Consider the following 115343-nt stretch of genomic DNA (forward strand, 5'->3'; position numbering starts at 1 on the left):
CGGGTGACGGCCGAGGCTGCTCCCTCGACTTCGGCGACGACGCCCTCCGGAGTGTTGGTCACATGCCCGGACAGGTCGAGCGCGGTGGCGAGGGTGTAGAGGTAGGGCCGGAAGCCGACTCCCTGGACCACGCCGCGGACGGTGACCCGACGGCGCAGCGGTGGGTCACCGGCGACCGCGGTCGCGGACGGTGCAGCGCTCACGGGTGTGTGTGGGTCATGGTGCCGGCGTGGGTGTGGTGGGGCGCGTCCGCCCTGCGGGCCATGACGGGTTCGTGCGGGGGCGCGCCGTCCGCTGCCGCCAGCGCCCTGTCGAGCAGCGCGCCGACCCCTTGGCCCCGCCGAGCGGAGGTCAGCACCACCTCAACTCCGGGATTGACCTGATCGACGTGGGCTCGGAAGGCCGCCTCGTCGAATTCGACGGCCGCGGCGATGTCGGTCTTCGTGACCACCACCAGGTGCGCGAGACCGAAGGCGGTGGGGTACTTCAGCGGCTTGTCCTCGCCTTCGGTCACGGAGGCCAGGACAACGCGCAGTGTTTCTCCGAGGTCGTAGGAGGCCGGGCAGACGAGGTTACCGACGTTCTCCACGAACAGCAGCCGGGTGTCGCCGGGCAGCCATCCGTCGAGGTGCCCGCCGAGCATCGCGGCCTCCAGGTGACACAGCCCGTCGGTGAGCACCTGTTTGACCGGGACGCCCGAACGCGCCAGCCGCGCCGCGTCGTTCTCGGTGGCGAGGTCGGCGGTCAGCGCCGCGACGGGCACCGACCGCTCCCGCGCCAGCAGCAGTTCGCGTTCCAGCAGCGCGGTCTTGCCGCTGCCGGGGCTGGAGAGGATGTTGACGACCGCTGTCCCGCGTGCCGTCATCTCGGCGCGCAGGGTGTGTGCGCTCGCGTCGTTCTTGGCGAGTACGGCCTGCTGCAGGTCGACCACACGGCACATGGTTCAGCGCTCCTCGGGGATCGGTTCGCGGGCTGGTGCGTGCGTCCGGCCGTCGTCCCAGTGCACGCTGACAATCTGCAGTTCACGGCCCGCCAGCAGCTCGGTGCTCGTCCCGCCGCACGCCGGGCAGCTCAGCCGGGGTGGCATGCCGACGGCCCATTCGTGCGCGCACGGCGCGCAGCGGGCGCGCCCCGGTACCGCGTCCGTGGCCAGTTCGGCCCCTTCCAGGAGGGTTCCGGCGCAGGCCAGTTCGAAGCAGAAGGAGAGGGAGTCGGGGACGACACCGGCCAGTTCGCCCACCTGGAGTCGTACCGATCGCACCGCCGTGACGTCGCCGGCCTGCTGCGCGGCCCGCTCGACCTGGTCGATCACCGCCAGCGCGATGGACATCTCGTGCATCGGTCTCCGTCCTGGCAAGGGCCGGTCGCCGCCGACCGCCGGCGAGCCGATCGGCCCGCCGGGCAGGTCGTCCACCGCCTCCATTACAGAGGAGGCGTCCAGGGGTGGCGGACCGGCACGCCGTCGTCGGCCGGCCCGGTACACCGTTCGCCGCAACGACTCGGCACGGCGTTCGCCGTAATGGCTCGCCACGGCGTTCGCCGCGACGGCTCGACACGGCGCGCCCTCCCGGCCGTCCGGCCGGGAGGGCGTCGGCTCACATGCTGCGCATGCGCAGGTAGCGCCTGATGTCGGGCAGGGACTGCACGAGAACGGCGGCGACAACGGCGGCGACCGCGCCGCCGACGAGGGTCTTGATCATTGCTCTCTCCTCACTTCGCGGCTTCGCCGACCGTGGCCCGCGGCGCGGACTCTCCCGGCTCGTCGGCCCGCAGCAACTCTTCGATCAGCCGGACGGCCTCCGGTACGGCGGCCGAGACCGGCGGGCTGAGACCGATGCCCTCTTCCACCGAGGCCGGTTCGCAGCCGAGCACCAGCGTGCGCCGGGGCGGCTGTCCGCCGGTTCCGGCGCACAGGGTCCCCAGCAGCGCGAGCACGGTGTCGGGGGTCATGCGGTGTCCGTCGAGCGCCGCGCCGGGCGGCTCGTTCCCGCCGACGCCGTCGTGCTCGATCACGTACAGGGTTCCGGGTGCCTCGCCCCGCGCGGTGGCGTCCACCAGGATCAGGGTGTCGTAGCCGTCGAGGACCTGGTACGCGAGATGCACTCCCCGTACGCCGATGTCCACGACCTCGACGTGTTCGGGCAGTTGTCTCCCCGCGAGTGCGCGCACGGTCTCGACGCCGAAGCCGTCGTCCCCGAGGAAGATGTTGCCGATGCCGGCGACGAGGATCCGTGCGGGCGCCTCCGTCGGCACGCTCATGCCTCGTCCTCCAGCGGTGCGACCTCGTCGGGCTGGAAGTACAGGAACCGGCCCTGCTCACGACGGATGTCGGCGCCCGGATCCCCCTCGACCGTCACGGCCAGGTGCACCCCGCCGTCGACGTCGTGCAGCACCGCCTCGACCTTGGCGCTGCGGCCCTGGAGGAAGAGGTCCTGTGCGTCGGTGCGCCGCAGGCCCGGGCGCAGCAGCACGCGGCTTCCCGCGCCCAGCGACCGGCCGTCCACGACGACGCGGTCCTGTGCCGGATCGAAGCCGGCGTCGCTCCCCGGATCCCACCACGGGGTGTCCTGGCGCTGCACGCCGTACTCGTCGGGGAATCCCGGGCCCGCGGTGCCGACCGGGTTCACCGGGCCGGGGCCGGTCACGTCGCGCAGGCTCCGTACCGCCCCGTGCAGACGCTCCAGGACCTCGGGGGGCATCGAGTCCGCCAGGTCGATCACCGCGGCGGCCCGCGCGTCCGTCCCTCGGGCCTCGCGCTTCTCCTCGTCGGTGAGGGCCGCGGTCCGCAGCGCGAGGATCTCGTCGATCTCGGTGGCGTCGTAGAGCGCTCCCGGGCTTTCCGGGGCGATCGCGGGGTGGTCGTCCAGGATGATCGGCGAGGACAGCACCAGGTCCGCGCGGCCGGGTTCGCCGGCGAGTACGGGCCAGGTGTGCAGGTTGCGGCAGGACGCGATCGCGCCCTTCGCCCACTCGGGGGGATCCGTCATGGACAGGAACGACCCGGCGCTGAGGCCCATGAGGAGGTGTGCGGCGACCAGGCAGTACGGCAGCGCCGCGTCCCGGTCGGCGGTCCGGCCCTCCGGGGGCATCCAGGTGCTGGTGTTCTCGACGACGGCGGTCAGCCGCATGGCCCGGTAGGGCCCGTCGAGTTCGCGGGCCGAGAGCCGGACGGCACCGCTGAGCTCCTGGCGACGGCGGACCAGTCGGCCCACTGTCCGGCCCGCCCCGTCGAGAACCGGCTCGGTCTCCTCCCGGGCGGGGCGGGTGAAGGGAACCGTGACGCCGTCCCCCAGGAGCTCGTCCACCGACGCGACCACCTCGACATGGTCCTCCGCTCCTTCGTCCCAGGGCACCAGGACCCGGTCGTCCAGCCGCAGTTCGGGAACTGTGTCGAAGCCGCCGTCCGGGCGGGCCCGCTGCACGATCCGTCGCCGGGCGTGCAGAAAGCGCAGCTCGACCGACAGGGTCGCGCCCGCCTTCGGTTCCATCAGGCATTCCGTGTGCTGGAAGTCGTGCTCTTCGCACTCGGCGCCCCAGGCGGGCGGTACGAGCACCCCGAACTGCCAGCGCAGCCGGTTCTTGGCCGCCGAGGCCCGGTACGGGTAGAGGACGTAGCCCTCGAAGAGAACGGCATCGGCGACCTGTCGGGCGAGGGCGAACCGTTCCTCGGTGGCCGGGGTGAACGCGGTCACGGTCACGGGGCCGTCCTTCCGGTGCTTCGCGTCAGCGCAGCGAACGGGTCCGTACGAAGCGCATCCCTGCTGGGCGGGTCCGTACTGGGCGGGTCCGTCCTCGGCGGGTCCGTGGTGCCGCGTTCGTCGAGGAGAGCCCGCAGGGTCGCTTCCCAGGAGGGCAGTGCCCGCCGCGAGCGGTAGGCGAGGAGGGCGTCCATGGTGTCGCGGGGCAGCCGGATCCAGCCGCACCCGGGGAAGTGCTGTTCGAGCGTCTCCCGCCATGCCGTGACCGGCATCCGGAAGGACGTCTCCCGGTCCCAGGGAATCGGCTCGACGCGGAATCCGCCGGTCCCGGTGAACGCCGTACCGGAGAAGAGCATCAGCAGCGGCACCTCGCCGCCGTCGAGCGCGTCCAGGTAGCGGGTCGCGGCGACGTCCATGTCGTACGTGCAGGGCACGACAAGGTCCGTCTCGGTCTCTCCGGTGAAGCTGGGGACCATCACCGAGACCTGCGCGAGCTGCACCGGCTGGAGGGTGCTGCCCCATCGTGAGCGCTCGCCGAAGAGGTCCTTCAACCCGTCGGCCTCGGCGGGCGCGTAGCCGCGCCGGGCGGGCTCGATGCGGATCTGGCAGCGCAGCGCGAGGGCGTGCACGCGGGCGTTGCCGGCCGCGGTGACGCGCAGCCGGAAGACAAGGGTGGGTCCGGCGGCGTACCGGTCGGCGCGCACTCCGGTGCACGCGAAGGCGAACTCCGTCACGACCGGACCGCCCCGCCGGCCGTCTCACTCGCCGTCTCCCGCACCGCTTCGGCGCGTCGCGCGACGTGCGCGAAGAACGCGTCGAGGGCGGCCCGCGCCTCGGCCCCGCCGTCGAAGCCCTGCCACAACAGCCGCATACGGCCTACCAGTTCGTAACAGATGTCGATCGGTACGAGGTAGCACTCGCAGCGGCCCTCGGTGCGTCGCAGCAGCAGTGCCTCCACGTCGGGTTCGAGCAGCTCGGTGAGGCGGCTGTCGCCGAGGACCGCCGTCCAGGACGCGGGTTCGAGTTCGCTCTCGGTGGCTCCGGCCGGGCTCGGGTAGAGGGCGATCAGCCGGTCGAGCGCCGCGTTGCGGAAGAAGAAGGCGACGCCGACCGGGATCTGGAGCGCCTCCCACGCGGTCTCGTCGAGGCGGTGGTCCGGGTCGGTGAGGTAGCGGTCCGGGACCGCGCGGAAGCGTCCCGCGGCGGCGCCCGGCTGTTCCATCAGCAGGGCGCAGGCCGTGCAGGCGCAGACGAGGGCTCGCTTCTCGGTGTCGACCAGGTGGCGGTGGTCCTCCTCGGGCACCGCCACCGCACACAGCTCGCACCGCTCCGGCCGGGGCGGACGCTCGGTCAGGAACCTGCGCAGGCCGCCCGTGCCGCTCGGCGCCGGTCCAGGAGTCCGGAGGGGGGTCCGGGGTGCGCTCATGGTGTCTTCGCCGCCGTCGAAGCGGTCTTCGGGCCGTTTCCGATCTGGAGCAGGGCCGGCCCGGCGGGTGCGGCGGTCTGGACGTCGACCGCCTTCACCTCCGGTGCGAAGCAGGCGAGCGCGTCCTCCACCGCCTGCCGGGCGGACGCGGCGGTGGCGGCGCAGCCGCATCCCCCACCCGCCGGGGCCCGCAGCCGCAGGGTCCCGCTCGACTCGTCGAAGTCCACCGCTTCCAGGCCGTGGTCCCGGACGCTGCCCAGTGCCCGGGCGATACGGGCGTCCCGGTCCTCGGGATGGAGATCGTGCAGGACGAGCAGGCTCGCCACCAGTTCGTCACCGAGCAGTGCCGTCAGGGGGTCGCTCGCAGGACGCAGGTCTCGGGGCGCGGACAGCAGGTGGACGATGCGGGACAAGCCGGCGCCGTAGAAGTCCATGAGTGACCGCACCAGTTCCTCCGCCGCCGCGGCGGCGGCCCCGTCGCCCGTGGCCGCCAGCCGGTCCAGTACCTCCTCTACACGGCGTCCCGTCTGCTCGGCGTTCACCGCGCTTCTCGTCTCCACCGCGCTCAACCGCCCAGTCCGCTCAGCCCGGTGGGCACGTGCATCTTCTGCACGGTCTTGCCGCCGCCCACGTACATGTGGACGCCGCAGGGCAGGCAGGGGTCGAAGCTGCGGACGGTGCGCATGATGTCGATGCCCTTGAAGTTCTCCGGGGTGTTCTCCTCGAAGATCGGCGTGTTCTGCACAGCGTCCTCGTACGGGCCCGGAGTGCCGAAGGAGTCCCTGGTGCTGGCGTTCCAAGGGGTGGGCGGATACGGGTGATAGTTGGCGATCTTGCCGTCGCGGATCACCATGTGGTGGGAGAGGACACCGCGTACCGCCTCGGTGAATCCGACGCCGATGCTCTCGTCCGGCACCTCGAACTTCTCCCACGTCTGGGTGCGCCCGGCCCGCACCTCCTCCAGTCCCTTCTCCGCGAAGTGCAGGGCGACGGCGGCGGTGTAGGCCTGGAAGTAGGTCCGCGCGCGGTTGCGTTCCAGCGCGTTGCTCCAGCGTGGGATCTTCCACTCGAAGGTGGTCTCGGGCTTGGTCATCGTGCGCGGCAGATTGATGACCACGCTCTGGCCGGTGGCCTTCACATAGCCGATGTCGACGAGCCCGGACAGGGCCGTGGACCACAGCCGCGCGATGGGGCCACCGCCGGTGTCCAGGGCGAGGTGGTCCTTGCCGTCGAACCAGCGTGGGGACATCACCCAGCTGTACTTGTCGTCGAAGTTCCGCTTCTGCGGAGCGGGGATGGTGTGCTGGTTCCAGGGGTGGCGCGGATCCACCGGGTTGCCGAGCGGGTCGTGGGTGACGAACTGCTCCTGGCCCTGCCAGTCCTCGTAGTAGGAGCTGCCCAGCAGGATGCGGATGCCGAGGTTGATCTCGGTGAGGTCGTTGGTGATGAGTTTGCCGTCGACGATGATGCCGGGCGTGACGAACATGCGCCGGCCCCAGTTCGTCATGTTGGCGTACGTGAAGTCGCAGTACTCGGGGTCGTTGAGTGCTCCCCAGCAGCCGAGCAGGACGCGCCGCCGCCCCACCTCTTCGTAGCCGGGCAGGGCTTCGTAGAAGAAGTCGAACAGGTCGTCGTGCAGGGGCACCACGCGCTTCATGAACTCCACGTACCGCATGAGGCGGCTGAGGTAGTCCGTGAAGAGCTGCACCGAGGCGATCGTGCCGACACCGCCCGGGTAGAGGGTGGAGGGGTGCACGTGGCGACCCTCCATCAGGCAGAACATCTCCCGGGTGTAGCGGCTGACCTGGAGGGCCTCGCGGTAGAACTCGCCCTCGAGCGGGTTGAGCGCGCGCATGATGTCGGCGATCGTGCGGTAGCCGTGGTCCCCGGCGTGGGGTGCTTCGGTGCGCTCGGCCAGTTCGAGGACACCGGGGTTGGTCTCCTTGACCATCTTCTCGCAGTAGTCGACCCCGACCAGGTTCTCCTGGAAGATGTTGTGGTCGAACATGTACTCCGCGGACTCGCCGAGGTTGATGATCCATTCACCGAGGTGCGGGGGCTTCACGCCGTACGCCATGTTCTGGGTGTAGACCGAACAGGTGGCGTGGTTGTCGCCGCAGATGCCGCAGATACGGCTGGTGATGAAGTGCGCGTCGCGGGGATCCTTGCCGCGCATGAACACGCTGTAGCCGCGGAAGACCGACGAGGTGCTGTAGCACTCCGCGACCCGCCTCTGCTTGAAGTCGATCTTGGTGTGGATGCCCAGGCTGCCCACGATCCGGGTGATCGGGTCCCAGGCCATCTCGACCAGGCCACTGCCGTCGCCGGCCGCCTTTGTCTTCGGTGCCATCTCTGTGTGCCGTGCCCTTCGTTGCGCGCGGGTGTGGGAGGTGAGGCGGGTCGGGGGCTCACGTACGGCGAGGGCTCACCACGGTGGCCGGTACCCGGTGGTGATGCGTTCCCCGGTGTGGCGCCACTTCGGCTCCTTGTCCACGGTCCGGCTCGTCACGGACCGCAGTTTGCGGATCACCGCGCCGTAGGCGCCGCTCGCGGTGCTGGACACCCTGGCGCCGGGGGGCTCGTCCATGAAGGGCATGAACTTGTCGGGGAACCCCGGCATGGTGCAGGCGATGCAGATGCCTCCGACGTTCGGGCAGCCGCCGATACCGCTCATCCAGCCGCGCTTGGGCACGTTGCACTTGACGACCGGACCCCAGCAGCCGATCTTGACCAGGCACTTCGGCGAGTCGTACGTCTCGGCGAACTGGCCCTGTTCGTAGTAGCCGGCGCGGTCGCAGCCCTCGTGCACGGTGGCGCCGAACAGCCAGGTCGGACGCAGTTTGTCGTCCAGGGGGATCATCGGGGCGGCACCGGCCGCCTGGTAGAGCAGGTACGTGAGCGTCTCGGCGAAGTTGTCGGGCTGGATCGGACAGCCGGGGACACACACGATGGGGATGCCGGCGTGCGACTTCCAGTCCCAGCCGAGGTAGTCGGGCACGCCCATGGCGCCGGTCGGGTTGCCGGCCATGGCATGGATGCCGCCGTAGGTGGCGCAGGTGCCGATGGCGACGACCGCGAGCGCCTTCGGGGCGAGCCGGTCGATCCACTCGCTGGTGGTGATCGGCTGCCCGGTCTCCGGGTTGTCCCCGAAGCCGCACCAGTAGCCCTCGGGTTTGATCGCCTCATTGGGGACGGATCCCTCGACGACCAGGACGAACGGGTCGATCTCGCCCCGTTCTCCCTTGAAGAACCACTCGATGAACGTGTCCGCGCCGCCGACCGGGCCGCACTCGAAGTCGATCAGCGGCCAGTGCACGGCGATCTTCGGCAGGCCGGGCAGCACGCCGAGCGCGATCTCCTCGATGCTCGGCTGCATCGCCGCGGTCAGCGCGACCGAGTCGCCGTCGCAGCTCAGCCCTGCGTTGATCCAGAGAATGTGGATCGTGGGTGCCTCGTCGGCGGCCGTACTTCCGCCGCCCGCAGCGTCGACCGAATCCGGCGTTGCTGCAGTCATGGGACCGCCTCCTCGCGGCATAAGGGACAAAAACCTGCAAATCAACCCTCAGTGTTCTTGCTACCAGCGATCCGTCCCTGGTGAGACGCCATCGTGGGCCGTTCCGGTGAGATGACGGTCGGAGTGGCCGGCCCCAGGACCCTGGGAGTGGCCGGCCCCCGGACCCGTCCTGGCGACCGCCGCGAGATGGGCCGGAGTGCCGGACGGAGTCTCCTTGCGGACGAACGCGCGACGCAGTGCGTGATAGGGGGCGTCGGGATCGTGGAACGTCCGGCGCATCCGGGCCAGCTCCCGCTCCCGGAAGCCGGCCGGCGGCGCCACGCTCTGCCGCCGGTCCGCCTCCGCCTTCTTCGCCGCGATCCGCGCCCCGGTCCCCGGCAACGACGCCAGCCGCGCCGCCAGTCGGCCGGCCTCCGCGGCGAACTCCTGCGGCCCGCACTCGATCACGTGGTCGACGAGCCCCAGGCGGCAGGCGCTCACGGCGCTCATCGGCAGGGCCTCACGCATGAGCCGCTCGGCCGCGGCGGCACCCACCCGGCACGGCAGGGTGTACGTCCAGTACTCCGAGCCGTACAAACCCATCAGACGGTAGTGCGGGTTCAGGACGGCGCCCGAGCGGCACCACACCTCGTCGGCGGCCAGGGCCAGCATCACGCCTCCGGCTGCCGCGTTGCCCGCGACGGCGGAGACCACCAGCCGGTCCGTCGTCGTCAGGACCGCCTCCACCAGGTCGTCGATGGCGTTGATGTTCGCCCAGGACTCGGCGCCGGGATCGTCCGCGGCCTCGATGACGTTGAGGTGAATGCCGTTGGAGAAGAAGTCACGTCGACCGCCCAGCACGAGCACGGAGGTGGGCCGTGCGCAGGCCTCCCGGTAGGCGTCCAGCAGGCGACGGCACTGGGTGGTGCTCATCGCGCCGCCGGGGAAGGAGAAGGAGAGGAAACCGGTGTTGCCGTCCTCCCGATAACGGATGTCCGTCCAGGTCGTGTTCGGCGTCTCGGGGGACGCCAACGGCGCGGGCTGCTCCGGCAGGCGCGGAAGCCGGTCGCCGAGGGCCCGCACGGCGGGCAGTTTGAACGTGGGCGGCTGACCCGGCCGACGCCGGGGCCTCAGCTCGGGGATCCACACGGCGCCGTCCTTCGTCGCCCGGCAGATCGCCCCGGCCCTGGTGGCCAGCAGTTCGCCCGGGCGTCCACCCAACACCTCCTCGGGATGGCCGCCGTGGAGATACCACTCCTCGCCCAGCAGCACGTCCAGCACACCGGGCTGCGAGTCCGCGGCCCGCAGCTTACGGACGACGGTCTGCGTGCAGTCCTCGTCCCAGTCGATCCGCCGGACGCTCTGGTCCAGGTAGGGACGGGCACGCGGCGGGGCCGCCGTCGCGCCTGGCGCGTCCTGTCGGCGCGGAACGTAGGTGCCGGTGGCAAAGCGCTCCACGGCGAGCAGAATGGCCGAGAGGGCGGCGTCAGCGATCTCGTTGCGGTACAGGTCGCTCTTGGCCACCGACGGCAGCCGACACGGGATGGACGCCCACACATCACCGGCGTCCATCTCCTCGTCGGCCTGCAGGACGGTCACGCCCCACTGGTCGGCGCCCTCGTGAATCGCCCAGTCGAGAGAGGAGGGGCCTCGATCGCCGACGGGACCCGGATGGACGATGAGGCAGGTGTACGCCGACCACACCTCCCGGGGGATCGCCGTCTTGAGCATCGGCGCCAGGACGAGCTGCGGCGCGTGCTCTCGCACGGCTTCCGGCAGGGCCCGGCCCCGCACGGCCAGTTCCACCGCCACGGTGTGGCCGCGATCCCGCAGTTCGGCATGGACGCGCTGAGTGAGGCTGTTGAACGCGCTGGCCACGAGCAGGATGTGCACGGCTGCCTCCCGGCGGACGAGGATGCGGGCGCGGACGCCCCGGCCGACTGCGATCGTCAGGTATGCCGAACCGATAAGCGGCGGAGACAGGCTGTGGGGTCACCTGAAAGCACGCGCCGAGCCGCCGCCCCGCTCTGCCGAGGGGTGCGGGTGGCAGGGGCGTCCGTCCACGTCGACCCGGTCGGTCACCTCCACGACGGCTTCCGGCCGCGTTCGCGGATGGCGCGCCGCATGAGGCTCGGCCTGCCGCGCACCCTGGTCACCAACAGCCTGGGAAGGCCTGCGGTTCATCCAGGCGACGGGCGTCGGCCGCACTCCCCGCCCGGTCACCGTCGTACGACCTCGTGTGACCTGTGGCCGTCGAGGACCCGCCACCCCGGTCAGCTGCCGGGGGCCGGAAAAACAGCGCCACGGTGATGCGGCCGACGGGTACCTCGTTCCAAGTGGCGGTCAGGTGCGGTCTCGCACAGACTTGGTTGTGCGGGCGGCATCGGCTGTTTCTGGCATCAGCCGGTGGGGGCCTTCCTCAGGGGTACTTCCGGATGGCGCCGCCGCCGAAGTCGCCCCCTCGGACGCGCCCGCACACCGACAAGCAGCCGATCTTCACGATCAAGGTCAGCTGATTCCGGACGCCCGCTCAGGCGACCGCCCCGGCCGGTCAGCTCCCGGCCGATGGACGGGACGAGTGGCCCGGGGCCCGACCCGGCGGCGACGTCCGCCGTTCGGCCCGACCCGTTCGTGGCCCGCCCGGTGCACCGGCGAACCGGACCTCGCCGAGCCCCAGCCCGGAAACGGAACGGCACGCCCTGCGCACGCTGCTGAAGCGGGGCGAAGGACGGAACGTGCGGCGAGGAGATGAGCCATGACCAGCACGGCATATCGACCTCAGACGGACTATCTGCGGCAGATGGAGCGGGCCGCGGCCCGGTACGACGAACGGGCCGAGGCACGGGAGCAGATCCGGCGAGTGATCGATGAACAGGGCGTGCTGCACGCGGACGCGCCCGACCGGGTCACCAAACGGCTGGCGCGCCTGGGAGCGGACTGGTCACTGGCCACCGCTCTGGAGGGCACCCCCCGCCGGGCCACCACCGGGCGCAGTCTCCCCGGGCTGCCACCGGACAGCTTCGGTGCCGACGTGCTGGGCCTGGAACGGCTGATGGGACGCAACGACCTGATCGACGTCAGGTTCCTCGAGACCGGCCATCTGGCCGCGCGCTCCGTGGGGCGGGTCTTCGTCCGTGCTCCCGAGGCGCACTACGGAACCGGTTTCCTGATATCCCCGTCCCTGATGCTGACCAACAACCATGTGCTGGCCGGCGTCCAGGAGGCCGAGCGTGGGGTCATCGAGTTCAACTACCAGGCCGGCATCGAGGGTCAGACGATGCTGCCCATCGTCTTCGACCTGGAACCCGGCCGGTTCTTCGTCACCGACCGCGACCTGGACTTCACCCTGGTCGCGGTAGCCGACCGAAGCCGGAGCGGCGAGGAGCTGGGCGACTTTGCCTGGCTGCGTCCGAGCGAGGCCCAGGGCAAAGTGATCCTGGGCGAGATGGTCAACATCATCCAGCACCCCAACGGTGAACCCAAGCAACTGGCGTTGCGCGAGAACCAGGTGGTGGACCTGCTCGACCACTTCATTCACTACGCCACCGACACCGCACCGGGCTCCTCCGGCTCGCCTGTCTTCAATGACCAGTGGGAAGTGGTCGCCCTGCACCATGCCGGCGTCCCGCTCAAGGACAGCGACGGCCACTACCTCTCCGTGGACGGCAGCCCGTGGAGGCCCGAGATGGGTGAGGACCGGCTGGCATGGAAGGCGAACGAGGGTGTACGGATCAGCCAGGTGCTGCAGGCCGTGCGCCGAGCCCCGGTGTCCGGCCCCGCGACCGACCTGCGGGCGCGCCTCTTCGAAGCCACCGCGCCGCCCCTCGCATCGCCCGACGTGCCTCAGTCCCTCCCCGACGGGAAGCCTGCACCGGCGGCGACCGCCGGAACCGACGGGGCCTTGCACCTGACAGTGCCGCTGCACATCACCGTCGGCATCACCGCCCCGACGGTCTCTTCCACCGCCCCGCCCGCTGCCACCACGGGCGTCGGCGGCGCCCCCAGCGCTGCGCCGGCGGCCGTTGCCCCGGTGAACGGGCACATCTCGCCCGCGGAGACGGACCTGAGGGCCGCGCTGGCCGGTCTGGACGCCGGCCGGGACCGCCCGTACTTCGACGCCGAAGCCGACCAGGCCGCACAGCAGGCCTACTACGCGGGACTCGACGGCACCGGGCTGGGCCGCGCGCTGACCGATCTGCTGGAACACACCCACGAACGTCGGCCCGCCTACAAGCCGATTCGCATGCTGTACCCGTGGGTGGACCTGCATCCCGACAAACAGCTGCGCAGCATATATTCCGGCCAGGTCTTCGCCCCCGAGGACTTCATACGCGCCGACGCCGCCGTGGAAGCCGCCCGCATCCAGCGCTGGCAGGAACTGCTCCTTCGCGAGACCGCCCTCGGCCCTGAAGCACTCGCCGCGGAAATGGACGCGCTGGAAGCCGCCCTGGCCTACAACTGCGAGCACGTGGTGCCGCAGTCCTGGTTCGGCAAACACGAACCCATGCGCGGCGACCTGCATCATCTCTTCGCCTGCGAGACCACCTGCAACAGCTTCCGCGGCAACATCCCGTACTTCGACTTCACCGACGTCCAAGAGGTCGTACGGACCTCCTGCGGACGTCGGGAGACCCAGGGCTTCGAGCCGTCGGCAGGCAAAGGGCCCGTCGCCCGGGCCACCCTGTACTTCGTCCTGCGCTACCCCGGACTGGTGGGGGACGCCGCCGACGAACTGCAGCCGGACCAACTCGGCACGCTGCTGTCCTGGCACGAGGCGGACCCCGTCACCCTGTACGAACAACACCGCAACTTCGCCATCGCGGAGATCCAGGGCAACCGCAACCCGCTCGTCGACCACCCCGAATGGGCCCGCGACATCGACTTCACCCACGCCTGGTCATGAAAACTCGCCACTGATCCGGCCGGTCGGCGTGACTCCGCCACGGTCGCGTCACCGTTCGTCGACACCGCCCAGGTCGCTCTCCGAGCCCCGCGCCCAGGGGGCGGCCCGAGCATTGTCGCTCTCCCCTGTCAGCGTCCCGTCGGCCCGCTGCTCGCCGGTGTCCCACTCGACCATGCCGCCCGGCATACGGTATTCGTGTCCCGCACCGTTCTCCACGCTGCCGCCGCAGCCGGTCCCTCGATGCGACAAAGGAGTCCGCACATGGGCACGTACGAGGATGTCTTCCGCGCCAGCACCGAAGACCCGGAGAGCTTCTGGCTGACGGCGGCCGAGGGCATCGACTGGGATGTCGCCCCGCAGCGCGCCCTGGACTCCTCGGGCGCACCCTTCTACCGCTGGTTCCCCGACGGGCGGCTCAACGTCTGCTTCAACGCGGTCGACCGACACGTCGAGGCCGGCCGCGGCGAACAGCCCGCGCTCATCTACGACTCCCCCGTGACCGGCACCCGGCGCACCTACACCTATGCGCGGCTGAGGGACGAGGTGGCGGCCTTCGCCGGAGTGCTCGCTCGGCTCGGTGTCGGGCGCGGCGACCGGGTGGTCATCTACATGCCGATGGTTCCCGAGGCCGCTGTCGCGATGCTGGCCTGCGCGCGGATCGGCGCGGTCCATTCGGTCGTCTTCGGCGGGTTCGCCCCGCACGAACTCGCCGTCCGCATCGACGACGCCGCCCCGAAGGTCATCGTCTCCGCCTCCTGCGGCATCGAGGGCAAGCGTGTCATCGCGTACAAGCCGCTGCTGGACCGGGCGATCGAACTCGCCGCCCACAAGCCGGAAAAGAACGTGATCCTGCAACGGCCACAGGCACGGGCCGAGTTGGGGTCCGACGATCTCGACTGGGCCGACCTGGTCGCCACCGCGTCACCGGCCGACTGTGTTCCCGTCCCCTCCACCGACCCTCTCTACATCCTCTACACGTCCGGAACCACCGGAAAACCCAAGGGAGTCGTGCGTGACTGCGGCGGCCATGCCGTGGCCCTGCACTGGTCGATGGGCGCCGTCTACGACGTCGGGCCGGGCGAGACGATGTTCACCGGCTCCGACGTCGGCTGGGTCGTCGGACACTCGTACATCGTCTACGCGCCCCTGTTGGTCGGCGCCACGACGATCCTGTACGAAGGCAAGCCGGTCGGCACCCCGGACGCGGGCCAGTTCTGGCGCGTCGCCGCCGAGTACCGCGTCAAGACCATGTTCACGGCACCCACCGCCTTCCGGGCCATCCGCAAGGAGGACCCGAAGGGAACGCTCACCGCGGAGCACGACCTCTCCCCCCTGCGCTACCTCTTCCTCGCCGGCGAACGCCTCGACCCCGAGACCTATCACTGGGCAAGCGCTCTTCTGGGCGTCCCGGTGATCGACCACTGGTGGCAGACCGAGACCGGCTGGCCCATCGTCGCCAACCCGGTCGGCATCGAAGCCGCCCCGGTCAAGCCCGGCTCCCCCACCCGCCCGCTGCCGGGCTGGGACGTCCGCGTCCTCGACCCTTCCGGTGAGCCGGTGCCCGCGGGCGTCGACGGTGCGATCGTCGTGAAGCTCCCCCTGCCACCCGGCGCGCTCCCCACCCTCTGGAACGACGACGACCGCTACATCGCCTCCTACCTCTCCGCCTACGACGGCTACTACCTCACCGGCGACAGCGGCCACATCGACGACGACGGCTACGTCTTCGTCATGGGCCGCACCGACGACGTCATCAACGTCGCCGGACACCGACTGTCCACCGGCAGCATGGAAGAGACCCTGGCCGCCCATCCCGACGTCGCCGAATGCGCCGTCATCGGCGTCGCCGACGCCCTCAAGGGCCAGGTACCCCGCGGCTTCGTCGTCCTGAAAGCCGGAACCGACCGTGAGCCGGGCGAGGTCGAGGCCGAACTCGTCCAGCTCGTACGCGACCGCATCGGCGCCATCGCCTCCCTCAAGGAGGTCACGGTCGTAGCGGCCCTGCCCAAGACCCGCTCGGGAAAGATCCTGCGCAAGACGATGCGCGGCATCGCCGACGGCCACGACGAACCCATCCCCTCCACGGTGGACGACCCCGGCGTCATCGAGACCCTGCGCCCGATTCTCCGCCGCGCCGGTCACACCCCGTAGTCCGGCAGCGCGGCCGGCCGTCGGCGGCGGCGAAGCTGCGCGTCCAACCACGCCGAGTCACGAGGTCTCCGACGCCGGCAACACCGCCCGGCGCCTGCGCCGTGCCCGGGGCGCCGAACCGATGTCACAGCCCTCGTCCACACCTCTGCCCCGCCACGGCCCGGCGGGCGCTACCCGAAGGCCGACCAGGACCGGAAGCTCCGGTTCCGTGACATCCGCCACATCGGCTGCGGGCACTAAGCGTGCCGGGTAGTAGATGCCGCTCTGACGACATATGGGATTTGTCCGGCTTGGTGGCAACGCATTTCGCGCCGGGCTCTGCGGCAATCGGCACGCTCGGTGTTTTCACCCACTCTTGGGCTCATAAGGGTTTCTGACGAGGCAACAGCGCCTCCCCGAAGGTCACGGAAACCGGACCAGCACGCCCCCACCCCCATGACAAGGGTCGCCCGAGCCTACGAAGCGAGGTAGTACGAAGGCCCTTTGCTCTCTATGTGAAGGCTTCCTAAGAATGACGACCGCAGGACGTCTCCGCAGTTCAGGAGCGGAGTCTGCGCAGAGCCAGTCACACAAGGGGCGCTCCGCGACTACCGAGTGAGGTCAAGCATGGGGAAGCACCGCAAGAACAGCCATATCCGGCGAATAGCCATCGCCGCCGTCGCCGTGGGCGCCGTGGGCGTGCCGTCCGTCGCCATGGCCTGTTCCCAATGGCCGGACGGTGGAGGAAATCAGTACTCCAGCGCCGGGATGACGACGGCCGCGGACTGGCGGAGCGAAGCCGCCTGGGACCACGACTGGAAGGGCATCGCGGGGAGCGAGCTCCCTTCGGCGGCGTCGCAGACACCGACCGCCTCTGCGAGCGCTGCGCAGACCACCGCGCCGAAGCCCGCGACCACCGCGCCTTCGCACACGGCGAAGACCAAGGCCCCCAAGCCCAGGGTCACCGCGTATCACCGCCCCCCGAAGGCCACCGCCTCCGCGACCCCCACGTCCGCGAACACCCCCAAGGCCTCCGCCTCAACCCCCACCTCCGCGACTCCCCCGTCCGCGAACACCCCCAAGGCCACCGCCTCCACCCCCACCTCCGCGACTCCCCCGTCCGCGAGCACCCCGTCCGCGAGCACCCCGACGGCCACCGCCACGGCGTCCGGGGCCGCCGCTCGCATCGTGGAACTCGTCAACGCCGAGCGCAGCAAGGTCGGTTGCTCGGCCGTGACCCTGAACGCGACCCTGACCAAGGCCGCGCAGGCGCACAGCGCGGACATGGCGGCCCACCAGAACATGTCGCACACCGGATCCGACGGGTCCGCCCCGGGCGACCGGATCACGAGCGCCGGCTACAACTGGAGCACCTACGGCGAGAACATCGCCTACGGTTACGCCACTCCCGAGCAGGTCATGGCGGGCTGGATGGCCAGTCCCGGCCACAAGGCCAACATCCTCAACTGTGCCTTCAAGGAGATCGGCGTCGGCCTCGCACAGCCCAACGACTACTGGACCCAGGACTTCGGAACTGCCCGATGAGCGACAGCGGAGACAGCAGGACAATCGGCCGAGACGACCTGGGAGCCTCGTCGCAGTAGCGTCGACGAGTCCGCTTCGGCGGTCCACGCCCTGGGCCCCGCCGCGATCGGGGTCCCGCTGCCGGACATCCTCGACCGGAAGCCCTCACGGCCGCGCCTGCCGAAGCGGGTCGGTGCGAGTTCCTGCTGGTCGTGATGGCGCGAGCGTGCCGGGGCGCACGGGAATCGCCCCGGCACGCTCGCGATGTCGCGACGACCGGACCGTGCGGTCATCGCCCCCGAGGGACCGTACGAGCCGTGACTCACGTCCCCAATGACCGTATCCTCGTGAATGCCAGAATTTTTACAGAAACGGGCATTATCGCGGACGCGAGTGAGGCGAAGCGTGGTCCGGTCCGGCGGCGAAGCCATACCGACGGGGCGTGCGACAGGCGGCACGGGGCCCGCGCGCTTCCGTGAGCGGTTTCTGCAGGGTGAGCCGGTCGAGGCGGGCGTGCGAACGTCCATCCTGAACTCGTGGCAGCGCTGCCGCTCCCTGGGACTCTCGCCGGACCAGTCCGACCTTCCCTTCGAGGAGGACTTCGATTCGGGCGGCCGTATCGTGCGCGCGGCCGTGCCCGTGCTCGACCGACTGCAGGCCAGGTTCTCCGGCAGCACGATGAACATCTCCCTCGCCGATGCGAGCGGGACGGTCCTTCTGCGCCGTTTCGGAGAAGCGTCCCTGGCCAGAAGCCTCCCGGCGATCCAGAGGTACCCGGGCTTCGTGTTCGCCGAACAGGTCGCCGGTACCAACGGCATCGGTCTCGCCCTGGCGGAGCGGCAACTCATCCGGGTCTACGGCGCCGAGCACTTCGCCGAGCGCTCCCAGCAAAGCGCCTGCCTCGCGCTTCCCGTCCGCGACCCGCTCAACGGGGGCATCGAGGGCATCCTGTGCTTCGGATATCCGCGCGGCGCCGAGGCCAAGGCGCTGGGCGCCGTCATACGCAGAGCGGCCCAGGCCGTGGAGCGGCGGCTGCTGGAACAGAGTTCCGGGCGTGAGCGCGCGCTGCTTCGGGCGTACCTGGTCACCGGAGCCGAAGCCGCCGTCCGCCCTCACCACAGTGTTGCGGTGGACGAACTGGCCCTCGAGCTGCGTCCCCATGACCGGGCGATCCTCATGGAGAAGGCCGCCGAGCTGATCTCCCGCGCACAGCGGGCCGCCGTCGACGTGTCCCTGCCCGACGGCCGGCGGGTCACGCTCGTGAGCCGCCCGATGACGATTGCCTCCGGGGTGCAAGGCTTCGTCGTCGAGGCCGTCCTCCCCGGCCCCTCACCTGGAGAACCGCTCGCCGTCCCGCGGCAGGGCGACTGGGTGCCGGGCAGCTCCGCGGGGCCTGCTGTCGTCTCGACCCCCTCGCCCGCGCGCCTCTCGGTCGCCCCGCCGTCCGGGCATCCTCCGGACGCCGCGCCCGGCCGGGTCGCCGCCGACGACAGGGCTGTCACGGCCGATGGCGCCGCCGGCGCGACGGATGATCACCGCGAGCCGCCGCCCCCGGCCAGAGGGCTCGTACTCGTGGGGGAGCCGCGCGTGGGGACGTACGCCCTGGCCGCGCGTTGCCGCCTGGAGCTGCTGTCCGAGGCCAGCGCCCGCGTGGGCACCACCCTGGATGTGCGCCGCACCGCCGAGGAACTCGCCGAGACGGCGGTGCCGCGACTGGCCGACTTCGTCACCGTCGACCTGCCCGAGGCCGTACTGCGCGGCGAGGAGTCCGCCGACCCCGTCGACGACCTGCGCCGTACCGTGGTCCACGGCATCCGCGACGACCTTCCCTTCACTCCGGTCGACAAGCGGGTCGACTTCGGCCCGACCACACCCCAACTGCGTTGCCTGACCAACGGACAGGCCGTGCTGGAACCGGACCTGAAGGCCGCCGCGGGCTGGCTCGCCCAGGACCCCGAGCACACCGAAGCGCTGCTGGCCCACGTCCACTCCCTCATCGCAGTGCCCCTTCTCGCCCGCGGTGTCGTCCTGGGCGTCGCCAGCTTCTACCGCGCCCAGGAGCCGACCCCTTACGGGGACGACGACCTTTCGCTGGCCCAGGAACTCGCCGCCCGCGCCGCCCTCTCCATCGACAACGCCCGGCGCTACACGCACGAACGCAGCATGGTCCTGGCCCTGCAGCGTCGGCTGCTCCCGCACGGTCTGCCCGATCAGGACGCCGTAGAGGTCGCCCATCGCTACCTGCCCGCCGAATCCGACGTGGGCGGGGACTGGTACGACGTCATCCCCCTCTCCGGTGGCCGCGTCGGCCTCCTCGTCGGCGACGTGGTCGGCCACGGCATGCTCTCCGCCGCCACCATGGGTCGGCTGCGCACCGCCGCACGCAGCTTCGCCGAACTCGACTTCCCCCCGGACGAGGTCCTCATCCACCTCGACAACCTCGTGGGGCGCCTGGACCGGGAGGACCCCGACGGCGAGGGCACCGACATCATCGGCGCCACCTGCCTGTACGCCATCTATGACCCGACCTCGCAGCGGTGCGTCCTGGCCCGGGCGGGCCACCCTCCGCCCGCGCTGGTCCGCCCCGACGGCGCCGTGTCCTTTCCCGACCTGCCGGCCGGGCCCCCACTCGGCCTCGGCGGACTGCCCTTCGACGCCGTCGAGATCGACCTCCCCGAGGACAGCCGGCTGGTCCTCTACACCGACGGACTCATCGAGGACCGGCACCGTGACGTCGACGTGGTCCTAGACAAGCTGCGTGGGACCCTGACCCACCCGGACCGCACGCCCGAGGAGACGTGTCAGGCGATCCTGGACACCGTGGCGCCCGCCCACCCGTGCGACGACATCGCGCTGCTCGTCGCCCGCACCCACGCCCTGGACCCCGGACGGATCGCCACCTGGGATCTGCCCGCCGACCCCGCCCTCGTCCGCCAGGTCCGTGCGTCCGCCCTCCGGCGACTGACCGAGTGGGGACTCGACGAGACCGCGTTCGCCGCCGAACTGATACTGAGCGAGCTGGTCACCAACGCCATGCGCCACGGCACCGGGCCCATCCGGGTACGGCTGCTGTACGACCGCACCCTGATCTGCGAGGTCTCCGACTCCAGCAACACCGCCCCGCACCTGCGTCGGGCGGCCACCACCGACGAGGGCGGACGCGGCTTGTTCCTCGTCGCGCAGCTGTCACAGAGCTGGGGCACCCGCTACATCTCGCAGGGCAAGGTCATCTGGGCCGAATGTGAGCTCGCCGGCGCCTGAGACGACGGACCACGACACTCGGCAGCGCCCCGCTGACCCGTTGGAGTCACGACTGACAGAGTATGCCTGAAATGCTGTGATTCATCCGGCTACTATCCCTCTTGAACGTCGGGAAGAACTCGCCAGGCCGACCCCCGGAGATGTCCGTGCACGACGCTCCCGACACGTCTGCCGTAGCGGCTGCGCCCTTCGAGGAGCAGCCGCTGGTCCGCATCCGCGGGCTCGGCAAGCGGTTCGGCGGGACGATCGCACTGGCCGGCGTCGACCTCGATGTCCACGCCGGCGGCACGCTCGCCCTCCTCGGGCCCAACGGAGCCGGAAAGTCGACGCTCATCAAGGTGCTCGCGGGCGTGCACCACGCCGACGCGGGGCGGATCACGGTGGCCGGGCACCCGCTCGGAAGTCACGCCGCTTCCCGGAACATGTCGTTCATCCACCAGGACCTCGGCCTCGTGGAGTGGATGTCGGTCGCCGAGAACATCGCCCTGAGCAACGGGTATTCGCGCCGCGCCGGACTGATCTCCTGGCGGCGGACCCGCGAGCGCTGTGCCGACGCCCTGGAGATCGTCGCCCGGCATCTGGACCCCGACGCGCCCGTCGCCGAGCTCGACCCGGCCGAGCGTTCGCTGGTCGCGATCGCCAGAGCACTGGCGGCACGCACGAAGCTCGTCGTCCTCGACGAGCCGACCGCCCGCCTCCCGGCCGCGGACTGCGCCCGGCTGTTCGGCGTCCTGCACGCCCTGCGCGACCGGGGACACGCCATCCTCTACGTCACCCACCGCCTGGACGAGGTGTACCGGGTCGCCGACGCCTTCGCCGTACTGCGTGACGGCCGCCTCGTCAGCCACGGCCCGCTGGCGGGCCACAGCCCTGTCCGCCTGGTGCACGACATCGTCGGTGAGGAACTGACCGACCACCACCCCTCCGCGGCTCCGGCCGACGGGCCGCCCGTCCTGGCCCTCGACCGCGTACGGACCGCCGGCGCGGGACCGGTCGGCCTGGAACTCAGGGCCGGGGAAGTCGTCGGCCTGGTCGGCCTCTCGGGCGCCGGGCACATGGACCTGGGCCGGGCCCTCGCCGGGTCCAGGCCCCTCCTCGACGGGCGGGTCCTTCTGCGTGGCCGTCCGTATCACCCCCGATCGGTCACCGACGCCGTCAGCCTCGGCGTCGGCTTCGTACCCGGCGACAGACTGCGGGAGGGCTGCGCCGCCGAGCTGACCGTACGGGAGAACCTCCTGGCCAATCCCCGCGCGGGAGGTCTGGCGGCGCTGCGCCCGATCAGCCCCCGCCGCGAACGCGCGGAGGCCGCCACCCTGATCGAACGGCTCGCGGTGCGTCCCCGCGACAGCGAGGCCCCGCTCGCCACCCTGTCCGGCGGAAACCAGCAGAAGGTCATGATCGGCCGGTGGCTGCGGGTGGGCCCGCGCCTGCTGATCCTCGAGGAGCCGACCGCGAGCGTGGACGTCGGGGCCAAGGCCGCGATCTACCGCCTGCTCGACGAGGCGCTGGCCGCGGGCCTCGCGGTCCTGCTCATCTCCACCGACTTCGAGGAGGTCGCGAGCGTGTGCCGGCGCGCCCTGGTCTTCGTCCGGGGAGTCGTCACGGCCGAACTGAGCGGTGCGGCCCTCACGGTCGCCGGACTCACCCGGGCGGCTTCGGCCATGGCCCCTGCCGGGCCCCCTTCCGAAACTCCCTCCGATCCCCCTTCCGAAACCCCGACGAACCCATGACCGCCCCGTCCTCGCCTCGGCCGCGACGGCACCGACCGAGCCTGCTGAGCCGGCCGGGGCGATCGCACGGCCCGGGTGGGCACCTCATCAGCGCCTACGGCCTTCTCGCCCTGACCGCGCTGCTCTTCCTGGTCTTCTCCCTCGCCCTGCCACGCACCTTTCCCACGCTGGACACCGTCGACTCGATCCTGTCCAACCAGTCGATCCCCGCCGTCCTCGCGCTCGCCGCCATGGTCCCCATCGTGACCGGCGCGTTCGACCTCTCCATCGGCTACGGCCTCGGCCTGGCGCACGTCATGGTGATGCAACTCGTCGTCCACGACGGGTGGCCCTGGCCGCCGGCCTGCCTCACGGTGATCGTCGGAGGGGCGGTCGTGGGCGTCCTCAACGGTGTCGTCGTCGAGTTCGGCCGGATCGACTCCTTCATCGCCACCCTCGGGACCGGCAGCATGCTGTACGGCGTGACCGGCTGGATCACCGACGGCGGCCGGATCGTCCCCGGCCCGCAAGGCCTCCCGGCCGCCTTCACCGGCCTCTACGACTCCAGTTTCCTCGGCCTGCCGGTCCCCGCCTTCTATGTGCTCGCCCTCGCGGTCGTCCTCTGGCTGGTGCTGGAGCGGCTGCCGCTCGGCCGGTATCTGTACGTCGTGGGCTCGAACCCGCGTGCGGCCGACCTCGTGGGCATCCCGACCCGCAGGTACACCGTCTACGCGTTCGCCGCGTCGGGGCTGATCGTCGGCTGCGCCGGGGTGCTGCTCGCGGCCGAGCAGCAGATCGGCAATCCGAGCGTGGGCCTCGACTACCTGCTGCCCGCCTTCGTCGGCGCCCTCCTCGGCTCCACGGCGATCAAACCCGGTCGGCCCAACGCCTTCGGCACCGTGGTCGCCGTGGCCGTCCTGGCCGTCGGCCTCACCGGCATCGGCCAGCTGGGCGCCGACTTCTGGACGGTCCCGCTGTTCTACGGCGGCACCCTGCTCCTCGCCGTCGGCCTGGCCGGCTACTCCGCCCGCCGTCGGCTGCGCACCGGTGCCGTCGCGGCCCGCGATGCGCCTGCCCCGCCGCCCCAGCCACCCTCCTCTCCGCCGCAGCGAGGCGGCACGGCGGGCCCCACTCCATGAGCCGGCCACGGGCACCACCACCGTGCCCGTCGGCCGCATCCCGCGCTCGTCCCCCGCTCATTCCTCCGCGAGGAGCTCCCGTGCAGGGCAACCGCAAAGCCACCCCCGGCGTCTTCAAGGTCCGGCTCGCCTCGTTCACCCTGCTGGCAACGGCAACCCTCCTCACCGGCTGCGAACGCGGCTCGGCGGACGGCTCGGGAGAGTCCACGACAGGCACGAGCGGCTGCCCTGCCGTCCACGCCCAGGCCGAGGCCGCCGTCAGACAGGCTGAGCAGACCGACGTCCCCTGGAACGGGCCGATCAGCGGCCCCAGGAAGGTGCCGGGCAAGACCGTCGTCTACGTCGCCGAGACCATGACGAACCCCGGAGTCGCCGGCGTCGCGAACGGCGTGAGGGAAGCCGCTCGGGTGATCGGATGGCACGTCCGGGTGATCGACGGTGGAGGCACGCCCGCCGGCATCGAGGCGGCAATGAGCGAGGCCGTGACCCTCAAGCCCTCGGGCATCGTCATCGGCGGCTTCGACCCCAACTCGACATCGCGGCAGGTATCGCGGGCCAACGCCGAGCACATCCCGCTGGTCGGCTGGCACGCGCTCGCCGCACCCGGCCCCAGCCGACGGCCCGAGCTCTTCACCAACGTCACCACCCAGGTCAAGGACGTGGCCCGAGTCAGCGCGCAGTGGATCATCTCGCACTCCGACGGTCGCGCCGGGGTCGTGCTCATCACCGACGCCTCGATCCCCTTCGCCAAGAACAAGTCCGACCTGATCAGGAAGGACCTCGCCACCTGTGCGGGCGTGAAGCTGCTCGCCACCGAGAACATCCCGATCCCGGACGCGAGCAGCCGCACCCGGCGGGAGATCTCCTCCCTCCTCTCCAGGTTGCAAGGGAGATGGACCCACTCCGTCGCCATCAACGACCTCTACTTCGCCGACGCCGCCCCCGCCTTCCGCGCGGCCGGCAAGAAAGGCTCCGGCCCGCCCTTCAACATCGGCGCCGGCGACGGCGACCCTTCCGCCTTCCAGCGCATCAACAGCGGGCAGTACCAGGCAGCGACCGTGCCCGAGCCGCTGTCCCAGCAGGGCTGGCAGATCGTCGACGAGTTCAACCGCGCCTTCTCCGGCCGTCCACCCAGCGGTTATACAGCCCCCGTCCACATCGCCACGGCCGACAACAGCGCCGGTGCCACGACCTGGGACCCACCGGGCTACCAGGAGACGTACCGGAAGATCTGGGGCGAGTAGCGATGCGGGCGAAGGGGCCTGCCCTGGAGACACATCGGCGCGGCTCTGATTCGCAGGCGCCCTGTCGCGCGTCGTTCTGAACGGGATCAGCCGGAACCAAGCGTGCGCCTACGGCCGGATGCGCATCGACGAGGATGCGGTGTGGGTCAGGCGGTCCCCGGCGGGGACTACCACCGCGGCCGCGCCGGGGCCGGGTCAGGTTTTCGGTGTGTACGTCCTGGCGGCTTGGTCGTAGAAGCGGCGTACGGTGTCCCGTTCGGCTTCCGGGCCGGAGGCCACCAGCAGGTGGAGGCGGCCGTCGATGTTCAGGACACGGTTGAGGACGAACCGCTCCCGGTCCTTCCCCTGCTGCCAGGTGAACTGGCCCTCCGCGCCTGGGTGTCCGTCGACTTCGGTGGTGCGCAGGCCGCTGCTGGTGGCCCAGTTCGAGTCCCGGTAGGGCTGTAGTTCGCCCTCGTAGTCGCGCTGATAGATGATCAGGTCGTCGGTGTGGTCGGCGACGGTATCGCGGCCGGGGACCACCATCAGTTCGTACTCGCCGCTCGTATAGATGTACTGAGCGCTGGTGTTCTTGGCGTGGTGCTGCCACCCCGCGGGGATCTCCAGTTCGAATGTGGCCTCCCGGACGTGCTCATAGCGGCGGTCTGCAGTCGATGAGGGGCTCGGGGAGTTGTTGGCCGCGGGACTCGTGGAGTGGGACGGGGTGGACGGCGTGTCGTCGCCGAACCGGTCCAGTGCCGACGGGGTGACGGCGGCCAGGACCGCCGCACCAAGCAGCGCGGCGGCCCACCGGGCCCTCGGCCGGGACCGCCCCGCGCGGGACGGCGAGACCGGTCCGCCGACCGTGGCCACCTCGCGCAGTACCTCGGTGACCGCCCGAGTCGCCGGCCTGGCCGCCGGCTCCTTGGCCAGCAACGCGGTGATGACCGGCGCCAGGGCTGCGGCGTGGCGCAGGGGTGGCATCTCGGCGGTGAGCACCGCGCCGACCGTGCCCTCCATCGACGTCCGCCGGAACGGTGACGAGCCCTCCACCATCTCGTAGAGGAGTACGCCGAGCGACCAGAGGTCCGACGGGGGTTCGGGCCGCTGTCCGCCCATTCGTTCGGGGGCGGTGTAGGCGAGCGAGCCGACGAACTCACCGGGGCGGGTCAGCGACTCCTCGCCCGCGATGTAGGCGATGCCGAAATCAGTCAATACGACTCTGCCGCCGCTGCCGAGCAGGACGTTGCCGGGCTTCACGTCCCGGTGCAGCACTCCGCGCGCGTGTGCGGCGGCGAGGGCCTCCGCCACGGCCAGGCCGATCCGGGCGGCCTCCCGCTCGGGCAGGGCCCCGTCGCGTTCCAGACGGGCGGCGAGGGACTCGCCGTGCACCCGCTCCATGACGATCCACGGGTGGCCGTCCTCGACCACTACGTCGTGGACGGTCACCACGGCCGGATGGTCCACGCGTGCCGCCGCCCGGGCCTCCCGCAGGATCCGCTCGACCCGCGAACCGCCCGCCGCATGGGCCTGCTTCACGGCGACCTCGCGGTCCACCAGGGTGTCCCGCCCGGCCCAGACCGCGCCCATGCCACCCGCGCCCAGCCGCTCGCCCAGCCGGTAACGGCCGCCGACCAGCCGCTGCTCGGCTGTCGCCGAGGACTCCAGATTCTCCCCCGTCACCATACGGAAATCATGCCCGAGCCCGCCGTCCCATGGGGCCCAGGTGCCGATGCGGTCCGGCACCTCAGGCGCCCCGGCCGGTACCGTCACGGTGTTGCGCGTGACGCAGATCACCCCTCGCGTGGTGTCACAGTTCGCCGGGCCCACCCGGTCAGTAGGTCGTATCCGCACCACGCGAGGAGATCTCAACATGAACGCCCGTCTGAACTACTTCGGCAACACGATCGGTGCCAAGGTCCTCAAGCACATCAACTCGGCCAACAAGGTCGTGTCCGACTCCACGCTGCCGCACACGACGCAGGAACTGGTGAAGATCCGGGCGAGCCAGATCAACGGCTGTGGGTTCTGCACCGACATGCACACCAAGGACGCGACCCACGCCGGAGAGACTCAGCAGCGCCTGAACCTGGTGGCGGCCTGGCGGGAGGCCACGGTCTTCACCGAGGCCGAGCGCGCCGCGCTGGAGCTGGCAGAGCAGGGGACGCGGCTGGCCGACGCGGCCGGCGGCGTCACGGACGAGGCCTGGGCGAACGCCGCGAAGCACTTCGACGAGGACCAGCTCGCGGCGCTCATCTCACTGATCGCGGTCATCAACGCCTACAACCGCATCAACGTCATCAACCAGCAGCCGGCCGGGGACTACCAGCCCGGCCAGTTCGGCTGAGGCACCCGGAGTACCCGGAGCACCTGGGCCCGGAGCGCCTGAAGAGCCACGTCGCACACCGATCGGAGCGCGCATGACCGCGCTCCGATGATGGCGTACGCCTCCGTCCGGGCCACGGCGCGGGGCGACGGCATGGTTCGAGGGCGGCGGCACCGACCGGTGAACGCTCGCGCGGCGAAGTCGTTGTCCAGGCGTCTGTGTACGTTGTTCGATGTTCCCTTTCACGGTGGGGGCTCGGGAGACTTTCCCCTTCATGAGACGGGGCTGAGAGCCGATGTGTGACACGCCATGGGTAAAACGGTTCGGAAGACGCTGACCGACCGCGACTTTCCCTGAAGGGGCTACGGGCTCACCGGAGCACACCCACCCGGTGCGAGGCGGCCATGCTGTTCGGAAGCCATGCCGGTGGGGTCGGCCGGGCTCGGCAGCAGAACGCCGTCGATGTACAGATCGACGTGCTCGTTGTAGAACGCGGTCAGGCCCGCGATGCGGTTGGCGTGGATGGTCGGGAAGTCGTAGGTCCAGGCGATGTCCTCGTGCGAGGCGGTGTCGCTGTCGAACGACCAGTAGCCGCTCGTCGTCCCCTTGTACGGGCATCGGGTCACCGTGTTCGAGCGCCGCAGCCGGGCCCAGTCGATGTGCGTGGGATCGAGGTAGTAACGAGTCGGCAGACCGGTCTCGAACAGCTTCACGCAATGGGGGGCGTCAGCCAGCACGACCCCGTCCGACTCCACGCGGACGCCACTGGAGGAACCCAGGGCGTCCACACGGGAGTACGGGCTCCTGGGATGCACGAATACCGGCTCGTCCTCCTCGAACCAGGAGTCCAGAGCCTCCCACTCGAAGCGCACCGTGCCGTGCAGGGGCCCCGGGGCGCCCTCGCCCCAGACCCATGCCGCCCCCGCGCGGACCTCCGAGCCGACCCGCAGAGTGTGCCGGTGTGCGGGGCCGGCACCGAGTTGTTCGGTGTGCTTGTCGTCGTGGAGCACGCCGTCGACCAGGTCCGCGACCGGGATGCTGAACTGGGGGTAGGCCTGCCACTCCCACACGTACAGGGCACGGCGTGTGTCGAAGGCGACGCGGCCGCCGATCACTCCCCGGATGCGACGCGGGACGGGCTCGACGTGCCCGACCGGGACGATCAGGCTGGGATGCAGAACACTTTCGGTTGCCACGGTGGCCCCTTGATTCGATCGCTGAGTGTGCTCGCCGTGCCGGTGACTGCGGGTTCAGAATGACCACGCGTGCGCGGACCGATGGCCCTCACCTGGTCGTCCGATGCTATCGGATGGGCAGTGCCGCGGCTTCCGGGCGCGCGAGTGCCTCAGCAGGTTGTGTTCACATGGTGTTCCGGCTCGGCGACGACCGATGCCAGCGATCAATTCGGTGTCACAGATGGAGAGGCGGCCCGGTCAGTGAGCCGTAACGAGTCCCACGTGTGAAGGGGTCCCGCCTCCCGGAGCCGCGGGCATACGCACGAGACCGGGGCAGCCCCTTCCGGCCGACCCGGTCTCGTACCTGCCCTACGAAGACCTCAGCGCACCGAGCGCGCGGCGTCCTCGATGACGGCGGTCACCTTTCCGGGCTGCGAGACGCTCAAGGCGTGCGAAGCACGAACCTCGCTGGTGCGGGCGCCGGCCCGCTCGGCCATGAACTCCTGTGCCTGCGGCGGAATGTTGAGGTCCTTGGTGGCGACCAGGACACCTCCCCTCGCTCAGGAACACCGGGCCCTCGTTCAGCTTCAGTCGGTGTGCGGTACGGCACCTGTTCCCGCACGCACCTCCACGTCCCTGGCCGCCCGGCAGGATCGCCGCGTTTTGCGCGTCGCGCTCTGTCACAGCTCCCTCGGCTGCTCGGTCAATGCGAGTGACGGGCCTGGGTGACCCCACTCAGGTACTGATCGCGAGGAAGGGTGCACACGTGTCAGGAAGTCGCTGTCGCCGATGCGTCAGTGTGACGGTTGCCCCGGGACCCCGCGGGCGGCCGGGCGGACCCGGCCACCGCGCCACCCGGTTCCCGGCCTCACTCCCGGCCCGCCGGACGCCCGTCGCCCGTACCTTCCGATGCGCGTACGGGCCCTCGCACACCGGACCACGCTGATGCGGCGCCGTACCGCGCCCGTGCGGCGACCACGTACCACCCGCCGGGCTGAGCGACCGTGTCGCACGTCCCGCTCCCCGTGGTCGGCTCTCCTCCCGCTTCCGCGCAATTGCCTGTTCCAGCCGAAGAAGGACGTCTGATGACCCAAGACCGCTACGAGCCCCTCGACACCGCCGCCGCCACCGTATCCCTGGCGGCCGAGGCCGCCGTGCTGGAGGCGCGTGTGCACATGCTCCGAGAAACCATCGACACTGTCGACGCCCGCATCCAAGAGACCTCCGAGAAGCTGCGACGATTGCGCCTCTCGCTCTCCTCCCCCACAGCCGACAAAGGCGCGGAGACCGACGCCCCGGCCGGCGTGGACGGTGTCGCGTCCGACGAGGCCGGCCCGTGCCGGGAGTGGTCCGAGCGTTCTGTGCCCTGCCGGCTCTGACCACACGGAAGTCCTTGCCACCGCGCAGAACTCCCGCGGGTGCGGGGCTGTTCAGGGCGCGGTAACAAGGGGTGAGGATGAGAGGAAGACATGGTCCCGGCAACTCACGCGGCGCACATCATCGAGGTCACCGCTGAGAGCCTTCAGGAGGATCTGGCCCGCCTGGAGGTCCAGAAGCACGCGCTGGAGAGGGAACTGGCCGCAGTCGTCGCCCACCTCGACTCCGTGCAGCGGGCCCTGAGCGCCCGTGTGTTCACGCGGACCACCTCTCGGTTCCGCGGCGGGGCCCAACGGCCCTGGCACCGGTCCGCAGGCGCGCGGACAATGAGGAGCAGGAGCCTCCTGGGGAGGTGAGCTGCGGTGATGTACTGGGACGGCGGCTGGGTCTGGATGGCCTTCATGCCGCTGCTGTGGATCGTGCTGATCGGGCTCGTGGTGTGGGCGGTGGTCCACCTCACCCGGCGCCCCGCCGATCGCGGCGGAGGCACGGAGCACGGGTGGGCCCCCAGAGAGACGCCGGAGGAGATCCTCGACCGCCGCTTCGCCTCCGGCGAGATCGATGCCGACGCCTACAACGAGGCACACAAGCACCTGGCCGCCCACCGGCCGAAGCCCCGGTGAACCGGCTGCGCGGCGGCCCGGCTGCCACTCACCGTTCCGATCGCCGGGGTGGCTGCAACGCGGAGAACGCGTGGCCCTTCGACCCACGGTGGGGTGTGGACGTCGCGGTCCCCTCCGCCACCCCCCTGATCTCCCTCATCGAGGAGGCCACCGGGGCCACGGACACGGTGGCGCTGCTGCGGCTGAGCAAGGCGGGCGTCGAGGTCATCGAGACCGCGATCATGGAACGGTCCCGGGCCGCTGGGCTCGCCCTGAGCGAGATTCCCCTGCCTGCCGGCACCGTCGTCCGCGACGGCCGGCCCACCGTTCCCGGCCCCGACGTGCGGCTGCTGCCGGGCGACGAACTCCTGCTCGTGTCGCACGAGGCGACCGAGCAGGAGATCCACGCGGCCTTCCAGTAGTCGGGACCCGGCATCGGACCCGGGTCCGCGCATCGCTGCCCACCCGGACCTCGGGTCACTTCTTCTCGCAGCGCACGATGACGACCGGACAGCTCGCATGCTGCGACACGTGCTGGCTGACGGAGCCGAGCAGGGCGCGCGCGAACCCGCCCCTGCCCCGGCTGCCCACGACCAGGACTTCGGCATCTTCGGCGGCCCGCAGCAGGACGTCGGCGGGGTTGCCGTGCACCACATGGGTCCGAACCGAGCCGGCCGCCTCCGCGCCGAGCACGTCCGTCAGCTCCTTCCGCATCCGCTGCCGGGTCTCGTCGACGTCGACGTCCACGTCCACGGCGGGCGCCGACCACCCGTACAGGCCTGGCAGCTCCCACACCGCTACCGCGTCCACGGTTCCGCCGACCAGGCCGGCGTAACGCACGGCCCAGCGCAGGGCCTCGTACGAGGACGGCGACCCGTCGACACCGACCACCACCTTCGGCTCTGTCGCATCATTGTCCATGCGTCCCACCTCTCCTTCGACGTGTGCGCACCTGTGGCCGCCGGATCCACCTCTGTTCTCCACGCTGCGGGACACATCGCCACGCCGCCAGAGAAGGGCTTCCGGCGGCATGACGGACGATGCTGTCTTCAGCGGCCGTAGCACGTCACCCAGCCGGGCTCCACGCGTTCCCCCCTCGCAGACCCGCATGGGCGAGCGAGGTGTCGTGGACCGGGCCACGAAGCGTGACGACCCCGTCCTGCACGGACACGTGGATGGAGTGACCGAGCGTGGGGAACAGGTAGGCCGCCACGGTGCGACGGACTTCCTCCTCAATGTCCTCGCCCGACCGCAGGAGACTTTCAGCAGGTCGCCACGGCTGACGCTGACGATGCCCCGCAGCCAGTCCTCGTCATCGACCACGGGCAGCCGTGTGGCGCGTTCACAGCCATGATCCGGGCTGCCTGGGCCAGGGCGACGTCGGAGCGGACCGTGACAGACCTGCCGCTGTTCCATGGCCCGCACGATCTCTTGAGCCGGGCATCGCGCCCGACGCCACCACGGGCAGGGTCATCGCATCGCTCACGATGTGCGGAGCGTCAGGCATGGCCTATGTCCTTCAGGGACGTGCCGGAGGAGTCGGTCAGGCCGTGTGACTCCAGCATCACCGCGACCTGGCGGACCGCAATCCGGCCGGAGGCCGCCCGATCCGAGACCCGGTCGGTGTGTCGCGACGGCACTCGGACGGTGCGACGGTGTTCAGAGGGGGATCTCTCGGCAGCCGGACGGAGAAGGCGGTGACGTCGATGGAAGTCCCGCTGGTCGTGGGCGCTCACCGCTGGGGCCGGGCCCAGCGGCCTTCGAAGGAGAGGGAAGAGCGGCGGATGTCGGAGTGGACATGGGAGTGGACGGGCTACGACCCCGCAGCCGAACAACTGCGTGAAGCGCTCTGCACACTCGGCAACGGCTACTTCGCCACGCGAGGCGCGGTGCCCGAGTGCCGGGCGGGCCTGGTGCACTGCCCGGGAACCTACGCGGCCGGGTGCTACAACCGCCTGGAGTCGACCGTGGCAGGGCGGCAGGTAGTGAACGAGGACCTGGTCAACCTCCCGAACTGGCTGGTTCTCCGGTTTCGCCGGCGCCGCGCCGAGGGAGAGTGGGGCCCGTGGTTCTCCCCCGACACGCCTGCTCTCGTGAACCACCGGCACATCCTGGATCTGCGCCGCGGCACACTCACCCGGACGTTCCGCCACCGGGGCGACGAGACAGGTGTGCTCGGCGTCGAGCAGGCCCGCCTGGTGCACATGGTGGACCCCCACCTGGCCGCGCTGCGGACGGTCTTCACGGCCGAGGACTGGTCCGGAGAGATCGAGATCGAGTCCTGCCTCGACGGGGAGGTGATCAACGGCAATGTCCATCGTTACCGCGCCCTGAACCGCCGCCATGTGACCCATGTGCGCACTGGAGCACAGGCACCCGGCACGGTATGGCTGACCTGCCGGACCAGCGCGTCGGACATCGCTGTCGCCCTGGCTGCCCGGACGACGGTCGTCGCCGAAGGGAGGCCGGCCGCATCGGTGCTTCGTCCGGCCCGTCGCCGCGCCGTCCACCGCCTGGTGGTCCCGATCTCCCCCGGCCGGCCCGTCACGGTGGAGAAGACGGTGGCGCTGCACACCTCACGGGACACCGCGATCAGCGACCCGCTCGGCGAAGCGCTCGACCGGGTGTCCACAGCGGCGGACTTCCCCGCCCTGCTGGACTCCCATGTCTCCGCGTGGGAACGGCTGTGGCAGCGCACGGACATCCAGGTGCCCGGCGAAGCCGGCCGCATCCTGCGCCTCCACCTCTTCCACGTCCTGCAGACGCTGTCACCGCACACCGCGGATCTGGACGTGGGGGTGCCCGCCCGGGGCCTGCACGGCGAGGCGTACCGCGGTCATGTCTTCTGGGACGAACTGTTCGTCCTGCCGTATCTCAACCTGCACTTGCCCGAGGTCTCCCGGGCGCTGCTGAACTATCGCTACCGGCGCCTCCCGCGGGCCTGCCGGGCGGCCGCGGCGACCGGCCGAGCTGGGGCGATGTACCCCTGGCAGAGCGGCAGCGACGGTCGTGAGGAGGCCCAGGAGTGGCATCTCAACCCGCACTCGGGGCGCTGGCTGCCGGACCACTCCCGCCTCCAGCACCATGTCGGCTCCGCCATCGCCTACAACGTGTGGCAGTACTGCGAAGCCACCGGGGACACCGAGTTCCTGCACACCAAGGGCGCGGAGATGCTGCTGCAGATCGCCCGCTTCTGGGCGAACATCGCGGCCTTCGACGCCGCCACGGGCCGATACCGCATCCGCGGCGTCGTCGGCCCCGACGAGTACCACGACGCCTACCCGGGAGCCGTCCGGCCCGGGCTGGACGACAACACGTACACCAACGTCATGGCCGCCTGGGTCCTCACCCGCGCCCTGGACCTCCTGCGGCACCTTCCCGCCTGGCGCCGGCAGGAACTCATCGAACGCGTTCGACTGGACAGCGACGAACTCCCGAAGTGGGAGGAGATCTCCCGGCAGTTGTGGGTGCCGTTCCACCAGGGCGTCATCAGCCAGTTCGAGGGCTACGACAGCCTCGTCGAGCTCGACTGGGACGCCTACCGTGCCCGCTACGGCACCATCCGGCGGCTGGACCGGATCCTCGAGGCCGAGGGCGACACAGTCAACCGCTACAAGGCGTCCAAGCAGGCCGACGTCCTCATGCTGGGCTACCTGTTCCCGCCCGCCGAACTGCGGCACCTGTTCCGGCGTCTCGGGTACGACCTGGACGACGAACTCTGGCGCAGAACCGTCGACTACTACCTCCAGCGCACCAGCCACGGCTCGACACTCAGCGAACTCGTCCACGGCTTCGTCCTCGCCAGAGCCAGACGAGCCGAGGCATGGCAGTACGTCCACGAGACCCTGGAGGCGGACATCGCCGACATCCAGGGCGGCACGACCGGCGAGGGCATCCATCTCGGAGCCATGGCCGGGACCCTCGACCTGATCCAGCGCGGCCTGACGGGACTGGAGCCACGCGAAGACGCCCTGTGGCTGGACCCCGTGCCTCTCCCGGCGCTCTCCGAGTACGGCTTCTCCCTGCGCTACCGCGGCCACTGGGGTATCGGCGTACGGCGCCGGAGCGGACTGTTGGAGATCGGTGTCCCCGACTCGGAGGAGACCCCGATCCGGGTGGTGCTCGCGGACCGCGCCGTGACCATCGCGCCCGGGGAGACGTGCACGCTCGTACTGCCCGAGAGTTGATCCGGACGGATTGACGTGCCAGGCCCCCCCTCCTCACGGGCAGCAGCTTCCTTCCCCACCGACCGCAGAGCGGCGCCCAGGGCTCCGAGACGGGCGCGTCCACTGCTTACATTCGAACAAGACCAGGCCCACCGATAGAATGAGCAGGTACGGACTTTTGGGGACCATGTTGGGGCGTTCTATGGGCCATGGACACCAGCGCGGTTCGCTCTGTCCTGGACTCCTCACGTGATGAACCCGAATGAAGGAGTCGCAATGGAAGCCAAGCCCACGGCCCTAGTCGTACAGCCCGGCGAGGCAGGCGGCGCGTCGCTCTCGGACGGAGCGTTCGAGCTGCTCGCCGATGGCGGTGCGGTCAGCGCTAGCCGTCTTACGCTCAAGACTGGCGCCGACGGCGCGCCTCCGCACCACCACAAGCTGTCCCACGAAGTCTTCTATGTGCTGGGTGGGACGATGCTCTTCCGCCTCGGCGACACTTTGACGACGGTGGGGAAAGGTGGCTTGGTCGTCATCCCACCCGGCCTGCCGCATGTCTTCGGGGCGGCCGACGGCCAGGAAGCCGACGTGTTCGTCGTTCTCAGCCCAGGCATCGAGCGGTTCGGCTACTTCGAGCAGTTGGCCGCCATCAGCCGCGGTGAAGCCGAGTTCGACTCGCTGATCCCTGAGCAGGACCGCTACGACGTGCACTTCGAGAGTCTTCCCAACTGGCGCTCAGTCACCTGAACACATGTAGTGCCTCTGCTGACATCAGCGACTGACACCAACAGCCGACGAGGCCGACACCGTCGGTGACGTAGAGGGTCTGGCCGTTGACGTGGGAGTGCCAGTTGGTGCGGGCACCGGGGGTGAAGCGGACCAGGGCGGTCGCCGGCCGGGCCGGCTCGGCGGGGGCCTTGGGGGTCGGGGTCTGCGTGACGATTTCCACGGAAGGTGTTCCTTGCTGTGCGGCTGCGGGGCAGTGGACGCGGTCGAAGATCTCGCCCGCTTCCTCGGCGACGTCAGTGGGCTGGATCTGGATGTCGGCGTTGTCGTAGGCCATGTCCAGGCGTCCGAAGGTCTCCACTGCGGACTTCGTTGAACCTCAGTTGTCCGTCCCGAGTCGATGCCGGGCGCTCGGGTGCGCCCGGTAAGGGCTGACGCTCGGCTCGCTCAGGATCCAAAAGCGCCACGGATACCCGGCGGCCGGGCCGCCGACGCCGGTCCGCGGCCCCGAACCGACACGTTGCCGGCGCAGGCTCCCCGTCGGCCCCGCGAGGAACAGGTCGGCTGCGGCGTCGCACGCCGACTGCCCGTCATGGCGCAGATCCACGACGCCCAGCGCCTGGGCGAGGTTGGCGGGGCCACGCGCCAGGTCCCGCGCCCGTAGACCAGGACGCCGACGCTGCCGCGCCAGCGCCGCACCGGCCTCGACCGTGCCCGCCCGGAGCAGCACCGAGGCAGGGCGCCGCCCCGGGCCGCACACCGCGTTCAGGCATCGATGGACCGCGTGCGTCCGGTAGACATAGAAGGTCCCCGGCTCCCCGAATTCCGCACGGTTGGTCGCGTTCGGACCCCGGAACGCGTGCGAGGCGGGGTCGTCGGGCCCTTCGTACGCCTCTACCTCAGTGATGCGCATCGCCGTCACACCGCCCTCGGAACGCGACACCACCAAGGCCCCCAGCAGTTCGGGAGCCACCTCCACGGCCGGCCGGTCGAAGAACTCCCTGGACAACACGGACGGCAACGCCGAGGCGCCCGACGGCTCATCGAGCACCTCCAGTTGCGTGTGACCGGTGCCGTCCGTGCTCCCCACTGACCGACTGTGTGCCATTGCCGCCTCCCGTCCAAGGATCAGGCCGCCGGACCTCAGCGCCTCACCCCACCTCAGCGGTGGCCCACCGCCTCGTCATGGCCGCACAAACGGCCACACGACGCTCGGAGAAGGACATCGGAGCAACTCCCCGCGCCTGAACGGACGCACGTGACCGTGCACGCCCCAGGCCGGACCGCTGGAGGACAAGTACGGCACTGCCGGCCATGTCCTGGTGTGAGGCCGTTGTGGCACACGCTGCTCTGTGGCAGGAGTGGGAAGCCGCCCTACCTTCGTGACGAACGGGCCGACGGTCTCGGCCGCGACCCGCGAGCTGCTGGGCGTGGGCCACAGTCGGCCGATCACCGATGGTGATGACCCGAGACGAGGAAAGAAGGCGTCCTACGCCGTGACACCCCACTCCAGCAGTACCCGAGCGGTCCCGTCCAAGGGCGACTCGGTCCTGAGGTTCCCCAAACATGGCCGTGCCCGGCAGCTGAAGGCGGACAAGAGGGCGCGTCCGCCGCTCGGTCCCAGCTGGTTCGCGGCCGTCATGGGCACCGGGATCGTCGCCAACGCGGCAGCCACCCTGCCGCGAACCTTCCCTGGACTGCGGGACGCCGCCACGGTGGTCTGGTCGGCGGCTGCACTGCTGCTGGTCGTCCTGACCGTCGGCTACGTCCGGCAAAGGACGCTGCGGGTGCACGCCGCGGATCCGGTACAGGCACAGTTCTTCGGGGCGCCGCCGATAGCGCTGCTCACCGTGGGCGCCGGGGCGCTGCTGCTCGGCCGACGGGTGATCGGGGCGTCGGCGGCGCTGGATGTGGGCTGGGTGCTGTGGTCGCTCGGTACCGTGCTCGGTCTTGCCACTACCTGCACGGTGCCGTACCTCATGGTCACGCGGCACCGCTTCGCACCTGACGCGGCGTTCGGCGGCTGGTTGCTGCCCGTGGTGCCGCCGCTGGTCTCAGCCGCGACGGGCGCGCTGCTCATCCCTCAGGCACCCGCCGGGCAGCTGCGGATGGCGATGCTGCTGGGCTGCTACGCCATGCTCGGGCTCGGGTTGGTGGCCGCACTCCTGGTGCTGGCCATGGTGTACAGCCGCCTGGTCCACCATGAGGCGCCCACCGGCGCGGTGGTGCCCACCGTCTGGATCGGTGTGGGGGCACTGGCCCAGTCGGTGACCGCGCTGGGTGCGTTGGCCACGGCCGCGCCGGGCGCGCTGCCGGCGCCGTACGCGCAGGGCGCCGCAGTCGTGGCGCTCCTGGGCGGGCTCGGTGTATGGGGCTTCGCCATACTGTGGCTGGCACTCGCCACGGCGCTGACCGTACGAGAGATCCGAACGGGACTGCCCTTCGCACCCACCTGGTGGTCCTTCATCTTCCCCCTCGGCGCCTGCGTCAACGCGACTGGCGCCCTCGCCACCCGGACCGGCTCGCAGCTGTTCATCTGGACCGCCGTCGTCCTCTACACCGTGCTCGTCGCCGCCTGGGCGGTGGTTGTCTGGCACTCACTACGCCACGCCGCCGGCAACACGGGCGGACCCGAAGGCCCAAAGGACCCGGAAGGCCCGGAGGAACCCGCCGCGGATCGGGAAGCCGTCAGTGCATCTCAGGCCGCATAACCGGCCTCGCTGATGACAGCCGCCGAGGATGCATGGCAGGACGGGGCGCACTCACATGCGGAGGCGCCCCATCCTTTTGCCGTCGGCGGATGCTCAGTGGAAGGCGGACGTCACCAGGGCCTTCTGCTCCATGGCATGCCGACGGGCGGAGCCGACGGCGGGGGCGGGTGCCTCCGGTCGACTGACACATCCAAGGGCACGGTCTCCCAGCCGGTGCAGGCGCGGCCCGACGAAGAACCACGCCCCCTGGTTCTCGGGCTCCTCCTGCACCCAACGTACGTCCACGCCGGCAGGAAAGCGGCTGAGTTCCGCCGCGAGCTCTTCCTCAGGGAACGGGTAGAGGCGCTCCACGCGGACGATCGCCGTGTCCGACAGGCCCGAGCTGTGCCGGTGGGCATCGAGGTCGTAGAAGACCTTGCCCGAGCACAACAGCACGCGCCTGACCCGGGCAGGGTCCACCGTCTGATCCGGTATCACCGGACGAAAGCCCCCCTGTGTGAACTCGGCCAGCGTGGAGGTCGCGGCCTTCGTCCGCAGCATCGACTTCGGTGTGAAGACGATCAGCGGCCTGGTGTGGTCGCCCAGCCCCTGCTGCCTGAGGAGATGGAAATAGTTGCTCGGCAGGGAGGGCAGGGCCACGGTCATGTTGTCCTGCGCACACAGCTGAAGGAAGCGTTCGATTCTGGCGGAGGAATGGTCCGGCCCCTGCCCCTCCAGGCCGTGCGGCAGCAACAGCGTCACCGCAGAGCGCTGTCCCCACTTTTGTTCGGATGACACGATGTACTCGTCGACGACCGTCTGAGCGCCATTGGCGAAGTCCCCGAACTGGGCCTCCCACAGCACCAGAGCGTCGGGCCGCGCCAGCGAGTATCCGTACTCGAACCCCAGTGCCGCCAGTTCGGACAACATCGAGTCGTACGGTGCGAAGCCCTGGGCCCGCGGACTCAGGGAGTTCAGCGGCGTGTGCTCCGCGCCGGTGCGCCGGTCGGTGAGTACGGCGTGGCGTTGGCCGAACGTGCCGCGACGCGAGTCCTGCCCGGCCAGCCGCACCGGAACCCCCTCCAGCAGCAGGGAGCCCATCGCCAGTGCCTCCGCGGTGGCCCAGTCGATCGCCCCGGTGTCGAGCGTGGCCGTACGCCTCTGGAGCTGTGGCAGGACACGCGGGTGCACGGTGAAGCCTCGTGGCAGGTCGGTCTGCGCACTGATGACGTGCCGGGCGGTCGCTTCGTCGATCGCGGTCACCGCCTGCTGGTGGTCTGCCCGCTCCTCGGCGTCGGTGGAACGGAGGTCCTCGACGGCGTCGGAGGCGGGCAGGGCCCGGGTCTCGACGAAGGCCCGCTCAAGATGCTCCTGGTAGTTGCGGCGTGCGCCTTCCACCTGCTGCTCACCGATGTCACCTCGACGGACCAAGGCCTCGGCGTACAGCCGGCGCACCGAAGCCTTGGCGTCGATGCGGTCGTACATCACCGGCTGTGTGATGGAGGGGTCGTCGACCTCGCTGTGCCCATGCCGCCGGTAGCAGACGAGATCGATCACGACGTCCTTGTGGAACGCCTGACGGTAGTCGAAGGCCAGCTGCGCGACCCGGGCGACGGCCTCCGGGTCGTCACCGTTGACGTGGAAGATCGGGGCCTCCACCGTCCTTGCGACATCGGTGGCGTACGTGCTCGAGCGGCCGTTGGCAGGTGTGGTGGTGAAGCCGACTTGATTGTTGATGATCACGTGCACCGTGCCACCCGTGCGGTAGCCGGGCAGCTGCGACATGTTCAGGGTCTCGGCAACCACGCCCTGGCCGGCGAACGCCGCGTCGCCGTGCATGACGACCGGCAGTACGGGGAAACGCTGTCCTCCGTCCCCGGCCAGGTCCTGCTTTGCGCGCACCACTCCCTGCGCCACCGGCCCCACGATCTCCAGATGCGACGGGTTCGCCACGACCGAGACGGCGATCGTGCCGCCTTGCAGAGTACGGTAGGTGCCCTCCGCGCCGAGGTGGTACTTCACATCCCCGGACCCCTGGACCGACCGGATGTCCACCGCGTCCTCGAACTCGTGGAAGATCTGCGCGTAGGACTTGCCGATGATGTTGGCCAGGACATTGAGCCGGCCGCGGTGGGCCAACCCGATGACGGCTTCCCCCACACCTTCCTTGATGGCGCGGAGCAACAGGGCATCGAGCAGTACGATCGCCGACTCGCCGCCTTCGAGCGAGTACCGCTTATGGCCCACGTACTTGGTCTGCAGGAACGTCTCGAAGGCTTCCGCCGCACCCAACCGGTAGAGGATCTGCAACTGTTCGGCGCGGTCGGGCCGACGCTGCGGTACCTCGATCCGCTGCTGGATCCAGTGACGTTCGTGGGAGTCCTGGATGTGCATGTACTGAAAGCCGACGGTGCGGCAATAGAACTCCTGCAGGGCGTCCAGCACGTCTTGAAGAGTCATCGCGACGTGCCCGGCGAATCCGTCCACGACGAACTTCTCTTCCCGGTCCACGTCGTGGAGTCCGAAGGCGGCGACATCGAGCTCTGGATGCCCGGCGGCGGGCTGCGACGTGAGTGGGGACGTGAGTGGGTCGGTGGCGGCCACCAAGTGGCCGCGCACTCGATACGCGTGGATCAGCGCCGCAACGCGGACCGCCTTGACCGCCGCCTCATCCCCGTCGTCACGCCCCATGGCCATGGCGGTACGTTCCTGTCGGCCCGCCAAGGAGGCCGGGGAGGCGAAGAAGTGCCTCCACGTCTGATCGACCGAGCCCGGGTCGTGCAGGTATCGCTGTCGCTGCTCATCCACGACCCATTCATTGAGCCCGAATTCCAGGCGGTGAGCTACCGTTCGATCGGTGCGTGATTGCGAAGCCACAGCTTGGAACACCTTCTTCCCTAATTCGGAGCCGTCGGTGCCGGACGCGGTCGGGCTGTCATCCGCCTACGTGTCCAAGGGCTTCGTATCCGTTGCGGAGGTCAACGCGTTCGACCACGTCCCACTGACGACGGTAGGGCGCCGGGAGAGCTGAGCCAGGCAGCCAGACGGGCCACAACTACCTCATATCGGGACATCGGGCCGGGCAGCCGGTGTCCGCATGGAATGCTGCCGTCGCACAGCCGAGGCGCAGGGTCACGTCGTGTCTTGATCCGAGGGCTTCAAGTCCACTCGGCCTGAGATCGCTGCTGTGCGAAGCCTGGTTGTGAGAAACGCATGCCAAACCCCGCCCCTCTCACGGGCCGCCGACAACCGGCCGTGCGCCGACACCTTGTGCCCGGCGTGGTCACCGCTGCCGCCGCGGCCACCGGCAACACCACCCACAACCAGTCAGGAGAGCAGCCATGACCACAAACGACTATGCCGACTGTTTCCGACCGGAAGTCGTTGTCATTAGTGGATGACGTGCAGGTTCCCCAAGGGCTTCTGAGAGCGGAGAAGGTGCTCGTCAGCAGGTCAGCGGTGTGCGTGACGTCCGCTCCGCTGCCTCCAGGAATTTGCGAGTAAATCGAAGAAGTTCCCTGCAACTCCAGTAATCTCTGCGCCTGTGTCAGATTCCGAAGGTCGCACCCTCACTCTCGTGCCGCCGCCACGTGCTGCGGAGGAGGGCTCAGGTCCGATCGAGACCGGTTTGGCAGATGTCGTCACCCTGCAACGGCGCCGCCAGGCACGGATGTCCGCCCAAGACGAGGACAGCTTCTTCGTCGACGCGCTCACCGAGTACCAGTGGGCACGGGACTCAGCCGGACTGGCCCCGTCGACGATCGACCAGCTGATCAAGCCGGTCATCGAGGTCTGCGACTTCTACGGCACCGTGCCGTGGCACCTGACCCCGCGCGACGTCGACAAGTACTTCGCCGGCCCGGGGAAGCGGGCGCACAACACGCACCGGCAGAAGCTCAACCACATCGACGCGTTCTTCGCCTTCCTCGAACAGCGCTACGCCCACGAGATCATGATGCGGTTCGGGGCGACGGTGGAGTCACCGGTCGACCCGTTCAACAGGCCTGTCCACCGCGGCGACTTCGGGCTGCGGATCCCGCCCTCGCAGACGGCGATAAAGGAGTTCTTCGCCCGCTGGCGGGAGCAGTTGCCGTACGCCCGGAAGTACGCCGTGGCCTGCCGCGACTACGTCATGACGAAGATCGCGTACGTCTCCGGTGTACGGGCTGCCGAGCTGTGCCCGGTGACGATCGGCGACGTCCACTGGGAACACGGCCAGTGGGGCCGGTTCGTCGTCCAGGGCAAGGGCGCTCGCGGCTCGGGACCGCGGCCTCGCGAGGCCTACATGTTCCGCGAGGGGCGCGAGCTGCTCTGGTGGTACATCGAGGAGGTTCGGGCGGAGTTCGGCGACGACGCCGATCATCCGTCGGCGCCCCTGTGGCCGTCTGAGCGCAAGCCCAAGGCGGTAGCGGCCCTGAACCTGCCGATCGCGCCGGCGATCACCCCGTCGACGTTCCGCCGCCAGCTCCACGCGGCGGCCGCGAGCTATCTGACCGGCCCGGTCACCGACCTCTTTCCGCACCTCCTGCGGCACGCCTGCGCGACGCACAACTACGAGCGCGGCATGACGCTGTGGGAGGTTCAGCGCGTTTTGGGTCACCACTGGGCCACCACGACTCTTCGGTACATGGCGACTGCACAGGCAGACCCCGAGCATGCCAATGTGGCAGCGAGCTCGCGGGCGGCCCAGCGCCTGGTGATGGACAAGGGGAACCTTCGGTGAAGTGGAATCTGAGGATGGTGGCCGCTCAGCGGGACCTGTGGCGTCCCACAGAGTTGCTGGAGGCGTTCAAGACGGTCGGATTCACGCCGTCGCTGAGCAAGGTCGCCGCGATGTGGAGCGGCACACCGGTCACGGTGCGGCTCGACGACCTGGACAAGATCTGTGCGGTACTGAACTGCACCGTTGGCGATCTGCTCCAGGCCGAGCCCCTGGAGGCCGCTGCCGGAGAGAGCGAAGCACTGCCCAAGGCCGTGGGAGCTGAAGGCTCGGACGGGGGTCCCGTACGGCCGACGCCCCGTCGGCAGGGCAGCCATCGCTCGCTGCCGCCGAACTGACCAATGGTGGCACGATCTCGTCCTGCTCAGTGCCCGGACTGCAAGGGCTGGGGGGTTCTCGGGCTGGCCACGTGCCAGGGGTGCATGGAGTGGCGGAAGAAGCATCCTGAGCAGGGCGTATGTCTGCGCTGCCGTCACACGGGACACCTCAACTCCGACCGTCTGTGCCGGGCATGCCTGCACGCTGTCCGGCTCGACGCCGACGCAGCATGGGTCACCGACCCGGAAAGTGCCGGCCCGCGAAGCCGTCAGCTGATGCTCCTCTACTACGGCCTCGCCCCCACCCACGCCCAGCCCCTGAAGAAGTACGGCAGGCGCACCGGCGGCACCGGCACCGATCAGCGCGAGCGGCTGCACTGGGTGGAACAGATACGCGCCGCCGCGGCCCCGACCCGGGACGACCCTGCGGTCCTGCCACCCGCCGTCCCGGGGCAGCTGCCGCTCTTTCCGGTCCGCCGGATGCTGTCCATCGATGTCTGCCGGCGCATTCTACAAAGGCCGCTCGCCGGCTACCGCGAGGTCGTCGAGCACACCGCGGCGTTCGCGGCAGACACCGGCATCGGCAAACCCATGCAGCGCAAGCTGCATGAGATGCTGCGCCTCGCGCTCGCCGTGCGTGACGCGGACGGCGACGACCTCGTCGATGAGCTGGTCCTCGACGACATCCCCAACTACGGCCGGTCCGTCCGGGCGATCCTTCTGCGGGCGGAGATGCTCAGGCTCCTGCCCGAGCCGCGCGAACCCGAGCGTCCCCAGCGGTCACGGACGTCACGGATCACGCGCCGCGTCTGGGCGCCCCGGGCGATGACACCGAGGTCCTGCCAGCAGTGCGGCTCCTGGTTCGCAGCGAAGATGAAGGTCACCTGCGAGGCTTGCTCATCCTTCGCCCGGAGCAGAGGCAACAGCGCCGCGTCCACGGGAGCGTGCGCTCGGTGCCTCCGTGTCGATCTGCCGCTCGCCGACGGGTACTGCCGCGGATGCCGATGGCATGTAGCCAACCACGGCCCAGGGGGCATAGCCCGGTTCGGCACGCAGCTGTGGCTCGGTTCACCGGTTCCGGCCCCTACAAGCCTGCGTCGCTCGGGTGTGGCCCCGCCGACTCCGCGCCGGCCTGTCTCCGAGCACGTGGTGGACCCTGGGCAGGAGAGGCTGTTCGAGCTCCGGAGAGACTGGAGCCCGGTGGTCGAGTTGGCGCGGCATGATCTGCCGACGCTCACGGACTCGGCCGAGCGGCTGCTGGCCGATCTCGACAGCGTGATGAAGCAGGAGATGTGGTCCAAGGTTCCCGCCAGCAAGACCCGACACACGCTGACCGTGTTGGTGTCCTGGCTTGGCGCCGATGCCCCGCTGCTGGAGACCGACATCCGGGCGCTCGTCGACCAGCGTCCTCTGAAGTTCAGCGGACGGCGGGTCACACAGTTCCTTGAAACCCGAGGGCTGCTGGTCCAGGATGCCGAGTTCCGCCGGGACGCGCATCAGAAGCGCTTGGAGGCCGAGCTCGCCGCACTGCCCGAGACGATCGCGCAGGAACTCTCGGTCTGGATCAAGGCCGTGCGTGGAGAGGGCAAGTGGGAGCACACTGGCCGCACCTACCGGAGCATCGCCCGCTACTGGCATGTCCTCGACCCGATCCTCAAGGGGTGGCTCGCGGGCGGCGTCGAGAGCCTGCGCGAGATCACCCGCGACGACGTCAAGAGGGCCATCGCCACCCGCAAGGGGACGCCGGCCCGCTCGATCCACATCGTCCTGCGGAACGTCTTCCGGGCCCTTCGGCAAGAGGGCGTGATCTTCCGCGATCCCACGCGTGGCCTCGTCTTCGCCGGGATCAACAAGACCCCACCTTCCGTGCCCTCGGACCGGCTGGCCGGCGTCCTCAGACACGCCCAGAACGACTTCCAGCGCTTCGTGATGGTACTGGTCTGCATCCATGCGCTCAGCGGCACCGACATCCGGCATCTGCTGCTCACCGACCTTGACCTGTCCCGTGAGCGGCTTGTCGTCCGGCGTCCCGGCAGACGGCACATCATCTACCTGGACGAACTCACCTACCGCTGCGCCTCAGCGTGGCTCCGTGAACGTCACCGCCGTTGGCCGGTGACGACCAACCCGCATCTGCTGATCAACCGATGGACCGCAGTAGACACCACTCACTCACCCATCGGTACCACGTTCACCGCAATCTTCCGGCCCACCGGACTCACGATGCCGACGCTACGGCAGGACCGGATCCGCGACGAGGCGTTCGAGGTCGACGATCCGCTTCACTTGATGCGCCTGTTCGGCATCTCCTCTCAGACCGCAATGCGGTATATCACCGCGGCTCATCCCGAACGCACCGCGAAGCTACCCCGATAAGGCGAGCGGCAGCCGTCACCCCGTACACAGGGGCATGAGGCTGTGCATCACGGAGCGGACGGCTATGCGCTACGTCGGCACTGCCCAGCCGGAGCGCACCGCGAAGCTGCCCAGGAGGCCGGGCGTTGATTCAGTTAGGGATACGGCCGATACGACGATATGGCCCTTGTTCGTAATAGTTCCCTATCACGAGCTCAATCTCGGTGCCGACATCCACCATCGTTCCGGCGGGAGGACTCTGGTTGACTATCTGCCCTTTGAGGAGGTGCCCGTCTTGCGTTATTTCCAAGGGGGCCGAGTCCCTGACGATGAGGCCGAGCTGTCGGAGTTTGATGTGTACCGCAGTGACCGGCATGTCTATGCATGCGGGCACCTTGACTTGGGGAGGTGGCGGGGCTGTCTGGACGCGGTTGAGGGTAATCGGTCCTGGTTCTGTCAGCGGGGGAGAAAGGCTCCCGGGGTCGAACAGTTGCGGGGGTGTGATCTGGCCCCGTGAGAGTGCGATGGCATGCGCCATCACCGCGTTGATCAGCTTCGTGTAGTCCGAGATGGCCCCATTGAGGGTCTCAGATGAGGGGAGGTCCCGGAAGAACATCGGATTCTTGAGCGCGAACTCCAGGTCGTTGCGGGCCTGGATGTAGTTCAGCTTCTTCTCGCGGGCGTCGGCCAATGCGAGCAGGAAGTCCTCCCGTTCCTCGGGGGTGGGAAGCGGCAGGGGCAGCGTGTCGTAGGTGGCCACCTCAGTCTCATATGCTGCCGCATTCGCTCTGGCTATCTCCGGGAACTGCCGGTATCGCTGAATGACATCCTCGATGCTGACGGTCGGAGAGATTTGTGTGCCTGTGCCAGCCTTCTGATACATGGTGGCACTGAATTCCGAGCGGGTGCTTTCGCTGCCGTTAGCCTCCGTGAAGGCGGCCTTGAAGCTTCCGCTCGCCACGAGTCCGTTGGCCTCGGCCTGGAGGGTGGCCGCAAGTTCGGACTGCTTGCTGGTGGAGACCGAGGTGATCCTGATCACCGCGTAGAATTCCCCGCCTGTCTGCAGTCCGCGGATGAAGCTGTCGCCGAAGGCCCGACTAAACTCGTCAGTCCTGTTGGCGTCGAGCAGAGCCTTGGCCTCACCAGTGACCTTGAAGTTCTTCCCGCGCCGCATGGAGTTTTCGACGAGGCAGCGGGCGACTAGGAAGGTCGAGGTGGAGTTGAATTTGGTTGACTCGGAGAACTTGGTCTTGGTCGAGGCGGAGAAGAAGCCGTAGCGGCCTTGGGCCTCGAAGGACATGCCCAGGTTCTCCTGGAGTTCTTCGTGGGTGTTGATGATGCTGATCGATGAGGTGACTTCTGCGCCAGGGGCGGTCGGGTTTTCTGCAATGGTGAAGCTGTCCAGGGCGGTACCTACGGCCAGTCCGGATTCGCTGTTGAAGCCCATGCCGATCTCTTCATCATTGAAGAGGATCCTGCGGACCTGCGGCACTTGCGGCATCGTCGCTCCCTCCAATCTGGTTGTATGGTGAGCCACCGCGGCGTGCAGTGACGCACCCTCGCTGGTGTTTCATGCTTCGTCGAAGAGCAGGTCCTCGGGCGGATATGTCATCCTCACCGTGTGGTCGTTTGTGACCTCGACGACGTGGTGCAGGCCGACGTGCCGCTCGCCCGTGGTCAGGATGGAGAATCGGTCCTGGACGCCGGCCAGGTAGGCGGGGAAGCATGCCAGCGGCATGGTGCCGAGGTGTAGGTAGTCCACCAGGCGGCGGAACAGCTTGGGGAGGACCGCTATGTCGTCGGTGAGCGAGGCCAGGCCGGTGGTCTTCGCTCCGGTGGTGGTCACGTCGCTTGGCCACAGGCCCCGACCTGCCTCTCGTGCTTCCTTGGCCGCGGCTGTCATCTCGGTACGCAGACTGGTGAACAGGCTGCGGTAGAACGTCGGGTACACCAGGCCCGTCGTGAGCAGGTGGTGGTTGACTGTTGTTCGCAGCACGGGGACGTCCACGTCGATCTCCAGGCCGCTGGTGGCGGGCGGAGTGCCGCGTCCTGCCAGGGCCACGCAGCGGCCGTGGACATCGGCGCCTCGGGTGAGGATGAACCCGGGAACCGTGTCCGGGGTAGTGGCGGTCACCGTCTCGTCCGAGCCGCGCTGGACTTCGGTGAAGCCGAGCCAGTTCAACAACTCGTCGCGTGCCGCATGAGCGAACTGCAGGGGCTGGTGGACACGGCTCGGGCCGTAGTGGGTCTCGAGCGCGTCGACCGCGTCCAGCCGCAGTGTCGCCCGCCCCACCGCACTGTGCTCGACAGCTCGCCCGCCCACGCCGCCGACAAGATCCCACTCGATCGGGTTGTCTGCCGTGAAATGAACCGTGTCTCCATCCGGCTGCGAGCCCTTGACGTCGTAGAAGCCCTTGATGAGCAGCATGGGCATGGTCTCTCCTCGGCAGTGGAACGTGCACTCGATGCTTAGGACACGCAGGTGCGGCAGGAGGGGAAGGGGTGTGGACGGCGGAACGTGGCAGCGATCGTCAGGTCGCCGACGGTCATGGGGGGTCCCAGACGAGGGTCACGTTGAGCCGTTGCTCCACGATGGTTATGTCGCTCATCACGGCTCGCCGGCCGTTGGGGTCGGCGCCCCACAACAGGCCGACGGCGTTGTGCGTACCGGACTGCAGGATGACCGAACCCGAGTCGCCGGGCTGGGCGAACTTCCCATCTGGGCATTCCCCCGGGTTGAAGAAGATTTCGAATTGCTTGGCCATCGCGTACTGGTGCCCCTCTGGCGGGCTGCGCCTCCTCCACCACACGGCTAGCGCCATTCCGATGATCTGGCCGCCGGTGGGGCCGGTCTGGGAACCGCGTTTACGGACGAACATTTGCTCTGCCGGCGCTAGCGTTTGAGTGACTGCACCGAGGCCGTCGGCGATCTCGTTGGAAAACGTCCGGCCGTGCTGATCGGCCTCGTCCAGAGCGAAGATGGCGGCGTCGATCTGCCGCCCCAGCCACAGCGTTCCCCCGGCTGGGGTCGGGATCGTCTGCGTCACCGGGGAGTCGAAGTCGATCACCTGGCCCAGACTGTCGGTCAGGTCCGGGGTAGAGCCGATGGGCGTCGGCGGCGCGATGGGCTGGAAGACCCGAAGCCCGGTGTCGCCGGAAACGTGATGGCAGGTCAGGCCCACGAGGGTGTTGTCGTCGTTGCGCATGGCGACCGCGCCGAGCGTGCCGGCGGCCAATGGGGCCTGCTCGATCTGCGCCCCGCCCACGATCAGGTCACGACGACTGATGTCCGGCGCGAATGCAGGTTCGATCGTGAACTCGACGACGCACACCGGTAGGTCTGCAAGCTGCGTGGGCAGCTCGGGCACATCCGTGGCATCGTCGACGTAGACCCGCACGGCCAGCTCGTCGAAGAACTCCTCGTTTTCCTCCCGCATACCCAGCCCCACACCGTTGACGCCTTGCAGGGCGGTCAGTTCGAGGGCCGGAACCTCCAGCTCAGTGATCAGCTCTTTCGGGATCTCCATGGCGAGTCTCCCCAGACGACGGGCACCCGTCCTAGCACACGGTGACGCGGCGTTGACTCTGCAGCCAAGGAGAGGTCTTCGCCGTTGCCTGCCCCGACCCAGCAGCCTGCCTGCGTCCCGCAGTGACTGACTGATGACAGTGGCTGGTTGGTCTGGCCCGTGCTGTCGTGCCTGGTACCCCTACCTACGCCGCCGTGAGGGCGCGGGGCCGCCGTGTTGAGGGCGGTCGAGTCGACCGGCACGTCGCCGTCGGCTGTGTCACACCGTTCAGAAAGCGACGTTCGAACGGCATGCCCCGTTCCCTCGTACTCCGTATTTTCCAGGGTGGCACGTTTGCGGCAATCCGCAAACGCAGTCGGACTGAGCGGCCTCACCTGGCTCTGCGTGGTGGGTGACGGCCCCAGATCGCACCGCGCTGTCCGGTGAGCCGAGCCGACAAGGGCGCATCGCGCGATGTCCCAGCGGCGAAGCACACCACCACGAAAGCAATGGCCCAGTTACCTGCCGAGGCTGCCGCTCCTGGGACGACCACCCGGCCAGCCAGGACGCAGGCTCCAGGCCGTGCCCCGTTCCCCTGACGCGCTCGCTGACGTCCGATCCGTAGCCGTCAACTTGTACACGAATCCCTATCATTCATGGACTCGCGTACGGGTTCTCGTGGCCTGACGTCCAGGATTCTAGGAACTCGCGCGGTTTCCCCTGCGGTAGCCGCAAACTGGGATCGCCCGCGCGAGCGGCAGACATGTACGTCGGCTCTTACCACCGTGCGTGCCGCAAGGCAGCCGAAACGCTGCAGCCCGAACGTCTGCTCATCCTCTCCGCGCGCTACGGCCTCCTGGACCTCGACGACGTCATCGAGCCGTACGACACACCCCATGGTGCGGCCGGTGCGACAACAGCCCGGCGTCTCCTGGAACAGGCAACCGAGCGCGGCATCGTGCGACTCGACCCCGTCGTCGCCCTCGGCGGCGCGCGGCACACGGCCCTGGTCCGCACGGTCTGGCCACACGCCCGCACGCCGCTGGCCGGGACGCGCGGCATGGGTGAACAAATGGCCCGTCTTGCAGCGATGCGCGACGGACAAGCTCCGCACCGAGGGTGATGCCGTGCGCGCAGTCGAAGGAGATTCGGCCCTCAGCGGCCCTCTGAGTATCGGTCAATGGGCGCGGCGACGCGCCTCAGCCGCCGAGGCTCGGGCGTGAAGAACTCCTGCCTCTCAACCTCGGGTGCCACGCGCGGAGTTGGGCGAAGGCCACCAGGCTGCATCTGAGATCGGGGTCGCCGGTGAGCCCGTGAGCCGGGGGACGACGTCGGTGACCATGGAAAGCTCGCCCTTCGCGATCGCCTGGTACCACGAGATCCAGGTCTCGATCTGTTCCCCGCTGATGCCCAGTCGCCATCGCCGCGCGAAGGCTTCCTCAAGGGTCTCGGGTTCGTAGCGGTAGGGCCGACCGGTGGCCGCGGCGATCCGGGTGACCGCTTCGTCGAGGGTCAGGGCCTCGGGCCCGGTGATCTCAAGGGTCGCGCCGTCGTGCTCGGAGCGGGGACCCTCGTCGAGGGCGACAGCCGTGATCACATCGGCGATGTCCTCATGGGTGACGAAGGCAGCCCGGCCGGTGCCCCCGGGACCGCTCACGACGAACTCCTCGTCGGCGAGGGCGGCCGGCGTCGACGCGTAGAAGCCCGCCCGCAGCACCGTGCAGCGGATCCCGGCCCCGGCCAGGAACTGTTCGGTCATCCAGTGGTCGCGGGCGTTGAGGTAAGTGGCGGTGGGCGAAGCGCCGACGAGGGACACGTACAGGATCCGGTCCACACCGGCCTCGATCGCCGCCTCGACCGCGGTGGCGTGTTCCTCCAGTCGGCGCCCCGTGCGGTGTCCGGAGACCAGGACGAGGGTCGACGCACCCTCGAGCGCCGTGCGCATGGCCGAGGCGTCGGCATAGGCGGCCGGACCCCGTCGCCGGGCGTTCGGCAGTTCGGGGATGCGGTCCGGGCTGCGTCCGACGAGGAGTTGGGGGACGCCATGGTCGGCGAGTCGGGCCGCGATCCGGTTGCCCAGCGCCCCTGTCACCCCGGTGACCGCGACCGTGGCGTGGTTCTTCTCAGGCATGGGTTTCCTCCTCCGGGCCGCTGTCGATCAGGGCCCTCCTGCTTCCGCGGTCTTCCACCATCGACCAGCACCACGGTCACGGACTACGCCGAGCCCGCCTCGGACGTGCCCACGCCGGTCGTCCGGAAACTGGCCCGGAAGGCACCAGGTGTGACACCCAACTGCCGCACAAACGCTCTGCGGAGCGACTCGGGTGAGCCGAGCCCTGTGCGCCGCGCTACCACCGCCATGGGGTCATCACCGGTCTCCAGCAGCACCTGGGCCGCTTCCAACCTGATCTGCTCCACATACCTGGCCGGAGTGGTTCCCACCTCTTCGTAGAAGAGCCGGGTCAGATGACGGACGCTGACGCCCGCCCTGCGGGCCATCGCCGACAGTGTGTGGTTGGCCTCTGGGTTCTCGGCGACCGCGTCCAGGACCCGGCGGAGCATCTCCTGGCGGCTGTGCGGGGCCCGGGAGCGGACGCTGAACTGGGACTGGCCACCCGGTCGTTGCATGAAGACAACCATGTCCTTGGCGACCGCCCGAGCGACCTCCGCACCGTAGTGATCTTCGACGAGCGCCAGGGACAGGTCGATACCGGCGCTCACACCCGCCGATGTCATCATCCGCCCGTCCCGCACGAAGATGGCGTCCGACTGTACGTCCACGGACGGGAAACGCAGGGCCAGTTGCTGCGAGTTCCGCCAGTGCGTCGTGGCACGACGGCCGTCCAGAAGTCCGGCCGCGGCCAGCAGAAACGCTCCCGTGCACACCGATGCCGTACAGCGGGCCTTCTCATTCAACTGTCGGACGACATCCAGGAGGGCATCGTCCTTGATCAGTGTCTCCCATTCCGGACCGCCCGGGATCACCAGAACGTCGCACGGCTCACGTACCTCATCGACACGCAGGTCAGCGCTGAGGCGGATCCCGGCAGAGGTGATCACCTCCGCCCCGTCCTCGGACGCGATCTGCACCCGATAGCGCCCGCCGAAGTCGTTGGCCGACGCGAACACCTCGATGGGGCCGGTCACATCGAGCAGCCGCACGCCCGGGAAGACGAACACGGTCACGGTGAGCGGGCCCGTTCCGGGGCGCTTGTGGTTCATCGGATGCCTCCGGGCCGGGCGCGGTGCAGACACGGGCGACCCGTGGGGGGTCGGCGAGTGTTCCAGGGCGGATCGGGGAGCCGATCACCGGCGCCGGACCCCCGTTCACAGGATTTCCGTACGTTCATTCTGCGCCGTCGACCAGAACCAAGGCCACGACCGGCTTGCTCCCTGCTGGGAGGTAAATCCTCCCAGTCCACTGCTGCGACGCCGTCACGCCGCCCCGTATGCCCGAACGGGGCGCCTTGACACCGCGGGGATGCGGAGTGACGGTGGGAACCATGGAAACTGAAGCAGTTTCTCAAGTTTCCCAGGGTGATCGGCAGCGTGCTGACGTGATCGTGGAGGCCGCCGGCCGGCTGTTCTTCGCGGCGGGTTCCGCGCGGGTGAGCATGGACGACCTTGCTCGTACGCTCGGGATGAGCAAGAAGACGATCTACCGTCACTTCCCGGACAAGCGCAGCCTGCTGGCCGCGGTGCTGGAGCGGCAGTTCGCGGCGGTGGAGCGCACGCTGGTGGCGGCGGCCGAGGACGCGGAAGGCCAGCCGTTCGGTGAGCGGGTACAGCGGTTCCTGATCGCGGCAGGCGGTGAGCTCGGCCGGATCGGCGCGGCTCAGCTCGCGACAGGGCGGGGCGATGCGATGGTGCGCCAGTGCGTGGAGCAGCATGTGGACGCGGTGGTCTACCGGCGCCTCGACGAGTTGTTCCAGGACGGGCACCGGCGGGGACTGCTGACGGCACCGCCTGAGCTGCTGAGCGAGATCACCCGCGGCGCGCTGGAGCGGGTGCTCACCTCGCAGTTGCCACGCGAACTCGCATGGACCGCGGCCGATCTGCTGCGGGCGACCGTCGACACCGTGCTCCACGGGGCGATCCGCTCAGCGCACCCCGGCAACGACGACGAACAACTCCTACCAGTCGTTCCGGCGGCCCGCCGTGACGAGGAGGAGGTCGGCCCATGACCGGGGCAACCAGCAGGGTGACATTGGTGACAGGGGCCAGCAGCGGAATCGGTGCGGCCAGCGCGCGCCTTCTGGCCGCACGAGGGATGCGTGTGGTGGTCAACTACCTCCGCAGCGGCGCGGCAGCCGAGGAGGTCGTGGCCGGAATCGAGGCCGCCGGCGGCCAGGCCATGGCCGTGCGGGCCGACGTGCGCGAGGCAGCGGCGATCCAGAGCATGATCGAGCAGGTCCAGGCGGCATGGGGCAGCATCGACGTGCTCGTGCACAACGCGCTCACCCCGTATGTGATCAAGCCGTTCCAGGACATGACATGGGAGGAACTGGGCACCAAGCTCGACGACGAGATGCGCGCGGCGTTCGCGGTCACCAAAGCCGTCCTGCCCGCCATGACCGAACAGGGCTGGGGACGCATCATCTATCTCAGTGCCGGCCTCAGCCGTCGGCCCCGGGAAGGCATGATCGCACTGGGCACGGCCAAGGCCGCGCTGGAGCAGTTCGCCCGGTACCTCGCCCAGGAACTTGGCCCGCGGGGCATCACCGTGAACATCGTCGCGCCCGGCCCGGTGGAGGACACCCGCATGGCGAATGTGTTCGACGACGAGCACAAGCAACGGCAGGTGGCCGCCACCCCCTTGGGTCGCTTGGCCCACCCGGACGATGTCGCCCAGGCGGTCGCCTTCTACGCCGACGAGGACAACGCCTTCATGACCGGCACCACCGCCGCGGTCAACGGCGGGATGTCCATGTACTGACGTCCCGCTGTCCTCCGCGCAGGCGGCCATGCTGGGTCCTGCCGACAGCCGGACCGCATCCGGCCCACCGCCACCTCGGCACCACCACCCCAGGAGCCGGGCCCGCGGCAGGTGCGGGCGCAGGGCGGTGACACGACCGAGGGAAACATCCATGTACACGATCGATCTCGCCTACGTCGGGCGGGGCCTGCACGAGGAACTGGTCGCCTACATCGCCGACCAGGAGGGCTACTACGCCGACGAGGGCGTCCACGTCGCGCTGCACGACGGTTGCTCCTGGGACGAGGAACGGCTGCGCCGCGGCGCCACCATCGGGCTCGGCCGGGCACTGCTGTCCCGACTGACCGACGGCATCCCCTGGGTCGCACTCAACGTCAACACCTGCAGCCCGCTGTTCTGGTTCCTCGCCCGCCCCGGCATTACCTCGCTGGCCGACCTGGCCGGACGACGGCTGGCGGTACACGCCCCCCACACCGCGCCCGGCTGCTTCACCCGGATCGTGCTGCGCCAGGCCGGCCTCGACCCGGACCGCGATGTCCAGACCATCGTCCGCCTGCCCGGCGACTACGGCATGGACCTGCGTCGGCTTCACGACGGCAGCATCGACGCCGCCCTGGTCGGCAGCACCATGGCACCGGAGGCGGTAGCCGCCGAGCACGGCTGGCAGATGCCGGCCTGGGTCGGCGGCCACTTCAAGATCCCCACCGTGGGTGTGGCCATCGACCCCACCTACACCGACCCGGACGACCCCGCCGTCCAGGCCCTCGTACGGGCCCACCGGCGCGCCCTGCAGGTGCTCCACAATGACCCCGACACCACGGTGCGGCACATGCAGACGTTCCTCGGCCGACACACCGAGGACGAAGTCCGAGCCCACTACGAGGCGTTCATCGCCCCGCATTACACCACCGACGGCCGAGTCGACCTCGCCCTCGGCGCCACGGCGATCACCGCGGTCTCCGCCGAACTCGGTGTCCCCGCAACGGTCACCGCTGCCGAGTTCTACCGCACCGCGACCACCACACCGGAGGAATCCGAAGTCGACGGTCCACGCGGTGGAGTCGGGAAAGGTCGAGGTGGTCGGTGCCCGGGCCGCGCAAGCCGGTAGGAAACTCCGAACCGCCGCATCCCCAGGTCACGTTGGACGCGTGGCGAACACGGTGGCCCTCGGCAGGCGAGTGACCCACGCCACGACCGTACGGGACCTGAGGAAGGCACTTCGGGCCGGGAGGCTCAGCAGCGCCTGCACGTGAACATCGGCCCGGTGGCTTCGGTGTCGCAGCCCTGCCCGCACGGACGTGGTGGGGCGTCCGCGTGGCCGAGACTCCGGCCCGTCCAGCCGCAAGCGAGGCCCGTGTGGTGTGCGCCAGGAACCTCGCGGTCCGCCGCCGTCATCCTTGAAGGAGTTCCGCCGATGAGGTCGAGACCGGCATGGTCGGCGTGAACGTGCCGATGCCGGTGCCGGTGGGCTACCACTCCTTCGGCGGCTGGAGGGACTCGGCCTTCGGCGACCACCGCATGTACGGCAGCGAAGCCGTGCACTTCTACACGCGCGGCAAGGTCATCACGAGCCGCTGGCCGGACCCGGCCGAGACGCCGACCGGCCCGGACCTGGGCTTCCCCGCGTCCCACTGACCGCCGCGGCCCGCAGGCGCTGGTCGCGCCGGGTGGCGGTGCAGAGCCGCTCCATCACCCGTGGCCGCCCACGTCCCGGTCGTCCTTCGGGACGGTCGAGGATCGGGCGGCAAAGCCGGGTCAGCCTCTCGGTCAGGTCGCCCACCACGCAACGGCCCTGAGCCGATCAGCCCCAAGATGTCCGAGTGGTGCTCGTTCCGACCATCTTCGAGCACCTGAACCACCCTTCCGCGAGCCGGCATGGTGGCCGCACGCATAGCCAACCCTCGAACTATGTTGCCCCGCCACATGTGCGCCTGACCTGCATGTTTCTACGGTGTGCCGATACGTACCCGTCCCCACCGCACACGAGGAAGTGGCGCACATGGCCTCCGGAACCACCGCTCCCCCACCACCCGTGAACCTCAAGCGCATCGTCGCCGCCAGCCTCATCGGCACCACCATCGAGTGGTACGACTTCTTCCTCTACGGCTCTGCCGCCGCGCTCGTCTTCAACAAGCTGTTCTTCCCGGACTCCGACCCGCTGGTCGGCACGCTGCTGTCGTTCCTGACGTACGCCGTCGGGTTCGCCGCGCGGCCGCTGGGCGCGCTGGTGTTCGGGCACTACGGCGACCGGCTCGGCCGCAAGAAGCTGCTGGTGCTGAGCCTGCTGCTGATGGGCGGGGCGACCTTCGCGATCGGACTGCTGCCGACGCATGCGACCGTCGGGGCGGCCGCCCCGGTGCTGCTGACCACGCTGCGTCTGGTGCAGGGGTTCGCGCTCGGCGGTGAGTGGGGCGGGGCCGTGCTGCTGGTCTCCGAGCACGGGGACGCGCGGCGGCGCGGGTTCTGGGCTTCGTGGCCGCAGACCGGGGCGCCCGCGGGGCAGCTCCTCGCGACCGGCGTGCTGTCCCTGCTGACCGCCGTGCTGTCGGACGACGCCTTCGGCAGCTGGGGCTGGCGGATCCCGTTCCTGCTGTCCGGCGTACTGGTGGTCGTCGGTTTGTGGATTCGTCTGTCCGTCGATGAATCCCCTGTGTTCCAGGAGGCGTTGGCGCAGGCCGAGGCCCGCAGGACCGCGCACCCCGAGGACACGGAGCGGCTGCCGCTCGTGTCCGTGCTGCGGTACCACTGGCGCGACGTCCTGGTGGCGATGGGCGCGCGCATGGCGGAGAACATCAGCTACTACGTCATCACGGCCTTCATCCTCGTCTACGCCACCACCTCGGCCGGCGTCTCCAAGCAGACCGCGCTCAACGCGGTGCTGATCGCTTCGGCCGTGCACTTCGCGGTCATTCCGGCGTGGGGCGCGCTGTCGGACCGCGTGGGCCGTCGACCCGTGTATCTGCTGGGCGCGGTCGGTGTCGGGCTGTGGATGTTCCCCTTCTTCTCACTCATCGACACGGGCGGCTTCGGCAGTCTCGTCCTCGCCGTGACGGTGGGACTCGTGCTGCACGGGGCGATGTACGCACCCCAGGCCGCCTTCTTCTCGGAGATGTTCGCGACGCGGATGCGCTACTCCGGCGCCTCCATCGGAGCCCAGTTCGCCTCCGTCGCCGCGGGTGCGCCCGCACCGCTCATCGCCACCGCGTTGCTGTCCGACTACGACAGCTCCACTCCGATCGCCCTGTACGTGATCGCGGCGGCCGTCCTGACGGTCGTCGCCGTGGCGGCGGCCAAGGAGACCCGTCTGCGGGACCTCACTGAGGTCGAGCCCTCCGCCGAGGCCGAGCCCGCGGCGGCGCGGGCGGCGGACGCGCACACCGTCTGAGGTCCGGGCGCCTTACCGGGCCGCCCCTGACCCCCGCACACCCTGTGCGGGGGTCAGGGGCGTCTCCCGCCCGACAACCGGTGCAGACGCAGCGCGAGTTGGATCTCCAGGGCCCGAGCCGGACTCTGCCAGTCGTCGCCGAGCAGGCGGCCGACGCGCTCCAGGCGCTGGGCGACGGTGTTCACGTGGACGTGCAGCTCGTCCTTGGTGCGGGCCGGGCTCATGCCGCAGGCGAAGTACGCGTCGAGGGTGTGCAGCAGATCGGTGCCGCGCCGCTCGTCGTAGGTGACCACCTGGCCGATGGTGCGGCCGACGAAGCCGGCTATGTCCCGGTCTCCGGCCAGGAGCAGCCCGAGAAACCCGAAGTCGTCGGCGGCTGCGCCGTCCCCGGTGCGGCCGAGGAGCCGTAGGGCGTCGAGGCAGCGTCGGCCTTCCGCGTACGCCGCGGCCACGGCGTCCGGGTGCGCGGCGAGGTCGTCCACCGGAGCGGAGGCGCCGACGGTGACCGCCTCATGGACCGCTGTGCCCAGGTGCCGTGCGGTGCGTTGGGCGAGGTCGGTGACGGTGTCGCCGGGGACGAGCGGCAGCAGCAGGACGGTGCCGCCGTCGCGGGCTGCGGCCAGCCCCTGCCGGGTGGCGGCGAGGTGGGATGCCGCTGACCACAGGCGCCGGCGGGCGGCCGCCTCCTGGTCGGCGTCGGCCGCGGTGCCGTCGAGGCGGGCGGCGAGCACGACATGGGTGGCGTCGAGGTCGGCGTGCAGTCGGGAAGCGCGTTCGCGCAGCAGGCGCGGGTCGCGGTCGCGGGCGTCCAGCAGGTCGTCGAGGAGTTCGCCGCGCACTCGCTGCTCGGCCTCGGCGGCGGAGCGTCTGGCGAGCAGCAGCAGTGAGGTGACCATTGCCGCGCGTTCCAGGGTGCGTTGGTCGACCGGGTCGAGGCCCGGGTGGCCGTGCAACACCAGGGCGCCGAGCAGTTCGCCGCCGGCGGTCACGGCGGCGACCCAGTCCTCCCCGTGCCGTACGGCGTGCCCTTCGGCGCGGGACGCCTCCAGGGCCTGGGCCGGCGCGTCGGCGGACTCGGTGAATTCGACCGTGCCGTCGAGGACCTGGGAGACCGCGGCGGCCACGTCGTGCACTCCTCCACCGCGCAGGACGAGTTCGGCGAGCCGGTCGTGGATGTCGGAGGCGCGCTCGATGACCCCGCTGCGGTCCTGGATGATCTCATTGGCCCGTTCCAGGTCGGCCAGGGCGGAGCGGGTCTCGGTGAGCAGGTTGGCGGTGTCGATGGCGGCCGCGGCAAGGGCGGCGAAGGAGCCGAGCAGCGCGATCTGCTCCCGCTCGAAGACACGGGCCCGGCGGTCCGCGGCGAAGAGCACCCCGATGACGTGCGGTCCCAGCATCAGGGGCACGCCGAGGATGGCGACCAGGCCCTCGTCCCGTACGCCCGCGTCGATGGTGGAGGTGTGCTGGAAGCGGGCGTCCCGGAAGTAGTCGTCGGTGACGTACGGACGGGCCGTCTGCGCGACGAGCCCGCCGAGCCCTTCGCCCATGCCCAGACGCAGCTGCTGGAAGCGGGCCGCGACCGAGCCCTCGGTGACCCGCATGTACGTGTCACCTCGGCCGGGGTCGTTCAGGCTGAGGTAGGCGACGTCCGTGCCGAGCAGTGACCGGGCGCGCTGGACGATCGCCTGGAGCACGGCGTCGAGGTCCCTGAGGCCGGCCAGATCGTGCGCGGTCTCGAAGAGCGCGGACAGCTCGGCCTCGCGGCGGCGCCGTCCCTCCAGCTCCGAGCGCACACGCAGGGCGAGCAGCTTGGCGTGTTCGAGCGCGGCGATCCGTTCGGCCGGCGCTCCGGCGGCGCGGGCGAGCAGCACCGGCCGTTCGTAGGCTTCGACGGCCGCGCCCCGGGCCAGCAGCTCCAGGAACGGCGCGTCGACGCCGTGGGGCGACGGCTCGGCGTCGCTGACGGAGCGCTCGGCTGACTGCACGTGATCGCGGGACATGTTCACAGGATTCCCCATCACCCGGCCGCGGCGTCAGCCCTGTGGACAACTTCCACGCCGAGGGGCGCGGGTTCGGTCAGTGCGCGGTCCAGCCACCGTCCAGTGCCAGCGAGGTGCCGGTCACGAACGACGCCTGCGGGCTGCACAGATAAGCCACGGCCTCGGCGACCTCCTCCGGTTCGATGAGCCGCTTGACCGCACTGTCCTGGAGGAGCACCTCGGACAGCACGCGCTCCTCGGGGATCCCGTGGGCCCTCGCCTGGTCGGTGAGCTGCTTCTCGACCAGGGGTGTGCGCACATAGGCGGGGTTCACGCAGTTCGAGGTGACGCCGTGCGCCGCGCCCTCGAGTGCGGCCGTCTTGGACAGCCCCTCCAGACCGTGCTTGGCGGCCACGTACGCGGATTTGTAGGCCGAGGCGCGCAGCCCGTGTACCGAGGACACGTTGACGATGCGGCCCCACCCCTGCCCGTACATGTGGGGCAGGGCACCGCGGATGAGCCGGAACGGTGCCTCCAGCATCACGGTGAGCACCGTGTGGAAGACATCCGGCGGGAACTCCTCGATGGGGCGGACCAGTTGCAGCCCGGCGTTGTTGACCAGGACGTCGGTGCCCGCGGCGGCGAGTTCGGCGGTGTCCAGGTCAGTGAGGTCGAGGACCCGCGGCTCGACGCTGCCCGGCAGGTCCTCGGCCCGCTCGGCGAGCGCCTCCAGGCCCCGGGCGTCCCGGTCGACCGCTCTCACCTTGGCCCCGGCGGCCGCCAGCCGCAGTACGCAGGCGGTGCCGATGCCGCCGGCGGCGCCGGTGACGAGGGCGGTCCGTCCGCCGAGGTCGAGAGAGAGGGCGTGGGGAGCGGGGAGGGCACTGGGCGCGGTCATGGCTCGACCCTAGACAGCCGATCTGCGCCACCCCATGTGCTCACAACCCATACTTCAGAGCGAACTCATGGGGGCTCTATCCATGCGCTGCCCACGCGCTCCCCAGCGCTCTCCCTGCTTCAGGCAGCACTCGTCGGGTCGAACCACGTCGGTGCGTCCGACAGCGCCTGCTTGATACGGAACAACGCGAACTCGTTCAGCTCCGGCAGGGCGTCCACCTCGAACCAGCCCACCTCCAGCGACTCGTCGTCGTTCACCCGTGCCTGCCCGCCGACGGCGCGGCAGCGGAAGGTGATGTCCATGTACTGGCAGGTGTCCCCGTTGGCGTACGTGACCGGCTCCAGCGCCTGGACCAGGACGACCCGCTCGACGACGCAGCGGACCGCGGTCTCCTCCTCGACCTCCCGTACGGCGCACGCCGCGGGCTGCTCCCCCGGCTCCGGGATGCCGCCGATGACGGACCACTTGCGGGTGTCGGAGCGGCGGCCCAGCAGCACTCGGCCCTCGTCGTCGAGGACGATGGCGGTGACTCCGGGCAGCCAGAGCAACTGGCGGCCGGCGGAGGCCCGGAGCGTGCGGATGAAGTCAGGAGTAGCCATGGGCCGACCCTAACGGGTCGGCCCTGTCACCCCTGTGATCCAGAGACGCGTGCGACGGGTGTACGACTACACGCCACCTGCGCGCCGCCCGCGCGCACCGGCGGCTACGGCCCAGCCGAGTCCGCCGGCGGCCACGAGCACGAGGGCGATCTCCGGGAGGATACCCAGCCGCGTGGCGGGCGTCTCGGAGGAGCGCAGCGGCACCTTCTGCACCAGTGAGTCCGCCACGAACATGCCGGTCTTCTGGGTGATCTTCCCGTCCGGCATGATGATCGCGCTGACGCCGCTGGTCACCGGGACGGTGACGGTCCGGCTGTGCTCGACGGCGCGGACACGGGACATGGCGAGTTGCTGGTAGGTCATCTCGCTGCGGTCGAAGGTGGCGTTGTTGCTCGGCACCGAGATCATCTGCGCGCCGTGGGTGACCGTGTCGCGCACGGCCCAGTCGAAGGCGGCCTCGTAGCAGGTCGCGAGGCCGACCTTGGAACCGTCGATGTCGAACACGCCCGGCTTGTCGCCCCGGCTGAAGTCCTGGCGGACCATCGTCGTCCAGTCCTTGTTGATCGCGCCGAGGAGCGAGCGCAGCGGGAGGTACTCGCCGAACGGCTGGACCTGCCGTTTGTCGTACGTGTCGAGGGCGCCCTTGTCCGGGTCCCACAAGATCTGCTCGTTGAGGAGCTTGCCGTCCCTCTCGACGACGCCACCGACCGAGATGGGCACGCCGATCGCCTTGGCCGCCTTGTCGATGACGTCGGCCGCGTCGGCGTTGGCGAAGGGGTCGACGTCGGAGGAGTTCTCCGGCCACAGCACGAAGTCGGGCTGGGGCACCTTGCCTGCCTTGACCTCGGCGGCCAGGCGCTCCGTCTCTCGGGCGTGGTAGTCGAGCACGGCCCGCCGCTGCGCGTTGAACTCCAGCCCGAGGCGCGGCACGTTGCCCTGAATGACGGCGACGGTCGCCGTGCCGTCCTCGGCCTTGTCGCTCACCAGCGGGCGAGCGGCGACGGCCGCCACCACCGGTACGGCCACACTCAGCAGGGCGACGGCCGCGGCCGACCGCCGCACCTCACGCGTACGCCGCGTCTCGACGGCCACTCGGCCGGCCTCGTACAGGCCGAAACCGCACAGGACGACCGCGAAGCCGAGCACGGGCGTGCCGCCGACCGCGGCGAGCGGCAAGAAGACGCCGTCCGCCTGACCGAATGCGATCTTGCCCCAGGGGAAGCCGCGGAAGGGCACACGCGCGCGTGCCGCCTCGTCGGCGATCCACACCGCGGCGGCCCACACCGGCCAGGCGGGCAGCCTGGACACCGCTGCGACGCCCGCGCCGACCAGCGCGACGAAGACCGCCTCGATCACGACGAGGGCGATCCAGGGTCCGGGGCCGACCTCCACGCCGGTCCACACCAGCAGCGGCAGCAGGAAGCCGAGGCCGAAGAGGTAGCCGAGGCCCAGGCCCGCCTTCCAGCTGCGGCCGCGCAGCACCCAGCCGAAGACGGCGAAGGCCGGCAGGGCCAGCCACCACAGGGTGCGCGGCGGGAAGCTGACGTAGAGCAGCACTCCGGAGAGCGCGGCGGCGAGGGCCGGGACGAGCCGCACGAGCCGCGGGCCGCGGGCGGCGGGCGCGATCGGGGGCTCCAGCTGGTCCGACTGGCCCACGGAGGTTGCGGTGACGGTCACTCCGGGAGTGTACGGCCGGTGGCCTTGACGCCGACAACACGGTCCGAAGCGCGGCACCGTGCCCCGTCTCCGCCGCTCGGGGCGGCGGCGGCCGCCCCGTGCGCTCCTGCCGCATCGTTCCTGCGCAACTCGGCGCAACTCATCCACAAACCGTCCATCAGCCGTTACGGTGTGCCGAAGCCTCAGTGAGCGGCCGGTTGTGGCCGCAACGGCCGGGGTCCGTCACAGGTCGGGGGCGACCGGGTTCGGGGGGACGGGGTGGAGTCCACGGGGAGGACGTCTGCGGCCGGTCCGGCAGCGGACAGCGAAAGACGAAACGTTTCTGACGCGTCGGGCGTGGTGGTGCTCGGGGCCTGCGCCACCTGGTCCCTCACCACGGCCGCCGCGCACGAGGGCCGCCCTGAGGGGATGCTGCTCGCGGTGCTGGCCGTGGCCGCCGGCTATGCCGCGGGACGGATCTTCGGGGCGCTGCTCCCGGTGGCCGCGCCCTGTGCCGGGGCACTGGCCGGGGTGAGCCTGACGGTGGCCGTTCCGCACCTTGCCCCGGGGCCGCAGATCGTCGCGCCGCTGGGGCACCTGGGTGCCACCGCCGCCCTGCTGACCCTCTCGGCCGGGGCCGCGTGCTGTGCCGCCTGGGCAGCACCCGCGCCGGCCCTGCGGCTCACCCTGCGGCTACTGGCCGCCGCGATCATCGTGACCGCGGCCGTCCTCGGTTCGACCACCGGTGTCGTCACCTGCACCGCGGTACTGCTGTGCTCACTCGCCGCGGGCCGTATGCGCCACCGCGGCCGGGGCATCGCGGGACTGGCCCTGGCCGCGGCCCTGGTGACCGGCCTCACCTGGGCGGTCGCCGGGAGCGCGCTGCCGGACGGTCTCTCCGCATCCCTGGAGAATCAGCTCACGTCACACCGGGTCGAGCTGTGGCACGACGCCCTGTACCTCGCGCACCGGGACACCGCGCTGGGCGTGGGCCCAGGCCGTTTCGGGGACCTCAGTGGGGCGGCGGCCCAGTCGACGCCGCCCGACGGAAAACCGCACTCGGCGCCGTTGCAGCAGGCGGCCGAACAGGGCATGGTCGGCGTCGTCCTGCTGGCGGCCGCCTTCTGCTGGGTGCTGTTCGCACTGTGGCGCTCCCCGCGTCCCACACCCGTCGCACTGACCGCGGGCGCGGCGCTGACGGCACTGGCGGCCATCGCCGCGGTGGGCAACGCGCTGAGCTTCACCGCGGTGGCCGTGGGTGCGGGGCTGCTGGCGGGCCTGGCCACGGCCCGGCCGCTCACCTCCGAGCCCGCCCCGAGCGTGACGGACGTACGCACGCGTAGTGACCGGTTGACCCCGTGACGGGAGCCGCGTGCCGTCAGTGCACCGGGCCGTGCGCGTTGAACCGCAGCCGGTCCTGGATGACCCGTACGGCCGCTTCCGCGTCGTCGACGGTGATCGTGAACGTGTGCCCGTCCCACAGCCGCAGCACCACGCCCTCCCCGCGCCGCACAACGACCGCGGTGCCCTTCTCCGGACGCCAGCGGTAGCCCCAGCCGCCCCAGTGGCGCGGGGTGACGACAGGAGCGAAGTCGGCGCCGGCGACATGCGACAGAGGGATGCGGCGGCGCGGCACGCCGATGTGGCCGCAGCGCACCTCGAGGGACTCCTTGTCGAGCTTCAGATCGACGTGCACGAAGGCGATCGTGCCGAAGAGGACGAGCAGGCCGGCCGCGATACAGCCGACGACCGCCATGACGAGCGCGGCAGAGCCCGACGTCCACGCGGAGTCGACCGCCAGTTCGATGCCGAGCGCCATGCAGGCGGCCCCGCCGAGCGCCAGCAGCCACTGGAAGCGGTTGGTGGCGCGCCCGGTCCAGACATCCGGGCGCGCGGCGTTCTCGTCGTGGAGGTGGTCCCTCATATCTATGAGATTACTCAGGTTTCGCTGCGCGGGTACCGCATCGCACAGGGTGACTGCGCCACTTGGGCGTGCGGCGGACCGAAGGCGTCCGATCGGTGACCGTCGGTCACGAGGCGGGGCTGACCACCTGCAACAGCCGCCCTTCGGCGTACGCCAGAGCGGGCGTCGGCAGCGTCCCCTCGCGCCCGCTGAGCAGCACGGTCAGCGAGCCGACCGCCGGGGCCTCGGGGGCGGGGAGCTCACCGATGCGGCGCAGCGCCTGCGCGGCCACGGCACCGGCGGAGCCGTGCAGCACGAGCGGGAGGTGGCCGGGGCGCTGCACGGCGGCCCGGATGCGGTCCGCGACCAGCTCGTAATGGGTGCAGCCCAGGACCACGGTCGTCACTTCCGCGGGCGTCAGCGCGGCGGCCGCGGTGACGGCGGCGTCGATGGCCGCCTCGTCCGCGTGTTCCACGGCCTCGGCGAGTCCCCAGCACGGCACCTCGGTGACGGCCACGCCGTCGGCGAAGTCCCGGATGAGCCCCCGCTGGTAGGGGCTGCCGGTGGTGGCGGGCGTGGCCCAGATCGCGACGGGCCCACCGCCGGCCGCGGCCGGCTTGATCGCAGGGACCGTTCCGACGACCGGCACACCGGGTTCGAGGCGGGCGCGCAGTGCGTCCAGGGCGTGCACGGTGGCGGTGTTGCAGCCGACGATGAGGGCGTCCGGCCGGTGGGCTGCGGCAGCCTCCGCGACGGCCACGGCGCGCTCGGTGAGGTCCTGCGGAGTCCGCGGTCCCCAGGGCATGCCATCGGGGTCCAGGGAGAGGACCAGATCCGCGTCGGGTCGAAGGCGCCGTACCGCGGCGGTGGCCGCCAGCAGGCCGATTCCGGAGTCCATGAGCGCGATCTTCACCCGGCCACGATAGACGATGGGCCCCTGCGCACCGGCGCGGTGGGGCAGACTGCGCGGGTGAGCGCCATCGTGTGGACCTCCGCCGCTTCCCTCGCCGCCTGGCTGTGGCTGCTGCTCTTCCAGGGCTTCTTCTGGCGCACGGACGTCAGGCTGCCGCCGCGGGAGGATCCGCGGCCGTGGCCGTCCGTCTGCGTCGTCGTGCCGGCGCGCGACGAGGCGGCCGTCCTGCCGGCGAGCCTGCCGTCGCTGCTCGCCCAGGACTATCCGGGCCGGGTGGAGGTCTTCCTCGTCGACGACGGCAGTTCAGACGGCACCGGGGCACTGGCGCGCGAGCTGGCGGAGCGGCACGGTGGGCTGCCGCTCACCGTGGGCTCGCCGGGCGAACCGCCCGCGGGCTGGACCGGCAAGCTCTGGGCGGTGCGCCACGGTATCGGCCTGGCACGCGCGCGTGACCCCGAGTACCTGCTCCTGACGGACGCCGACATCGCCCACGCCCCGGACAGTCTGCGCCGACTCGTGGCCGCGGCCCGCACCGGAGACTTCGACGTCGTCTCGCAGATGGCCCGGCTGCGGGTGGAGAGCCCGTGGGAGCGGCTCGTGGTGCCCGCCTTCGTCTACTTCTTCGCTCAGCTGTATCCGTTCCGCCGGATCAGCAAGAAGAACAAGGAGAACAAGAAGAAGGGGACACGGACGGCGGCCGCTGCGGGCGGCTGCGTGCTGCTTCGCGCCGACGCGGCGGAGCGGGCCCGGATCCCGGACGCCATCCGGCACGCCGTCATCGACGACGTCGCGCTCGCGCGGGCCGTCAAGAAAGCCGGCGGCCGCGTCTGGCTCGGGCTGGCCGACGCCGTGAACAGCGTGCGTCCCTATCCGCGACTGCACGACCTGTGGCGGATGGTCTCGCGCAGCGCGTACGCACAGCTGCGCCACAACCCCCTGCTCCTGGCGGGAACGGTCGCCGGACTGGCACTGGTGTACCTGGTGCCGCCCGTGGCGCTGTTCGCGGGTGCGGCGACGGGCAGCGCCACGGCCACCGGTCTCGGCGCCGCGGCCTGGCTGGTGATGGCGGGGACGTACGTACCGATGCTCCGCTACTACCGTCAGCCGCTGTGGCTCGCTCCCCTGCTGCCGTTCACCGCGTTCCTGTACCTCCTGATGACGGTCGATTCCGCCGTGCAGCACTACCGGGGGCGTGGTGCGGCCTGGAAGGGCCGCACCTACACGCGTCCGGACGCCGTCCCCGACGAGGGCTGATCCCGCTGCCTACTTCCGGCCCGGAGTCCAGTTCATGCCCCATCCGTAGGTGTGATCGACGGTCCGCTGCGGGCTCACCCCACGCTCGGGCACCAGGTAGCGGGCCTCGCGCTGGACGACGAGATCGCCGCCGTTGTTGGTGATGAGCGCGAGCGCGCACACCGTGGAGGGGACGGTGCACTCGTCGAGGGCGAAGTCGATCGGGGCCCCGTACTGGGGCGTGAGGGTGACCGTGGCGTGCAGGTCCGCGAAGGAGCGGGCGCCCTCGTAGATCGTCACGAAGACGAGGATGCGCCGGAAGTCCCGCGTGTGGTCGAGATTGATCGTGAGGTTCTCGCCGCTGGCCACGGCCCCGGTGCGGTCGTCGCCGTCGAGGTGGATGTACGGCGGCTGGTGCAGGGCTCCGAACGCGTTGCCGAGGGCCTGTACGACTCCCTTGCGGCCGTCGGCGAGTTCGAACAGGGCGCACAGGTCGAGGTCGAGGTCCGCGTGCAGGGCGACTGCCCGGCCGCGCTTGCTGCCCCAGCCCGAGAACTGCTTGCGCACCTCCCAGTTGAGGTTCACGCGCATGGCACCCGAGGTGCCGCCCTGTTTGGTCAGTGAGACCGACGGGGCGGCCTTCGTGAGGGTGACCTTGGTCAGGCGGACGGGTTGAGCCGGCGGCGCCTGGGGCGGCGGGGCGTGGCGGACCGGTGGCGGCACCGTCACCGGAGGGGCGACCGGCGGGGCGGCGACCGGGTCCGGTGCCGGCGAGGTGTGCTGGGGCTCGTCCACGGCGATACCGAAGTCCGTCGCCAAGCCCTCCAGTCCACTGCCGTAGCCCTGACCGACGGCACGGAATTTCCAGGCGCCCTGACGGCGGTAGAACTCCCCCAGCACGAACGCCGTTTCGACGGTCGCGCCCGTGCTGTCGAAGCGGGCGACGACCGTACCCTGCGCCGCGTCCCGGACCTCGATGTACAGGTCCGGGATCTGCCCGAACGTTCCGCCGTCCGCGGAAGCGGCGAGCACCACGGTCTCGACGGCGGGCTCCACGCGCGCGAGGTCGACCAGCAGGGTGTCGGTCACCCGGCCGCCGTCGTCCCGCTTCCCCTCGTGCCGGACGGCGCCCGACGAGTGCACCGGCTGGTTGTAGAAGACGAAGTCGCCGTCGGAACGGACCTTTCCGCCCACCAGCAGCAGCGCCGAGGCGTCCGCGTCGGGCACGCCGGGGCCGGCACGCCAGCCCAATTCGACGCGCAGCGCCGTAGTCGGCACCGGCGCATTCGACCCTTTCGACATTGACATGTCCGCCCCCATCACCAGTCACCGCACCGGGCCGCGTCCCGGCACTCCATTGGGTTGCCTACAGGGTCAACCTATTCCGGCCTACAGCGAACTCCCACGAGCAGCACAGGAACACGCGAGGTCAACCGCCGGTAACCCGCCCGGAACTCGGCCTTTACACGATCAGAACGGTGATCGGCGCCCTTTTTTGCCAAGTTCGCTCGCATTGGGGATCCCCGGTCACTCCGGACACGGAAAACAACCCTCTTATCGGTCTCCCCAACCAGCACATCGTGGGCTTAACTTATGTGCCATGACCTCCCCCCGCTCCACCTATGGCGGCGGCTACTACTCCGCCTCCTTCCCGGACACTCCGATCTACGACTCGCTCGTGGCCGAGCGGGGCACCCCGCAGATCGCCCCGATCCGGGTCCCCGCCGCCTACGACACGGGCAGCCACCTCCCCGCGCTCCCGTCGGCGCTGCCCGCCCTCCCGGCGGCCCCGTCCCAGCCCTCCTACGGCTACCCGCAGGCCCAGCAGCCCTCCCCGCTGCAACAGGCGCCCACGGCGTACATCCCGCAGCAGGCCGCCGCGCCGCGCGGCTACCCCGGTCCGCAGGCGCAGCAGCAGCCCCGGCCGGGCCAGCCCGGCATGGGCTACGAGGCGATGCGCCCCGCGGCTCCCCGGCCCGCCCCGGCTCCCTACCAGGAGCCGTACAACAACCAGCAGCAGTACCGCGGCGGCTACTGATCCGTCCTCGGGTTGTCCGTGCCGCCTGGCACGATGGAACCCATGGGGAATACGGAACTGCAGTCGATCCACGTTCATCCGGTCAAGGCGTTCCGGAGCCTGTCGCTCCGGGAAGCCGTCGTGGAGCCCTGGGGGCTGGCCGGAGATCGACGCTGGGTGCTGATCGACGACGGGGGAAAGGTCGTCACGCAACGCCAGCAGCCGCGCCTCGCGCTGGCCGCCGCCGAGCTCGTGCCCGGCGGCGTTCGGCTGTCCGCGCCCGGCCTCGACCCGCTGACCGTGCCGGTCCCGGAGCCGGCCGGCACGGTGACGGTGGAGATCTTCCGCGACAAGGTCGAGGGGGTCCTGGCGGACACCGCCGCGCACGCCTGGTGCAGCGCCCACCTCGGCGCCGACGTGCGTCTCGTGCACATGGACGAGCCCGCCACGCGCCGTCCCGTCGACCCCGACTTCGCGCTGCCCGGGGAGACCGTCTCCTTCGCTGACGGCTACCCGCTGCTGGTCACCACGACCGCCTCCCTCGAAGCCCTCAACTCGCTGATCGCGCAGGGCCGGCACGCGGCCGAGGGACCGCTGCCCATGAACCGCTTCCGGCCGAACGCGGTGGTGTCGGGCGCCACCCCGTGGGCCGAGGACGACTGGTCGCGCATCGCCATCGGCGAGGTCACCTTCCGCGTCGCCAAGATGTGCGGCCGCTGCGTGGTGACCACGACCGACCAGACCACCGCCGGCCGGGGCAAGGAGCCCCTGTACACGCTCGGCCGCCACCGCCGCATCGACGGCAAACTGGTCTTCGGCCAGAATCTGGTCCCGCAGTCCCGCGGCACCATCCGGGTCGGCGACCCGGTGAGGATCCTCGAGTAGCCCGGTGCCGGACGGCCCTCGTCAGGGGCTGCCGCCCGTCAGCACGCGCTCGATGGCGGGGACGAGGAAGGCTCGCGTCAGCTCGGCCCGACGGACCTGCCACTGCTCGGACGCGGGCTCAGGGCTGCCGTAGCGGCGTTGCCGGATGTCGTTCACCACGTCCGATGGGGCGCTCAGGCCGGTCAGTACGTCGAGGGCCTCCGCCTTGGTGATCAGCGCGCCGGTCCGCAGCGTCACGCTCGCCCGCGCGAGCGTGAGCAGGCCGAGGTCGACCCAGATGTCACGCAGCCATCGCTCCGGGTGGTCCAGAGCCGGACGCCAGAAGTGCGCCAGGTCCGCGGCGACGAAGTCGGCGAGCTGCCGGTCGGTGACCGGCGGCAGGAGCTCCGCCGGCGGTGGGCCGTGCAGGACCTTCCCGAAGTCGTGCAGCTCGCGGCGGGTCACCGGGGTGACGGGACGGTGCAGCAACTCCTCGTGCGCCCACGTGAGGTGTGTGCCGGTGAGGTCGTCCCACTCGTCGGCCGCGACATAGCTGCAGTGCAGCTTCGCCGCCAAGGGGTGGGTGACCGTCAGGTTCTCGTGCACCTCGACGAGCCGCGCCTCCTGCGCGGGCGCAGAACGGCGTTCGACGACGGCGATCAGGTCGAGGTCGCTGCGCCCCGGCTGGTAGTCACCTCCCGCCAGCGAGCCGTGCGCCCACACACAGACCAGCGACGGCATGGGCACGACGGCCTCGAGGAACCGGTCGAGCAGTTGACGGGTCGACGCATCTGTCACGCCACCAGTCTGCTGCGCCCGGCCGGTCCCCGGGCACGGTCCGGGAACCCTCCGCCGGGATCCGCTCGTTGGGATTTCGTGAGGAGTTCATGAGAGGTCCCGGTCAGAGGTGATTTCGCTCTCTCTTTGGCCGGGCTCGCGCGTGAACGGCTCCGCGCGGGGTTATCACGGAGCGGGAAGGGGGGTGCGGGACGGTGCGAGCGATCGGCGGACTCTGGCGTTGGCGGCACAATCCGCTGCGCCGCGGAACCGACCTGGTCGAGGCCTGGGTGGCTCTCGTGGCCCTGCTACTCATCCTGGTCGTCGCGCCCGTGATCGGATCCGTTGTCGGCGGCGTGGCCCAGGACGCCCTTCAGCGGTCGGTCCGTGACCAGCGCGCGACGCGGCACGAGGTGACGGCCACCGTGGTCCGCGAGTTGGCCCACTCCCCACTGGAGACCGATCCCGACACCTCCGGCCTGCGGGACGCCCGCAGTCGCGTGGTCGCCGACTGGAAGGCGCCGGACGGCACCGCGCACCACGGCCCGGCCACGGCAAGCCTCAACACCCCGCACAGCGGCGACCACTTCACGATATGGACGGACACACACGGCAACATCGTGGCCCGCCCCCTGGACTCCGCGACGGCGACGACGCACGCCGTCCTCGCCGGGTTCGGCGCGGCCATGCTCACCGCGGGTCTCGTCGAGGGCGGCAGACGGCTGATCGTCTGGCGCATGGTCCGCGGCCGGTATGCCCGTTGGGACCAGGCCTGGGACCGTGCGGGCCCGGACTGGGGCCGGACCGGCACCGGCAGCTGACGGCCCTTCGTCCAGCTGACGGCCTTCCGCCTCTGGTCAACCCACCGTCCGCGCGCACGCTACGGTGGACCGGCCGGGTCTTCGGCATCAACCCGCGTACGACGAGGTGGGGGCACAGCAACGCCATGGCACAGGGCACGGTCCAGGTGACGCACACCGGCACATCGAGGTGGCGGCGCCGCACGGGTGAGTACGCGTCGCTCGCCGCCGCCCTGGAGGCCGCGGCCGAGGGTGACGTCCTCACCATCGCCCCGGGCACCTACCGAGAGAACCTCGTCGTCGAGCGGGCGGTGACCCTGCGCGGTCCCGAGGGTTCCCCCGGCTCGGTGCGGATCGCGCCGCCGGACGGAGTGCCGCTGACCGTGCGCGCCTCGGCGGTGATCCAGGACCTGCACGTGGAGGGCCAGGACGCGGCCGCGCCGGCGCTGCTGGTCGAGGACGGCACCCCCGAGCTGAGGGATGTCCGTGTCGTCACCCGGTCCGCGGCCGGTATCGAAGTGCGCGGGGGCGCCCGGCCGACCGTGCGGCGCTGCACCGTCGACAACCCGGCGGGCATCGGCATCGCCGTGGTCGACGGCGGCGGTGGGGTGTTCGAGGACTGCGAGGTCGTCGCGGCGGGCCAGTCGGGCGTGGCGGTGCGCGGGGGCGGCCGTCCACGGCTGGAGCGCTGCCGGGTCCACCACACCTCGGGCGCGGGACTGAGCGCGACCGGCGACAACTCCGCGCTGGAGGCGGTGGGGTGCGAGGTGTACGAGGTGCGGGGCAGCGGCGTGCAGATCACCGCCCGGGCCACCGCCCATCTCACGGACTGCGATGTGCACCGTACCGCGGCCGACGGCGTCACCCTGGACACCGACGCCGTGCTGACACTCGCCGACTGCCGTATCCACGACATCCCCGAGAACGCGGTCGACCTGCGCTCCCGTTCGGTGCTGACGCTGACCCGCACGACGGTGCGTCAGTTCGGGCGCAACGGACTGTCCGTGTGGGACCCGGGCACCCGCGTGGACGCCAACCAGTGCGAGATCTTCGACAGCACCGGCGACTACCCGGCCGTATGGGTCAGTGACGGCGCCACCGCGGTCCTCGACTCCTGCCGGGTGCACGACGTGCCGGACGCCCTGTTCGTCCTCGACCGCGGCTCGCGCGCGGACGTCGTCGACAGCGACCTCTCCCAGGTCCGCAACACCGCCGTGTCGGTGAGCGACGGCGCCACCGCGCAGCTCGACGACTGCCGCATCCGGGACGCCGCGACCGGGGCCTGGTTCCGTGACCACGGAAGCGGCGGCACCCTCAGCAACTGCACGCTGGACGGCACGCAGACCGGCGTGATCGTCACCAAGGGCGCCGACCCCACCATCGAGCGGTGCACCGTCGACTCCCCGGCGGAAGCCGGCTTCTACGTCTCGGCCGGCGGCCGCGGCAGCTTCCTGGGCTGCCGGGTCACGGGCAGCGCCGGCTACGGCTTCCATGTGCTCGACGGCTGCCGTACGACGCTGAAGAAGTGCCGTACGGAGCGCTGCGCGCGCGGCGGTTACGAGTTCGCGGAGGGCGGCCCGGACTCCGCGTCCGGCTCGGGCCCCGTGGTCGAGGACTGCACGAGCGACGAGAGCGCGAGCGTGCGGACACCAGCGGCGCGGGAGCCACTCACGCAGACAGCGGACCGGTCCCCGGGGCTGCTCGGCGCGATCCCCGGACAGCGCGTCACCGAGCAGGAGCCGATCGTCCCCGCCGCGGAGCCGGAGAAGGAGGCACGCACCTCGAAGGCGGTCCTCGGTGAACTCGACGCGCTGGTGGGCCTGGACAGCGTCAAGCGCGAGGTGCGGGCCCTCACCGACATGATCGAGGTGGGCCGGCGCCGGCAGCAGGCGGGACTGAAGGCGGCCTCCGTCAAGCGCCACCTGGTGTTCACGGGCTCCCCCGGCACCGGCAAGACGACGGTCGCCCGCCTCTACGGCGAGATCCTCGCCTCCCTCGGCGTGCTGGAGAAGGGCCACCTGGTGGAGGTGTCCCGCGTCGACCTGGTCGGCGAGCACATCGGTTCCACGGCGATCCGCACCCAGGAGGCCTTCGAACGGGCGCGCGGTGGTGTGCTGTTCATCGACGAGGCGTACGCGCTCTCCCCGGAGGACTCCGGCCGGGACTTCGGCAAGGAGGCCATCGACACGCTCGTGAAGCTGATGGAGGACCACCGGGACGCGGTGGTGGTGATCGTCGCGGGCTACACGGCCGAGATGGAACGCTTCCTTTCCATCAACCCCGGCGTCGCGTCCCGCTTCTCCCGGACCATCACCTTCAGTGACTACGGCCCCGAGGAGTTGCTGCGGATCGTGGAGCAGCAGGCCGATGAGCACGAGTACCGGCTGGCGCCCGGCACGGCGGAAGCCCTGCTGAAGTACTTCACGGCGATCCCCAAGGGCCCCGCCTTCGGCAACGGCCGCACCGCCCGCCAGACCTTCGAGGCGATGGTGGAACGGCACGCGGGCCGGGTCGCCCAGGTCGCGGAGCCGAGCACGGACGACCTGACTCTGCTCTACGCCGAGGACCTGCCCGAACTGTCCTGAGGCTCGCCACCCGGGCGGCGCGGCCCCGGCATCTCCGGCCGCAACCTGCCCAGCAGCCTCTCCCGTTCCTCGGCGAACGCCGGGTCCGCCTGGTAGTCGGAGTGTCCGAGGATCGGGGCCGGGAGCGGGTGCCGGTCGGTGCGGCCGTATGCCCTGGGGTCCTTGAGTGGCTCGCGGTCCACCTCGGGGCCGCAGCCGCCGGGCAGGCGGACCGGGCCGCCGATGGGGTCGGTGAGGCGGTGCAGGTTGCGCCAGCAGGCGACCTGACGGTGCAGTGAGCTGAGCGCGGCCGGTCCGAAGTGGGCCGGGAACCAGCGGCCGTAGAGGCGCTCCAGCGGGGAGCCGTAGGTCAGCAGCGCGACCCGCTTGCGCTCGGACGGCTTCAGCTGCCAGACCGCGGCTGCCGCGAGCACGCTGCCCTGGGAGTGCCCGGAGATCACCAGGCGGCCGCCCGTGTCGCGGGTCCAGGTGGCCATCCGCCAGGTCAGATCGGGTACGGCGCGCTCGGCGTAGCAGGGCGGGGCGAAGGGGTGGGCGGCGCGCGGCCAGAAGGTGCCGATGTCCCACAGGATGCCGATGGTGCGCCGCGCGGAGGCGTCCTTGTAGGCGCGCCGGCCCCAGGTGACGAAGAGTGCGAAGCCGAGTCCGATCAGCCAGGAGCCGAGTGCCTGGGCGGTGTCGGCGGCGCCTTGTACGAAGGGGGGTGAGCCGTGCGCCGCGCCGGCCGGTGTCTTCTCGGTGGTCAGGGCGCCGACGAGCGCGGCGGCCCCCAGGACCAGCATCATGGTGGCGGCCACGGCGACGACGAGGGGACCTCGGTCGGTGAGGGCGGCCATGGCGCGGGCGTTCGCGATCCGGCGGCTGCGCGCCGGGTCCTTGGCTTCCCCCGGGTAGTCGCGGTCGACCGCGTCCAGTCCGGCGTGGCGCAGCCGCCAGGTGCTCCGCCCCAGCAGGACGCACAGCACGAGCAGGACGACGAGCAGCGGCGGGATGGCGGACGCCTGCCAGGTCAGCAGGGCCGGCGGGCCGGCGATCGTGGCTCCGGTGCCGTCCAGCCAGTCGGCGACGCGCTGGGACACACCGCCGGACATCACGCCGCCGAGAGCGCAGGCCAGCATCGCGACGGCGGGTCCGCCGAGGCCGCGCATCGCGGCCCGCGGGGCGGGTCTGGCGCGGTGCAGGAGGTGGGCGACCACGGCGAGGGCGATGACGAGGAGTCCCTGGACCAGGGCGATGCCACCGAAGGTCGCGTCGCCGGGCAGCCGCCCGTGCGACCGCCAGTGCGGGCGCTCCCAGCCGGCGTACAGCAGGGCGAGGGCGAGCAGCGTGAGGGCGGCCAGCGGCAGACGGCGCACGAGGCGCTCGTCGAGCTCACCGTCGAGGCGTCGCTCGCTGCGGCCCCGTCGGCAGACCACCCACAGCACGGCGACCGCCCCGGTCACCAGCGCCCCGTCCAGGAGTCGGCCCAGCGCGTCCAGGGCGGCCGGCCCGCCCGGACCGCGGTCGAAACCGGCGGCCGGAATGCCCACCGCCGCGGCGACCGTGAGCAGGCCGGCGGCGGTGTGCGCGGCACGCAGCCGGGCCCCCAGACGGCGCCCGTACCAGAAGCCGGGCCGGCCCAGTGCGGTGCGGCCGGTCTCCTCCTCGGGCTCGGGGGCACGGACGGGGGGCTGCTGGGACTCGTACGCGCTCCAGGTGCGGTGGGAGAGGTACCACAGCAGGCCGATGAGGGCGGCGGGCAGCACGGAGGCGAGGGCGAGTCTTCGGCCGGGGCGGCTCCACCAGCCTCCGCCCGAAACGGTCGGCGCCAGGAAGCCCAGCCAGGAGTGCCGCTGGGCGCAGGCGTGCGTGCCCGCGCACTGCCAGGCCGCGAGGTCCAGGGCGACCTCGCAGGCGGCCGCGACCAGCAGCACGGTCAAGGTCAGCCCCGCGAGCCGGACCAGCAGCCCGTACAGGCGCACCGTGCGCGTGCGGCCCCGCGTGCCGGGGCGCATCCAGTGGGCGAGGTTGACCACCATGAACGGCAGCAGCAACAGCCACAGTGCGCGCGTGCCGTTGCCGGAGGTGAGGTTGGACCAGACGTAGGCCTCGGGCACCGGCCCGCTCCGGTGGTCGCCCGGGCCGGACTCCGCGTCGACGTCGTCGGCGCGCCGGTACACCGCGGCCGTGTCGTCACCGGTGATCCGCACCGTGCACGGATCGTTCAGCATCTTCTCGGGCGTCGCGCCGCCCACACCGTGGACCAGGAGCTCCAGGGCGACGCCCGCCGCTGCGGGCTGTGCGGCGGAGGCGGTCGCCCCGTCGGCAGAGGCATGTTCCTGCGCACGTTCCACTGTTCGCACATCCCCCGTGACACACCGTCGGCAGCTGTCCGTGCGGGCACAAGGATGTCCGCTCCGGGCGTGGCGTACACCTGCTGTCACGGAATCTCCCCGATACGTGTGACGACCGGGGCGGGCCCCACGCACCTGGATGGCATGCGCGCGTCGGGACGGGCAGTGGCACGACCCGCGCCGCCACGTGCGAGGATGGGACGCCCGCGCACGGTGGACGGGGGGAGAATGTCCTCGTCGGACCGGGTATGCGGGCCTGTTGGACGGCTGAGGTGAAAGGAACCGGAGCGTACGTGAGTGAGAATCAGAACCTCCTCGCGGAGCAGCGGCGCGCCCTGATCCTGGACGAGGTCCGGCGCCGTGGCGGGGTCCGGGTCAACGAGCTGACCCGCAAGCTCGGCGTGTCGGACATGACGGTGCGCCGTGACCTGGACGCGCTCGCCCGGCAGGGCGTCGTGGAGAAGGTGCACGGCGGCGCGGTCCCGGTGGTCGAGGCGAGCACGCACGAGCCGGGTTTCGAGGCGAAGTCTGGTCTGGAGCTGAGCGCCAAGGAGGACATCGCGCGCGCGGCGGCCCAGTTGGTGGCACCCGGTTCGGCTATCGCGCTGTCGGGCGGCACGACGACGTACGCGCTGGCACACCAACTGGTGGACGTGCAGGACCTCACGGTGGTGACCAACTCGGTACGGGTGGCGGACGTCTTCCACGTGGCACAACGCACCTCGGGCCAGCGGCAGGGCGCTGCGACGGTGGTTCTGACCGGCGGGGTGCGCACCCCGTCGGACTCGCTCGTGGGGCCGGTGGCCGACCAGGCGATCGCGGCGCTCCATTTCGACGTGTTGTTCCTCGGTGTGCACGGGATATCGGTCGAGGCGGGCCTGTCGACGCCGAACCTGGCGGAGGCCGAGACGAATCGGCGCCTGGTGCAGTCGGCGCGGCGGGTCGTCGTGGTCGCCGACCACACCAAGTGGGGCACCGTGGGCCTGAGTTCGTTCGCGGCGCTGGAGCAGGTCGACACCTGGGTGACCGACGCCGGGCTGCCGGCCCGGGTGCGCGCGGAGATCGCGGAGCACGTACGGCGGCTGGTGGTGGCGGGCGAGCCCGGCGAGGGCGCAGACATCTGACGGGGCGCCAGCTATGGTGGCTCTGTTCGCGCAACCACCCACTTCCTCCTGCCTGTTGACAAGGAGGGCTCCTCGATGACTCGCCGTCTGCGCCCGATGGGGCTCGACTTCGTCGAGACCGCGCCCATCCGTCTGGTCTTCGCGCACGAGATCGCCGCCGCTCCCGAGCCCGTCTTCCGGGCGCTCGCCGACGACGTGCCCGGCTGGACCTCGTGGTTCTCGGCGGTGACGCTCGCCCGTCCGACCGACGACGGGGCGGGACGCGAGATCTGGCTCCGGGGCGGCGTCCGCTTCGAGGAAACGATCCTCGCCGCGAAGGGCCCCGAGGTGTACGCCTACCGCGTGGACGTGACCAACGCGCCGGGCGCACGGGCGCTGGTCGAGGAGTGGCGGCTGACGCCGGCGGGCACCGGGACGCGCGTGCGGTGGACCTTCACCGCCGACGGGACGACAGCGTTCCGGTTCGTTCTGCGGCTGGCCCGGCCGGGTCTCGGGCGGGCCTTCAGGGCCGCGGTCACTTCGCTGGACCGGCGGCTGGCGGGGTAGCGCTCAGTCCGGCCACACGCCCGTCGCCAGCAGCGACTCGATCGCCGTCCCGTACGGCGCGATGTCCAGGCCCTGTTCGGCCAGCCACGCGTCCGAGTAGTACTTGTCGAGGTAGCGGTCCCCGGGGTCGCACAGCAGCGTCACCACGCTCCCCCGGCGCCCCTGGGCCACCATTTCGGCGACGATCTTCAGGGCGCTCCACAGCCCGGTCCCCGTGGAGCCGCCCGCCTTGCGGCCGATGGCCCGCTCCAGCGCCCGTACGGCGGCGACGCTCGCCGCGTCGGGGACCTTCATCATGCGGTCGATCGCGCCCGGCACGAAGCTCGGTTCCATACGGGGGCGGCCGATGCCCTCGATACGGGAGCCGCAGTCGCAGGTGACGTCCGGATCGCCGGTGGTCCAGCCCTCGAAGAAGCAGGAGTTCTCCGGGTCGGCGACGCAGATGCGGGTGTCGTACTGCATGTAGTGGACGTAGCGCGCGAGGGTCGCCGAGGTGCCGCCGGTGCCGGCCGTGGCGACGATCCACGCGGGCTCCGGGAACCGTTCCAACTCCAGCTGACGGAAGATCGATTCGGCGATGTTGTTGTTGCCGCGCCAGTCCGTGGCCCGTTCGGCGTAGGTGAACTGGTCCATGTAGTGGCCGCCGGTCTCCACCGCGAGGCGGGCGGACTCCTCGTACATCCTGCGCGAGTCGTCGACGAAGTGGCACCGCCCGCCGTGGAACTCGATGAGGCGGCACTTCTCGGCGCTCGTCGTGCGTGGCATGACGGCGATGAACGGCACGCCGATCAGCCCCGCGAAGTACGCCTCGGAGACGGCCGTCGAGCCGCTGGACGCCTCGATCACCGGGCGGCCCGGCCGGATCCAGCCGTTGCACAGACCGTAGAGGAAGAGCGAGCGGGCGAGCCGGTGCTTGAGGCTGCCGGTCGGGTGGGTCGACTCGTCCTTGAGATAGAGGTCGATGCCCCACTGCTCCGGCAACGGGAAGCGCAGCAGGTGCGTGTCGGCCGAGCGGTTGGCGTCCGCCTGGACCTTGCGGACGGCCTCTTTCAGCCAGTCACGGTAGACGGCGTCGCTACGGTCGACGTCGAGGGTCTCACCGGTCCAGCTCTGCTGAGTGGTGCTCACGGCGGTGCTCCTTACGCTCCACGCCGACGGCGCGTCGCGCGGTCGACGCCTCGATCATAGGCACCTTCCGCACCACTTCTCACCTGCATAAACACACCTTTGAGCAGCCCAAAGGACGCCTGGGGCACGGGCGTACGAGCCACGATGGCGGATACCGGGGGGCGCATTCACGCGAGTGCTCCGGGTGACCGTCGCGCGGGTGACGTACGTACTGGTGCTCGACGTTGTACCCGGGCAGACTTCAGCGGGCGGGACGGACGTCCCGAACGGGGGCGCACACTGGATCACGGAGCAGGCTGGATCACATCGCGGGTGGGATCACGACGCGGTCGGATCACCCCCGCAGGAGCGCGGTCCAGCGGACCCACGCGCACAAGGGGGCGGGCGGCATGGCGGAGCCGGAGTTCACGGCGACGGGCGTGCGGATCGGGAAGAGGCTGCGTTCGCTCACCAGGGCCGGGCAGGTCCGGATCAGCGGCGGCAGACTGGAGTTGCTCACGAGTTACGGCAGCGAGATCGACAGCGCCCCGGTGCAGGCGGTGCGGGCGTCGAAGCCCTGGTTCGCGCCGGAGGACCGCGCCCTCGCGGACCTCAACGGCAAGCGGTACCTGCTGACCCTGGGCGATCACGACCCCGCTCCGGGCGAGCCCGGGCCGCCCGCGGCGCGCCGGTTCATCGAGGCCGTGCGCAGGGCTGCGGGGCGTGGCGGCTGAGCCACCGCGAGTTGCGGTACCGGACCCCCTGGGTCACGCTGGTCTCACGTCACTCTGGGTTTACCGGCGATAACGCTGCGAGACAGCCCGCCGGACACGACAGCAGACGGCCGTTCACGCAGTCGTCCCGCTGGATCCGAACTCCGTGTTCTTCCGGACCTCACGTCGGGGAGTCGCAGCCGTGATCAGTCACCCAAGCAGGCACTGCACGGTGGAGCTCCAAGCCCTGCCGTCGCGGATCGGCCAGGTCCGCAGAATCGTATCGGCGCAGTTGCGCTACTGGCATCTGGATCCCCTCATAGACCGGGCCGCGCTCGGTGTGACCGAGCTTTTGACGAACGTCCACCGGCATGCCCAGCCCGACAAGACGTGCACCGTGGAGATGGAGCTGGTGCTCGACCGGCTCACGGTCTCGGTCCGCGACCACGACCCCCGACTCCCGGTGGTCGACGACGCGGAGCCCCTGGCCACCTGCGGACGCGGGCTCGCGATGGTGGCCGCGGTGAGCGAGAGCTGGGGCGCGCGACCGGACGGCGAGTCCGGCAAGGTCGTGTGGTTCACGCTCCCGACGCCGGTGTCCGCGCCGGCCCGCCCGTTGCGCCGTACGGTCGCGGAGAAGCCCGCGCACCGGTTCGCGGAGGTCGAGGTCACCGCCGACGGCCTCAGGCCGGCACACGCTCCCGCCCGGTCCGCCGTTGCCGGCTGACCGGGCGGTGACCGGCGTGCACTCACCTCGGGCGTGACGCGGCGCCACTCGGTGGCGTGTCCTGAGCACGGGCGGCCGGGCCGTGGCCCGATCGTGTCGGTCTCTGGCCCGCAGGGGTGCTTCCGGGCTCGGCGCGTGCCTGGAAGATGGGTGAAGTCGGACATCCCCGCAGGTGAGGTGCGCGAACGATGGCGCTGGACATGCGCGACCGCTGTGAACGCTGTACGACCGCGGCCCTGCCGCCCGACGCGCAGGCCCGCATCTGCTCCTACGAGTGCACCTTCTGCGTACCGTGCGGCGACGCCATGCGGAACGTCTGCCCCAACTGCGGCGGGGAACTGGTACCCAGGCCGCGTCGCGCCGTACCGACACCGCTTCCGGTCCGTCCGTGACCGAGGGCGCCCGGCGGCAGGCCGAGCGGCCCGCGACCGGTGGTCCGTTCTAGGCGACGGAGATGTCCACCGACGGCCGCAGCTTGGCCGCCGCGGCCAGCGCCTCGTGCACCGGGTGACTGTCGAAGGCCGCCAGCAGGGCCGTGTCCGCGGGGAGATCGGCCGCCGGGTACGCGATCTGCTCGTAGGCCGCCTGGAAGCGCGGGCCCCAGCGGCGGGCGCCGAGGCGGGCCGTGCGGGAGCAGTTGTCGACCATGTACGCCACATCCCGGGCGTGCATGTACGGCAGCAGCGAGTCGACCGCCTCGATCACGGACTCGTTGACGATCTCCGACCAGGGATGGCCGCGCTCGGCGAACTCGTCGACCTGGGCCGTCATCGTGGCCACGAACACGCCCGCGGCGAACGGGTCGACGGGCGTGTCGTGTTCGGTACGCCGGGCGTGCGCGCGCGGGCCGACCGACCACATCGGCGAGCCTCCGATCTCGCTCATCGGCCGCGTCCCGAGCCGGCGTTCGGCCAGGACCACGCTGCGCAGCTCGGTGCCGTCGGCGACCTCGTCGTAGATCTCGGCGACGATCTCGCGCGCGGGCCCGTACGTGGCCGTGTACGCCCGGTCGAAGACGTCCCGCCCGGCCAGGTCGAGGCCGTCACGCACCGCGCGCAGCCCCGCGCGGGAGATGGTGCGGGCGATCGGTCCGGTGACGTTCTCACAGGACCTCTCGTACGCCGTCACCTCGTCGTCCCCGGCGAGCCGGTGGCGGGTGTACAGGCTCTCGACGATGCCGTGGACGGCGCCGAGCAGGATGGCGCGTTCGCCGACGATGTCGGAGAGGTACTCGCTGTCGAGGGTGGTGCGGAACGTATACGGCGAGCCCAGCGCGACCGACCAGCCGAGGGCGAGGTCCGTGGCGCGTCCGTCGGGGTCCGCGTGCACCGCGAAACTGCTGTTGATCCCGGCGCCGTTGATCTCGGCGCCCTGCTGGTACAGGCGCCGCACGGAGTCACCCATGCCCTTGGGGCAGACGGCGATCACCCCGTGTCCGGGCGGGAACTCGCCGCCGGTCTCCCGGAGGTGGCCGAGCAGGAACCCGTGCGAGAGGCCGATGACGGCGCCCGGCTTGAGCGTCGCGAAGACCTCCTGGTGGTGGGCGGCCAGTGCGGCGTCCGCGATGAGCAGGATCACCAGGTCGCTGGCGGCGGTGACGGCGAGCCAGTCGCCGAGCGTGCCGTCCTCCTCGGCGAAGCCGTGGGCGCGGGCGTCGGCGGCCGAGGCCGATCCGGGGCGCAGGCCGACGGCGACCGTGATGTCCGTGTCGGCGAGGGAGTCGCGCAGGTTGAGGGCCTGGGCGCGGCCCTGCGGGCCCCAGCCGACGACGCCGATGCGGCTGACGCCGGCGAAGGCCCGCCGGAGCAGCGGGAAGAGGTGGCGGCCACCGCGCAGGATGGTCTCCGTGCCGCCGGGCACGTCCATCGTTTCGAGGGGGAAGACGCGGGAGGCGTATGTGGTCTCGGTCATGGTCGAGTTGTAGGCTCCGCGCGATCGTTGCGACAAGCGCAACTTGTGCAGCGGCCTGTTGCGGAAAGCGAAAGGGCAAGGTCACGGTATGCGGGACGACCATCGGGAGCTGCGCCTTTTCCTGCATCTGGCCCAGACGCTGAACTTCGGGCGGACCAGCCTGGACTGCCATGTCAGCCCCGCGACGCTCACCCGGACCGTGCAGCGGCTGGAGTCGGACCTGGGGCACCGGCTGTTGGACCGCGGTCCGCGCGGGGTGTCGTTGACGGCGGAGGGGCACCGGTTCCGTGAATACGCCGTCCAGGCGCTGGAGCTGTGGCGTTCCTACCGCGACGAGCATCCTGACCCCGCTCGACTCACCGGCCGACTCGCCGTGTTCGCCACGGTGACCGCCTGCCAGGCCCTGCTGCCGGACCTGCTGGCCCCTTTCCGCGCCGCGCACCCCCAGGTCCGCCTCGATCTGCGCACCGGGGACGCGGCGGCGGCCCTGGCCCGGCTCGACGAGGGCGAGGTCGACGCGGCGTTCGCGGGGATCCCCGCGCGGCTGCCGGAGCCGCTGGTGAGCCGGACGGTCGCGGTCAGCGAACTCGTCCTCGTCACCGCGCGGGACCGGCCCGACCCCGATCTGGACGGCCCCTTCGTCCTGCCGCACCGCGGGCTGGTCCGCGATGCCGCCGACCGCTGGTTGCGCGCCCGCGGCACGGCACCCGACGTGGCCTGTGAACCGGACGGCCACGAAGGGCTGTTGACCCTGGTCGCGCTCGGCTGCGGTACGGGCGTGGTCCCCCGCCTCGTACTGGAGCACAGCGCGGTGCGCGACCGGCTGACGGTGATCCCCGTCGATCCGTCGCCCGAACCGCTGCGGATCGGGCTGTGCGTGCGGCGGGCCGATCTACGTCGGGCGGCGGTCGCGGCGCTGTGGAGCCTCACGGCGCAGAAGGGTCTCGCCTGAGCCCCGCAGCCCTTCAGCACCCCTCAGCCCCTCAGCACCCCTCAACGCGTCAGTCCCTCAACTCGTAAGCCTCCTCACCCTCTTACTTGACCGATCGTTCTTGATTGCTCTAGCGTCGCCCCATGGCCAGGAGCAAGGAATTCGATCCGGACGCGGCGCTGGAGTCGGCCCTCGAACTGTTCTGGCGGCGGGGGTACGAGGCGACTTCGATGGCCGACCTCGTGGACCGTCTCGGTATCGGACGCGCGAGCATCTACGCCACCTACGGCAACAAGCGGGACCTGTACCTCAAGGCGCTGGAGCGGTACGGCGAGACGCGCGATTCCCGGCTGCTGCGCGAGCTGTCCCAGCCGGGCCCGGCGCTGCCGGCCGTACGCGCGGTGGTGCGGCGGTTCGCCGCGGAGGCCGCCGACGACAGCGGTCGTACACGCGGCTGTTTCGTCACCAACACGGCGGCCGAACTGGCACCGCACGACGACGCGGCGGCTCGCCGCGTGGAGCTCAGCTGGGAGCACCTGGAGACCCTGCTGCACTCGGCGCTCGTACGGGCCCAGGCGCAGGGCGAGCTGCCCGCGGCACGCGAACCCCGGGCGCTGGCCCGCATGCTGCTCGTGCTGATGCAGGGGCTGCGGGTGGTGGGCAAGGTCTCGACGGACCCTGCGCGGGTGCGGGACGCGGCGGAGCAAGCCCTGACCCTTCTGGAATGAGCAATTTCCGGAATGAACGGTCCAGAAAATTGAGCGCACAAAGGCCTTCCCGAAAGGAACGTCACGCCATGTCCCGCAACCGCTTCACCGGCCGCACCGCCCTCGTCACCGGAGGCGGATCCGGCATCGGACGGGCCGTCGCCCTGGCGTTCGCCGCCGAGGGGGCCCGGGTCGTGGTGGCCGGGCGCGGGCGGGCGGCGCTCGACGAGACCGTCGCCCTCGTGGCGGGAGCCGGCGGCAGCGCGGTCGCTCTCGTCGCCGACGTGACGAGGGCCGCCGACGTCGACGCGCTGGTCCGGGCGGTGGTGGACCGCTACGGCTCACTCGACGTCGCCGTCAACAACGCGGGTGTCTTCCGTGGCGGCGGCCCCGTCGCGGACGTCCTGGAGGAGGACTGGCGGACACTGCTCGACGTCAACGTCACGGGCGTCTTCCTCGCCCTGCGGGCCGAGATCCGGCAGATGCGCCGTCAGCCGGGCGGCGGGGCGATCGTCAACGTCTCGTCCAATTTGGGCCCCCACCGGCAGGCGCGCGGCATCGCCGCCTACGGCGCGTCCAAGGCCGCCGTCTCCGCTCTCACCCGCGGGGCCGCCCTCGACCACATCGCGGAGGGCGTCCGTATCAACGCCGTGAGCCCGGGCCCGTCCGACACGGCCATGTCGTTGCGGCCCGGCGAGTCGTCGGCGGACCGCGCCGCACGGATGAAGGAGCTGTCGCCGCTCGGCCGGGTCTCGTCGACCGAGGAGGTGGCTCAGGCCGTGCTGTACCTGGCCTCGGACGCTGCCGCGTCCGTCGTGGGCACGGATCTGGTGATCGACGGCGGGGCGGCGCTGTAAGTACCGGTGATACCCGTGCTCACTGCGCGGCCAGCGCCCCCAGCGGATCGTCGAGCACCGGCTGCCACGCCAACTCCGCCGCGCCGACCAGACTGTTGTGGTCCAGCGAACAGGCCAGGATGGGCACGCCCCCGCTGCGGCCCCACAGGCTGCGGTCGGCGACCACCGCGCGCAGCCGGTCCGGGTCGGCGTCGATGAGGGTGCGGTGCAGGCCGCCGAGGATGATCCGGTCCGGGTTGAGGATGTTCACCAGGCCGGCGAGCCCCAGGCCCAGCCGGTCGATCAGGGCCGCGACGGCCCCGCGGACCGCCGGGTCGTCGTACTCGTCGCGGATCAGGTCGTCGGCCTGCTTCAGCAGCGACACCTCGGGACCCGGCGCCCGGCCCGCCGCCGTGAGGAGGGCCAGCGGGTCTGCCTCGACGTCGAGGCAGCCGCGGCTGCCGCAGTGACAGGGTCGGCCGCCCTCGGGATTGACCGTGAGATGGCCGACTTCGAGGGCCAGGCCCGAACTGCCGGTGTGCAGGCGCCCGTCGAGGACCAGCGCGCCGCCGACGCCGCGGTGCCCGGTCGCCACGCACAGCAGGTCGCGGGCCCCGCGTCCGGCGCCGTGGCGGTGCTCGGCGAGCGCGGCGAGGTTGATGTCGTTGGCCGCGAAGGCCGGTCCGGTGATGCCCGCGGCGCGGACGCACCCGGCGAAGATCTCTCGTACGGGTGCCCCCGCAGGCCAGGCCAGGTGCAGCGGGTTGAGCGCCAGTCCCTCCGGTTCGGCGACCGCGGACGGTACGGCGAGCCCGGCGCCCACGCACCGCCGCCCGGTCTGCCGCAGCAGTTCGGCGCCCGCGTCCACGACGGAGCCGAGCACCTTCGCGGGGTCGGCGTCGACGGTCTCGCAGCCGGGGGCGGTCGCGACGATCCGGCCGCCGAGTCCGACCAGCGCGGCGCGGAACCCGTCGGCGTGTACCTGGGCGGCCAGTGCCACCGGGCCGTCCTCGGCGAGTTCGAGCCGGTGCGAGGGGCGGCCCTGCGATCCGGCGGCGGCGCCGGGCCGGGCGTCGACCCTGATCAGGCCCAGCGCCTCCAGCTCCGCGGCCACCGCACCCGCCGTCGCGCGCGTGACGCCCAGTTCGGCGGTGAGCACGGCACGGGTCGGTGCGCGCCCGGTGTGCACGAGCTCCAACGCGGGCCCGAGCGCTCCGCGCCCCCGGTCCAGTCGCGTCCTCGAGGTGGTCCCTTCCCCCGCCTGCCGGGGGTCCGCCTTGCCGCTCATGAGGGGGAGTCTCCCATGATCCGCTCGGGTGCCGGCGCGCACGGCCGGTTACCGTGTCCACTCCGGCGTCCGGATCCCGGCCTCGCGTCCTGGCCCGCCGGACCGTACGGCGGCACCGCCACCCCGCGGCTGCTCCCCGGCCGGGACCCGGCGCCGCGGGAGCGGCTCACCGGAACCCGCTCACCCGCAGGGTGACGTTCAGCCGCCCGGTCAGTCCCAGCCCGGCCGGCGCCGTGCCCGGGCGCACCCGCGGCACCCCGTGGTACGCGAGCCGCGACGGCCCCCCGAACACGAACAGGTCGCCGCTGCGCAGCTCGACGTCCGTGTACGGACGCGTCCGTGTCTCGGTGTTGCCGAAGCGGAAGACGCAGGTGTCGCCGAGGCTCAGGGACACCACAGGCGCGTCGGACTTCTCGTCGGCGTCGCGGTGCATGCCCATACGGGCGTCGCCGTCGTAGAAGTTGATCAGCGCGATGTCGTACGCCGCTCCGGTGGCCGCCTCCGGTCCGAGCGCGTCGGTCACCGCGCGCCGGCCCAGCTCTCCCAGCCAGGCGGGGAAGGGCTTCACCGGGGCGCCGTCGCCGTCGACGACCGTGCGGGCGTAGGCGTACGGATACCAGTGCCAGCCCAGGCAGACCTGCCGGGCCGTCATGGTGCCGCCGCCGGGAGTACCGACCGTGCGCAGGCCGGCCGGTGGGCGGGCCCACGCGCGGCAGGCGTCGAGCAGTTCCCGCTGGTGCCGGGCGTCGAGCCAGTCCGGCACGTGCACCGCGCCCGGCGCGACGACCGTACGGTCCCGGGGGAACAGCTCGGCGTCCATGGCCCCCATCCTCCCCCACCAGCCCTGAGCTGCGACTCGGCTAGCCTTGACGCACGATGAACGACCGTATGACGACTCCCTGGGGCGAGCTCGCGCTGGCCCGCTTCCCCGAGGACCCGCGCGAACAGCTGCGGGCCTGGGACGCCTCCGACGCGTATCTCCTCCGGCACCTCAGCGAGCAGCGCATTCCGCTGTCCGGCACGGTCGTGGTCGTCGGCGACCGCTGGGGCGCCCTGGTCACCGCGCTCGCGGCGCATCGGCCGACGCAGATCACCGATTCGTACCTCGCGCAGGAGGCGACGCGGGCCAACCTCGCCCGCAACGGCGTCGAGACCGGGTCGGTGCGGCTGCTCACGACCCAGGATCCCCCACCCGACCGTGTCGACGTGCTCCTGGTGCGGGTGCCGAAGAGCCTGGCGCTGCTGGAGGACCAGCTGCTGCGGCTGGCGCCCGCGGTGCACGAGGGCACGGTCGTGGTCGGCACCGGCATGGTGAAGGAGATCCACACCTCGACGCTCCAGCTGTTCGAGCGGATCCTCGGCCCGACCCGTACGTCGCTGGCCGAGCACAAGGCGCGCCTCGTCTTCTGCACCCCCGATCCCGGGCTGCGGCGGCCCGCCAATCCATGGCCGTACGCCTACCCGCTCCCCGGCGGCATCGGCCCCGCCTCCGGACGCACGGTCGTCAACCACGCGGGCGTCTTCTGCGCGGACCGCCTCGACATCGGCACCCGCTTCTTCCTCCAGCACCTGCCCCCCAGCCGTGGCCTGCAGCGGGTCGTGGACCTGGGCTGCGGCAACGGTGTCGTCGGTACGACGGTGGCGCTGGCCAACCCGGACGCCGAGGTGCTGTTCGTCGACGAGTCGTTCCAGGCCGTGGCCTCGGCGGAGGCGACCTACAAGGCGAACGGGGTACCGGGGCACGCCGAGTTCCGGGTCGGGGACGGGCTCACCGGGGTGCCGGCAGGCAGCGTCGACATCGTCCTCAGCAACCCCCCGTTCCACTCCCACCAGGCGACGACCGACGCGACGGCCTGGCGGATGTTCACCGGGGCGCGGCGCGCACTGCGGCCGGGCGGCGAACTGTGGGTGATCGGCAACCGGCACCTGGGCTACCACGTCAAGCTGCGGCGGCTGTTCGGCAACAGTCAGCTGGTGGCCGGCGACCCGAAGTTCGTGGTGCTCAAGGCGGTCAAGCGGGGGTGAGCGGGGCGGCCGGGGGACCGTCTAGCCCTCGAAGCCGTCCCGCAGGATCCGGCGTGCCACCCTGCCGCGCGCGTCGGTGAGCTCCGCCGTGATCCGGCGCTGCCGGTCGTCGTCGATCCCGACGGCCGCGGGCACCGGCGGAACAGCCAGCAGGCAGGAACGCCGCAGATGCGTCGGCGGGTGGGTCGTGTCGACGCTGTGTCCCCGCAGGGCACCGGCGCGCCGCTGGCGCTCGCGCTCGTGGTCCGGGATCGACGCCATGTGGGCGGTGAGCCGCTCCCACAGCCCCTCCGCGGGATCCCCGGCCTTCCTCGCGGCGCGCGGTCCGCCCACGCCCGCGCTGTTGACCTCACGCCGCAGAGTGGTGGCGGCCGAGTCCGCGACCAGGAACCAGTCCATGAGCTCCACCGCGGCCACGGTGGACCCCGCGCGGGCGGCCATGCGGTCGGCGAGGTACTCGGCGCGCTGGGTGGCGCGCAGGGTCAGCCGGTCCAGCAGCATCAGCACACCCTGGAGGAGCCAACAGGGCACGAGACAGGCCAGGTTCATGAGCATCTGCATGGCGGTCGTCGGATTCGGGATCGGGGAGAAGTAGAAGTGCCAGGTGGTCAGGGAGTGGTACGCGGTCCCGACCACCACCCCGTGACGGGTGTCCCCATTGCTGTAGTGCCCGAGTTCATGGCCGAGCAGCGCGATCCGCTGCCGCGGACCGAGGGTCTCCCACAGGGGCACCCCCAGCGTCAGCAGGCGGCGCCCACGCACGCCGTAGGTCATCACGCTCGCGTTGAACTCGGCGTCGACCGCGATCACGTCGACACCGCGGGTGCCGGCCTCCCGGGCGACCTCGTCGACGAGCGCGAACAGCGCGGGCGCGTCGGCGCGCCGCAGCAGCGGCACGTCCTCGGGCAGCCGGGGAGTCCGCGGCCGAAGTGACCACGCCAGTGCCAGGAGGAACACGCCCGGCACCATCCCCGCGCCGCCCCACCCCTTGACGAGGAACCAGATCCCGCCGGCGGCCAGCGCAAGAGTCATGCCGTGGACGACGAGCGCGACGGTGTAGGCGAGGACCGACGAGGCGTCCCGCCGCGCGCGCAGCGTCCCGCCGGCCGCCACCTCGGCCAGCAGTTTCTCCCCGTAGCGCCGGGCCAGCGCACGCTGGGCCCCGGCCAGCCGTCCCGGCTGCTCCTCCGGCCGCGCCGGATCCACGTTCCAGTCACAGGCGGCACACCACGTGGTGAACCGGCTGTCGACACGGATCTCGGCCCCACACCCGGGACACGGCTGAACCGTCTCCCCCGCGACGCTGCGCATGGGCGCACGCTCCCCCTTGCCGCGCGGCACTCTCCCCAGAGGCCGCCTGTACATGACATAGCGAAGGTGATCACAGGGGGGCGCTCGCAGTAAAGCCGGCGGTGCCCCGTGGACGCCCCTGACACCGGCGCGCGTCAGCCCAGCACCCGGACGATCCGTGTCACCGCCCCCGCCATCGCCTCCCTGCCCACGCTGAGGTACTTGCGTGAGTCGACCGCCTCGGGGTTGGCGGCGAGGAAGTTTCTGATCGCGCCGGTCATGGCGATGTTGAGGGCGGTGCCGATGTTGACCTTGGCGATGCCGCCCGTGACCGCCGCGGTCAGTTCGTGGTCCGGGAGTCCGGACGAACCGTGCAGGACGAGGGGGACGTCAAGGGTGTCGGAGAGGCGTTCGAGGAGGGCGTGGTCGAGGGCCGCGGTGCGGGTGGTCATGGCGTGGGAGCTGCCGATCGCCACGGCCAGGGCGTCGATTCCGGTGTCCGTCACGAAGGTGCGGGCGCCGGCGGGGTCGGTGCGGGCGCCGGGTGCGTGGGGGTCGAGCGGGGGTGCTCCGTCCTTGCCGCCGACCTGGCCCAGCTCCGCCTCGATCCACAGCCCTTGGGCGTGCGCCCAGTCGGCGGCGGCCCGGGTCACGGCGAGGTTCTCCGCGTACGGCAGGCGGGCGGCGTCGTACATCACGGAGCTGAAGCCGGCGGCCGGTGCCTGGCGCAGCAGGGCGTCGCTCTGGACGTGGTCGAGGTGCAACGCGACGGGTACGGTGGCACGTTCGGCTGCGGCGACCGCCGCGCGGGCGAGCGGGAGCAGTCGGCCGTAGCGGAACCTGACGGCGTTCTCGCTGACCTGGAGGACGACCGGTGACTCGGCGGATTCGGCGCCGGCGATGACGGCCTCGACGTGTTCCAACGTGATGATGTTGAAGGCGGCGACGGCGGAGCGGGTCGCGGCGGCGCGGGTGACGAGCTCGCCGGTGGTCGTGAGGGGCACGGCCGTTCCTTTCCGGTGCGGGTGGGACCGGGGGTCCTGCGGCGTCAGGGGGCGAGGATCACCGAGCGGGTGAGGTGGCGCGGGCTGTCCGGGTCGAGGCCGCGGGCCACGGCGACGGCGACCGCGAGCCGTTGGGCGCGGACCAGTTCGGCGAGCGGGTCGAGGCTGCCGTGCACCCACAGACCGCCGGTGGCCCCCACCTGTCCGGCCAGCCCCTCCGGCGCTTCGCCGAACATCCAGGCAGCGGTCCCCCGGGTGGTGACACTGATGGGCCCGTGCCGGTACTCCATCGCCGGATAGGCCTCGGTCCACGACAGCGAGGCCTCGCGCATCTTCAGCGCGGCCTCATTGGCCAGGCCGACCGTCCAGCCGCGGCCGAGGAAGGTGAACTGGACACAGTCGACGAGCTCTTGGGGCAGGTCGGCGGTGAGCGCCGTGCGGGCATCGGCGACCACGGCGTCGCCGTGCAGTCCGAAGTGGGCGCGAAGCAGGGTGAGCGCCGTGGTGGCGAAGCGTGTCTGGACCACGGAGCGTTCGTCGGCGTAGTCCAGCAGGACGACGTCGTCGGCCGCGGCCATCACGGGCGTGTCCGGGTCGGCGGTGAGCGCGGTCGTGCGGGTACGGCCGCGCAGCCGCGCCAGCAGCTCCAGCACCTCCGTGGTGGTGCCCGAACGGGTGAGGGCGACGACCCGGTCGTACGTCCGGCCGTACGGGAACTCCGAGGCGGCGAAGGCGTCCGTCTCCCCCGGGCCCGCCCCCTCCCGCAGCCCCGCCGCCGCCTGCGCCATGAAGTACGAGGTGCCGCAGCCGACGAACGCGACCCGCTCCCCCGGTGCCGGCAGCACCCCGCCGTGTCCCGCGGCTTCCGCGGCGGCGCGTGTCCAGCACTCGGGCTGGCTGATCAGCTCGTCCTCGACATGCGTCATGTCGTACCCCTCCCCCAGTGATGCTTGTTCTTGCAAGATATAGCGAGCTTTCGAGCATCTTCAAGCATTCGGAGGGAAGTGGGGTGCGCTAAGGTCGCCGGGAGATCGAGTGCCGTGGACGAACGGAGAGGTGCGGATGTCGCGCGACGCCCGCTGGAAGGCGCTGCTGGAGCTGCTCGTCGAGCGCGGCCGGCTGGACGTCGAGGAGGCCGCCGCCGACCTGGACGTCTCGTCCGCCACGATCCGCCGCGACTTCGACCAGCTGGCCGAACAGCAGATGCTCGTCCGGACCCGGGGCGGGGCGGTCGTGCACGGGGTGTCATACGAGCTGCCGCTGCGCTACAAGACCGCCCGCCGCGCCTCCGAGAAGCAGCGCATCGCCAAGGCCGTGGCCGACCTGATCGCGCCCGGCGAGGCGGTCGGGCTGACCGGCGGCACGACCACCACCGAGGTGGCGCGGGCCCTGGCCGTGCGCGGCGACCTCGCCTCCGGCTCGCCCGCGCTGACCGTCGTGACGAACGCGCTCAACATCGCCACCGAACTGGCCGTACGGCCGCAGTTCAAGATCGTGGTGACCGGCGGGGTAGCACGGGCACAGTCGTACGAGCTGATCGGACCGCTCGCGGACGGCGTACTGGGCCAGATCACGCTGGATGTCGCGGTCCTCGGTGTCGTCTCCTTCGACGTCGCCCATGGCGCCGCCGCCCACGACGAGGCGGAGGCCGCCGTCAACCGGCTGCTGTGCGAGCGCGCCGAGCGGGTCGTCGCCGCCGCCGACTCCAGCAAGCTGGGCCGCCGGGCCTTCGCCCGGATCTGCGCGGCGGAGTCCGTGGACACACTGGTCACGGACACGGCGGCCGACGTCGACACGGTACGGCGGTTCGAGGAGGCGGGGATCCGGGTCGTCGTCGTATGACAGCACGCCCCAGTTCCTTGCGCGCTCCCCGGACCGGTTCGTCCTAAGCTGGAAGCCGCGTGGTGCGGGCCGACCCAGGGAGGCTGCGATGACGGAGACGGCGTTCTGCCAGAACCCCCTCGGTGGCGCCCGCTACCTGCCCATCGCCGAGCACGGGCTGATCGGCGACCTGCGCAGTGTGGCCCTGGTGGGGACGAACGGCACGATCGACTGGTACTGCTGCCCCTCCTTCGACTCCCCCAGCGTCTTCGGCTCGATCCTGGACGCGGAGCGGGGCGGCTGTTTCGAGCTGGCGGCGACCGTGCCGGCGAAGACCAAGCAGTTCTACTTCCCCGACACGAACGTCCTGATCACCAGGTTCTTCACCGAGGACGGCGTCGGCGAGGTGCAGGACTTCATGCCCATCACCGGCGAGACGGGCTCCGAGGCCGAACGCCACCGGCTGATCCGGCGCGTGCTGTGCGTGCGCGGCTCCATCCCCTTCCGCACCCGAGTGGCCCCGCGCTTCGACTACGGCGCCCAGCCGCACACCCTCCGCCTGGCCGGCGATCTGGCCGTCTTCGAGTCCGAGAAGCTCTCGCTCGGGCTGACCGCCACGGTGCCCCTGGAGGTCCACGGGCCGGACGTGCGGGCGGACTTCAAACTCTCCGAGGGAGAGGCGGCGGTCTTCGCCCTCGACCAGCTGGGCGCCGAGGTGGCACCGCGCCGGTGCCCCCGCATGGAGGCGGAGGAGGAGTTCTGCGCCACCGTGGCGTACTGGCGGCGCTGGCTCTCCGCGTCCAAGTACCGGGGCCGCTGGCGGGAAGGGGTGCACCGCTCCGCCCTCACCCTGAAGCTGCTCACCTACGCCCCCACCGGCGCGATCGTCGCCGCGCCGACCACGAGCCTGCCCGAACAGCTCGGCGGCGAACGCAACTGGGACTACCGCTACATGTGGGTACGCGACGCCGCCTTCTGCGTCTACGCACTGCTGCGGCTGGGCTTCACCGGCGAGGCCAAGGCGTTCATGGAGTTCGTGACCCGGCACGTCAGTCCGGGCGACGGCAAGCCCTCCGGCCCGCTGCAGATCATGTACGGCATCGACGGGCGCACCGATCTGGCCGAGCGTGAACTGGCCCATCTGGAAGGCCATCACGGCTCCGCACCGGTGCGCGTCGGCAACTCGGCCGCCGAGCAGCTCCAGCTGGACATCTACGGCGCGCTGATCGACTCCATCTACCTCTACGACAAGTGGGCGGAGCCCGTCTCCAGCGACCAGTGGGACGATGTGTGCGAACTGGTCGACTGGGTCTGCGAGCACTGGAACCAGCCCGACGAGGGCATCTGGGAGACCCGCGGCGGCCGCAAGAACTTCCTGTACTCGCGGCTGATGTGCTGGGTGGCGATCGAACGGGCCATCCGGATGGCCAACCGGCGCGGCCTGCCCGCCGACCTGATCCGCTGGCGGGAGTGCCGCGACACGATCTACCGGCGCATCCACAGCCGGGGCTGGTCCGAGACACGCCAGGCCTTCGTGCAGTACGAGGGCAGCGACGTGCTGGACGCGGCCGTGCTGATGATGCCGCTCAGCAAGTTCATCGCCCCCACCGACCCCAAGTGGCTGTCCACGCTCGACGCGCTCACCCATGACCTGGTCTCCGACTCACTGGTCTACCGCTACGACCCCCAGGCCAGCCCGGACGGCCTGCGCGGCGACGAGGGCACGTTCTCCATCTGCTCCTTCTGGTACGTCGAGGCCATGGTCCACGCCGGCCGGGTCGAGGAGGCACGGCTGGCCTTCGAGAAGATGCTGACGTACGCCAACCACCTCGGCCTGTACGCCGAGGAGATCAGCCAGACCGGCGAACAACAGGGCAACTTCCCACAGGCGTTCACCCATCTCGCCCTCATCAGCGCGGCCTTCAACCTGGACCGGGCCCTGGGCTGACGGCCCTCACCAGCTCGGTCGTACCGTCCGGGAAGCGGATCTCGAGGTCTCCGTCGACCGTCGACTCCGCCTGCGCACCCGTCCGCAGGGCGTGGGCGTCCTCCGACACGAGCGGATCGGCGGTGAGGATCACCAACGTGACCAGGAGGCGGGTGCCGCCGGGATGGAACGCGGTGAGCACGGGGACGGCCGAGTGGTCGCCGTAGGCGTTGTGCCCGCGGGTCCGCGCGACGGCGGCGTCCACCTCGTCCCAGCCGAGCAGGCCCACGACCGCCGAGGTCAGACCGTCGCCGCGCCGGGCCACCGCCCAGCCCGGGCCGGTGTCCGCGGCCGGCGGTGCGGTGTCGCAGGCGATCGCCCAGCCGCCCTCGCGTACGACGGTCCCGGCCGGGGCGTCGACTCGGTGCACGCGCACCTCCCAGGGGCCGTGCACGACGCTGGTCGTGACGATGGCGTCGAGGTCGTCGCCGCCCGGCGCGAGCGGGGCGTGCGTCGACGCGGCGCGGTGGCCGTCGACGTACAGCGGGTCGATACGGCCGCGGCCGGAGGGCCCGGCGGGTGTCAGCAGGGCGAGGTGGTTGTCGGCGTCGTGGGGTTCGTCGCCGGGCGGGGTCTGCGGGGCCGTCGCGGTGGAGTAGGCGAACCTGGTGTAGTGCGGGCTGTCGTCGGAGGCCGCGGGCGGGGGCGGGAGGCGGTCGGTGCCGTGGTTGACGAGCCGTACGATTCCGTCGGCTGCCGTGGAGTGCAGCAGCCAGCCGGGGGCGGGCAGCGCCAGGTACTGGTCGGCGGTGTCGACGGGGCCCGGCTCCTCGGGCGCCGTCCACACCGGGTGGTCGGCGGGCAGGAGCAGGCCGAGGAACGCCTTGCTCGCCCAGTACGGGGAGGCGGGTCCCGAGTAGGGCTGGGTGACCGGGAGGTAGGGACGGTACCAGCCCAGGCTCAACAGGCCGTTCTCGTCGGGGACCTGGCGGTCGGCGAAGTGCTTCAGGGCGCCGGAGGCGAGGCGGCGGGTGCGGCCGGGCGGCAGTGGGGTGGCGTCGGCGAGGGCGCCCGCCCACAGCGGGGCGGTGGTGGCGAAGCGGTAGGTCAGGGAGCGGCCCTGGTGGACGGGCGCGCCGTCGGAGCCGAAGAAGTACTGGTGGGTCTCCAGCAGTTCGCGCAGGCGGGCACGGTGTGTCGCGACGAGGGCGGGGTCGGCGCGCGGACCGGCGATACGCGCCCACAGGACGGGGTACAGGTGCAGGGCCCAGGCGTTGTAGTAGTCGAACTTCCGGCCGTCGCCGTCGGTGTACCAGCCGTCGCCCCGGTACCAGTCGTCCAGGCGCGCGAGGCCGGCATCGATCTCGGTGCGGCTGTGCGGGGCGCCGACCGAGGCGAGGAACTCCTCGGTGATGACCTGGAAGAGCCGCCAGTTGGAGTCGTTGGCGGTGGCGCCCACGAACCCCCCCAGCCATGCGGCGGTCTTCTGCCGTACGGCGTCGGGCAGTCGGTCCCAGAGCCACGGGCGGGTCTCGTGCAGGGCGATCGCGATGGACGCCGCCTCGACCATGGGCTGGGAGCGGTCGGTGATCGGCGGCCAGTGCTCCGGATGGTGCGGGTCGGTGCCGGCGGCGAGGCCGGTGGCGTAGCGCTCGATCAGGTCGGGACCGGCCTGCCCGTCGGATCCCGCGATGCGGAACGCGGCGAGCAGGAAGGAGCGGGCGTAGCCCTCCAGCCCGTCCGACCAGGCGCCGGAGTGGCTGGTGCGGCCCGGGAGGCGGTACTGGGCAAGGCCGGGTGTGGCGTACGGGCGGAGCCCGGTCAGCAGTCGGTCGGCGGTGGCCTCCCAGTGGGCCCGGGTGTAGCCGGTGCGGGGGGACAGTGCGAGGTCGGGGGATGGCAGGTGGCCGGCGTCGGCCGACAGGTGCGGCGCGGTCATACGGGGGTGGATCCTCCGTCGGTCAGTGAGGGCGCCCGGGCGGGGGCGCGGCGACGCTGTCGCGTACGACGATGTGGGTGCCGAGCAGGTGGTGGATGCCGGCGGCGTGTTCGGGGTCGCGCAGGGCGATGCGCACGGCGGCGCGGCCGAGTTCCTCGGCGGGGGTACGGACCGTGGTGAGCGGGGGGTTGAAGTCCTCCGCGAGCGGTATGTCGTTGTAGCCGACGACCGAGATGTCGTCGGGTACGCGCAGGCCCGCGTCGGCGATGGCGCGCAGGGCGCCGGCGGCGACCATGTCGTCCCCGGCGAAGACGGCCGTGAACTCCGGGCTCTCCTTGAGGAGTTCGGTCATGGCCTGGTGTCCGGCCCCCCGGCCGAGTCCGCAGTCGACGACGCGCGCGGCCTCGGGCGGCAGGCCGTGCTCGGCGAGGGCGGCCCGGTAGCCGTTGACGCGGGCGTCCAGGGCCGTGTTGCCGGGCAGCCCGCCGAGGAAGACGATCCTGCGGTGTCCCGCGGAGAGCAGATGCGCGGTGATCGCGCGGGCCCCGGCCTCGTTGTCGAACTCGACGACCAGCGCCGGGACGTCGGGGTCGGGAGCGGGCCGTCCGCACAGGACGAGCCGGGCGCCGGAGGAGTCGAGGGCCTGCGCGTAGTGGGCGACGCGCTCGCGGTAGGCGTCGTCCTCGACGACCCCGCCGACGAGGATCACCAGCCGGGCGCCCTCCTCCCGCATGAGCTGCACGAACTCCAGCTCGCGCTGCGGATCGCCGCCCGTGGTGCCGACCAGGCAGAGCCAGCCGTGGGTGGCGGCCTCCGCCTCCACGCCCTCGGCGACCTGGGCGTAGAAGGGGCTGGTGACCTGGCGCAGGACGACGGCGACCATCTTGCGGCCGCCGCCGACCAGCGCGCGGGCGTGCGCGTTGGCGACATAGTCGAGGGCGGTGGCGGCGCGCAGGACCCGGGCGCGGGTGGCCGGCGGAACCGGGTAGTTGCCGCTGAGGACACGCGAGACCGTAGCCACGGACACGCCCGCCCGTTCCGCCACCTCACGGATGGTCACCCGTCCCTGTGCCGCCATGTCTCTCCCCGTTCCTCGTCCCGTGTCCGTGTCCGCCCGTGTCGCCGCCTCACGCGTTGGCGGCGTACTCCTTGGCGTATTCCTCGGCCATTCTGTCGCCGCCGCGGGACCGCCAGTTCTTCACGGCGGCGTCGTAGTCGGACATCGGGGAGCGGCCGGCGACGACCGCGGTGATCGTGTCGTCCATGAGGGCCTTGAGCGTGGCGCCCTGGGTGGTGTCGGTGGCGGACTTGAGCCCGAAGGAGGCGTTGCGGATCGCGACCGGGACGACCTTCTGCTGCCAGGCGTGCAGGGCGCGTACGGCTTCGGGCATGCCCGGTACGAACAGCACCTGAGGGCCCTCGGCCAGGTACCGGAACGGCAGGTTGGAGACGTTCTCCACCTCGCCGAGCTTCGTCGCCTCCGGCGAGCCGTCCTTGCCACGGGTGAAGTGCACGCCCTCCAGGCCGTAGTGCGTGAGCTCCCACTCCTTCGTGCCGAAGGGGGCGGCCAGGTAGTCGAGGAGGCGCAGCAGGAGTTCGATACGTTCCTTCTTGGCCTTCTTCAGAATGGTGTAGCCGAAGGAGCGGCGGGCGGCGACGATGCCGCCGGGGGTGCCGTCGACGCTGTACGGCAGTGCGGGTGCCGGGGTCAGCAGGCCCTTGGAGTCGGGGTAGCGGGTCTGGTAGGCGCCGAAGCCGTCCTGGAGGGAGCCCACGGTTCCGTTGAGGAACAGGGTGCCCAGGTCCACGGACGACAGCGAGGTGGCGTCGGGGTGGTAGGAGCCGTTCTTGCGCAGCTGTGCCTGGTAGGCGACGGCGGCCTTGTAGCGCTCGTCGGTGTAGTTGGGGAGGAAGGCGCCCTTCTGGTCCACGGCCCAGCCGGCCGGGGCGTTGTGGGCGGCGGCGTGCACGGCGTTGCCGAAGAGCGATCCGGCGGCGGCGCCGAGTGCGTACGTCTTGCCGTGGGTGGCCTTCTTGGCCACGGCGGCGAAGTCCTCGGAGGTCCAGCCCGCCTTCATGCCCGCGCCGGTGAACAGGCCCTGGTTGAGCCAGAGCGTCGAGCCGGGCAGCGGGCGTTCGAGGGGGATGCCGTAGATCTGCCCGCCGATGCGGCCCATGTCGCGCCAGGCGTGGGTGGGGATGCCCGCCAGGTTGCGGTACTCCTTGATCGCGTCGCCGGAGAGGTACGGCGTCAGGTCCTCGGCCCTGCGCTGCACGAACTGGGCCTCGCGGGGCAGCGTGAACCCGGAGAAGACGTTGAGGATGTCCGGGAGCGAGTCGGGGTCGCCGGCCATCACGGTGGCCATCTTCTTCTGGTAGTCGGCCTGCGGGATCACCGTGAACTCGATCTTGACGCCCAGGGCCTTCTCGACCGCCCGCCAGTACTGGTTCTGTGACGCTCCCTTCGGCGGTGTGCCGAACGTGACGGACATGACCTTGATCGTGGAACCGTCGCCGGGCGTGCGCGCGACCGAGGTGACCAGGTCGGCAGGGTAGGAGGTGTAGCCGGCCTGGACGCCGGCCTCGGTCGGGGCGAGGTCGGGCTTCGGCCCGGCGGCCGCCGTGTAGGCGGGCCAAGGGGCCAGCTTCTTCCCCGCGTTGGAGACGTCACCGTCGTCCGAACCGGTGGAGCACGCGGTCAGCAGACCTGGGACGGAGACGGCGGCACCACCCGCGGCCACGGTGCGCAGCAGCGTGCGTCGGGACATGCTGGGCATGGCGAGCGACCTTTCTGGATGCGGCTCTTGATGATCTGTCGGCCGGAGTCGGCCGGCGTTCAGCTCTTGATGGCGCCGGTGAGCACGCCCTTGGTGAAGTACTTCTGGAGGAAGGGATAGACGAGCAGGATCGGCACGGTGGCGATGACCAGGACCGCCATCTGGATCGTCTGCGGCGCGTTGACCGTGCCCTCGCCGGTGGTCGTGTCGGTGAGGCCCGAGCCCGCCACGACGTAGGTACGCAGGACCTGTTGGAGCGGCCAGTGGTCGCTCTCGAGGTAGAGCGAGGCGTAGAACCAGGAGTTCCAGTACGCCACGGCGTAGAACAGTCCGACGACGGCGAGGGCCGCCTTCGACAGGGGCAGCACGATGGACCACAGGACGCGGAGGTCGCCGGCCCCGTCCAGGCGCGCCGCCTCGTACAGCTCCTCGGGGATGCCCTGGAAGAAACCGCGCAGGACGACCAGGTTGAAGACGTTGACCAGCACCGGGAGGATCAGCGAGCCGTAGTTGTCGAGGAGGTCGAGTTCCTTGACGAGGAGGAAGCTCGGGATCATGCCGGGCGGGAAGAGGAACGTGAACAGGATCAGCAGCAGGACCGGTCTGCCGCCGAACACGCCCGGACGGGACAGGGCGTAGGCGAGGCTCACCGTGCAGGCGAGGCTGAGCAGGGTGCCTACGACGGTGACGCCGGCGCTGACGCCGAGGGCGTGGGTGACGATCCCGCCGTCGAGGATGTCGCGGTACGCCTGCAGGGTGGGGTGCGTCGGCCACAGCACCCAGCCGCCGTTCGCCACGACCTCGCGCTGGGAGGCGAGCGAGGTCGACAGGATGACGAGGAACGGCACGCACACCAGCAGGACCACCGCGACGAGGGCGACCGCCTTGGCGGCCTGCGTTGCGGGCTTCGGCTTCTCCAGCCAACCGGGCCGGACCTGGGCGCTCACCTGTAGACCCCCTGTTCGCCGAGGCGATGGGCGACCTTGTTGGCCGCGTAGACGAGCACGGCGCCGACCAGGCCCTTGAACAGGCCCGCGGCGGCGGCGAATCCGTAGTCGCCGCCGACGATGCCCCGGTAGTAGACGAAGGTGTCGATGATCTCGGCGGCCTGCGGGCCGACCGCGTCGCGCTGGAGCAGCATCTGCTCGAAGCCGACGGAGAGGATGTCGCCCAGGCGCATGATGAGCAGCAGGACGATCACCGGGCGGATGGCGGGCAGGGTGACGTGCCAGAAACGCCGCCAGGGCCCGGCACCGTCGATCGCGGCCGCCTCGTACTGCTGCTCGTCCACCTGGGAGAGCGCGGCGAGGAAGATGATCGTGCCCCAGCCGGCGTCCTTCCAGATCACCTGGGCGACGACGAGTGGCTTGAAGGCGTCGGGGTTGCCGATGATGTCGACGCTGTGCAGCCCCGCGTCGCCGAGGTAGCCGTTCAACATCCCGGTGTCGCCCAGAACCTGTTGGAAGAGGGCGACGACGATCACCCATGAGATGAAGTGCGGCAGATACGCCACCGACTGCACGAAGCGGCGGACCGTGCTCCAGGTCAGGCTGTGCAGGAGCAGGGCGAGGGCGAGCGGGACGGGGAAGTAGAAGACGAGCTGGAGGATCGCGATCCAGAGCGTGTTGAGGACCGCGTCCCAGAACTCGCCGTCCTCGAACATCCGCTGGAAGTTGCCGAAGCCCACCCACGGGCTGCCCCAGATGCCGTCGAACGGCACGTACTCCTTGAAGGCGATGACGTTCCCGATCAGCGCCCCGTAGTGGAACACGAGGAAGTAGGCGAGCCCGGGCAGCAACAGCAGGAACAGCGTCCGACTGCCGCCTGATTGAAAACGTTTTCGCTTGCTTCCCGGGCCGCCCGGACCGCGGAGCGACCTGCCATCTGCCGCTTTACCGGGGCTCTCTCGCAGCAACGTCGCCACGGAGCGTCCTCCCCTCAAGGTGTCGAGTGAGGGGTAGTTAAAACGTTTTCAGTGAGGGGGTCAACACTTCTGACACGACTGAAGAGTTGGGCACGGCGGCAACGGTGGTCCCGCGGCCGGCAGCCGGCCCGGATCCGCCCCACGGTCGAACTGCCCTCGCGATCCGACCTCTTGACGCGGCACACCGACCTGGATTTGGATCTGCTCTCGTCGGCCGCACCTCCACGGAGGCCGAGCCCGAGATGTGTCGGCGGAGCCACCGTCAGCCACTGCACCTGAAGGTCCAGCAAGGCACAGGGCGAGGCGAGGAACCGGCACAGAGGCCCGAGGAGATGGGAAGCGAGGCTGAGACATCCGGACAGACCGGGTACGAGCTGACTCGGGACCACGGCTTCGGCGGCAGGGCCTGCGACCGGGCGAACCAGGTCGGGAGGCAACCGGCAAGCATGCCACGGAGCTGTCCGTTCGGGCCGCGCGGAAGGAAACCGCCGAACGCGCAGGTCAGTGACAGCGTAGAAGCGCTGATGCAGACGGTGCCGAAAAACGTCGCCGCCGGCCGACCCGCCGAAGAGGCGACAGGCACCCTGTTCGTTCACGCACCACACCGGTGCGGTGGGTCGCGGTGCCCGAGCACCGCGGCCCACCGGTCGATCTGATCGCCGTACGGCTCAGGGCTGGACGGGCTTGCCGTGTCCCCAGCTCCAGGCGAGGCGGTCGGCGCCGGACTGGTTGGTGGTGGCCAGCCAGGGGCGGGCGGCGTCGCCGATCAGCTTCTGGATCGAGTAGGTGTCATCGGTGCGCAGGCCCGGCCAGTAGACGGACCCCATCTTGAGCTGACGGAACGTGTCGGTGTCGGCCTGGATGAAGTTGATCGAGTTGTTGGTGGCGTCCGGCTTGTTGTAGTCGAGACCGGTGGTCATCGGGGCGCCGAACTCGTCGGCGACGGTGCGGTTCGCGCAGTCCCCGATGCGCTCCTTGAGGTCGGCCACCCACTGGTCGTAGGTGGCGTAGTCCTTCCAGAAGCCGTAGTGGTGCAGCGAAAGGTAGGTACCCTTCAGCCGCGGGTCGGCGCAGACCGAGGTGACGTGGTCGTTGTAGCCGGCACCGCTGACGAAGACCCGGTTGCGCGGGACCGACGGGTAGGTCGCAAGCCACTTCGCGGCGAGGTCGGCCCACTCGGTGTCGGTGTAGCCGTGGGGCTCGTTCATCGGCTCGAAGTAGACGCGCTTGTCGTCCTCGTAGGCCTTGACGACGGTGTTCCACATCGGCCAGTAGGTGGCCTCGTCGTCGATGAAGCCGTCCTTCTGGGCGCCCGTGCCCTCCCAGTAGGAGACGATGACCTTGAAGCCCTTGTCCGACGCCGCGTCGATGACGCCGCGATACGACTTCCAGTAGGAGCCGTTGACGGTGTACGGGTTGATGGGCAGCCGGACGGTGTTGGCACCGAGGTTGGCGCGGAACGCCGAGATGACCCGGCTCGCCTTGGCGTAGGTCTGGGCGTAGGTGTCGGAGAGCGACAGGCCGGACAGGACGACGGGGTCGTCGGCGTAGTTGTCGCGGGGGTCGGCCCAGTTGACGCCCTTGAACTGCGTCGTGTCCGTGCTCGGCGCGGCGGCGGAGGCGGGGCTGCCGGCGAGGGTCGTACCGCTGATCGCGGCGATCGCGACCGCCACGAAGGCGCCGCGCAGGCGAGGGGTGAAGCGGTTTCTGGCGGGGGTCTTGCGCATCAGTTTGCCCTTTCACGAAATGGCGGCTCGGCGCAGGGGGAATCTGCGCACGGAGGAACGGCCGTTGGGAGGTGTGACGGGCCGGAGGGGGTCTCGGCTCGCCGTTGGTCGACCCGTGATGACCGGGGGTACGGGTGCCCTTTGCAGTTGGCGTGCGGGAGAGAGGAAGGTGGTCACGCCGTCCGCGCGGGCGCTGTGTCGCCGCCGCCCGCCCTGAAATCGGGAGAGTTCAGCTGCGACGGGAGTCGCGGAGAAGGCGTCTCCGTGCGCCGACGCGCACGTCGGCGTCGGCCTCGGCGTCCTCAGGCAACGCGTAAGGCAGGGTTCTTGGCGGTGCCGGTCCTCAAAGCGGTGGCCGGCTTGCGCCGTCGAGCCGGCGGCCGGTCCAGGATCGCCGTCCCGAGGCGGACGGCCGCCACGCACCGCGCGGCCTCGTCTGCGGTGCTGAGCCCATCGACGCGCTCCTCCTCGCTCCACCGACCGCGACCCGATGTTTACGTAAACATCTAGCGGACACGACGGTGACCGGATCTCGCATCGGTGCTGCTCCCGTCGCGATGTTTACGTAAACTTCAGGGCGTCGGAATCGTGGCAGCCGCTCCAGCGATCGTCAAGGTCTCCCACGCGTAACATCCGTTGCACGGCATGGCGAAGTCCCGGACCCGGGGGCGAGGAAGGCGGGGTGGTGGGGCGATGAACCTGGACGACCAGGACGAGGTCTCCGTGCCCGCGGGCGGTGCCCAGCGGGGCGGCTCCGGCATGCCCGGCGGGCGCCGTAAGCAGCGCGTGTCCATGGCCGATGTCGCCAAGCTCGCGGGCGTCTCGTCACAGACGGTCTCGCGGGTCTCGAACGGTCATCCCGGGGTGATCGGTGCGACACGGGAGCAGGTGCTCGCGGCGATGCGGGAACTGGGCTACCGGCCCAACAGCGCAGCCCGCGCCCTGCGTTACGGCCAGTTCAACACCATCGGCGTGATCCTCTTCAGCCTGTCCTCGACGGGCAACAGCCGCACCGTGGAGGCGATCGCCACGCACGCCGCGGCCGAGGGATACGCGATCACCCTGATCCCCATCGACGTCCCGACCCAGGACAACGTGCTGGGGGCCTTCACCCGGATGGGTGAGCTGGCCGTCGACGCCGTCATCGTCATCATGGAGATCCATCTGCTCGACACCGGCACGGTGCAGCTGCCGCCCGGTGTGCAGGTCGTCGTCGTGGACTCCGACGCCGGGGACCGCTACAGCGTCGTCGACACGGACCAGGCCAACGGTGCCCGAAAAGCCGTCAGGCACCTTCTCGACCTGGGCCACCGGACCGTATGGCATGTGACCGGCCCTCAGACGTCCTTCGCCGGCCAGCGCCGGACCCAGGCCTGGCGCACCGTCCTGGAGGAGGCGGGACGCCCGGTGCCACCACCCCTGCACGGCGACTGGTCGGCCGAGTCCGGCTACGCGGCCGGTCTCGCGCTTGCCGGGGAACCCGACTGCACCGCCGTGTTCGCCTCCAACGACCAGATGGCCCTCGGCCTGCTGCGCGCCTTCCATGAACGCGGCCTCTCCGTCCCCGACGACATCAGTGTCGTCGGCTTCGACGACATCGCCGACGCCGCCTTCTTCGTCCCGCCCCTCACCACCGTCCACCAGGACTTCGCCGAGGTGGGCCGCCGCTGCGTCCAGGGCGTCCTCCGGCAGATCCGCACCCGAGGCGGCTCAGAACCCGGCACCGACCTCGTCCCGACCAGTCTGGTGATCAGGAACAGCACGGCAGCGCCACCACGCTGACGGGCCGGAATCATCTGTCCTCATACACCTGGCACCGTTTCATCGGAACCTGCCGCCGTCTCGTCCCGGGCGGCCTTTCCTGCATACGCCGCCCGCGCACCGGAGTGGGCCCGGAGCGGCCGCTGGAGTGAACGGTCCATGCCAGAAGAGTCCGGACCGGAGCCGTCCAGGCCAGAGCCGGTGGAGGAGATGCGGTGACCCTGCACGAGGAGGATCCGCGGTCCGTCGGCGGATACCGGATCGAATCGCGGATCGGCACCGGCGGCATGGGCATCGCCCATCTCGACACCCGCACGGGCAGAACACTGAGCTCGGTGAAGGCGCCCAACGGTGATCTGTGGCTGGCCACGGTGCACGACGGCACGGCCTACTACGCTCGGTGGGAGAACGACACCGGAGTCTCCGCCGCCTTCTTCATCCAGGACCTCAGCAGCGGGAAGACCCGCCGTATCGACTTCCCGTGGAGCATCGAGCGGGAAGCGCCTCCCCTCGTGCACGGCGACACCATGTACATCTTCGACTACGGCAACGAGACCCTGCTCGCCCTCGATCTGAAACGCGGCAAGCCGCTGTGGACCAGTCCACGCGAGCTGCGCGTCTTCAGCGAACCGGCCATCCACGCCGACCGGTTGTACGTCACCATGCCGGACACCGGCGTCGCCGCCCTCGACCCGCACACCGGCAAGGAGGTCGGGCGCACCGCCCCGTCCTTCGACACGGAGGGCCGCTCCTTCGAGGAACTGACGCCGAGTTCGGTGCCGCCGCTGCTGGTGGGCGGGGTGCTGTACGGGGTCAGCGGGCCGGGGATCTTTTCCGTCGCCGACGTACCCTGAGCGGCACGGACGGCCGGGGAGGCGTCGGCGCACATGGAGCGTGGCCGGCCACCGCACCCTGGCAGTCCTCCGCACGTCCTGGTTCCGCTCTCAGACAGGCAGGCGCGGCACGCTGTCGATGAGGCGGCGGGTGTACGGGTGTGCGGGGTCGCCCAGCACCTGGGCAGTGGCCCCCTGTTCGACGACGCGGCCGCGTTCGAGGACCGCGGTACGTTCGCAGAGCGAGGCGACGACCGACAGGTCGTGGGAGACCATCACAAGCGTCAGGCCCCGCTCCTCCTTCAACTCGGCCAGCAGGTCGACGACCTTCACCCGGGTCGTGACATCGAGCGCGCTGACCGGTTCGTCGGCGAGCAGCACCCGGGGATCGCAGACGGTGGCACGGGCGATCGCGATGCGCTGGCGCTGGCCGCCGGAGAACTCGTGCGGATAGCGTTCCGCGGTGTCGGCCGGCAGCCCGACCCGCTCCAGGGCGTCGGCCACCTTGGGCGCGGCCGAGTGCCTGGTGTCGATGCCGAGGGAGCGCAGCGGCTCGGCCACGATGCCGCCCACGCGACGGCGTGGGTCCAGCGACGAGTAGGGGTCCTGGAAGACGCACTGCACGCTGCGCCGGAACCGGCGCATCTGTTCGCGGTCGCGCAGTCCCAGCTCGTCCCCGTCGAAGCGCACGGTTCCCAAGGTGGGCCGGGCGAGCCCGAGCAGCAGCCGCAGCAGCGTCGTCTTGCCCGCGCCCGACTCGCCGACCAGGGCGAGGCTCTGGCCCGTCTCCACCGCCAGCGAGATGTCCTGCACGACGGGGGCGGCGCTCCCCCGGTAGCGCAGGGACGTCTCGTTCAGCTCCAGTACGGGCGTCATCGCGCGCTCCTCAGGTCCAGGGCGGACTCCAGCCGCCGAGCGCTTTCCACCAGCGCCTTCGTGTACTCGGCGCGGGGGTCCCGGACGATCTGCCGGACGTCGCCCTCCTCGACGGCGCGGCCGTCCTTCATCACCAGTGCACGGTCGGTGATCCTCGCGACGACCGCGAGGTCGTGGCTGACGAAGAGGACGGCCATGTCCCGTTCGCGTACGAGGGTGTCGATCAGGTCGAGCATCTCCGACTGGACGGACACGTCCAGGGCGGTGGTCGGTTCGTCCGCGATGAGCAGCTTCGGCTCGCAGGCCAGCGCCATGGCGAGGGCGACGCGCTGGCGCTGACCGCCGGAGATCTCGTGCGGGAAGGCACGGGCGATACGGTCGGGTTCGGGCAGCCGCACCTGCTCCAGGGCCTCGGCGACGGCCCGCTTCAGCTCCGCACCCCTCAGCCCCCGCCTCCTGCCGAGCGGTTCGGCCAGCTGCCGGCCGACGCGCATCAGCGGGTCGAGTGCGGTGAGCGGTTCCTGGAAGACGATGGCGGCGTCCCGGCCGCGCACGCCCGTGAGCAGTTTCTCGTGCGCGCCGACGATCTGGGTGCCGGCCAGTTCGACGCTGCCGGTGGCCGTCATGCCGTCGGGCAGCAGACCGAGCACGGCGAGCGTGGTCAGCGACTTCCCGGAGCCGGACTCGCCGATGAGGCCGAGTCGTTCTCCGGGGGCGATGGCCAGCGAAAGGTCGTCGACCAGGGTGCGGCCGTCCGTCGTACGGATGGTCAGTCCGCGTACGTCGAGGATGGTCACGTGCGCCTCCGCCGGGTCGCCGGGTCGAGGGTGTCGCGCAGGCCGTCGGCGATGAGGTTCACGCCGACGACGAGCAGGACGAGCAGGATGCCGGGAGCGAGCGCGCCCGCCGGGGCGGTGGTGAAGGTGGCCTGGGCCTCCTGGAGCATGCGGCCCCACGAGGCGTTGGGCGGCGGCGCCCCGAGGCCCAGGTACGACAGGCCGGCCTCGGCCAGTACCGCGAGGCCGAACTGGAGCGCCAGGTTCACCACGAGGGTGGGCCAGATGTTGGGCAGGACGTGTCCGGCCACGATCCGCGGCCAGGACGTGCCGGACGTGCGGGCGGCCGTGATGTAGTCCTGTGCCAGCACCCGCTTGACCAGGACGCGTACCAGTCGCGCCACGACGGCGCTCTGCGCGAGGCCGATGGCCAGTACGGCGGAGCCCAGTGTGGCCGAGCGCGCGGCGACGATGAGCATGGCCAGCAGCAGCGTCGGAAAGGCGATCAGGATGTCGAGGAACGCGGAGAGCGTGTCGTCGAGCCAGCCCTGTGCGAACGCCGCGAGGATGCCCAGCGAGACGCCGACGGCGACCGCGATGAGCACCGATCCCAGTCCCGCCTCGAAGGCGATCCGCGAGCCGGTCATCAACTGGGTGAACAGGTCGCGGCCGAGCTTGTCCGTGCCGAGGAGATGACCTGCGCCGGGGCCGGTGAGCCGTCCGCCCGACGTGTCGTCGGCGGCGTACGGAAGCCAGAGGACCGAGACCAGTGCGAGCAGGGCGATCAGACCGGACAGGACGCATCCGACGACGAGCGTGTACGAGCGCCTGGCCGACTGCTTCGTCCGGGTCACGGGCGGTGTCTGCGACAGTTGCGTCATCGGGTGCCTCCCGACAGCCTGCCGCGCAGCCGCGGGTCGATGATCCGCTGGACCAGGTCGGCCGCGAAGCCGATGAGCAGGACCGCGAGCGTGGAGACGAACAGCACGCCCTGGATGACGGGGTAGTCGTGCTGGGCGATGCCGGTGGCGAGCATCGAGCCGAGGCCCGGCAGCGCGTACACCGACTCCACGACGACCGCGCCGAGCAGCGTGGACGCCAGCTCGATGCCGAGGATCGAGATCACCGGTACGGAGGCGTTGCGCAGCCCGTGCCGCCACATGGCCCGCCCGAACGACGAGCCCAGCGCCCGTGCGGTCCGCAAGTAGTCGCTGCCCAGGATGTCGAGGGTGGCCGACCGGACGTATCGGATCAGGGACGCGCTCATGACGAGCGCGATGGTCACGACCGGCAGCACGAGTGAGCGGATCGCCTCACCGGGCTGGGACCAGCCGTCCGGCGGGAAGCCTCCCGCCGGTAGCCAGCCCGCGTTCAGCGCGAAGACGTCGATGAGAATCATGCCGAGCCAGAACACCGGTACGGCGATCCCCAGTTGAGACACTCCGCTCAGGAGAGCGCCGTACCAGGTGCGTCGTTTGTACGCGGCGAGGAAGCCGGTCGGTACGGCGATGAGGACGGCGAGGGCGAACGCGGCGAGCGTCAGCGGAATCGTGACGTTCAGCCGCGACCCGACCTCGGGCCCGACCGGCAGCGAGCTGACGAACGAGGTACCGAGGTCGCCGCTCGCCAACTGCCCGATCCAGTGGGTGAACTGCTCGGGCAGCGGCTTGTCGGAGCCGATGGAGTGCCGTGCCGCCGCGATCTGCTCGGGGCTCGCGCCCACCGAGGTGAGCGCGTTGGCGGGGTCGCCGGGCAGCATGCGCAGCAGCACGAACAGCACTACGCTCGCGAGCGCCAGCGACACCAGCAGGAAGGCGAGGCGACGCAGGAGATAGCGCGCCATCAGCCCTTCTTCTTGATGTCGTAGGCGTAGAACTGCGAGTTGAGGCCGTTGAGCGGGTAGCCGGACAGCTTGCTGCTCGCCACCACGATCTGCGGGTACAGGTACAGCCAGTCGCTGGCCGCGTCCTCGGCGGTCTGCTGGTTGACCTTCTTCAGCAGGGCGGTCTGCTCGGTCGTGCTGGAGGCCTCCTCGGCCTGCTCGACCCACTGGGTGACCTGCTTGTTGTCGTAGCCCCAGTAGAAGTCGGGGTTGCCGTACCAGACCAGGTCGCGGTCGTTGACGTGTTCCTGGAGGGTGGCCGTGAAGTCGTGGTTCTTGTAGACCTTCGTGTACCACTCGTCCGGCGTGATCGTGTTGATCTTGACGGTGATGCCGACCTTGGCGAGCTGCGACTTGATGAAGGTCGCGGCGGTCGGGTGCGGGTCGTAGTTCGGGGTGTCGAGGGTGAAGCTGAAGCCGTTCTTGTAGCCGGCCTCGGCGAGCAGCTTCTTGGCACGGGCGGTGTCGTACGCGTTGACCTTGGTCAGGTCCTCGTACCACGGGTCGGTGGGCGGCACCATCGAGCCGATGAGCTTGCCGTATCCGCCCCAGACCGATTCGAGGAGCTTCTTGTCGTCGATCGCGGCGGAGACGGCCTGCCGCACCTTGACGTCCGTGAACGGCTTGGCCTTGTCGTTGAAGGCGAGCAGCAGCTTGGTCGTCGAGTTGCCGTCGTTGACCTTGAAGCTCTGGTTGGACTTGAACTGGTCGAGGGCGTCGGGCGACTGCTCGCTCGTGACGATGTCCACGGCGTTCGTCAGGAGCGCGTTGTTCAGGGCCGTCGCGTCCTTGTAGTAGTGGAAGACGACCTGCTTGTTGCTCGCCGCGTCGCCCCAGTAGCCCGCGAACCGGTCGAGGCTGAGGGCGGAGCCGCGGGTCCACTTGTTCAGCTTGTACGGACCGGTGCCGTCCTCGCCCGTCTTCAGCCCCTTCGCCTCGGAGTTGATGATCCAGACATAGGAGAGGTTGTAGACGAAGGAGATCGACTTCTGCGACAGCGTGACCTTCACGGTCTTCGCGTCGGGCGTGGCGACGTCCTTGATGACTTCGAGATTGCTCTTGCGCGCGGACTGCGAGTCCTTCGCGATGACCTTCTCCAGGCTGTACTTGACGTCCTGGCTGGTCAGCGCCTTGCCGCTGTGGAACTTCACACCGTCGCGCAGCGTGAAGGTGTACGTGAGCCCGTCACCGCTGACCTTGTAGTCCTGGGCGAGCAGCTTCTCGACCTTGCCGTCGTCGGTGAGCCCGAACAGCCCTTCGTAGACATTGCCGTTGAGGGCTTCGGTGACGCCCTGGCCACCGCCCGCAGTGTTGTCGAGGTTCTGCGGCTCGTAGAGGGAGCCGATGTTGACGGTGGCGTTCGTGTCGACCGATCCGCCCGAGGCGCTGCCGCCGCCCGCACCGCCGCCGCAGGCGGTGAGCGTGAGAGCGAGTGCGGTAGCGGTCGCGCCGCCGTACAGGGAGGTCTTCTTGATGCTCATGAGGAGGAAGTGCCTTCGTGATGCGGGAAAGTGAGAAGCCGGAGTGCCCGGGAACCGGAGCGGTCGGGCACGGGAGCGGTGATCAGTGCTGCGCGAGGAAGCCGTCACGGAAGACGGGAAGCTTCTCGCCCGCCTCGACGGGCAGGTGGAAGCGGTTCTGCCGCGGCGGCATCGGACAGTTGTACTGGTCGGAGAATCCGCAGGGCGGCACGAAGGCACGGTTGAAGTCGAGGACGACGCGGCCGTCGTCGGGGGTGCGCTCCACGAAGAGGAAGCGCCCGGCACCGTAGGTGCTGTCGCCGTTGGTGGGGTCACCGAAGACGAGCAGGAGGGTTCCGTCGTCGTCGAAGGCGCTCAGCGTGTAGGCGCGACCGTCCACGGTGAGGGTGATGTCACCGGGTACGACGAGGTCACGACTGCCGCCGTTGTCCCGGATGTGCTCGAAGGCGACCTTCCGCGCGCCCGGCACCGGGGTGTACGCGGCCTCCAGGACCCACGCCGGGTCGTACGGGAAGACGTCGGTGCCCTCGAAGTGCTGGATGGCCGGCGACCGGGCGTCCCAGAAACGCAGGCCGTACTCGGGCTCGCCGGTGACGAGCTCGGTGCGCTCGACCGGGGTGACGGTGACGTGCTCCGGCTGTCCGGCGCGGGCCGCGTCGAGGTCGGACCGCTCACCGGCCGGGAGCCAGCGGGTCTCGACGAGGGCGAGGTTGCCGGTCGGCGCGGTGAGCGACTGCCGCCGCTCGGCACACCATGCCCGCCACTCCCCTGCGGGGTCGGCGGTCGGCTGGTCCGGGGCGGCGGTGTGGGACACGGTTTCTCATTCGCGTAGACGTTCGTCGGCTGCCGGGTCTCGAAGATCACGCTGCGTGAATCGATGCCCAAAGCAGCTTCTTTATCTTCCATAAGGGAAGCTAATGTCAAATACGTACCGCGATCACGGCCTCGGGACCTTGCGGTCTCGGAGTCTCGAGGCGGCATGGCGCGTCGGGCCACCCGTCGCCCCCCTTGCCCCCGCCGTAGGCCGAACCTAGCCTGAATTTGTGCCGCCAATAAACAAAGCCCGAACGCACAACGTCGTGCCGGGCCACGACCTGACCCGGCTCCGCATCGCCATCACCGTCTTCTTCGCCCTCGACGGCTTCATCTTCGCCGGCTGGGTGGTCCGCATCCCCGCGATAAAGGAACAGACCGACGCGTCGGCCAGCAGCCTCGGCCTCGCCCTCCTCGGCGTCTCCGCCGGAGCGGTCATCACCATGACGCTCACCGGCCGCCTCTGCCGCCGCTACGGCAACCACCAGGTCACCGTCGTCTGCGCCGTCCTGCTCTCCCTCAGTGTCGCCCTGCCCCCGCTCACGCACTCCGCACGGGCACTCGGCGCCGTACTGCTGGTCTTCGGTGCCGCGTACGGCGGGATCAACGTCGCCTTCAACAGCGCCGCCGTAGACCTGGTCGCCGCGCTGCGGCGGCCGGTGATGCCCAGCTTCCATGCGGCCTTCAGCCTGGGCGGCATGGTCGGAGCGGGTCTCGGCGGTCTGGTCGCTGCCTCACTCTCGCCCACCCGGCACCTTCTCGGCCTCACCTTCACGGGCCTGCTGGTGACCGCTGTCGCGGGGCGCACGCTCCTGCGCCACGAGCCCCCTGCGCCGCCGGCCGACGCGCGCCCCGGCCGGCACGGCACCCGCCGGCCGGACACCGGCACCCGGGGACTGGTCGCCGTCCTCGGCGTCATCGCCCTCTGCACGGCGTACGGCGAAGGAGCCATGGCCGACTGGGGCGCCCTGCACCTCGAAGAGGACCTGGCCGCCTCACCGGGGATCGCGGCGGTGGGGTACTCCTGCTTCGCGCTCGCGATGACGGCCGGTCGGCTGTCGGGTACGGCGTTGCTCGAGAGGCTGGGCCGCACCCGCACCGTGGTCGCGGGCGGCACCGTCGCCTCCGTCGGCATGCTGGTCGGTTCCCTCGCTCCTTCCGCGTGGGCGGCTCTGCTCGGCTTCGCCGTCACGGGGATCGGTCTCGCCAACCTCTTCCCGATCGCGGTCGAACACGCCGGCAGCCTCGCCGGACCGACCGGCGTCGCGACCGTCTCCACACTCGGCTACGGCGGCATGCTCCTGGGACCGCCCGCCATCGGGTTCATGGCCGACTGGTTCTCCCTGCCCACCGCTCTCACCAGCGTCGCGGCACTGGCCGCCGTGGCCGCCCTCATCGGATTCATCACGCGACGGGCATCCGCCACCGAGTAACCACGGACAGCCGTACCGGTCTCGCCTTCCACCCGGCACACCCCCTCGCACCGGCCGATTCCCCCGCCCACCACCGTCACGGCCCCGATCGGACCACCACACGACACGCGACCCGCACCGAGCGACCACGAGCGGCCGTGCCGGGCTTGCCTTCGACCGCACTTCATCGGGCACACTCGCCCCATGCAGACTGTCGAGTTCGTCGGGTTCCTGGACCGGGAGGGACGGTCGCTCGCCGCGGCCGCCGAGGCTGCGGGGGTCGACGCCAAGGTGCCGACCTGCCCGGGGTGGCAGGTGCGGGACCTGCTGCGGCACACGGGCGCGGTGCACCGCTGGGCCGCCCCCTTCGTCGCCGAGGGGCACACGGCACCCCGGCCCATGGACGACGCTCCGGACCTCGACGGCGCCGACCTCCTGGCCTGGTACCGCGACAGCCACCGTCACCTCGTCGACACGCTGACCGCGGCGCCGCCCGACATGGCGGCCTGGACCTTCCACCCCGCGCCGGTGCCCTCGCCCCTTGTCTTCTGGGCCCGCCGACAGGCCCACGAGACGGCCGTCCACCGCTACGACGCGGAGTCGGCGCTCGGCGGCACCCCCGGCCCGGTCGCCGCCGACTTCGCGGCGGACGGCATCGACGAGCTCCTGCGCGGTTTCCACGCCCGGCCCAGGAGCCGGGTCCGCACCGAGGCGCCGCGCGTACTGCGGGTGCGCGCGACGGACACGGGCGCGGTGTGGACCGTACGGCTGTCGCCGGAACCGTCCGTGACCACGCGGGACGAGACGGGGACCGCGGACTGCGAACTGGCGGGTACGGCCGAGCAGTTGTACCTGGCGCTGTGGAACCGGCGGCCGGTGCCGAGCGTGACGGGGGACGCCTCGCTGGCCGCACTGTGGCGGGAGAAGTCGACGATCGGCTGACCGTCGGACGCCTGGGGCGAAACACGCCCTGGGGCCGACGGCGGCGGGCGTCAGTCGGCGGGGCCGTCCGCCAGCATCCGCGTCAGCACGGCGCGCTGCACCGGCCGTACCTCGCCGTGCAGGTCGCGGCCCTGGGCGGTGAGGGCCACGCGGACGCCCCGTCGGTCTTCCGGACACATGGCCCGCTCGACGAGACCGTCCTTCTCCAGACGGGCGATCAGCCGCGACAGCGCGCTCTGACTGAGATGGACCCGCTCGGCGATCTCCTGGACCCGGTAGGCGCAGGAGCCGTCCGCCGCCGTCCCGTCGGACAGCACGTCCAGTACCTCGAAGTCGCTGGCGCACAGGCCGTGTCGGTGCAGGGCACGGTCGAGCTCGCACTGGGTGCGCGCATGGAGCGCCAGGATGTCCCGCCACTGATCCACGAGCGCCTGCTCGGCCTTCTTCGCCGCCATGCCGGCACCGTAGCAGAGAAACGAATTTGTTGCATCAGAATTAAATGCGCTTGCATTGCATGCACGTGCATGTAGTCTCGGCGTCATGACCTCTCCGCTCACCACCCCCGCGTCCGACGGGCGCTGGACCCCGCGACTGTGGGGCACCCTGCTGGTGCTGTGCGCCGCGATGTTCCTGGACGCGCTGGACGTGTCGATGGTCGGCGTCGCCCTGCCGTCCATCGGCTCCGATCTCCACCTGTCGACCTCTACGCTGCAATGGATCGTCAGCGGCTACATCCTGGGTTACGGCGGCCTGCTGCTTCTCGGCGGACGGACCGCCGACCTGCTGGGCCGGCGCCAGGTCTTCCTGGTGGCCCTGGGCGTGTTCGCGCTGGCGTCGCTGCTCGGCGGCCTCGTCGACTCGGGCCCGCTGCTGATCGCCAGCCGCTTCATCAAGGGCCTGAGCGCGGCGTTCACGGCACCGGCCGGCCTGTCGATCATCACGACGACCTTCCCCGAGGGCCCGCTGCGCAACCGCGCCCTGTCCATCTACACCACCTGCGCCGCCACCGGCTTCTCCATGGGCCTGGTGCTGTCCGGCCTGCTCACCGAGGCCAGCTGGCGCCTCACCATGCTGCTGCCCGCGCCCATCGCCCTGGTCGCCTTGGCGGCGGGCCTGCGGCTGCTGCCGCGCAGCGAACGCGAGAAGGACCACCAGGGCTACGACATCCCCGGCGCCGTCCTCGGCACCGCCTCGATGCTGCTGCTGGTCTTCACCGTCGTCCAGGCACCGGAGGCCGGCTGGGCATCGGCCCGCACGCTGCTGTCCTTCCTCGCCGTCGCCGCTCTGCTGACCGTCTTCGTCCTGGTCGAGCGGCGCTCGTCGGGGCCGTTGATCCGGCTCGGCGTGCTGCGCTCGGGCAGCCAGATCCGCGCCCAGCTCGGCGCGATGGCCTTCTTCGGGTCGTACGTCGGCTTCCAGTTCCTGGTCACGCTGTACATGCAGTCGCTGCTCGGCTGGTCGGCGCTGCACACCGCGCTCGCGTTCCTGCCGGCCGGCGCGCTGGTGGCGGTGTCGTCGACCAAGGTCGGCGCGATCGTCGACCGGTTCGGTACGCAGCGGCTGATCGCCGTGGGCTTCGCACTCATGGTCGTCGGGTACGGCCTGTTCCTGCGCGTCGACCTCGACCCGGTGTACGCGGCCGTGATCCTGCCGAGCATGCTGCTCATCGGCGCGGCCTGCGCACTGGTCTTCCCCTCGCTCAACATCCAGGCCACCAACGGCGTCGAGGACCACGAGCAGGGCATGGTCTCCGGTCTGCTCAACACCTCGGTGCAGGTGGGCGGCGCGATCTTCCTGGCCGTCGTGACAGCGGTCGTGACCGCGCACGCCCCCGCCGAAGCCGATCCGCAGGCAGTCCTGGACAGCTACCGCCCCGGGCTCGTGGTCGTCACGGGCATCGCCCTCGCCGGACTGCTGATCACGCTCACCGGCCTGCGACGCACCCGCCCGCACACGCAGCAGACCGTCGTGGTCGCCAAGTCCACCGTGAAGGAGGCGGAAGCGGAGCGCGTTGCGGTCCGCGACTAGGGGGCGCCTCCAGTGAAGCGTGTGCCCGGCGGGGGCGCTTGCCCCGCCGGGCACACGCCTGTTTGACTCATCGCATGACTGGTCACGGCGGACGGCGCACTCAAGCCGAGCGGGACGCGATCACCGTCGAGATCGGATACGCGCTGTGCAGCGCGATGTTCGCGGCGGCGGTCGTCGCCGGCGCGGTCGCCGGTCCCGCGCTGCTGTTCGAACTGCCGGGTGCGGTGGAGAAGTTCCTGCTGCGCACGGCGCTCGTACTCGCGCCCACACTATTCGCCGCCCGCGTGGTCAGTGTGCTGCTCCGCTTCCGGGGCCGGGTCGTCGTCGATGTCGATGCCGATGCCCGGTAGCGACGACCATGTCCGGTAGGGACCTCAGCCCAGCCAACCCGGCCGCACCAGCCCCGACTCGTAGGCCAGCACGACCAGTTGGGCCCGGTCACGCGCGCCCAGCTTCACCATCGTGCGGCTCACATGGGTCTTCGCGGTCAGCGGGCTGACGACCAGACGGCGGGCGATCTCCTCGTTGGACAGGCCGATGCCGACCAGGGCCATCACCTCGCGTTCTCGCTCGGTGAGCCTGGCGAGGGTGTCGGCGGCCGCGGGTTCCTTGGAGCGGGCCGCGAACTCGGCGATCAGCCGACGGGTCACGCCCGGCGAGAGCAGCGCGTCGCCCTCGACCACCGCCCTTACGGCGCGCAGGAGTTCGTCGGGCTCGGTGTCTTTGACCAGGAAGCCGGAAGCGCCCGAGCGGATCGCCTCGAAGACGTACTCGTCGAGTTCGAAGGTGGTCAGCATGACCACCTTGACGTCCGCCAGGCCGGGGTCTTCGGTGATGCCACGGGTCGCGGCCAGGCCGTCGAGGCGGGGCATGC

The 115343-nt window shown here is 70.7% G+C and carries 99 protein-coding genes and 2 pseudogenes (2 of these 101 only partly in view); 47 read left to right on the forward strand and 54 right to left on the reverse strand.

Features of this window, described 5'->3' with window-relative positions; translation table 11 throughout:
- From hypF to ACFY16_RS19485, 12 genes are all read right to left on the reverse strand, one after another.
- Positions 1–203, reverse strand: the 5' portion of a protein-coding gene (hypF, locus tag ACFY16_RS19430; protein ID WP_390648349.1) for a carbamoyltransferase HypF. 2200 nt of this gene lie to the left of the window's left edge; only the first 203 of its 2403 coding nucleotides appear in the window; it begins with the start codon at positions 201–203; the stop codon falls past the left edge of the window.
- A complete protein-coding gene (gene hypB, locus ACFY16_RS19435; protein ID WP_390648350.1) occupies positions 200–940 on the reverse strand; it encodes a hydrogenase nickel incorporation protein HypB in 741 nt (246 codons plus the stop codon). Before hypB ends, hypF begins: the two co-directional genes overlap by 4 nt.
- 3 nt (positions 941–943) lie before the next feature.
- Positions 944–1339 (reverse strand): hydrogenase maturation nickel metallochaperone HypA, encoded by a 396-nt coding sequence (hypA, locus tag ACFY16_RS19440; protein ID WP_390648351.1) that lies wholly within the window; start codon positions 1337–1339, stop codon positions 944–946.
- Between the two features lie 256 nt (positions 1340–1595).
- A complete protein-coding gene (locus ACFY16_RS19445) occupies positions 1596–1700 on the reverse strand; it encodes a DUF6893 family small protein (RefSeq protein WP_390648352.1) in 105 nt (34 codons plus the stop codon).
- A 10-nt stretch (positions 1701–1710) separates the two neighbouring features.
- Positions 1711–2259 carry a hydrogenase maturation protease gene (locus ACFY16_RS19450; RefSeq protein WP_390648353.1) on the reverse strand — a complete coding sequence of 183 codons (549 nt, stop codon included), beginning with the start codon at positions 2257–2259 and terminating at the stop codon, positions 1711–1713.
- On the reverse strand, positions 2256–3698 hold the full coding sequence (locus ACFY16_RS19455; protein ID WP_390648354.1) for a hypothetical protein: 1443 nt from the start codon (positions 3696–3698) through the stop codon (positions 2256–2258). The genes ACFY16_RS19450 and ACFY16_RS19455 overlap by 4 nt, the downstream gene beginning before the upstream one ends.
- Positions 3695–4432: a DUF6084 family protein gene (locus ACFY16_RS19460; RefSeq protein WP_390648356.1), complete on the reverse strand. Its 738-nt coding sequence runs from the start codon at positions 4430–4432 to the stop codon at positions 3695–3697. The genes ACFY16_RS19455 and ACFY16_RS19460 overlap by 4 nt, the downstream gene beginning before the upstream one ends.
- A complete protein-coding gene (locus tag ACFY16_RS19465; RefSeq protein WP_390648357.1) occupies positions 4429–5124 on the reverse strand; it encodes a DUF5947 family protein in 696 nt (231 codons plus the stop codon). The genes ACFY16_RS19460 and ACFY16_RS19465 overlap by 4 nt, the downstream gene beginning before the upstream one ends.
- Positions 5121–5693, reverse strand: coding sequence for a hypothetical protein (locus ACFY16_RS19470; RefSeq protein WP_390648358.1), 573 nt, complete (start codon positions 5691–5693; stop codon positions 5121–5123). The genes ACFY16_RS19465 and ACFY16_RS19470 overlap by 4 nt, the downstream gene beginning before the upstream one ends.
- Complete coding sequence (locus ACFY16_RS19475; RefSeq protein ID WP_390648359.1) at positions 5690–7474, reverse strand: nickel-dependent hydrogenase large subunit; 1785 nt, start codon at positions 7472–7474, stop codon at positions 5690–5692. The genes ACFY16_RS19470 and ACFY16_RS19475 overlap by 4 nt, the downstream gene beginning before the upstream one ends.
- A 75-nt stretch (positions 7475–7549) precedes the next feature.
- Positions 7550–8638, reverse strand: coding sequence for a hydrogenase expression protein HypE (locus ACFY16_RS19480; protein WP_390648360.1), 1089 nt, complete (start codon positions 8636–8638; stop codon positions 7550–7552).
- A gap of 60 nt (positions 8639–8698) precedes the next feature.
- The gene (locus ACFY16_RS19485; protein ID WP_390648361.1) at positions 8699–10510 is read right to left on the reverse strand and encodes a hydrogenase maturation protein; all 1812 of its coding nucleotides are present in this window, start codon (positions 10508–10510) and stop codon (positions 8699–8701) included.
- Positions 10511–11372: 862 nt separating this feature from the next.
- Between ACFY16_RS19485 and ACFY16_RS19490 the strand changes: the two genes are divergently transcribed.
- On the forward strand, positions 11373–13520 hold the full coding sequence (locus ACFY16_RS19490; RefSeq protein ID WP_390648362.1) for an endonuclease: 2148 nt from the start codon (positions 11373–11375) through the stop codon (positions 13518–13520).
- Positions 13521–13568: 48 nt separating this feature from the next.
- On the opposite strand, the gene ACFY16_RS19495 is transcribed toward ACFY16_RS19490, so the two are convergent.
- Positions 13569–13694 carry a hypothetical protein gene (locus ACFY16_RS19495; protein ID WP_390648363.1) on the reverse strand — a complete coding sequence of 42 codons (126 nt, stop codon included), beginning with the start codon at positions 13692–13694 and terminating at the stop codon, positions 13569–13571.
- An 87-nt stretch (positions 13695–13781) separates the two neighbouring features.
- Here ACFY16_RS19495 and ACFY16_RS19500 point away from each other — a divergent pair, with 87 nt between their 5' ends.
- From ACFY16_RS19500 to ACFY16_RS19525, 6 genes are all read left to right on the forward strand, one after another.
- Entirely contained in the window at positions 13782–15671 is a 1890-nt protein-coding gene (locus ACFY16_RS19500; RefSeq protein ID WP_390648364.1) for a propionyl-CoA synthetase, read from the forward strand.
- A gap of 606 nt (positions 15672–16277) precedes the next feature.
- Complete coding sequence (locus ACFY16_RS19505) at positions 16278–17195, forward strand: CAP domain-containing protein (RefSeq protein WP_390648365.1); 918 nt, start codon at positions 16278–16280, stop codon at positions 17193–17195.
- 384 nt (positions 17196–17579) lie between these two features.
- Positions 17580–20435, forward strand: a complete 2856-nt coding sequence (locus ACFY16_RS19510) for a SpoIIE family protein phosphatase (protein ID WP_390648366.1) — start codon at positions 17580–17582, stop codon at positions 20433–20435.
- A 146-nt stretch (positions 20436–20581) separates the two neighbouring features.
- The gene (locus tag ACFY16_RS19515) at positions 20582–22165 is read left to right on the forward strand and encodes a sugar ABC transporter ATP-binding protein (protein WP_390648367.1); all 1584 of its coding nucleotides are present in this window, start codon (positions 20582–20584) and stop codon (positions 22163–22165) included.
- On the forward strand, positions 22162–23283 hold the full coding sequence (locus tag ACFY16_RS19520) for an ABC transporter permease (RefSeq protein ID WP_390648368.1): 1122 nt from the start codon (positions 22162–22164) through the stop codon (positions 23281–23283). The genes ACFY16_RS19515 and ACFY16_RS19520 overlap by 4 nt, the downstream gene beginning before the upstream one ends.
- A gap of 80 nt (positions 23284–23363) precedes the next feature.
- Positions 23364–24527, forward strand: a complete 1164-nt coding sequence (locus ACFY16_RS19525) for a substrate-binding domain-containing protein (RefSeq protein WP_390648369.1) — start codon at positions 23364–23366, stop codon at positions 24525–24527.
- A 195-nt stretch (positions 24528–24722) separates the two neighbouring features.
- Here the strand turns inward: ACFY16_RS19525 and ACFY16_RS19530 are convergent, their stop codons facing one another.
- On the reverse strand, positions 24723–26192 hold the full coding sequence (locus ACFY16_RS19530; RefSeq protein WP_390648370.1) for a serine/threonine-protein kinase: 1470 nt from the start codon (positions 26190–26192) through the stop codon (positions 24723–24725).
- A 187-nt stretch (positions 26193–26379) separates the two neighbouring features.
- On the opposite strand from ACFY16_RS19530, the gene ACFY16_RS19535 reads away from it, so the two are divergent.
- The gene (locus tag ACFY16_RS19535; RefSeq protein ID WP_390648371.1) at positions 26380–26853 is read left to right on the forward strand and encodes a carboxymuconolactone decarboxylase family protein; all 474 of its coding nucleotides are present in this window, start codon (positions 26380–26382) and stop codon (positions 26851–26853) included.
- Positions 26854–27194: 341 nt separating this feature from the next.
- Here the strand turns inward: ACFY16_RS19535 and ACFY16_RS19540 are convergent, their stop codons facing one another.
- Complete coding sequence (locus ACFY16_RS19540; RefSeq protein ID WP_390648372.1) at positions 27195–28028, reverse strand: DUF427 domain-containing protein; 834 nt, start codon at positions 28026–28028, stop codon at positions 27195–27197.
- A gap of 1064 nt (positions 28029–29092) precedes the next feature.
- Here ACFY16_RS19540 and ACFY16_RS19545 point away from each other — a divergent pair.
- The 4 genes from ACFY16_RS19545 (at position 29093) to ACFY16_RS19560 (ending at position 30408) form a co-directional block, all read left to right on the forward strand.
- Positions 29093–29386, forward strand: a complete 294-nt coding sequence (locus tag ACFY16_RS19545; protein WP_390648373.1) for a hypothetical protein — start codon at positions 29093–29095, stop codon at positions 29384–29386.
- A gap of 90 nt (positions 29387–29476) precedes the next feature.
- Complete coding sequence (locus tag ACFY16_RS19550; RefSeq protein WP_390648617.1) at positions 29477–29740, forward strand: hypothetical protein; 264 nt, start codon at positions 29477–29479, stop codon at positions 29738–29740.
- 6 nt (positions 29741–29746) lie between these two features.
- Positions 29747–30007, forward strand: coding sequence for an SHOCT domain-containing protein (locus ACFY16_RS19555; protein WP_390648374.1), 261 nt, complete (start codon positions 29747–29749; stop codon positions 30005–30007).
- Positions 30008–30102: 95 nt separating this feature from the next.
- Positions 30103–30408 (forward strand): hypothetical protein, encoded by a 306-nt coding sequence (locus tag ACFY16_RS19560; RefSeq protein ID WP_390648375.1) that lies wholly within the window; start codon positions 30103–30105, stop codon positions 30406–30408.
- Between the two features lie 55 nt (positions 30409–30463).
- Here the strand turns inward: ACFY16_RS19560 and ACFY16_RS19565 are convergent, their stop codons facing one another.
- Positions 30464–30907, reverse strand: a complete 444-nt coding sequence (locus ACFY16_RS19565) for a universal stress protein (RefSeq protein ID WP_390648376.1) — start codon at positions 30905–30907, stop codon at positions 30464–30466.
- An 863-nt stretch (positions 30908–31770) separates the two neighbouring features.
- Here ACFY16_RS19565 and ACFY16_RS19570 point away from each other — a divergent pair.
- Entirely contained in the window at positions 31771–34173 is a 2403-nt protein-coding gene (locus ACFY16_RS19570) for a glycoside hydrolase family 65 protein (protein ID WP_390648607.1), read from the forward strand.
- A gap of 255 nt (positions 34174–34428) precedes the next feature.
- Positions 34429–34896, forward strand: a complete 468-nt coding sequence (locus ACFY16_RS19575) for a cupin domain-containing protein (RefSeq protein WP_390648377.1) — start codon at positions 34429–34431, stop codon at positions 34894–34896.
- A 43-nt stretch (positions 34897–34939) separates the two neighbouring features.
- Here the strand turns inward: ACFY16_RS19575 and ACFY16_RS19580 are convergent.
- Positions 34940–35098, reverse strand: a pseudogene (locus ACFY16_RS19580) (cupin domain-containing protein); the annotation flags it as partial.
- Between the two features lie 156 nt (positions 35099–35254).
- Positions 35255–35896 carry a DNA-3-methyladenine glycosylase gene (locus tag ACFY16_RS19585; protein ID WP_390648608.1) on the reverse strand — a complete coding sequence of 214 codons (642 nt, stop codon included), beginning with the start codon at positions 35894–35896 and terminating at the stop codon, positions 35255–35257.
- A gap of 361 nt (positions 35897–36257) precedes the next feature.
- Here ACFY16_RS19585 and ACFY16_RS19590 point away from each other — a divergent pair, with 361 nt between their 5' ends.
- Positions 36258–37586 (forward strand): TDT family transporter, encoded by a 1329-nt coding sequence (locus tag ACFY16_RS19590; protein ID WP_390648378.1) that lies wholly within the window; start codon positions 36258–36260, stop codon positions 37584–37586.
- Positions 37587–37679: 93 nt separating this feature from the next.
- Here the strand turns inward: ACFY16_RS19590 and ACFY16_RS19595 are convergent, their stop codons facing one another.
- The gene (locus tag ACFY16_RS19595; RefSeq protein ID WP_390648379.1) at positions 37680–40454 is read right to left on the reverse strand and encodes a multifunctional oxoglutarate decarboxylase/oxoglutarate dehydrogenase thiamine pyrophosphate-binding subunit/dihydrolipoyllysine-residue succinyltransferase subunit; all 2775 of its coding nucleotides are present in this window, start codon (positions 40452–40454) and stop codon (positions 37680–37682) included.
- Between the two features lie 781 nt (positions 40455–41235).
- Here ACFY16_RS19595 and ACFY16_RS19600 point away from each other — a divergent pair.
- The 3 genes from ACFY16_RS19600 to ACFY16_RS19610 all read left to right on the forward strand — a co-directional run bounded on the left by ACFY16_RS19600 (position 41236) and on the right by ACFY16_RS19610 (position 44978).
- The gene (locus ACFY16_RS19600; protein ID WP_390648609.1) at positions 41236–42288 is read left to right on the forward strand and encodes a tyrosine-type recombinase/integrase; all 1053 of its coding nucleotides are present in this window, start codon (positions 41236–41238) and stop codon (positions 42286–42288) included.
- Entirely contained in the window at positions 42285–42623 is a 339-nt protein-coding gene (locus ACFY16_RS19605; RefSeq protein WP_390648380.1) for a helix-turn-helix domain-containing protein, read from the forward strand. The genes ACFY16_RS19600 and ACFY16_RS19605 overlap by 4 nt, the downstream gene beginning before the upstream one ends.
- A gap of 84 nt (positions 42624–42707) precedes the next feature.
- Positions 42708–44978, forward strand: coding sequence for a hypothetical protein (locus tag ACFY16_RS19610; protein ID WP_390648381.1), 2271 nt, complete (start codon positions 42708–42710; stop codon positions 44976–44978).
- Between the two features lie 130 nt (positions 44979–45108).
- On the opposite strand, the gene ACFY16_RS19615 is transcribed toward ACFY16_RS19610, so the two are convergent.
- The 3 genes from ACFY16_RS19615 to ACFY16_RS19625 form a co-directional block, all read right to left on the reverse strand.
- Positions 45109–46458 carry a PASTA domain-containing protein gene (locus ACFY16_RS19615; RefSeq protein WP_390648382.1) on the reverse strand — a complete coding sequence of 450 codons (1350 nt, stop codon included), beginning with the start codon at positions 46456–46458 and terminating at the stop codon, positions 45109–45111.
- A gap of 69 nt (positions 46459–46527) precedes the next feature.
- Positions 46528–47391, reverse strand: coding sequence for a nuclease (locus ACFY16_RS19620; RefSeq protein WP_390648383.1), 864 nt, complete (start codon positions 47389–47391; stop codon positions 46528–46530).
- A 112-nt stretch (positions 47392–47503) separates the two neighbouring features.
- The gene (locus ACFY16_RS19625; RefSeq protein ID WP_390648384.1) at positions 47504–48484 is read right to left on the reverse strand and encodes a hypothetical protein; all 981 of its coding nucleotides are present in this window, start codon (positions 48482–48484) and stop codon (positions 47504–47506) included.
- A gap of 631 nt (positions 48485–49115) precedes the next feature.
- Here ACFY16_RS19625 and ACFY16_RS19630 point away from each other — a divergent pair.
- Entirely contained in the window at positions 49116–49586 is a 471-nt protein-coding gene (locus ACFY16_RS19630; RefSeq protein ID WP_390648610.1) for a DUF6884 domain-containing protein, read from the forward strand.
- Positions 49587–49700: 114 nt separating this feature from the next.
- Here ACFY16_RS19630 and ACFY16_RS19635 read toward each other — a convergent pair whose 3' ends face one another.
- Both ACFY16_RS19635 and ACFY16_RS19640 read right to left on the reverse strand, forming a co-directional pair.
- Complete coding sequence (locus tag ACFY16_RS19635; RefSeq protein ID WP_390648385.1) at positions 49701–50594, reverse strand: NAD(P)H-binding protein; 894 nt, start codon at positions 50592–50594, stop codon at positions 49701–49703.
- An 83-nt stretch (positions 50595–50677) separates the two neighbouring features.
- A complete protein-coding gene (locus ACFY16_RS19640; protein WP_390648386.1) occupies positions 50678–51685 on the reverse strand; it encodes a GlxA family transcriptional regulator in 1008 nt (335 codons plus the stop codon).
- 335 nt (positions 51686–52020) lie between these two features.
- Here ACFY16_RS19640 and ACFY16_RS19645 point away from each other — a divergent pair, with 335 nt between their 5' ends.
- The 5 genes and pseudogenes from ACFY16_RS19645 (at position 52021) to ACFY16_RS19665 (ending at position 56784) form a co-directional block, all read left to right on the forward strand.
- Entirely contained in the window at positions 52021–52647 is a 627-nt protein-coding gene (locus ACFY16_RS19645) for a TetR/AcrR family transcriptional regulator (RefSeq protein ID WP_390648387.1), read from the forward strand.
- On the forward strand, positions 52644–53399 hold the full coding sequence (locus ACFY16_RS19650; protein ID WP_390648388.1) for an SDR family NAD(P)-dependent oxidoreductase: 756 nt from the start codon (positions 52644–52646) through the stop codon (positions 53397–53399). Before ACFY16_RS19645 ends, ACFY16_RS19650 begins: the two co-directional genes overlap by 4 nt.
- A 151-nt stretch (positions 53400–53550) precedes the next feature.
- The gene (locus ACFY16_RS19655; RefSeq protein ID WP_390648389.1) at positions 53551–54507 is read left to right on the forward strand and encodes an ABC transporter substrate-binding protein; all 957 of its coding nucleotides are present in this window, start codon (positions 53551–53553) and stop codon (positions 54505–54507) included.
- Between the two features lie 308 nt (positions 54508–54815).
- Positions 54816–55034: pseudogene (locus ACFY16_RS19660) on the forward strand (aldehyde dehydrogenase family protein); the annotation flags it as partial.
- A gap of 364 nt (positions 55035–55398) precedes the next feature.
- Positions 55399–56784 carry an MFS transporter gene (locus ACFY16_RS19665; protein ID WP_390648390.1) on the forward strand — a complete coding sequence of 462 codons (1386 nt, stop codon included), beginning with the start codon at positions 55399–55401 and terminating at the stop codon, positions 56782–56784.
- 53 nt (positions 56785–56837) lie between these two features.
- Here ACFY16_RS19665 and ACFY16_RS19670 read toward each other — a convergent pair whose 3' ends face one another.
- The 4 genes from ACFY16_RS19670 to lnt all read right to left on the reverse strand — a co-directional run bounded on the left by ACFY16_RS19670 (position 56838) and on the right by lnt (position 61937).
- Complete coding sequence (locus ACFY16_RS19670; RefSeq protein ID WP_390648391.1) at positions 56838–58784, reverse strand: helix-turn-helix domain-containing protein; 1947 nt, start codon at positions 58782–58784, stop codon at positions 56838–56840.
- A gap of 76 nt (positions 58785–58860) precedes the next feature.
- Positions 58861–59661: a 3-hydroxybutyrate dehydrogenase gene (locus ACFY16_RS19675; RefSeq protein ID WP_390648392.1), complete on the reverse strand. Its 801-nt coding sequence runs from the start codon at positions 59659–59661 to the stop codon at positions 58861–58863.
- Positions 59662–59780: 119 nt separating this feature from the next.
- Positions 59781–60260 (reverse strand): NUDIX domain-containing protein, encoded by a 480-nt coding sequence (locus ACFY16_RS19680; RefSeq protein ID WP_390648393.1) that lies wholly within the window; start codon positions 60258–60260, stop codon positions 59781–59783.
- Positions 60261–60326: 66 nt separating this feature from the next.
- Positions 60327–61937 carry an apolipoprotein N-acyltransferase gene (gene lnt / locus ACFY16_RS19685; protein ID WP_390648394.1) on the reverse strand — a complete coding sequence of 537 codons (1611 nt, stop codon included), beginning with the start codon at positions 61935–61937 and terminating at the stop codon, positions 60327–60329.
- Positions 61938–62276: 339 nt separating this feature from the next.
- On the opposite strand from lnt, the gene ACFY16_RS19690 reads away from it, so the two are divergent.
- A complete protein-coding gene (locus ACFY16_RS19690; protein WP_390648611.1) occupies positions 62277–63278 on the forward strand; it encodes an O-antigen ligase family protein in 1002 nt (333 codons plus the stop codon).
- A gap of 16 nt (positions 63279–63294) precedes the next feature.
- On the opposite strand, the gene ACFY16_RS19695 is transcribed toward ACFY16_RS19690, so the two are convergent.
- Positions 63295–63840 carry a hypothetical protein gene (locus ACFY16_RS19695; protein ID WP_390648395.1) on the reverse strand — a complete coding sequence of 182 codons (546 nt, stop codon included), beginning with the start codon at positions 63838–63840 and terminating at the stop codon, positions 63295–63297.
- Positions 63841–63946: 106 nt separating this feature from the next.
- Complete coding sequence (locus tag ACFY16_RS19700; protein ID WP_390648396.1) at positions 63947–64732, reverse strand: glutamate racemase; 786 nt, start codon at positions 64730–64732, stop codon at positions 63947–63949.
- 39 nt (positions 64733–64771) lie between these two features.
- On the opposite strand from ACFY16_RS19700, the gene ACFY16_RS19705 reads away from it, so the two are divergent.
- Positions 64772–65986, forward strand: coding sequence for a glycosyltransferase (locus ACFY16_RS19705; RefSeq protein WP_390648397.1), 1215 nt, complete (start codon positions 64772–64774; stop codon positions 65984–65986).
- Positions 65987–65995: 9 nt separating this feature from the next.
- Here the strand turns inward: ACFY16_RS19705 and ACFY16_RS19710 are convergent, their stop codons facing one another.
- A complete protein-coding gene (locus tag ACFY16_RS19710) occupies positions 65996–67267 on the reverse strand; it encodes a TerD family protein (RefSeq protein WP_390648612.1) in 1272 nt (423 codons plus the stop codon).
- Positions 67268–67565: 298 nt separating this feature from the next.
- On the opposite strand from ACFY16_RS19710, the gene ACFY16_RS19715 reads away from it, so the two are divergent.
- Both ACFY16_RS19715 and ACFY16_RS19720 read left to right on the forward strand, forming a co-directional pair.
- A complete protein-coding gene (locus tag ACFY16_RS19715) occupies positions 67566–68003 on the forward strand; it encodes a DUF6643 family protein (RefSeq protein ID WP_390648398.1) in 438 nt (145 codons plus the stop codon).
- A gap of 42 nt (positions 68004–68045) precedes the next feature.
- Positions 68046–68867, forward strand: a complete 822-nt coding sequence (locus ACFY16_RS19720; protein WP_390648399.1) for an MOSC domain-containing protein — start codon at positions 68046–68048, stop codon at positions 68865–68867.
- A 21-nt stretch (positions 68868–68888) separates the two neighbouring features.
- Here ACFY16_RS19720 and ACFY16_RS19725 read toward each other — a convergent pair whose 3' ends face one another.
- The gene (locus ACFY16_RS19725; RefSeq protein WP_390648400.1) at positions 68889–69644 is read right to left on the reverse strand and encodes a nucleotidyltransferase; all 756 of its coding nucleotides are present in this window, start codon (positions 69642–69644) and stop codon (positions 68889–68891) included.
- 194 nt (positions 69645–69838) lie between these two features.
- On the opposite strand from ACFY16_RS19725, the gene ACFY16_RS19730 reads away from it, so the two are divergent.
- Both ACFY16_RS19730 and ACFY16_RS19735 read left to right on the forward strand, forming a co-directional pair.
- Positions 69839–70444: a hypothetical protein gene (locus ACFY16_RS19730; RefSeq protein WP_390648401.1), complete on the forward strand. Its 606-nt coding sequence runs from the start codon at positions 69839–69841 to the stop codon at positions 70442–70444.
- A gap of 125 nt (positions 70445–70569) precedes the next feature.
- Positions 70570–73008, forward strand: coding sequence for a right-handed parallel beta-helix repeat-containing protein (locus ACFY16_RS19735; protein ID WP_390648402.1), 2439 nt, complete (start codon positions 70570–70572; stop codon positions 73006–73008).
- Here the strand turns inward: ACFY16_RS19735 and ACFY16_RS19740 are convergent.
- A complete protein-coding gene (locus tag ACFY16_RS19740; RefSeq protein ID WP_390648403.1) occupies positions 72978–75341 on the reverse strand; it encodes a hypothetical protein in 2364 nt (787 codons plus the stop codon). The two genes, ACFY16_RS19735 and ACFY16_RS19740, sit on opposite strands and share 31 nt — an antisense overlap.
- Positions 75342–75634: 293 nt before the next feature.
- Here ACFY16_RS19740 and ACFY16_RS19745 point away from each other — a divergent pair, with 293 nt between their 5' ends.
- Together ACFY16_RS19745 and ACFY16_RS19750 are read left to right on the forward strand one after the other, a co-directional pair.
- On the forward strand, positions 75635–76465 hold the full coding sequence (locus tag ACFY16_RS19745) for a DeoR/GlpR family DNA-binding transcription regulator (protein WP_390648404.1): 831 nt from the start codon (positions 75635–75637) through the stop codon (positions 76463–76465).
- A gap of 75 nt (positions 76466–76540) precedes the next feature.
- Positions 76541–77011, forward strand: a complete 471-nt coding sequence (locus ACFY16_RS19750) for an SRPBCC family protein (RefSeq protein WP_390648405.1) — start codon at positions 76541–76543, stop codon at positions 77009–77011.
- Positions 77012–77014: 3 nt separating this feature from the next.
- On the opposite strand, the gene ACFY16_RS19755 is transcribed toward ACFY16_RS19750, so the two are convergent.
- Complete coding sequence (locus ACFY16_RS19755; protein WP_390648406.1) at positions 77015–78139, reverse strand: PLP-dependent cysteine synthase family protein; 1125 nt, start codon at positions 78137–78139, stop codon at positions 77015–77017.
- 389 nt (positions 78140–78528) lie between these two features.
- On the opposite strand from ACFY16_RS19755, the gene ACFY16_RS19760 reads away from it, so the two are divergent.
- From ACFY16_RS19760 to ACFY16_RS19770, 3 genes are all read left to right on the forward strand, one after another.
- Positions 78529–78852 carry a hypothetical protein gene (locus ACFY16_RS19760; protein ID WP_390648407.1) on the forward strand — a complete coding sequence of 108 codons (324 nt, stop codon included), beginning with the start codon at positions 78529–78531 and terminating at the stop codon, positions 78850–78852.
- 181 nt (positions 78853–79033) lie between these two features.
- Positions 79034–79558 carry an ATP-binding protein gene (locus ACFY16_RS19765; protein ID WP_390648408.1) on the forward strand — a complete coding sequence of 175 codons (525 nt, stop codon included), beginning with the start codon at positions 79034–79036 and terminating at the stop codon, positions 79556–79558.
- Between the two features lie 188 nt (positions 79559–79746).
- Positions 79747–79950, forward strand: coding sequence for a DUF1272 domain-containing protein (locus ACFY16_RS19770; RefSeq protein WP_390648409.1), 204 nt, complete (start codon positions 79747–79749; stop codon positions 79948–79950).
- 49 nt (positions 79951–79999) lie between these two features.
- Here the strand turns inward: ACFY16_RS19770 and ACFY16_RS19775 are convergent, their stop codons facing one another.
- Positions 80000–81469: a ketol-acid reductoisomerase gene (locus tag ACFY16_RS19775; protein ID WP_390648410.1), complete on the reverse strand. Its 1470-nt coding sequence runs from the start codon at positions 81467–81469 to the stop codon at positions 80000–80002.
- An 88-nt stretch (positions 81470–81557) separates the two neighbouring features.
- Here ACFY16_RS19775 and ilvY point away from each other — a divergent pair, with 88 nt between their 5' ends.
- The 3 genes from ilvY (at position 81558) to ACFY16_RS19790 (ending at position 83964) form a co-directional block, all read left to right on the forward strand.
- Positions 81558–82421 carry an HTH-type transcriptional activator IlvY gene (gene ilvY / locus ACFY16_RS19780; protein WP_390648411.1) on the forward strand — a complete coding sequence of 288 codons (864 nt, stop codon included), beginning with the start codon at positions 81558–81560 and terminating at the stop codon, positions 82419–82421.
- 122 nt (positions 82422–82543) lie between these two features.
- On the forward strand, positions 82544–83128 hold the full coding sequence (locus tag ACFY16_RS19785; protein ID WP_390648412.1) for a TetR/AcrR family transcriptional regulator: 585 nt from the start codon (positions 82544–82546) through the stop codon (positions 83126–83128).
- Between the two features lie 68 nt (positions 83129–83196).
- Positions 83197–83964: an SDR family NAD(P)-dependent oxidoreductase gene (locus ACFY16_RS19790; protein ID WP_390648413.1), complete on the forward strand. Its 768-nt coding sequence runs from the start codon at positions 83197–83199 to the stop codon at positions 83962–83964.
- A 19-nt stretch (positions 83965–83983) separates the two neighbouring features.
- On the opposite strand, the gene ACFY16_RS19795 is transcribed toward ACFY16_RS19790, so the two are convergent.
- Positions 83984–85231: an ROK family protein gene (locus ACFY16_RS19795; RefSeq protein ID WP_390648414.1), complete on the reverse strand. Its 1248-nt coding sequence runs from the start codon at positions 85229–85231 to the stop codon at positions 83984–83986.
- Positions 85232–85397: 166 nt separating this feature from the next.
- The gene (locus ACFY16_RS19800) at positions 85398–86051 is read right to left on the reverse strand and encodes an alpha-ketoglutarate-dependent dioxygenase AlkB family protein (protein WP_390648415.1); all 654 of its coding nucleotides are present in this window, start codon (positions 86049–86051) and stop codon (positions 85398–85400) included.
- A 68-nt stretch (positions 86052–86119) separates the two neighbouring features.
- Between ACFY16_RS19800 and ACFY16_RS19805 the strand changes: the two genes are divergently transcribed.
- The gene (locus ACFY16_RS19805) at positions 86120–87256 is read left to right on the forward strand and encodes a methyltransferase (RefSeq protein ID WP_390648416.1); all 1137 of its coding nucleotides are present in this window, start codon (positions 86120–86122) and stop codon (positions 87254–87256) included.
- 21 nt (positions 87257–87277) lie between these two features.
- Here the strand turns inward: ACFY16_RS19805 and ACFY16_RS19810 are convergent, their stop codons facing one another.
- The 3 genes from ACFY16_RS19810 to ACFY16_RS19820 form a co-directional block, all read right to left on the reverse strand.
- The gene (locus ACFY16_RS19810) at positions 87278–88567 is read right to left on the reverse strand and encodes a M48 family metallopeptidase (protein WP_390648417.1); all 1290 of its coding nucleotides are present in this window, start codon (positions 88565–88567) and stop codon (positions 87278–87280) included.
- Between the two features lie 134 nt (positions 88568–88701).
- Positions 88702–89550 (reverse strand): ketose-bisphosphate aldolase, encoded by an 849-nt coding sequence (locus ACFY16_RS19815; RefSeq protein ID WP_390648418.1) that lies wholly within the window; start codon positions 89548–89550, stop codon positions 88702–88704.
- Positions 89551–89594: 44 nt separating this feature from the next.
- Positions 89595–90476: an SIS domain-containing protein gene (locus tag ACFY16_RS19820; RefSeq protein WP_390648419.1), complete on the reverse strand. Its 882-nt coding sequence runs from the start codon at positions 90474–90476 to the stop codon at positions 89595–89597.
- 136 nt (positions 90477–90612) lie between these two features.
- Here ACFY16_RS19820 and ACFY16_RS19825 point away from each other — a divergent pair, with 136 nt between their 5' ends.
- Positions 90613–91392 (forward strand): DeoR/GlpR family DNA-binding transcription regulator, encoded by a 780-nt coding sequence (locus tag ACFY16_RS19825; RefSeq protein ID WP_390648420.1) that lies wholly within the window; start codon positions 90613–90615, stop codon positions 91390–91392.
- Positions 91393–91480: 88 nt separating this feature from the next.
- Entirely contained in the window at positions 91481–93319 is a 1839-nt protein-coding gene (locus ACFY16_RS19830) for a glycoside hydrolase family 15 protein (RefSeq protein ID WP_390648421.1), read from the forward strand.
- On the opposite strand, the gene ACFY16_RS19835 is transcribed toward ACFY16_RS19830, so the two are convergent.
- The 6 genes from ACFY16_RS19835 to ACFY16_RS19860 form a co-directional block, all read right to left on the reverse strand.
- Positions 93294–95237 carry a DUF2264 domain-containing protein gene (locus tag ACFY16_RS19835; protein WP_390648422.1) on the reverse strand — a complete coding sequence of 648 codons (1944 nt, stop codon included), beginning with the start codon at positions 95235–95237 and terminating at the stop codon, positions 93294–93296. The two genes, ACFY16_RS19830 and ACFY16_RS19835, sit on opposite strands and share 26 nt — an antisense overlap.
- Positions 95238–95259: 22 nt before the next feature.
- Entirely contained in the window at positions 95260–96315 is a 1056-nt protein-coding gene (locus tag ACFY16_RS19840) for a LacI family DNA-binding transcriptional regulator (protein WP_390648423.1), read from the reverse strand.
- A gap of 49 nt (positions 96316–96364) precedes the next feature.
- Positions 96365–98014 (reverse strand): sugar ABC transporter substrate-binding protein, encoded by a 1650-nt coding sequence (locus tag ACFY16_RS19845; RefSeq protein ID WP_390648424.1) that lies wholly within the window; start codon positions 98012–98014, stop codon positions 96365–96367.
- Positions 98015–98073: 59 nt separating this feature from the next.
- Positions 98074–98961 (reverse strand): carbohydrate ABC transporter permease, encoded by an 888-nt coding sequence (locus tag ACFY16_RS19850; RefSeq protein WP_390648425.1) that lies wholly within the window; start codon positions 98959–98961, stop codon positions 98074–98076.
- Entirely contained in the window at positions 98958–99812 is an 855-nt protein-coding gene (locus ACFY16_RS19855; protein WP_390648426.1) for an ABC transporter permease, read from the reverse strand. The genes ACFY16_RS19850 and ACFY16_RS19855 overlap by 4 nt, the downstream gene beginning before the upstream one ends.
- 794 nt (positions 99813–100606) lie before the next feature.
- The gene (locus ACFY16_RS19860; RefSeq protein WP_390648427.1) at positions 100607–101665 is read right to left on the reverse strand and encodes a cellulase family glycosylhydrolase; all 1059 of its coding nucleotides are present in this window, start codon (positions 101663–101665) and stop codon (positions 100607–100609) included.
- Positions 101666–102358: 693 nt separating this feature from the next.
- On the opposite strand from ACFY16_RS19860, the gene ACFY16_RS19865 reads away from it, so the two are divergent.
- Positions 102359–103447: a LacI family DNA-binding transcriptional regulator gene (locus ACFY16_RS19865; RefSeq protein ID WP_390648428.1), complete on the forward strand. Its 1089-nt coding sequence runs from the start codon at positions 102359–102361 to the stop codon at positions 103445–103447.
- Between the two features lie 194 nt (positions 103448–103641).
- The gene (locus tag ACFY16_RS19870; RefSeq protein ID WP_390648429.1) at positions 103642–104280 is read left to right on the forward strand and encodes a PQQ-binding-like beta-propeller repeat protein; all 639 of its coding nucleotides are present in this window, start codon (positions 103642–103644) and stop codon (positions 104278–104280) included.
- A gap of 90 nt (positions 104281–104370) precedes the next feature.
- On the opposite strand, the gene ACFY16_RS19875 is transcribed toward ACFY16_RS19870, so the two are convergent.
- The 6 genes from ACFY16_RS19875 to ACFY16_RS19900 all read right to left on the reverse strand — a co-directional run bounded on the left by ACFY16_RS19875 (position 104371) and on the right by ACFY16_RS19900 (position 110088).
- Positions 104371–105135, reverse strand: coding sequence for an ABC transporter ATP-binding protein (locus ACFY16_RS19875; RefSeq protein ID WP_390648430.1), 765 nt, complete (start codon positions 105133–105135; stop codon positions 104371–104373).
- Positions 105132–105932, reverse strand: coding sequence for an ATP-binding cassette domain-containing protein (locus tag ACFY16_RS19880; protein WP_390648431.1), 801 nt, complete (start codon positions 105930–105932; stop codon positions 105132–105134). Before ACFY16_RS19880 ends, ACFY16_RS19875 begins: the two co-directional genes overlap by 4 nt.
- A complete protein-coding gene (locus ACFY16_RS19885) occupies positions 105929–106792 on the reverse strand; it encodes an ABC transporter permease (RefSeq protein WP_390648432.1) in 864 nt (287 codons plus the stop codon). Before ACFY16_RS19885 ends, ACFY16_RS19880 begins: the two co-directional genes overlap by 4 nt.
- Complete coding sequence (locus ACFY16_RS19890) at positions 106789–107754, reverse strand: ABC transporter permease (protein ID WP_390648433.1); 966 nt, start codon at positions 107752–107754, stop codon at positions 106789–106791. Before ACFY16_RS19890 ends, ACFY16_RS19885 begins: the two co-directional genes overlap by 4 nt.
- Entirely contained in the window at positions 107754–109274 is a 1521-nt protein-coding gene (locus ACFY16_RS19895; RefSeq protein ID WP_390648434.1) for an ABC transporter substrate-binding protein, read from the reverse strand. The genes ACFY16_RS19890 and ACFY16_RS19895 overlap by 1 nt, the downstream gene beginning before the upstream one ends.
- 82 nt (positions 109275–109356) lie before the next feature.
- Positions 109357–110088, reverse strand: a complete 732-nt coding sequence (locus tag ACFY16_RS19900) for a DUF1684 domain-containing protein (RefSeq protein ID WP_390648435.1) — start codon at positions 110086–110088, stop codon at positions 109357–109359.
- Positions 110089–110353: 265 nt separating this feature from the next.
- Here ACFY16_RS19900 and ACFY16_RS19905 point away from each other — a divergent pair, with 265 nt between their 5' ends.
- Together ACFY16_RS19905 and ACFY16_RS19910 are read left to right on the forward strand one after the other, a co-directional pair.
- Positions 110354–111520 (forward strand): MFS transporter, encoded by a 1167-nt coding sequence (locus ACFY16_RS19905; protein ID WP_390648436.1) that lies wholly within the window; start codon positions 110354–110356, stop codon positions 111518–111520.
- Between the two features lie 183 nt (positions 111521–111703).
- Positions 111704–112441, forward strand: a complete 738-nt coding sequence (locus tag ACFY16_RS19910) for a maleylpyruvate isomerase family mycothiol-dependent enzyme (RefSeq protein ID WP_390648437.1) — start codon at positions 111704–111706, stop codon at positions 112439–112441.
- A 50-nt stretch (positions 112442–112491) separates the two neighbouring features.
- Here the strand turns inward: ACFY16_RS19910 and ACFY16_RS19915 are convergent, their stop codons facing one another.
- Complete coding sequence (locus ACFY16_RS19915) at positions 112492–112896, reverse strand: MarR family winged helix-turn-helix transcriptional regulator (protein WP_390648438.1); 405 nt, start codon at positions 112894–112896, stop codon at positions 112492–112494.
- An 85-nt stretch (positions 112897–112981) separates the two neighbouring features.
- Here ACFY16_RS19915 and ACFY16_RS19920 point away from each other — a divergent pair, with 85 nt between their 5' ends.
- Both ACFY16_RS19920 and ACFY16_RS19925 read left to right on the forward strand, forming a co-directional pair.
- Complete coding sequence (locus ACFY16_RS19920; protein WP_390648439.1) at positions 112982–114469, forward strand: MFS transporter; 1488 nt, start codon at positions 112982–112984, stop codon at positions 114467–114469.
- 74 nt (positions 114470–114543) lie between these two features.
- On the forward strand, positions 114544–114819 hold the full coding sequence (locus ACFY16_RS19925) for a DUF6332 family protein (RefSeq protein WP_390648440.1): 276 nt from the start codon (positions 114544–114546) through the stop codon (positions 114817–114819).
- A gap of 24 nt (positions 114820–114843) precedes the next feature.
- On the opposite strand, the gene ACFY16_RS19930 is transcribed toward ACFY16_RS19925, so the two are convergent.
- Positions 114844–115343, reverse strand: the 3' portion of a protein-coding gene (locus tag ACFY16_RS19930; protein ID WP_390648441.1) for a response regulator. 166 nt of this gene lie beyond the right edge of the window; 500 of the gene's 666 nt are visible here — the last part of the coding sequence; the start codon falls outside the window, past its right edge; it ends in the stop codon at positions 114844–114846.

It is taken from the genome of Streptomyces sp. NPDC001315, assembly GCF_042896175.1.
Classification (GTDB): Bacteria; Actinomycetota; Actinomycetes; order Streptomycetales; family Streptomycetaceae; genus Streptomyces.

Bases quoted from the DNA above. Each gene is read 5' to 3' on its own strand.
- hypB (WP_390648350.1), bottom strand. From the start codon at position 940: ATGTGCCGTGTGGTCGACCTGCAGCAGGCCGTACTCGCCAAGAACGAC.
- hypA (WP_390648351.1), bottom strand. From the start codon at position 1,339: ATGCACGAGATGTCCATCGCGCTGGCGGTGATCGACCAGGTCGAGCGG.
- ACFY16_RS19445 (WP_390648352.1), bottom strand. From the start codon at position 1,700: ATGATCAAGACCCTCGTCGGCGGCGCGGTCGCCGCCGTTGTCGCCGCC.
- ACFY16_RS19450 (WP_390648353.1), bottom strand. From the start codon at position 2,259: ATGAGCGTGCCGACGGAGGCGCCCGCACGGATCCTCGTCGCCGGCATC.
- ACFY16_RS19465 (WP_390648357.1), bottom strand. From the start codon at position 5,124: ATGAGCGCACCCCGGACCCCCCTCCGGACTCCTGGACCGGCGCCGAGC.
- ACFY16_RS19475 (WP_390648359.1), bottom strand. From the start codon at position 7,474: ATGGCACCGAAGACAAAGGCGGCCGGCGACGGCAGTGGCCTGGTCGAG.
- ACFY16_RS19480 (WP_390648360.1), bottom strand. From the start codon at position 8,638: ATGACTGCAGCAACGCCGGATTCGGTCGACGCTGCGGGCGGCGGAAGT.
- ACFY16_RS19490 (WP_390648362.1), top strand. From the start codon at position 11,373: ATGACCAGCACGGCATATCGACCTCAGACGGACTATCTGCGGCAGATG.
- ACFY16_RS19495 (WP_390648363.1), bottom strand. From the start codon at position 13,694: ATGGTCGAGTGGGACACCGGCGAGCAGCGGGCCGACGGGACGCTGACA.
- ACFY16_RS19500 (WP_390648364.1), top strand. From the start codon at position 13,782: ATGGGCACGTACGAGGATGTCTTCCGCGCCAGCACCGAAGACCCGGAG.
- ACFY16_RS19505 (WP_390648365.1), top strand. From the start codon at position 16,278: ATGGGGAAGCACCGCAAGAACAGCCATATCCGGCGAATAGCCATCGCC.
- ACFY16_RS19520 (WP_390648368.1), top strand. From the start codon at position 22,162: ATGACCGCCCCGTCCTCGCCTCGGCCGCGACGGCACCGACCGAGCCTG.
- ACFY16_RS19530 (WP_390648370.1), bottom strand. From the start codon at position 26,192: ATGGTGACGGGGGAGAATCTGGAGTCCTCGGCGACAGCCGAGCAGCGG.
- ACFY16_RS19535 (WP_390648371.1), top strand. From the start codon at position 26,380: ATGAACGCCCGTCTGAACTACTTCGGCAACACGATCGGTGCCAAGGTC.
- ACFY16_RS19545 (WP_390648373.1), top strand. From the start codon at position 29,093: ATGACCCAAGACCGCTACGAGCCCCTCGACACCGCCGCCGCCACCGTA.
- ACFY16_RS19550 (WP_390648617.1), top strand. From the start codon at position 29,477: ATGGTCCCGGCAACTCACGCGGCGCACATCATCGAGGTCACCGCTGAG.
- ACFY16_RS19565 (WP_390648376.1), bottom strand. From the start codon at position 30,907: ATGGACAATGATGCGACAGAGCCGAAGGTGGTGGTCGGTGTCGACGGG.
- ACFY16_RS19570 (WP_390648607.1), top strand. From the start codon at position 31,771: ATGTCGGAGTGGACATGGGAGTGGACGGGCTACGACCCCGCAGCCGAA.
- ACFY16_RS19575 (WP_390648377.1), top strand. From the start codon at position 34,429: ATGGAAGCCAAGCCCACGGCCCTAGTCGTACAGCCCGGCGAGGCAGGC.
- ACFY16_RS19600 (WP_390648609.1), top strand. From the start codon at position 41,236: ATGTCCGCCCAAGACGAGGACAGCTTCTTCGTCGACGCGCTCACCGAG.
- ACFY16_RS19610 (WP_390648381.1), top strand. From the start codon at position 42,708: ATGGAGTGGCGGAAGAAGCATCCTGAGCAGGGCGTATGTCTGCGCTGC.
- ACFY16_RS19615 (WP_390648382.1), bottom strand. From the start codon at position 46,458: ATGCCGCAAGTGCCGCAGGTCCGCAGGATCCTCTTCAATGATGAAGAG.
- ACFY16_RS19620 (WP_390648383.1), bottom strand. From the start codon at position 47,391: ATGCCCATGCTGCTCATCAAGGGCTTCTACGACGTCAAGGGCTCGCAG.
- ACFY16_RS19625 (WP_390648384.1), bottom strand. From the start codon at position 48,484: ATGGAGATCCCGAAAGAGCTGATCACTGAGCTGGAGGTTCCGGCCCTC.
- ACFY16_RS19635 (WP_390648385.1), bottom strand. From the start codon at position 50,594: ATGCCTGAGAAGAACCACGCCACGGTCGCGGTCACCGGGGTGACAGGG.
- ACFY16_RS19640 (WP_390648386.1), bottom strand. From the start codon at position 51,685: ATGAACCACAAGCGCCCCGGAACGGGCCCGCTCACCGTGACCGTGTTC.
- ACFY16_RS19650 (WP_390648388.1), top strand. From the start codon at position 52,644: ATGACCGGGGCAACCAGCAGGGTGACATTGGTGACAGGGGCCAGCAGC.
- ACFY16_RS19655 (WP_390648389.1), top strand. From the start codon at position 53,551: ATGTACACGATCGATCTCGCCTACGTCGGGCGGGGCCTGCACGAGGAA.
- ACFY16_RS19665 (WP_390648390.1), top strand. From the start codon at position 55,399: ATGGCCTCCGGAACCACCGCTCCCCCACCACCCGTGAACCTCAAGCGC.
- ACFY16_RS19670 (WP_390648391.1), bottom strand. From the start codon at position 58,784: ATGTCCCGCGATCACGTGCAGTCAGCCGAGCGCTCCGTCAGCGACGCC.
- ACFY16_RS19675 (WP_390648392.1), bottom strand. From the start codon at position 59,661: ATGACCGCGCCCAGTGCCCTCCCCGCTCCCCACGCCCTCTCTCTCGAC.
- ACFY16_RS19680 (WP_390648393.1), bottom strand. From the start codon at position 60,260: ATGGCTACTCCTGACTTCATCCGCACGCTCCGGGCCTCCGCCGGCCGC.
- ACFY16_RS19695 (WP_390648395.1), bottom strand. From the start codon at position 63,840: ATGAGGGACCACCTCCACGACGAGAACGCCGCGCGCCCGGATGTCTGG.
- ACFY16_RS19710 (WP_390648612.1), bottom strand. From the start codon at position 67,267: ATGTCGAAAGGGTCGAATGCGCCGGTGCCGACTACGGCGCTGCGCGTC.
- ACFY16_RS19715 (WP_390648398.1), top strand. From the start codon at position 67,566: ATGACCTCCCCCCGCTCCACCTATGGCGGCGGCTACTACTCCGCCTCC.
- ACFY16_RS19720 (WP_390648399.1), top strand. From the start codon at position 68,046: ATGGGGAATACGGAACTGCAGTCGATCCACGTTCATCCGGTCAAGGCG.
- ACFY16_RS19735 (WP_390648402.1), top strand. From the start codon at position 70,570: ATGGCACAGGGCACGGTCCAGGTGACGCACACCGGCACATCGAGGTGG.
- ACFY16_RS19750 (WP_390648405.1), top strand. From the start codon at position 76,541: ATGACTCGCCGTCTGCGCCCGATGGGGCTCGACTTCGTCGAGACCGCG.
- ACFY16_RS19760 (WP_390648407.1), top strand. From the start codon at position 78,529: ATGGCGGAGCCGGAGTTCACGGCGACGGGCGTGCGGATCGGGAAGAGG.
- ACFY16_RS19770 (WP_390648409.1), top strand. From the start codon at position 79,747: ATGGCGCTGGACATGCGCGACCGCTGTGAACGCTGTACGACCGCGGCC.
- ACFY16_RS19775 (WP_390648410.1), bottom strand. From the start codon at position 81,469: ATGACCGAGACCACATACGCCTCCCGCGTCTTCCCCCTCGAAACGATG.
- ilvY (WP_390648411.1), top strand. From the start codon at position 81,558: ATGCGGGACGACCATCGGGAGCTGCGCCTTTTCCTGCATCTGGCCCAG.
- ACFY16_RS19785 (WP_390648412.1), top strand. From the start codon at position 82,544: ATGGCCAGGAGCAAGGAATTCGATCCGGACGCGGCGCTGGAGTCGGCC.
- ACFY16_RS19790 (WP_390648413.1), top strand. From the start codon at position 83,197: ATGTCCCGCAACCGCTTCACCGGCCGCACCGCCCTCGTCACCGGAGGC.
- ACFY16_RS19795 (WP_390648414.1), bottom strand. From the start codon at position 85,231: ATGAGCGGCAAGGCGGACCCCCGGCAGGCGGGGGAAGGGACCACCTCG.
- ACFY16_RS19800 (WP_390648415.1), bottom strand. From the start codon at position 86,051: ATGGACGCCGAGCTGTTCCCCCGGGACCGTACGGTCGTCGCGCCGGGC.
- ACFY16_RS19805 (WP_390648416.1), top strand. From the start codon at position 86,120: ATGACGACTCCCTGGGGCGAGCTCGCGCTGGCCCGCTTCCCCGAGGAC.
- ACFY16_RS19810 (WP_390648417.1), bottom strand. From the start codon at position 88,567: ATGCGCAGCGTCGCGGGGGAGACGGTTCAGCCGTGTCCCGGGTGTGGG.
- ACFY16_RS19820 (WP_390648419.1), bottom strand. From the start codon at position 90,476: ATGACGCATGTCGAGGACGAGCTGATCAGCCAGCCCGAGTGCTGGACA.
- ACFY16_RS19825 (WP_390648420.1), top strand. From the start codon at position 90,613: ATGTCGCGCGACGCCCGCTGGAAGGCGCTGCTGGAGCTGCTCGTCGAG.
- ACFY16_RS19830 (WP_390648421.1), top strand. From the start codon at position 91,481: ATGACGGAGACGGCGTTCTGCCAGAACCCCCTCGGTGGCGCCCGCTAC.
- ACFY16_RS19835 (WP_390648422.1), bottom strand. From the start codon at position 95,237: ATGACCGCGCCGCACCTGTCGGCCGACGCCGGCCACCTGCCATCCCCC.
- ACFY16_RS19840 (WP_390648423.1), bottom strand. From the start codon at position 96,315: ATGGCGGCACAGGGACGGGTGACCATCCGTGAGGTGGCGGAACGGGCG.
- ACFY16_RS19845 (WP_390648424.1), bottom strand. From the start codon at position 98,014: ATGCCCAGCATGTCCCGACGCACGCTGCTGCGCACCGTGGCCGCGGGT.
- ACFY16_RS19860 (WP_390648427.1), bottom strand. From the start codon at position 101,665: ATGCGCAAGACCCCCGCCAGAAACCGCTTCACCCCTCGCCTGCGCGGC.
- ACFY16_RS19865 (WP_390648428.1), top strand. From the start codon at position 102,359: ATGAACCTGGACGACCAGGACGAGGTCTCCGTGCCCGCGGGCGGTGCC.
- ACFY16_RS19875 (WP_390648430.1), bottom strand. From the start codon at position 105,135: ATGACGCCCGTACTGGAGCTGAACGAGACGTCCCTGCGCTACCGGGGG.
- ACFY16_RS19885 (WP_390648432.1), bottom strand. From the start codon at position 106,792: ATGACGCAACTGTCGCAGACACCGCCCGTGACCCGGACGAAGCAGTCG.
- ACFY16_RS19890 (WP_390648433.1), bottom strand. From the start codon at position 107,754: ATGGCGCGCTATCTCCTGCGTCGCCTCGCCTTCCTGCTGGTGTCGCTG.
- ACFY16_RS19895 (WP_390648434.1), bottom strand. From the start codon at position 109,274: ATGAGCATCAAGAAGACCTCCCTGTACGGCGGCGCGACCGCTACCGCA.
- ACFY16_RS19910 (WP_390648437.1), top strand. From the start codon at position 111,704: ATGCAGACTGTCGAGTTCGTCGGGTTCCTGGACCGGGAGGGACGGTCG.
- ACFY16_RS19915 (WP_390648438.1), bottom strand. From the start codon at position 112,896: ATGGCGGCGAAGAAGGCCGAGCAGGCGCTCGTGGATCAGTGGCGGGAC.
- ACFY16_RS19920 (WP_390648439.1), top strand. From the start codon at position 112,982: ATGACCTCTCCGCTCACCACCCCCGCGTCCGACGGGCGCTGGACCCCG.
- ACFY16_RS19925 (WP_390648440.1), top strand. From the start codon at position 114,544: ATGACTGGTCACGGCGGACGGCGCACTCAAGCCGAGCGGGACGCGATC.